Consider the following 115343-nt stretch of genomic DNA (forward strand, 5'->3'; position numbering starts at 1 on the left):
TTCGGATCCGGCACCTCGGTCTGTCCCCGTCGGTCGCGGGAGAGCGGGGTGCGGTGGTGAACGGGGCGTGCGGCCGCGTCGGGTGGCCGGTACGAGGAGGAGCCCCGCCGTGCGGCGGGGCCCCTTCCTCGTACGAAGTACGCGTCAGCGTGAGCGCTTCGCGAGGCGCTCCACGTCCAGCAGGATCACCGCGCGCGCCTCCAGGCGCAGCCAGCCGCGGCCGGCGAAGTCGGCGAGTGCCTTGTTGACGGTCTCACGCGACGCGCCCACCAGCTGGGCGAGTTCCTCCTGCGTGAGGTCGTGCACGACGTGGATGCCCTCCTCGGACTGCACGCCGAAGCGGCGCGACAGGTCCAGGAGCGCGCGGGCGACACGGCCCGGGACGTCGGAGAAGACCAGGTCGGACATCTGGTCGTTGGTCTTGCGCAGACGGCGGGCGACGGCGCGCAGCAGCGCGGCGGCCACCTCGGGCCGTGCGTTCAGCCAGGGCTGGAGGTCGCCGTGGCCGAGGCCGAGCAGCTTGACCTCGGTGAGCGCGGTGGCGGTCGCCGTGCGCGGGCCCGGGTCGAAGAGCGACAGTTCGCCGATCAGCTCGCCGGGGCCGAGGACCGCGAGCATGTTCTCGCGGCCGTCGGGGGAGGTGCGGTGCAGCTTCACCTTGCCCTCGGTCACCACATAGAGGCGGTCTCCGGGATCGCCCTCGTGGAAGAGAGCGTCACCTCGCGCGAGGGTCACCTCACTCATGGAGGCGCGGAGCTCCGCGGCCTGCTCGTCATCGAGCGCCGCGAAGAGCGGGGCGCGCCGCAGAACGTCGTCCACGAGTTCTCTCCTTGTCGACCTGCTCAGGGGATCTTGCTCCCCCTTGGTACCAGGGGACCGTGTTCCCCATCTTGCCGGACCGTCCAAACAGTGTGATCAGTCACAAGTCTGCCGCACTGGCGTCCCAGGGAGTGCGGCAGGGGGCCAATTGGGCGCCGATCTTCCGGGTCCAGGGCGGATGTCGGTGCCGGGCTTTAGGCTGGCCGGGTGTCCAAATCGCCGGTGAGAGCACAGGCCAAGGGGGCTGGGCGGGTGGTTGTACGTCGCGATTCCGCTGTGGGCGAACAAGCTCTCGACGGATTCAAGAAACCGACAAAAGGGGCAAAGCTCCTGCCGGTGACGGGGGCGACTCTGCCGCCGGAAGGCGGGGAAGGGACGACGGCGTGACGCCGGCAGCGAAGAAGACCGCCAGTACGGCAGCCGGAAAGACGGCAGCCGACACAGCAGTAGCCGACACGACGGCAGCGAAGAAGACCGCCAAGAAGACCGCCGGGACGGCAGTTGGGAAGTCCGCCGGGCGGGTGACCGCGGGGTCCGGGAAGAAGGCCGCCGCCGCGCCCGCGAAGAGAGCCGGTGGTACGGCCGAGAAGGTGACGCCGGCGAAGAAGGCTCCGGCGAAGAAGGCTGCCGCCGCGAAGACCGCCGCCGCGTCCGCGAAGAAGGCCGCGGCGAAGAGCGCCGCCGCTCCCGCGAAGAAAGCCGCTCCCGCGAAGAAGACCGTCGCGGCCGCCGCGAAGCCCCCGAGGAACGAGTCGCGCACCGCCCTCGTGCGCCGCGCCCGCCGTATCGACCGCGAGCTCGCCGAGGTCTACCCGTACGCCCACCCGGAGCTGGACTTCGAGAACCCCTTCCAGCTCATCGTCGCCACGGTGCTGTCCGCGCAGACCACCGACCTGCGGGTGAACCAGACGACCCCGGCGCTCTTCGCCAAGTACCCGACCCCGGAGGACCTGGCCGCGGCCAATCCGGAGGAGGTCGAGGAGATCCTGCGCCCGACCGGGTTCTTCCGGGCCAAGACCAAGTCGGTGATAGGGCTGTCCAAGGCCCTGCGGGACGAGTTCGGCGGCGAGGTGCCCGGCCGGCTCGAAGACCTCGTCAAGCTGCCGGGCGTGGGGCGCAAGACCGCCTTCGTCGTCCTCGGCAATGCCTTCGGGCGGCCCGGGATCACCGTGGACACCCACTTCCAGCGGCTCGTGCGCCGTTGGCAGTGGACCGACGAGACCGACCCGGACAAGATCGAGGCGGCCGTCGGCGCGCTCTTCCCGAAGAGCGAGTGGACGATGCTGTCCCACCATGTGATCTTCCACGGCCGCCGTATCTGCCACGCCAGGAAGCCCGCCTGCGGCGCCTGCCCCATCGCGCCGCTCTGCCCGGCGTACGGCGAGGGCGAGACCGATCCGGAGAAGGCGAAGAAGCTCCTGAAGTACGAGAAGGGCGGCTTCCCCGGCCAGCGGCTCAAGCCCCCGCAGTCGTATCTGGACGCCGGCGGCATCCCCGCACCCCCACTGGGTGCCGGATGACGGAACGAACACGGCACCGACAGGCGTTGGGAACAGCAGAACGGGGGTGGCGATGACGCACGCGAGTGACACGCAGGGCGGGCCGGTGACGCTCAGCAAGGACGGTCTGCCCGACTGGCTGGCCCCGGTCGTGCATGCCGCCGAGACGGTGGAGCCGCTCCAGCTGAGCCGCTTCCTGCCGCCGGCGGACGGGGCGGGGCGCCAGTCGGCCGTCCTCATCCTCTTCGGCGAGGGGGAGCGTGGTCCCGAGCTGCTGCTGATGGAGCGCGCCAGCTCCCTCAGATCGCATGCCGGGCAGCCCTCCTTCCCCGGTGGCGCCCTCGACCCCGAGGACGGCGATCCGAAGGGGGACGGGCCGCTGCGGGCCGCCCTGCGCGAGGCCGAGGAGGAGACCGGGCTCGACCCGAGCGGCGTCCAGCTCTTCGGCGTGCTGCCCAAGCTGTACATCCCGGTGAGCAGCTTCGTGGTGACCCCGGTCCTGGGCTGGTGGCGCCGTCCGACACCGGTCGGCGTCGTCGACCCCGCCGAGACGGCCAGAGTCTTCACGGTCCCCGTGGCGGATCTCACGGACCCCGCCAACCGCGCCACCACCGTGCACCCCAGCGGCCACAGAGGTCCGGCATTTCTGGTCGAATCGGCACTCGTCTGGGGTTTCACGGCCGGTGTGATCGACAAGATCCTGCATTACTCCGGCTGGGAGCGTCCCTGGGACCGCGGGAAGCAGGTCCCGCTCGACTGGCGCTCATGACAGGGTGGCCCCCGTGCTGTGTTTTTCCGGGGGGCGACCCCTGGACCCCCGGCCGGACGATCGCGACCGGAAAGTGATGAGGCGAGGCTTGAAGCAGTGAACGTGCTGGACATCCTGTTGCTGGTCGCCGCCGTGTGGTTCGCGATCGTCGGCTATCGCCAGGGCTTCGTCGTAGGCATCCTGTCGGTGATCGGCTTCCTGGGCGGCGGCCTCGTCGCCGTCTACCTGCTCCCGCTGATCTGGGGCTGGGCGACCGACGACACCGAGGTGAGTACGACCGCCGCCGTGGTCGCCGTGATCGTCGTGATCGTCTGTGCCTCGGTCGGACAGGCCCTGACCACCCATCTGGGCAACAAACTGCGCCGGTACATCACCTGGTCCCCGGCCCGCGCCCTGGACGCGACGGGCGGCGCCCTGGTGAATGTGGTGGCGATGCTCCTCGTGGCCTGGCTGATCGGCTCCGCCCTCGCCGGTACGACGCTGCCGACGCTCGGCAAGGAGGTCCGCAACTCCAAGGTGCTGCTCGGGGTGTCCCGCGCGCTGCCCACCCAGGCGAACACCTGGTTCGCCGACTTCTCCTCGGTGCTCGCGCAGAACGGCTTCCCGCAGGTCTTCAGCCCCTTCGCCAACGAGCCCATCACCGAGGTGCAGCCGCCCGACCCGGCGCTCGCCCGCAGCCCCGTCGCCACCCGCGCCCAGAGGTCCATCGTCAAGGTGATGGGTACCGCGCAGAGTTGCGGCAAGGTGCTCGAAGGCACCGGCTTCGTCTTCAGCGACCGCCGTGTGATGACCAACGCGCACGTCGTCGGCGGGGTCGACGAGCCCACCGTGCAGATCGGCGGCGAGGGCAAGAAGTACGACGCCACGGTCGTCCTGTACGACTGGGAGCGCGACATCGCCGTACTCGACGTGCCCAACCTCCACGCGCCCGTGCTGCAGTTCAGCCGGCAGGACGCGACGAGCGGCAGCAGCGCGATCGTCGCCGGCTTCCCGCAGAACGGCGCGTACAACGTCCAGCCCGCGCGCGTACGCGGTCGCATCACGGCCAACGGCCCGGACATCTACCACCGCAAGACGGTGCGCCGAGACGTCTACTCGCTCTACGCGACCGTCCGCCAGGGCAACTCCGGCGGCCCGCTGCTCACACCCGAAGGCAAGGTGTACGGCGTGGTCTTCGCGAAGTCGCTCGACGATGCCAACACCGGATACGCGCTCACCGCGGACGAGGTCGCGGAGGACGTCGCCAAGGGGCGTACCGCCAACCAGCAGGTGGACAGCGACAGCTGCGCGCTCTGAGCCCGCCCCCGCGGGGGCGGGCCGTCGCTCAGCCGCGCGGGTGGCGCAGTCGTACCGAGACCCAGCGGGCCCGGCGGCGCAGGATGTGCGGAATACCCACGCGGGGGTCCGCGCCCGGCATCTGCGGGGTACCCCTCCGATGGGAGCTCAGGCCCGTGGCCGAGCGGCGATTGCGTGCTGCGTCACTGTAGTCGTGCGTCCAGCCCATACCCCGACGTCTGCCCCCGCCCCAAGGTCCATAACCGCGCCCGGGGCCCTCAATTGGCCTATGCGCCAGGCAATTGGCCGTTCGAAGCACAGATGTTCCCGTTCGCATACCGGGCGCGTCCGCGCGGTCACTCCCGGCTGTCCGCGCGGGCGTGACGGCTGCCCCCGCGGGCCTGTGACGGCTTCCGCGCGCGGGGCCCGAGCGGCTTTGACGAGGCGTCGGGCGTCTGCTGACGGGTCGTCGGTCTACCCGGGTTGGGCGTCCCGGCCCGGTCACCTGTCCGGTTCGGGGTCCTTGAGCCAGTTGACCAGTTCGGTGGAGAACGCCACCGGGTCCTCCTCGTGCGGGAAGTGCCCGAGCCCGTCGAACAGCCGCCAGCGGTAGGGCGCTTCGACGTACTCCCCGGACCCCGCCGCGCTCCGCGTCCGCATCACCGGGTCGAGCGAGCCGTGCAGATGCAGCGTCGGCACCCGCACGGGCCGCTTCATACGCCGGTTGAACTGGATGCCGTCCGGGCGTGCCATGGACCGCACCATCCACCGGTACGGCTCGATCGAGCAGTGCGCCGTGGACGGGATGCACATGGCGCGGCGGTACGTCTCCACGGCCTCGTCGTCCGGCTGTCGCGGCCCGGACCAGTCCCGTACCAGACGGCCCACCAGGGCACCGTCGTCCGCGACGAGTTGACGTTCCGGGATCCAGGGGCGCTGGAATCCCCAGATGTAGGAGCCGGCCGCCGTCTGCTTGACGTCGGACAGCATCGCGGAACGCCAGCGCCGCGGGTGCGGCATGGACGACACGGCGAGCCGACGGACCAGCTTGGGCCGCATGACGGCCGCCGTCCACGCCAGGTACCCGCCCAGGTCGTGCCCGACGAGTGCGGCGTCGGGCTCGCCGAGGGACCGTACGACGCCGGTGATGTCGAGCGCGAGGTTCGCGGGGTCGTAACCGCGGGGCGTACGGTCGCTGCCCCCGACACCCCGCAGGTCCATGGCCACGGCCCGGAACCCGGCGTCGGCGAGCGCGGTCATCTGGTGCCGCCACGCCCACCAGAACTGGGGGAAGCCGTGCAGCAGCAGGACGAGCGGACCGTCCCCCAGTTCGGCGATGTGGAAGCGGGCGCCGTTCGCCGCGACGTCACGGTGGGTCACCTCGCGTCCGCCGGGCAGGCCGATGCGTACGGCGGAGGCGGGTTGCGCCGAAGGTGTGGCGGGGTCGGTCATGAGGATGAGCGTGCCACAGCCTCGACCGCGTCATCGACCCGCTCCGCGCGGGGGTGCGGCTTGGCGTTCTGCAGGACGCTCGCCGATTCCTTCATCGAGGCGGCGACCTTCTGCGGGCCCTGGCTCTTCTTGGCCTTCTTGGCGAAGACGACACCGATCAGCGCCAGTACGGCGGCGACCAGCACGTTCGCGGCGAACGACAGCAGGAAGCAGATCGCCAGGTTCCAGTTGCTCCAGGTCCGGATGCCGTAGGCGAGGGCGAAGTTCAGCATCGGCAGGGAGAAGATCAGCACCGCCCCGGCCACCGAGAACGCGCCGCCGCTGGTCGCGCCGCGCTTGACATCCCGCTTGAGCTGCGCCTTCGCCAGCGCGATCTCGTCGTGCACCAGGGCGGACATCTCGGTCGTCGCCGAGGCGAACAGCTGGCCGATGCTGCGTTCGGCGCCGACCGGGCTGCCGTCGGGTGCGCTCATCGCGTTCTCCCTTTTCTGCTGAGTCTGTGCGGTCCGGCTTCTGCTTCTGTTTGTACCGTCTGGTCAGATCATGCCGGACCGTCGTCTCCCGCGCCTGCCCCGCCCTTCACTTCGGCAAGCCTGCGGTGCTCGGCGGCCTTCCGCTCGTAGATCTCGGCCATCCGTAGGTGGTACGCCGGGTCGTCCTCCTCGTAGATGTCGGGGATGCCGTCGCGGTCGTCGTCGCGCTCCTCGACCTCGCACAGCGCGCGGTACTTGGCGTTGCGGATCTTCAGCAGCGCGGTGGCGAGGGCGGCGGCGATGACCGAGCCGACCAGTACGGCGGCCTTGATCTCGTCGGTGAGGGCCTCGTCGCCCTGGAAGGCGAGTTCGCCGATCAGGAGCGAGACGGTGAAGCCGATGCCGGCCAGGGTGGCGACGGCGGCGACGTCGGCCCAGGCCAGGTCCTCGTTGAGGGTCGCCCGGGTGAATCGCGCCGTCAGCCAGGTGCCGCCGAAGACGCCGACCGTCTTGCCGACGACGAGTCCGAGGACGACACCCAGCGTCTCCGGGCGGGTGAAGACGTCGCCCAGCGCGCTGCCGGACACCGCCACGCCCGCGCTGAACAGGGCGAACAGCGGCACCGCGAGCCCGGCGGACAGGGGACGTACGAGGTGTTCGATGTGCTCGCCGGGGGAGTGCTCCTCGCCCTCGCGCCGGTGGCAGCGCAGCATCAGGCCCATCGCGACGCCGGCGATCGTGGCGTGGACGCCGCTGTTGTACATCAGCCCCCAGATGACGAGGGCGAGCGGCACGTACACGTACCAGCCGCGTATGCCCTTGCGCAGCAGCAGCCAGAACACGGCGAGGCCGATGACCGCGCCGCCGAGCGCGGCGAGGTCGATGTCCTCGGTGAAGAAGACCGCGATGATCAGGATGGCGAACAGGTCGTCGACGACGGCGAGGGTCAGCAGGAAGGCCCGCAGGGCGGACGGCAGCGATGTCCCGATGACGGCGAGGACGGCGAGCGCGAAGGCGATGTCGGTGGCGGTCGGGACGGCCCATCCGTCGAGCGAGCCGCCGCCGAACGCGTTGGTGAGGGCGTAGACGAGCGCGGGCACGGCCATGCCGCAGACCGCGGCGACGACGGGCAGCAGCGCTGCCTTCGGGTCGCGCAGGTCGCCGGCCACCAGCTCGCGTTTCAGCTCGATGCCGGCGACGAAGAAGAACACGGCGAGCAGGCCGTCGGCCGCCCAGTGCTCGACGGACAGGTCGAGCCCGAGCGCGGCGGGGCCGAGGTGGAAGTGGGCGACGCTCGCGTAACTGTCCTGCAGCGGCGTGTTCGCCCAGATCAGTGCGGCGATCGTGGCGAGGAGCAGCAGGACGCCGCCGACGGTCTCGGTGCGCAGCGCGTCCGCGACGAAGGTCCGCTCGGGCAGGGACAGCCGGCCGAGGAACTTGCGGGCGGGGGTGCGGAGCGCGGTCACGGTGAGACCTCCGGTCGGTGGGCAGGACTGAGTACCTGCCGACCAGACTTCCCGGCACACCATGACGATCTTGTCGCGTCGTTGACGCTTTCCTCAGGTTACCTAGCAGGTGGCCGTTGCTGTACGACGATCCTCACATGAACCGCGAAAGGGGGCACTCGGCGCGGCTGGGGGAGAGCCGCGCCTGGTGCCCCCGAACGGACGGTGCCGGGTCGTCAGGGCTCGTCGTGAGTCCTTGTCGTCCGGCCGCTTCGCGAGTCCGCGTCGTCAGTCCGCGTCGTCAGTCCGCGTCGTCAGTCCTCGCTCGGCGCCGCCGGGAGCTTGGCCTGGATGAGGTCCATCACCGTGGAGTCCGTGAGGGTGGTGACGTCACCGAGCTCGCGGTTCTCGGCCACATCGCGCAGCAGTCGGCGCATGATCTTGCCGGACCGTGTCTTCGGCAGCTCCGCCACCGGAAGGATCCGCTTGGGCTTGGCGATCGGCCCGAGCGTGGAGCCCACGTGGTTGCGCAGGTCGGCGACGAGCCCCTCGTCGTCCGCGGAGGCCGAGCCCCGCAGGATCACGAAGGCCACGATCGCCTGCCCGGTCGTCTCGTCCGCGGCGCCGACGACCGCCGCCTCGGCGACCGACGGGTGCGAGACGAGAGCCGATTCGACCTCGGTCGTCGAGATGTTGTGCCCGGACACGAGCATGACGTCGTCGACCCGGCCGAGCAGCCAGATGTCCCCGTCCTCGTCCTTCTTGGCGCCGTCCCCGGCGAAGTACTTGCCCTCGAAACGCGACCAGTACGTGTCGATGAACCGCTGGTCGTCGCCCCAGATGGTGCGCAGCATCGACGGCCACGGCTCGGTCAGGACGAGGTAACCGCCGCCGCCGTTCGGTACTTCGTTGGCCTCGTCGTCGACGACCGTCGCCGCGATGCCCGGCAGCGCGCGCTGCGCGGAGCCCGGCTTGGTCTCGGTGACCCCGGGCAGCGGCGAGATCATCATCGCGCCGGTCTCCGTCTGCCACCAGGTGTCCACGATCGGGGTGCGGTCGCCGCCGATGTGCTTGCGGTACCAGACCCAGGCCTCGGGGTTGATCGGCTCGCCGACCGACCCCAGCACCCGCAGCGACGACAGGTCGAACTTCGCGGGGATGTCGTCGCCCCACTTCATGAACGTGCGGATGGCGGTGGGCGCCGTGTACAGGATCGTGACGCCGTACTTCTGGATGATCTCCCAGAAGCGCCCCTGGTGCGGGGTGTCGGGCGTGCCCTCGTACATGACCTGCGTCGCGCCGTTCGAGAGCGGGCCGTAGGTGATGTACGAGTGTCCGGTGACCCAGCCGATGTCGGCCGTGCACCAGTACACGTCGGTCTCGGGCTTGAGGTCGAAGACGGCATGGTGCGTGTACGACGCCTGGGTGAGGTAGCCGCCGGAGGTGTGCAGGATGCCCTTCGGCTTCCCCGTCGTCCCGGACGTGTAGAGGATGAAGAGCGGGTGCTCGGCGTCGAACGCCTCCGGGGTGTGCTCGGCGGACTGACGCTCGACGATCTCGTGCCACCACACGTCGCGGCCCTCGGTCCAGTCGACCTCCTGGCCCGTACGCCGGACGACCAGGACCTTGTCGACCCCGTCGACGCGGTTCACGGCCTCGTCGACGGCGGGCTTGAGCGCGGACGGCTTGCCGCGCCGGTAGCCGCCGTCGGAGGTGATGACCAGCTTGGCGTCGGCGTCCTTGATGCGGGTGGCGATGGCGTCCGCGGAGAATCCGCCGAAGACGACGGAGTGCGCGGCACCGATGCGGGCGCAGGCCAGCATCGCGACGACGGCCTCGGGGATCATCGGCAGGTAGACGGCGACCCGGTCGCCCTTGCCGACTCCCAGCTCGGTCAGGGCGTTCGCGGCCTTGGAGACCTCGTCCTTGAGCTCGGCGTAGGTGATGGCGCGGCCGTCGCCCGGCTCGCCCTCGAAGTGGATGGCCACGCGGTCGCCGTGTCCGGCCTCGACGTGCCGGTCCACGCAGTTGTACGCGACGTTGAGCTTGCCGTCCTTGAACCACTTGGCGAACGGCGGGTTCGACCAGTCCAGCGTCTCGGTCGGCTCGGTGGCCCAGGTCAGCCGGCGGGCCTGCTCGGCCCAGAAGCCGAGCCTGTCAGCCTTGGCCTGCTCATACGCCTCCGCGGTGACGTTGGCGTTCGCGGCCAGGTCGGCGGGCGGCGCGAACCTGCGCTCTTCCTTCAGCAGGTTGGCCAGGCTTTCGTTGCTCACGACATCTCCCTTTCCCAGGGTGTCCGTTGTGTCCCAGGCCACAGCTCATCAGACCGGGGGCCTCGATGACAAGGGCCGATCCCAAATTGGTTTAGACCTGTTGGATCGTGCTGGTCCGGGCAGCCGGCTCTCGCTGTGCGTCCCGGCCCTCGGGCACGTCCCGCACATCCCTCGTGCGGGCCGAAGAGAGCCGCACTCAGGGTCACGTACGGTCCGGCCGTCGGGTTCACCGGCCCAGCTTCCCCGCTACGGCCCCCGGAACGCACGAAGTGCCCCCCGACGCGCGGGAGGCACCCATGCGGTGCGCGGCCCCTTCGGACGGGGCCGCGCACCATCAGCCGGTCACGCCGGGTGGCGTGGTGCGGTCATGCCGGGTGGCGCAGATCCTCCGTCGCCCCGACGTGTTCGAACAGCTCGGCCCCGTCGCGATCGTCCAGCAGGTACGCCTGCGCCTCCCCGACGTGGAAGTACATCCCGTGCAGCTCGAGCGCGCCTTCCCGCAGGGCTCGTGCCACGGATTCGTGGGTCCGCAGGTGCTCCAGCTGCTGCACCACGTTGGTCAGGCAGAGCTGTTCCACCGCGTCGGCGGGTTCGCGTGCGGTGAACCGTGCTCCCGGGTGGTCCTCGGCGGCCATCCGCTCCAGGCTCGGGCGTCCGTGCCGCAGCCAGCGCTTGAGCGGGGTCAGCGCCCCTCCGGGCTCCGAGGCCAGCAGGGCCTGCATCGCCCCGCACCCGGAGTGCCCGCACACCGTGATGGACCGCACCTTCAGCACGTCCACCGCGTACTCGATCGCGGCGGCGACCGAGTCGTCGCCGCTCTCGTCCCCGGGCAGCGGCACGAGATTGCCCACGTTCCGTACGACGAAGAGGTCACCGGGGCCGCTGGAGGTGATCATCGACGTGACGAGCCGGGAGTCCGCGCAGGTGAGGAACAGCTGGGACGGCCGCTGCCCCTCCCGGGCCAGCCGGGCCAGCTCGCCCCGCACCAGAGGTGCGGTGTTGCGCTGGAACGCGCTGATGCCGCGCGCCAGTTGATGGCCGCTCGGTCCGGTGGCGCAGCCCTCCTCGTCCGCCGTGGCGCACGGTTCGCAGGCGGGCGTGGCCCGCGGGGCGGCGGACGGTTCGCAGTGGTGGTTGCGCCAGGGGGTCCAGGGCCGGCAGCGGCAGTGCGCGGAGCCCGCGGGCTCGGCGATCCTGGTCCCGGCCCGGCCTGTGAACTCGACCGTGCCGCCCCGCGCGACGTGCGAGTTCTGCCAGTCCTGCAGTGACTCGTATGCCGCGTGGTCCATGAAGGATCCGTCCAACTCGACCACGGTGTGAGCTCCTTGGGGGATGAGATGGAGGGCCCGGCTGAGCCGCGGCACCGCGAGGAACGTCAGCTGCCCCCGTACGCGTACGTGATGGACATCTCCCCTCTCCTCGTGCGTGATGCGGGTGCGGGCGAGGCGGTGCAGGGCGACGCCGACGGCCACGGAGACCCCCAGCGCCACGCCTTCGAGGACTCCGAGGAGGACGACGCCGAGGGTGGTGACGGCGTAGACCAGGACCTCGCGGTGGCGGGTCACCGTGCGAATGTGGTTCAGGGACACCATCTGGATGCCGACGGCCATCACCAGGGCGGCGAGCGACGCGAGGGGGATCAGCTCGAGGATCGGGACCATCAGCAGCGCGGCGATCACTACGAAAACGCCGTGCAGCATCGTGGAGTTCCGGCTCACGGCGCCGGCGTTCACGTTCGCGGAACTTCGTACGGCCACGCCGGCGACCGGCAGTCCGCCGAGCGCGCCGGAGGCGATGTTGGCGGCGCCCTGACCGAGCAGTTCGCGGTTCAGGTCGGAGCGGCCCACCCGGGTCTGCTGTGCGGGCCGGCCCGCGATCAGCTTGTCCACGGCGACGGCGCCGAGCAGCGACTGCACGCTGCACACCAGCGTGGTGGTGAGCACGGCGGCAGCGACGCCGAGCACCGGCCCGTCGGGCAGTCCGGCCAGTGCGTGGCTGCTCCATGACGGCAGGTCGACCTTGGGCAGGGTCAGGCCCGCGAGCGTGGCCGCGACGGTGGCTCCGGCGACGGCGACGAGCGCGGCGGGGATGGCGCGCAGGAGCTTCCCGGCCTGGCCGGGAATGCGCGGCCAGGTGAAGAGGAGTGCGAGGGTCAGCGCGCTCATCGTCACCGCGGCGGGTTGTACGTGCGCCAGCTGGTCGGGCAGCGCGCGGATGTTGTCGAGGACGGAGCTCTGCGGGGTGCCGCCCAGCACGATGTGCAGCTGGGCGACGGCGATGGTCACGCCGATGCCGGCGAGCATGCCGTGCACGATCGCGGGGCTGACGGCGAGCGCCGTGCGGGCTACCCGCAGACAGCCCAGGCCCAGTTGGGCGACTCCGGCGAGGACGGTGATGGCGCAGGTCGTCCGCCATCCGTAGCGGTGGATGAGCTCGGCGGTGACGACGGTGAGTCCGGCGGCGGGCCCGCTCACCTGGAGCGGTGAGCCGCCGAGCCGTCCGGCGACGATTCCTCCCACGGCCGCGGCGACGAGGCCGGCCTGGAGCGGCGCGCCGGTGGCGAGGGCGATGCCGAGGGACAGGGGCAGGGCGATCAGGAAGACGGAGATCGAGGCCGACAGGTCGGGCCCGGCGACATGGAATCGGCGGGGTGGGGTCGGTGGGGGGCTGTGGGGCTGGTGGGTGTGGGCGGGCCGAGTCGAGTCGGCGGCGCGGGTGGGGACGCAGGCGGACATGGTTCCCGTCTCCTCCGGGGCAGCGCGGTCGCGGAACGAGTGGACCCCCGTCCGAGGTGGCGGGGGTGGATCGCGGCCGTGGGTCACGGCGTGCAGCGGCGGGATTTTCAACGCTCGGTAAACGGATCGTAATGCAGAGTAAAGGATTCTTGCCGGAAATCGCAGCAAATGGGGCATTAATTCACCCGTGCGGGTGAAGTGGGCATTTCATCGGCTTGTCATATTTATTCCTTTCTCGGTCCCGTGCGACCTTGGCGGCGCTGTCGGCAGATCACTGCACATCACCACAGAACGCCCTGATCGGCGTTGCCCCGACCGAAGGAAGAAGGAGGGCGGAAGATGGCCGCCACTCAGAGGATCGCCGCGGGCGTGGCAGTCGCCGCGGCCTGCGCATCGGCGCTCGCAGGTTGCGGGACGGGCGCCACCGGTTCGAAGGAAGGCGCGCACGGCACCAAGGAGGGCGCGGGAGCCCCGGCGCCCAAGAGCGCGATCCGTCTGATCGGCGACGGGTCCACCGCGTTCACCGGTGCGCAGCCGCATCTGCCGAAGCCGAAGAAGTTGAAGCCGGGTGAGAAGCCTCCGCAGTTCGTGGTGTTCTCGTGGGACGGTGCCGGCGAGGACAGCCAGAAGCTCTTCTCGCACTTCCGCAAGATCTCCAAGGCCAACAACGCGACGATGACGTACTTCCTGAGCGGCTTGTACCTGCTGCCGGAGGACAAGCGCGATCTGTACAGGCCGCCGCAGCACTCGCCCGGCAGCTCGGAGATCGGCTTCAACGACGAGCAGGGCATCAAGGACACCGTGACGCAGCTGCGCGGGGCGTGGCTGGAGGGCAATGAGATCGGCACGCACTTCAACGGCCACTTCTGCGGGACCGACGGCGGGGTCGGCGAGTGGTCGGTCGCGGACTGGAAGAGCGAGATCTCCCAGGCGAAGTCGTTCGTGAAGTCCTGGAAGACCAACACCGGCATGACGAAGGCGTCACCGCTGCCGTTCGACTACGACAAGGAGCTCATCGGCGCCCGGACGCCCTGCCTGGAAGGCAAGGAGAACTTCCGGAAGGCGGCCGGCCGGCTGGGCTTCCGCTACGACACCAGTGGCATCAACAACCAGGTCTGGCCCAAGAAGAAGGACGGCCTGTGGGACCTGTCGATGCAGCTGGTGCCCTTCCCCGGCCACAACTACGAGCAGCTGACCATGGACTACAACTTCATGGTCAGCCAGTCGGGAACCGAGACCCAGGGCGACCCCGACAAGCAGGAGTACTGGGGCGACCAGATGCGCGACGGACTGCTCAAGGGCTTCCAGCGCGCCTATGACGGCAACCGTGCGCCGCTGGTCATCGGCAACCACTTCGAGTCCTGGAACGGCGGCACCTACATGCGGGCCATCGACCAGGTCGTCGAGAGTGTCTGCACCAAGTCCGAGGTGCGCTGCGTCTCCTTCCGGCAGCTCGCCGACTGGCTCGACGCCCAGGACCCCGCCGCGCTCGACAAGCTCCGCGGACTCAAGGTCGGTGAGGCCCCGAAGCAGGGCTGGGCGTCCTTCCTCTCGGGCCGCCCCGCCCCGGCCCCGAAGGGTGTCCCCGGGGCGCCGGCCGTCAAGCCGTGACGGCGGCCTGATGGCCGCGGCTCACACGGTGGCCACCAGGCCCTCACCCAGCACGAACCCGGGGTCGACCTGCGCGGCCAGGTCGGCCCCGGTCTTCGCGTTGCCCCAACTCCCGGCGTTCTTCAGGTGGAAGTGCACCATCTGGTGCGTGTAGCGCTCCCAGTCGCGCAGGTCGTACGTGGCGTCGGCGGCGGTCTGCAACGTGCGCAGCGCACGGCGGTTGGGCTCCTCCAGGAGCTCGAACCGGGGCGGGCGGCCCTTCTCCATGGCACGCACCCAGTCCGAGTGCCCGACCGTGACCAGGAGGTCGTCACCGACCTCGGCGCGCAGGAAGTCGATGTCGTCCTGGCCCTGCACCTTGTTGCCCACGACCTTCAGGACCACGCCGAAGTCGCGTGCGTATTCCTTGTACTGGCGGTAGACGGAGACTCCCTTCCTGGTCGGCTCGGCGACCAGGAAGGTGATGTCGAAGCGGGTGAACAAGCCGGACGCGAAGGAGTCCGATCCCGCCGTCATGTCGACGACGGCGTACTCGCTGTGGCCGTCGACGAGATGATTCAGGCAGAGCTCCACTGCACCGGTCTTGGAGTGATAGCAGGCCACTCCCAGGTCGGCCTCGGTGAACGGGCCGGTGACCATCAAACGGACGGTGCCGCCGTCCAGTTCCACCGGACGCGCGCAGGCGTCGTAGACCGGATTGTTCTCGTTCAGCCGCAGCAGGCGCGAGCCCTCGCCGGGCGGGGTCGTCTTGATCATCGTCTCCACGGACGCGATGCGCTGGTTGGAGCCGCGGAGATAGTCCTTGATCACCGGCAGCCGCTCGCCCATGGCGGGCAGTGCCGCGGCTGTCGCCTCTTCGAGGCCCAGCGCGGCCCCCAGGTGCTGGTTGATGTCGGCGTCGATGGCGACGACCGGCGCCCCCGTGGCCGCGAGGTGGCGGATGAACAAAGAGGACAGGGTCGTCTTGCCGCTGCCGCCCTTCCCGACGAAAGCAATTTTCATGTTCACCAAGCGTAGTCGCACGATCGCCCTGAGTGTCAGGGTCACGTGAAGAAGACCACTCCTTCGTGGGGCGGGGGCCCGGGGTGCGTAGTGTCGTACTCATGAGTACGACAGGTGCGCACGCCGATCCGCTCGCGGCCCTGGGGTCCCTTCCCGGAGTGGCCGAATCCGTGGAGTCCGTCCGCAAAGCGGTGGACCGGGTCTACGGGCACCGGATCATGCGGCGCCGCAGCAACGAGATCACGTCCGAGGCGGCGCTGCGCGGCGCGCGCGGTTCCGCGGCACTGTCGGGCGCGGACTGGGCTCTCGAAGAGGTGCGCCGCCGCACCGACTTCAGCGCGGGCGACGAGGACCGTACGGTCGGTGCGGCCCTGCGGCTGACCGCGGAGGCGGGCCAACTCCTGTCCATCTGGCGGCAGTCGCCCCTGCGGGTGCTGGCCCGGCTGCACCTGGTGGCGGCTGCGGGCAAGGACGACGAGATCGGCCGCCCTCGGCAGGACGGCGAGCCGGTCGACGAGCCCCTGGTCGAGCTGACGCTGCCGGACGCGGACGAGGTGGCCGGCCGCCTCGAAGGGCTGTCCGAGCTGATCGTCGCGGGCGGTTCGGCCCCCGCGCTGGTGACCGCGGCGGTCGTCCACGGCGAACTGCTCGCGCTGCGCCCCTTCACCTCCCACAACGGCCTGGTGGCCCGCACGGCCGAGCGGATCGTCCTGGTGGGCAGCGGCCTCGACCCGAAGTCGATCTGCCCGGCGGAGGTGGGCCACGCCGAGCTCGGCCGCGCGGCCTATCTGACGGCCCTGGACGGATATGTCTCCGGAACCCCTGACGGCGTGGCGGCCTGGATCGCGCACTGCGGCAAGGCGGTCGTGCTGGGGGCCAGGGAGTCGACGGCGGTCTGCGAGGCGCTCCAGCGCGGGGCGGCGTGAGGCGGAAGACTGCCTGAACAGGGTTGCGGCGGTACGAGATCTCGTACCGCCGCTGGCATGCTCACCGGGTTACCAAGCGTCCTCGATATGTTGCCCATCAGGCCGGGAACTGTTGCCCGTCACCTGGTGCGGCTGGCCCGTAATCGACGGGTCGACGTCGCGTGGGTGCCTGGTGTTCATGCTCGGTCCGTGGGGCCTTGGTTGCGTTTAAAGGTGATCCTCTCGGATGTCCTTGGTCTCGCGGGCCGTTAACCCCTTTGTACTCCTGGTCCCGAGGAAGCGAAACCCCTGGCTCTACTTCTTTACTTTTAGGTTCAAACGGGTGTGAAACGGTCGTCAATGTGCCGTGCACGCACCTGTTTGACGGGACTACAGGGTTGTCGCGCGCCGTCGGCTCGCGTACCAGACGAGCCCCGCGGTGGCCGCCGCCGCGCCTATGGCGGCGGCCGCGACGAGTGCGGGCCGTGGCGGTACGGACAAGGAGGGCAGTCGCTGCTTCAGCAGGACGGGGCGGTGGAAGTCGAGGATCGGCCATGAGCGGGCGATCGCCTCGCGGCGCAGTGCGCGGTCGGGGTTCACCGCGTGGGGGTGGCCGACGGACTCCAGCATCGGCAGGTCGGTCGCCGAGTCGCTGTACGCGTAGCAGCGGTCCAGGTCGTATCCCTCGGAGGCGGCCAGCTCCTTTATCGCCTCCGCCTTCGTCGGTCCGTAGGCGTAGTACTCCACCTCGCCGGTGAAGCAGCCGTCGTCCCCGACGACCATGCGGGTGGCCACGACCCGGTCCGCGCCGAGCAACTCGCCGATCGGCTCGACGACCTCGGCTCCGGACGTGGACACGATCACCACGTCGCGCCCGGCGGTGTGGTGCTCCTCGATGAGGGACGCGGCCTCGTCGTAGATGATCGGGTCGATCAGGTCGTGCAGCGTCTCGGCGACGATCTCCTTGACCTGCTGGACGTTCCAGCCGCGGCACATCGCGGACAGGTACTTGCGCATCCGCTCCATCTGGTCGTGGTCGGCGCCGCCGGCGAGGAACACGAACTGGGCATATGCGGTACGCAACGCGGCCCTGCGGTTGATCAGCCCGCCTTGGTAGAAGGACTTGCTGAACGTGAGCGTGCTCGACTTCGCAATGACCGTCTTGTCCAGGTCAAAGAAGGCTGCTGTGCGAGGCAAGGAGTGGTTTTCCACGAGCCTGAGCATATGCGCCCACCATTCGGCGTAAGGTGGGGCGCGTGGGTTTGCCTGAGAGGGCTCTCGGGTACACCATGGAAGTCACGGATCGTTCGCGACCGTGCTAACCCGGTCCGACTCCTCCCCCCCCGAGTCGGCCGTGGGGACGACCCCCGCTCTCCCCCCCGGCGGGGGTCGTCGCATGTCCGGACGCATTTTCCCCCTCATTCGCACGGCCTCGGAGCCTCCTCGGCACCGCTCTGGCCGTGCTCTTCGCATGCCCATGATTCGTCACTGTGCGTAGCTGTGAGACTGCTCTGCGGAAGTCGCACAGGGGTCACCGGTATGGGTGAACGCGATATTCACAACCACTGAGTTGTCCACAGTTTTCGACCAAGATCCACATGATTTCCGGGCGCGCATCACTGTGATTCCAACGCGCTCCGCTCGCGGCGAGTTCATGGCCGGTTCCGATTGTGGTGCGCGTATGGCCGGTTCGTATCGGCGGTTCATATGGAGGCCGGTTGCCGGTTCTTCACACGAGCGGGATTCGCGGGGTCGCAGCGGACCCCGCGGCGCAAGCAGCGAAGGGGGCTGGAGATCGTGGTGGGAGCCATCACACATGACCGGCCGCCCGCCGCCGAGGGGCGGCAGGGCGGACCGTTGATCGTCACGGAGGACGCCGAACTGCTGGACGACCTGCTGCGGCTGTGCGCGGCGGCAGGCGCCAGACCGGAGGTCCATCACGGAGTTCCGGAGCGACGGGGCGCCTGGGAGGCGGCGCCTCTCGTGCTCGTCGGCGACGACGCCGCGCGGCGTGTGCGCGGGGCCGCGCGGCGGCGGGGAGTGGTGCTGGTCGGTCGGGATCAGGACGACTCCGGGGTCTGGCGGCGGGCCGTGGAGATCGGTGCCGACCACGTCCTGATGCTGCCGGATGGCGAACAATGGCTGGTCGATCGCATCGCCGACGTGGCCGAAGGAGTGGGTCCGCCCGCCCTCACCGTCGGCGTGCTCGGTGGTCGCGGCGGTGCCGGGGCGTCCACGCTGGCGTGCGCGCTCGCCGTCACCTCGGCGCGGGAGGGCAGGCGCACCCTGCTCGTCGACGCGGATCCGCTGGGCGGCGGACTCGACGTACTCCTCGGAGGAGAGGCGGCCGAAGGCCTGCGCTGGCCGGCGTTCGCCGCGTCCCACGGCCGGGTCGGCGGCGGCGCTCTGGAGGAGTCCCTGCCCGAAGTGCACGCGCTGCGCGTCCTGAGCTGGGACCGCGGTGACTCGGTCGCCATCCCGCCTCAAGCCGTCCGAGCGGTCCTGGCCGCCGCCCGACGGCGCGGCGGCACCGTCGTCGTCGACCTGCCGCGACGTGTCGACGAGGGCGTCGCCGAGGCCCTCGCCCAGATCGATCTGGGACTCATGGTGGTCCCCGCCGACCTGCGCGGGATCGCGGCGGCCGCGCGGGTGGCGGCGGCGGTGGGCATGATCCTGCGCGATCTGCGGGTCGCGGTGCGCGGGCCCTACGCGCCGGGCCTCGACGACCGGGAGGTCGCGCGACTGCTCGGCCTGCCCCTGGTGGGAGAAGTGCCCGCCGAATCCATGGCGTTGGACGGCGGAGCGCCGCCCGGCGGAGCGGCGCGGGGGCCGCTCGCCCGGTTCTGCACCGCCCTGTGGCAGCGGCTTCCGGCAGAGGGAGGGGGCGTATGAGCTGGGACCCCACGGCGGGCACCGACTGCGGCGCCGGACTGCTGGACGGCGTTCGCCGATGGCTCGCCGAGAGCGGCTCCGAGCCCACACCCGCGCGGGTGGCCCAGGCACTGCGGGAACAGGGCCGCGTGCTCGGGGACGCCGAAGTCCTCGGCGCGGCGGAGCGATTGCGATCCGAACTGGTCGGCAGCGGCCCGCTGGAACCGCTGCTCGCCGACCCCTCGGTGACCGACGTACTGGTGTCGGCCCCGGACCGGGTGTGGGTGGACCGGGGCGGCGGCCTGGAACTGACCGGCGTCTCCTTCACGGACGCGGCGGCCGTCCGGCGCCTCGCGCAACGCCTCGCGGCCGTCGCCGGACGCCGGCTCGACGACGCACGCCCCTGGGTGGACGCGCGGCTGCCCGACGGCACCCGCCTGCACGCGGTGCTGCCGCCGGTCGCCGTGGGCTCCACCTGCCTGTCCCTGCGGGTCGTCCGGCCGCGCGCGTTCACACTCGACGAACTGGTCGCCGCGGGCACCGTGCCGCCCGGCGGGGACCGGGTGCTGAGAGCGCTGCTCGACGCCCGACTGTCCTTCCTCGTCAGCGGGGGCACGGGCTCGGGAAAGACGACCTTGCTGAGCGCGCTGCTGGGTCTGGTCGGTCCCGGTGAACGGATCGTGCTCGCCGAGGACTCGGCGGAACTGCGCCCCGAGCACCCTCATGTGGTGCGCCTGGAGGGGCGCCCCGCCAACCAGGAGGGCGCCGGTCTCGTCGAGCTCCACGACCTCGTCCGTCAGGCACTGCGGATGAGACCGGACCGGCTCGTCGTCGGGGAGGTCCGCGGGCCCGAGGTCGTCTCGCTGCTGGCCGCGCTCAACACCGGTCACGAAGGCGGCTGCGGCACCGTGCACGCGAACGCGGCGGCGCAGGTCCCGGCCCGGCTGGAGGCGCTGGGCACGGCCGCCGGACTCGACCGAGCCGCCCTGCACAGCCAGTTGGCGGCGGCGCTGTCCGTGGTCCTGCACCTGGTACGGGACCGTGCCGGGCGGCGGCGCATCGCCGAGGTGCATGTGCTGGAGCGCGACGTGTCCGGGCTGGTGGTGACGGTACCGGCGCTGAGGTGGGGCCAGGACGCCTTCGTGTACGAGCGGGGATGGGAGCGGCTGAAGGGGCTGCTCCGCGACGGGACGCAGGGGAGCGGGTCGTGGTGACGGACATCGGTACGACGACGGTGGTGGTGGCCGTGGCGTGTGCCGGGGCGGCGGTCTGGTTGACGGGCGTCGGGGATGCGGCGGCGCGCAGGGCGTCGCTGCTGTGCCCGGGCGGGGGAGTGGTGGCACACGGCCCACCGCCGTGGGCGAAGGCGGTCACCGGATGGCGTCGGCTTCGAGCGCGACTGCGGGCCGAAGTGTGGGCGCCGGCCGCCGGATCGGTGATCGCTCTGCTGGGCGCGTCCGTCGTGCCGCTGTTTCTCGGAGCGGTCGCCGTGCCCCTGCTTCGACGGGTGCGGCGCTCCGCCGAGGCGAGGCAGGAGCGGGACCGGCGCGTCGACGCGGTCATCGCGCTGTGCGGTGCTCTTGCCGGTGAGGTGCGGGCGGGATGCCAGCCGGGGGAGGCACTGCTGCGGGCCGCACACGACTCGGGCGGGCTCGGCGAGGCACAGCCGGCCGTGCTGGCCGCCGCACGGTTCGGCGGAGACGTCCCCGCCGCGCTCACCGAGGCGGCGCGGCAGCCCGGTGCGGAGGGACTGGTGGGGCTGGCCGCGTGCTGGCGGGTGGCCGTGGACCGGGGCGCGGGGCTCGCGGCGGGGCTCGACAGGCTGGAGGGAGCGTTGCGTGCAGAACGCGATGAAAGAGCCGATCTCCGTGCCCAGTTGGCCGGACCGCGTTCCACGGCCGCGATGCTGGCCGCCCTGCCCGTCCTGGGCCTGCTGCTCGGCACCGCGCTGGGCGCCGACCCGCTGCACGTGCTGCTGCACACGGGCCCTGGACTCGGCTGTCTGCTCGTCGGCGGGGCGCTGGAGGGGGCCGGACTGTGGTGGGCGCTGAGGATCGTGAGAGGGGCGGAGAACGCATGATCGCGGACGTTGTCCACAGGCTGGGGGCAATGATGTGCGGGGCGCTGGCGCTCGGCTGGTCGGCCCATGCCCTCCACGCGGCACGCCACGAACGGAGAGTGCGCCGGAGACTCATCGCGCTGGCGAACTCGCGGGCAGCGCCCGTCCGACGGCGCCTCGTGAGGCCGCGTGGCGGACGGCGATGGGTGCCCGTGGTGGGCGCGGTGTGCGCCGGCTGGGTGCTGATCGGGGGCCTCGCCGGGGCGGCGATCGGGCTGGCCGCCGGATGCGCGGCCCGGCAGTGGCTGCGGCGCCGGCGGGCCGAGCCCGTGGAGGAGTACGACAGGGCGCATGCCGCCCGGCAACTCCCCTTGGCAGCGGACCTGGTGGCGGCCTGTATCGCGGCCGGTGCCGGCCCCGTGGTGGCGGCTCGCGCCGTGGGTGAGGCCCTGGGCGGGCCAGTCGGGGACCGTCTCGCACGGGGCGCGGCAGAAGTGCGGCTCGGAGGCGAACCGGCGCAGGCGTGGGCCAAGTTGGCGTCGATGCCGGGTGCTCCGGGCTTGGCGCGACTGCTGGAGCGGGCGGGCGACTCGGGTGTCCCGGCGGCGGCGCCGGTGGGACGGCTGGCCGCGGAGGCCCGCGCCGAGCGGGGGCGTGCGGCGACGGCCCGGGCACGAAGAGCGGCCGTCATGGTCACCGCACCCGTCGGCCTGTGCTTTCTGCCCGCGTTCCTCGCCATCGGAGTGCTGCCCGTGGTGATCGGGCTGGCCGGCGGGTTGCTGCACGGAGGAGGTGGGTGACGGGCGACGCGGTCGCCGAGCGGATTCGGTGGAAGGCGTGCGCGGCGGACACGGCGCACGGAAGGCGAACAACGAGACGGGAAGACACGGGGGTTGTGATGCGCAGGACAGTACGAGGTCTCGTACGAGGACCGGCACGGATGCGGGTGTGGATGCTCCGGCTGGTGCGCCGGGACACGGGAATGGTCACTTCCGAGTACGCGGTGGGGATCATCGCCGCCGTGGCCTTCGCGGCCGTGCTCTACAAGGTGGTGACGAGCGGGCAGGTCAGTGAGGAGCTGCAGGGCATCGTGGGGCGGGCGCTCGATGTCCGGATGTGAGGTGGCCGCACGTGGGGTCGCGGGGGACGACGGTTCGGCTCCGCGCCGGGCGGTTGCCGGGGACGAGGGTCTGGGCCCGCCCCACGCGGGCGTCGGGCGGCTGGACCTGGTCCCGGCCCGAGTAGGCGCCGGGCGTCGAGGTCCGGCCCCGCCCCGAGCGGGCGTCCAATGCGAAGGCCCTGGACAGCGGGGGGACCGGGGGTTCGTGACCGCCGAGGCCGCGGTGGTGCTGCCCTCGCTGGTGCTCGTCGGGATGTCCCTGGTCTGGGCCCTGTTGGCCGCGTCCGCGCAGATCCAGTGCGTGGACGCGGCGAGGGCGGGCGCCCGCGCGGCGGCCCGCCAGGACGCTCCGGACGCGGTGCTGGCGACGGCCCGACAAGCGGCGCCACGCGGCGCGAAAGTCGTGGTGCACCGCGAGGACGACCTGGTCCGGGTGACGGTGACCGCCCGTACGCCGGGCCCGGGCGCGCTCTCCGTGGACCTGAGCGACGAGGCCGTGGCACTGGCCGAGGAGACGGTGACGGCGCCGGGGGTGACGGGCGGATGAAGGGACGAGGGCGCGGCCTGGCCGCGCGGGCGCTGCGGCTTCACCGGCACCCTCGGAGTCCGTCGAGCTCCTCGGGTCGGAAGGTGCGGGGCTCCTCGGGCTGGGCGGCGTGGGGTTCCTCGGGCCGGAAGGCGCTGGACTCCTCGGGTCGGGCGGTGTGGGGTTCCTCGGGCCGGGAGGTGTGGGGTTCCTCGGGTCGGAAGGTGCGGGGTTCCTCGGGCCGGGCGGCGCGGGATTCCTCGGGCCGGACGGCGCGGGGTGCCTCCGACGCCGGGTCGGCGACGGTCTGGACGGTCGGGGTGATCACCGCGCTGTGCGTCGTGTTCGGAGCGGTCCTGGCCATGGGGCACTCCGTCGTGGTCCGCCACCGTGCGGCCGGGGCCGCCGACCTGGCGGCGCTCGCAGCGGCCGACCACTGGATGGACGGCGGCACGGGGGCCTGCGCGCTGGCGGAGAGGGTGGCGAGAGCGCAGGGTGCCCGGCTGGTCCGTTGCGGGGTCGAGGGTGAGGTCTCGGACGTGACGGCGACGTCGGGCCGGGGACCGTTCGCCGCGGAGGTCAGAGCCAGGGCGGGCCCGGCCGCCTCGCCCGACCTCGGGCAGCCGCCCGGGCCGTCCGCTGGTCCGTCATCCGGGCCGGCCCGCGCGGCGGCCGCTCAGCCGTAGGTGGCCGCTCGACCGGCTGTAGCCCGTCGGCGGTCGGCTGCCGGTGGCCGGTGGCCGGTGGCCGGTGGCCCGTGGCCGGTGCCGGCCCGGCCCGCGGCGCCCCGTCGGCCGTGCGCCGGTTCAGCTCTCCGGTGCCGCCCGCAGCAGCTCCGTGAGGAGGCGTACGGCACCTCTCTTGTGCAAGGGGTCGTTCCCGTTGCCGCACTTGGGGGACTGGATGCAGGACGGGCAGCCGGCATCGCACTCGCAGGACGCGATGGCCTGCCGGGTGGCGTCGAGCCAGGCGCGGGCCGTGTGGAAGGCGCGCTCCGCGAATCCCGCGCCGCCGGGATGGCCGTCGTACACGAAGACCGTAGGCAGGAGCGTGTCCGGGTGGAGGGGGACGGAGACGCCGCCGATGTCCCAGCGGTCGCAGGTCGCGAAGAGCGGCAGCATGCCGATCGACGCGTGCTCGGCGGCGTGCAGGGCGCCGCCGAGGATCTCCGGATTGATGCGGGCCGCGTCCAGCTGGTCCTCGGTGACCGTCCACCAGACCGCGCGCGTACGGAGCGTGCGGGGAGGGAGGTCGAGTTTCGACTCGCCCAGCACTTCACCGGTGATGACGCGCCGTCTGAGGAAGGAGACGACCTGGTTGGTCACTTCGACGGAGCCGTAGCACAACCGGCCGTCGCCCCAGGGGATTTCGACGTCGGTCTCCAGGACGGAGATGGAGGTGGTGTCGCGGGCGACCGTCGAGTACGGCGGATTGGCCTCCTCGACCAGGGCCACGGAGTCGTCCAGGTCCAGTGTGCGCACCAGGTACGTACGGCCCTGGTGCAGGTGGACCGCGCCCTCGTGGACCGTCGTATGGGCGGCGCCGGCGTCGACCGTGCCCAGCAGCCGCCCGGTGCCCGCCTCGACGATCTGGACCGGGCTGCCGCCCTCGCCGCGGATGTCGGTCAGGTCCGCGGCCCGCTCCCGTCGGGTCCAGTGCCAGGCCTTCGTGCGTCGGCGGAGGAGTTTCGCGGCCTCCAGCTGTGGCAGCAGGTCCGCCGCGGCGGGCCCGAACAGTTCGAGGTCGTCCTCCGTGAGGGGGATCTCGGCGGCGGCGGCGCACAGGTGCGGGGCGAGGACGTACGGGTTGTCCGGGTCGAGGACGGTGGATTCCACCGGCTGGTCGAACAGGGCCTCGGGATGGTGGACGAGGAATGTGTCCAGCGGGTCGTCGCGGGCGACCAGCACGGCCAGCGCGCCCTGGCCGGAGCGTCCTGCCCGCCCCGCCTGCTGCCACAGCGACGCGCGGGTGCCTGGGTAGCCGGCGATGACGACGGCGTCGAGACCGGAGACATCGACGCCGAGTTCCAGGGCGGTGGTGGCGGCGAGCCCGAGGAGCTCGCCGGAGTGCAGGGCGCGTTCGAGGGCGCGGCGTTCCTCGGGGAGGTAGCCGCCGCGGTAGGCCGCGACACGCCGGGCGAGGGAGCGGTCGACCTCGGCGAGGCGTTCCTGGGCGATCACCGAGATCAGCTCGGCGCCACGCCGGGACCGTACGAAGGCGACCGAGCGCACGCCCTGCACGGTCAGGTCGGTCAGCAGGTCGGCGGTCTCGGCCGTGGCCGTCCGGCGGACCGGTGCGCCCTTCTCGCCGTGCAGCTCGGTGAGCGGGGGCTCCCACAGGGCGAAGACCAGTTCACCGCGGGGGGAGGCGTCGTCCGCGACCTCGACGACGGGCAGGCCCGTCAGCCGCCCCGCGGCCACCGACGGCTCGGCGGCGGTGGCGGAGGCCAGCAGGAAGACGGGAGAGGCGCCGTAGCGGGCACACAGGCGGCGCAGGCGGCGCAGCACCTGGGCGACGTGGGAGCCGAAGACTCCGCGGTAGGTGTGGCACTCGTCGATGACGACGTAGCGCAGGGCGCGCAGGAAGGAGGACCAGCGGGGATGGGGGGGCAATATCCCGCGGTGGAGCATGTCGGGGTTGGTCAGGACGTAGTTCGCGTACTGGCGCACCCACTCGCGTTCCTCGACGGGAGTGTCCCCGTCGTACACGGCTGGGCGTACGGCAGTGCCCAAACTTTGTGAAAGTTCCTTCACGGATCGACACTGGTCGGCGGCGAGGGCTTTCGTCGGCGCCAGGTACAGAGCGGTCGCGCCACGGCCGTTCGGGGCCTCCGAGCCGTCGAGCAGGGCCGTCAGGACGGGCGCGAGGTAGGCCAGGGACTTGCCCGAGGCCGTGCCGGTGGCGACGATCACCGACTCGCCGTCCAGGGCGTGCTCGGCGGCCCGTGCCTGATGGGCCCAGGGGTGTTCGATCCCCGCGGCCTGCACCGCGGCGATGACCTCCGAACGGATCCGGTCGGGCCAGACGGCATGCCGACCCTCGCGCGGGGGCAAGTGCTCCGTATGAGTGATGCGCGAAGCCCGGCTCGGCCCCGAGGCGAGCCGGTCCAGGACCGTGCCTGGCGAGGGGCGGGAAGCGGTGTCCGTCGAGGATCGATCGGATCGGTGATTCTTGGCCATCGGCACCGAGTGTGTCACTGGCGTGACGGACAATGGGCCTAAGGCGTCGTGCACGCCTGCCGGTAAGTGATTGAATGCCATCGCGGCTGGCGAACCGTCCCGGGGGCTCTGCCGAGGTGTCCCATGGGGCGACCGCTCGATAGCAAGGTGCTGGAGGATCCGTGGACCTGTCCCTGTCGACTCGCAATGTGTCTGGCCCTAACGGCGACCGCACGGTCGTCGAGGTCGGCGGCGAAATCGATGTATATACCGCGCCCAAGCTGCGCGAGCAGCTGGTCGAGCTGGTGAACGACGGCAGTTTCCACCTCGTCGTCGACATGGAGGGCGTGGACTTCCTCGACTCCACCGGCCTCGGCGTCCTGGTGGGCGGCCTGAAGCGTGTCCGGGCCCACGAGGGCTCACTGCGCCTGGTCTGCAACCAGGAGCGCATTCTGAAGATCTTCCGTATTACCGGTCTCACCAAGGTGTTCCCCATTCACACCTCGGTGGAGGAGGCGGTCAACGCCACCGACTGACCGCCGGTCTCCCCGGGACGCGCGCCCGGGTTCGCAGAAGCGGGGGTCCGGGCCCGCGGCCCGGCCCCCTGATGGCACGCCCGTAGTTCCGAGGGGGATGCATGGCCACCGTTGAACTCCGCTTCAGTGCGCTGCCCGAGCACGTCAGGACCGCCCGACTGGTGGCGGCAGCGGTGGCGCGCAGGGCCGGGGTGGACGAGGCCGTACTCGACGAGGTCAGGCTCGCCGTCGGCGAGGCCTGTTCTCGTGCCGTCGGACTGCACCAGAGCAGCGGTATCTCGGCGCCGGTGCGGGTGATGCTGATCGAGGACGAGAAGCAGTTCTCCATCGAGGTCGGTGACGAGGCTCCGCGGGCGCTGCCCGGCGGCGCGTCGTCCGGCGCCGCCCCCGGCGACGCGGAGGCCGAGGAGGACGAGATGGGCCTCGCGGTCATCAGCGGCCTCGTCGACGATCTGGAGGTTTCCGCCGGGGAGAACGGCGGACTGATCAGGATGAGCTGGCCGACCACGCCGCCCGCCACGCTCGCCTCCTGACCGCGCGCAGACCTCCTCGACCGCACGCGCAACACCCTGAAGGGCCCTGCTGAGCAGGGCCCTTCTGCATGCGCCGCCCCGCGCCCGCCTTTTCGTGAATGAATTCACGATCCCGTGCGCGATTATTTGATCAAGAGTCAACGCCTTTAGGGCATTACCTCTTTTGGGTTCCATGAACGCCCGTCGATCATTTGCTGAAGAGCATGTGAAGGCCAATTCCGTTTACCGCGCACTGTTTTGATCAGGTTCCGGTACCTACAATCCGTCCACATCTTGAGCTCAGCACAGGCGTCAAGGAGGACGAATGGCGGGGCTTTCTACCCCTCATCAGTTTGACCACCCCACAACCTTCGCAGCCGCAGTACTGACAGACGACAACCGGCTCATCGTCATGGTGATCGGCGCCGTCGCACTGGCAGCGCTCGTGGTCGCCGGAGTCCTGGTGCGCCAGGTGCTCGCGGCGGGCGAGGGCACCGACAGCATGAAGGAGATCGCGGCGGCGGTGCAGGAAGGCGCGAATGCCTACCTGGGCCGGCAGATGCGCACGCTCGGCGCATTCGCCGTCGTGGTGTTCTTCCTGCTCATGCTGCTACCCGCGGACGACTGGAATCAGCGCGCCGGCCGATCGATCTTCTTCTTGATCGGCGCGGCGTTCTCGGCGACCACCGGCTATATCGGTATGTGGCTCGCCGTACGGAGCAATGTCCGCGTGGCCGCTGCGGCAAGGGAAGCGACCCCGGCGGAGGGTGAGCCCGAAAAGGATCTCACCGCCGTCTCGCACAAAGCCATGAAGATCGCTTTCCGCACGGGCGGCGTCGTCGGCATGTTCACGGTGGGGCTCGGTCTGCTGGGCGCCTCCTGCGTGGTGCTGGTGTACGCGGCCGACGCGCCGAAGGTCCTGGAGGGCTTCGGTCTCGGTGCCGCGCTGATCGCCATGTTCATGCGTGTCGGAGGCGGCATCTTCACCAAGGCCGCCGACGTCGGCGCCGACCTGGTCGGCAAGGTCGAGCAGGGCATTCCGGAGGACGACCCGCGCAATGCCGCGACCATCGCCGACAACGTGGGCGACAACGTCGGAGACTGTGCGGGCATGGCGGCGGACCTCTTCGAGTCGTACGCCGTCACGCTCGTCGCCGCGCTGATCCTCGGCAAGGTGGCGTTCGGCGACTCCGGACTCGCGTTCCCGCTGATCGTGCCCGCCATCGGTGTGATCACGGCGATGATCGGCATCTTCGCGGTCGCGCCCCGGCGGTCCGACCGCAGCGGCATGTCCGCGATCAACCGTGGCTTCTTCATCTCCGCGGTGATCTCGCTGGCGCTGGTGGCCGTGGCCGTCTACGCCTACCTCCCGGCGAAGTACGCCGACCTGGACGGTGTCACCGACGCGGCGATCAAGGCCAAGGACGGAGACCCGCGGATCCTCGCGGTCGTCGCCGTGGCGATCGGCATTGTGCTGGCCGCGCTGATCCAGCAGCTGACCGGCTACTTCACGGAGACCAACCGCCGTCCGGTCCGGGACATCGGCAAGACGTCGCTGACCGGCCCGGCCACCGTCGTCCTCGCCGGTATCTCGGTGGGCCTCGAATCGGCCGTCTACACCGCCCTGCTGATCGGCCTCGGCGTCTACGGGGCCTTCCTGCTCGGCGGTACGTCGATCATGCTGGCCCTCTTCGCGGTCGCCCTGGCCGGCACCGGCCTGCTCACCACGGTCGGTGTCATCGTCGCCATGGACACCTTCGGTCCGGTGTCCGACAACGCGCAGGGCATCGCGGAGATGTCCGGCGACGTCAAGGGCGCGGGCGCACAGGTCCTCACCGACCTGGACGCCGTCGGCAACACCACGAAGGCCATCACCAAGGGCATCGCCATCGCCACCGCCGTCCTGGCCGCCTCGGCCCTCTTCGGCTCGTACCGGGACGCGATCGTCTCGGCCGCGAACGACGTGGGTGAGAAGGTCTCCGGCGCGGGTGCTCCGATGAACCTGATGATGGACATCTCGCAGCCCAACAACCTGGTGGGCCTGATCGCGGGCGCCGCGGTCGTCTTCCTCTTCTCCGGACTGGCGATCAACGCGGTCTCGCGGTCGGCGGGATCCGTGGTGTACGAGGTGCGGCGGCAGTTCCGCGAGCACCCCGGGATCATGGACTACACCGAGAAGCCCGAGTACGGGCGCGTCGTCGACATCTGCACCAAGGACGCGCTGCGCGAACTGGCCACGCCCGGCCTGCTCGCCGTGCTCACCCCGATCGCGATCGGGTTCACGCTCGGGGTCGGCGCGCTCGGCTCCTTCCTCGCGGGCGCCATCGGCACCGGCACGCTGATGGCGGTCTTCCTCGCCAACTCCGGCGGAGCGTGGGACAACGCGAAGAAGCTCGTCGAGGACGGTCACCACGGCGGCAAGGGCAGCGAGGCCCACGCCGCGACAGTGATCGGCGACACGGTCGGCGACCCCTTCAAGGACACCGCAGGCCCCGCGATCAACCCGCTGCTGAAGGTGATGAACCTGGTGTCGCTGCTGATCGCGCCGGCAGTCGTCAAGTTCTCGTACGGCGACGACAAGAACGTCGGGGTACGGGTGCTCATCGCCGTCCTCGCGCTCCTCGTGATCGTGGGCGCGGTGTACATCTCCAAGCGGCGCGGAATCGCCGTGGGTGACGAAGAGAACGCGGAACGGTCGAGCAAGTCGCCCGATCCCGCGGTGGTTTCGTAGCTCCCGCGTCCCACCCCGCACAGGCATGCGTTCGCGTGCCTGGTCAGGTGCGGGCCACAGGGCGGGCGGGCGGCGCGTCGGTACGCGCCGCCCGCCCGCCCTGTGCGTGTTCGCGCCCTCTTCGTGAGCCTTCTCTCGCATGGTGCAAAATGCATTATTGGCCCTCTTAGCGGACATTCGGACTGGGGTTGCCGGCCGTGTGGCGTGTATGTTCCGGGGCCGAGGGCCATGGAAGGGACCAATCCGGTGAACAAGAAGCTCACGGCCGCACTGTCCGGCGGTGCGGTACTGATACTGGCGCTGTCCGGATGCAGCAGCGACGACGGTGAGAACGACAAGCTGAACGCCTGGGCCAAGCAGGTCTGCGGCGCCGTGCAGCCGCAGGCCAAGAAGATCGAGGCCGCCAACGCCGCGATCCAGAAGGAGACCTCGGACAACAGCGCACCGGCGGACGTCAGGAAGACGGACTCGCAGGCCTTCCAGGACATGGCCGACGCCTACAAGGCGATCAGCGACGCGGTCGACAAGGCCGGCGCGCCGAACGTCGACGACGGCAAGACCAAGCAGACCAACGCCGTCAAGGAGCTCAACGACCTCTCCGCGGCGTACGTCGACCTGAAGAAGCAGGTCGGCGAGCTCGACACCAAGGACCAGGGCAAGTTCGCCGAGGGCCTCAAGGACATCGCGACGCAGCTCAACAAGCTGAGCAAGAGCGGCAACGACGCGCTGAAGAAGCTCGAGGAGGGCGACGTCGGCAAGGCGATGGCCCAGCAGCAGAGCTGCAAGTCCGCGTCCAGCGGCGCCACGGCGGCCGCCAAGAGCTGACCCCGGACGGCGATCGTTCGACTGACCGAAAGATGGCCCGGTACGCGCGCGCGTACCGGGCCATCGGCATGGGTCCGGGAGTCAGTCGGTGCCCGGGGCCGGCGGGGAGGCCTGGGGCGCCCCATCCTGGATGCCGCCGCCGGTGGACCGCGTCGTCGGCGCCGTAGGCCGCCGGCGACCGTCGGCACAGTACGCCGCCGCGGTCGTAGCCCACGCACCGTCCACAGCTGTCGGCGGGCACCGTCCACAGCCGTCGGCGTGGGCCGTCCACAGGAGTGCGTGCCGGGCGGCGTGAGCGGACACAATGGGAGGCGTGAGTAACACCAGCCTGTCACCGTTGCCCTCGTCCGACCGCGTCGATGTCGCCGCGCGGCTGCGGGACGCCCTGCTCGGCGCCTCCTTCACCGCCGACGGACTGCTCGACCTGCTCGGCGCCCCGGCGTACGCGGCGCTGGCCCGCAGCGAGACCGTCCCCGCACTCCGGGCGACCCGCGGGGACACGCCGCTGGAGACGCTCGTACGCCTCTTCCTGCTCCAGCAGCCGGTGCCGCACGCGCGCGTGACGGACGTGCTGCCGGTCGAGGAGTGTCTGGACAGCGGCTGGCTGACCCGGGTGGGCGCCGACGAGATCGCCGCCACCGTGGACGTCCGCCCGTACGGCGGCCCCGGCGGCGAGGACTGGTTCATCGTGTCCGACCTCGGGTGCGCCGTCGGCGGCGCGGGCGGCATCGGCAGCCGCGACGAAGGCGTCGTGCTCGGCGTCGGCGGGGCCTCCACCACGCTCGCCGGCATCACCGTCCGCATGCCGGTCGCCTCCGCGCTCGACCTCGGCACCGGTTCCGGGATCCAGGCCCTGCACGCGGCGCAGCACGCCACGCGTGTGACGGCCACCGACCTCAATCCCCGCGCGCTGCACATCACCGCGCTCACGCTCGCGCTGTCCGGTGCCCCGGCGGCCGATCTGCGGGAGGGCTCCCTCTTCGAACCGGTCGGCGACAAGACGTACGACCTGATCGTCTCGAACCCGCCCTTCGTGATCTCCCCCGGCGCCCGGCTCACCTACCGGGACGGCGGCATGGGCGGGGACGACCTGTGCCGCACGCTCGTTCAGCAGGTGGGCGACCGGCTGAACGAAGGGGGGTACGCCCAGTTCCTGGCCAACTGGCAGCACGTGGAGGGCGAGGACTGGCAGGACCGGCTGCGCTCCTGGGTGCCGCGTGGCTGCGACGCGTGGATCGTGCAGCGCGAGGTCCAGGACGTCACGCAGTACGCCGAGTTGTGGCTGCGGGACGCGGGCGACCACCGCGGCGACCCCGCCGAGTACCAGGCGCGGTACGACGCATGGCTGGACGAGTTCGAGGCGCGCAAGGTCAAGGCCGTCGGATTCGGATGGATCACGCTGCGCCGGACGTCGGCCGCCGCCCCCTCGGTCACGGTCGAGGAGTGGCCGCACCCCGTCGAGCAGCCGCTCGGCGAGACCGTGCGGGCGCACTTCGACCGCGTCGACTTCCTGCGCGCCCACGACGACGCGGCCCTGCTCGCGGGCCACTTCAGGCTGGTGGCGGAGGTCGTCCAGGAACAGGTCGGCCTGCCGGGCGCGGAGGACCCGGAGCACGTGGTGCTGCGTCAGCACCGCGGAATGCGCCGGGCCACCAAGGTGGACACGGTCGGCGCGGGCTTCGCGGGCGTCTGCGACGGCACGCTGAGCGCGGGCCGGATCCTCGACGCCATCGCGCAATTGGTCGGTGAGGACCCGGTGTTGCTGCGCGACCGGACGCCCGCGCAGATCCGGCTGCTGGTGGAGCAGGGATTCCTCGAGCCTGCCGTGTGAGGGACCGTCACCCCGGCGGCCGCCCGCGGCGCCGGGGACGGCGGAGGCGTAGTTCCTGAGACGTATTCGCACCTCTGAGCCGCATGTGCCCGTTCTGACGGGATTGGACAGGATTGGTCAGTAAAAGGGCTCCTGTCGGTGGCGCGTGCGAGGCTACCTTCAAGAGACGGATTCCACGCGTCCTCGGGGGAGGCGCGCTGTCTCGGGGGAGGCGTGATGGGGGATACGCCGGATCAGGGTGCGGGCCGGGTCATCAATGGCCGATATCGGCTGCTGCGGACGCTCGGCGCGGGCGGAATGGGGCGCGTATGGCTCGCGTACGACGAGGAGTTGGCCTGCGAGGTCTCCATGAAGGAGATCGCGCTGCCGGACGCCCCGGTGGACACGGCCGAGCCCGCGCAGCGCATCGCGCGGGCGCGCAGCGAGGCCCGGCACGCGGCACGCCTGCGCGGGCATCCCCATGTGGCCACCGTGCACGACGTGGTGGTGCACGAAGGCCTGCCGTGGATCGTCATGGAGTACGTGCCGGACGCGGTCGACCTCCAGGACGTCGTGCGGCGGGCGGGTCCCCTGTCGCCCGCGCAGGCCGCCCGGGTCGGGCTCGCCGTTCTCGACGCGCTGACCGCCGGACACCGGATCGGCATCCTGCACAGGGATGTGAAACCGGCCAACATCCTTCTGGCGCCCGACGCTTCGGGCGACCCCCACGCACGCGTGCTGCTCACCGACTACGGGATCGCGCTCCAACCGGAGTCCCGCGAGCCGCGGCTCACCGCCACGGCCGGCATCCTCGGCACACCCGGATACCTGGCTCCCGAGCGGGCCCGCGGCGAGCCGCCCACCCCGTCCGCCGACCTCTTCTCCCTGGGCGCCACGCTGTACGCCGCGGTCGAGGGCCGGGGTCCTTTCGACCGCCACGGCGAGTACGCCACGCTGACGGCCCTGCTCGCGGAGGAGCCCACCCCGCCGCTCCGGGCGGGTGAACTGACGCCCGTCCTCAACGGATTGCTCGTCAAGGACCCCGTGCGCAGGTCTTCGCCGGAGACGGTCGGGCGGGGGCTGGAGCGGGTGTTGCGCGGCTCGTCCGGCGCGGGGCCCGGTGCGTCTGCGGGGTGGGGAGCGACGCCCGGACAGGGGCCGGTGCCGGGTGAATTCGGGCCCGCTCCCGGGTCCTACGGCGGCGCGTATCCCGGCCATCCCGCCGGTCCGTACGCGGACCGGCCGAGCGGCCCGTACGGCGCCCCGGCGAGCGGCCCGTACGGGGTCCCGGCAGGAGGGCCGTACGAGGTCCCGGCGGGAGGGCCGACGCCGAACACCCCGGGCGTGCCACGCACCCCGGCCACCCCGCAGACCCCGGGGGTGCCACCGGCGCCGAACACCCCGCAGACGCCCGGCGACCCGGCCGTCCCCGTGGCGGGCCCGGCATCCGACACTCCCGCGGCGGGCGGCCCCGTCACACCGGGTGGTCCGCCGGGATTCGGCCACGGCGCCTCGTCGCCGTACGCCGCCTGGAACCCGCCGGCCCAGCAGCCCGCGTACGGCGGTTCCGGCAATCCCTACCTGGGCGGTGGTCCCGCCGCGCTGCCCGCCGCCCGACCGGGCCGCAAGAGGCCGGCCGGCGTGATCGCCCTTGTCGTGGCCGCCGTTCTCGTGATCGCCGGAAGCGCCTGGGCGGCCGTGTCGCTGAGCGGCGGCGACGGGGAGAAGGAGGGCGCCGTGGCGAAGAAGGGCCCGTCCTCCACGGCGAGCACGCCGCAGCCGACGGGCCCGGTGTACCCGTACGGAGAAGAGGCGGGCCTCACCGACCCGTTGAGGGCCGGTGACTGCGTGAAGGCGGTCTGGTCGGGCACCCCGTTCGAGTCGGTGCCGAACCTGGGCGTGGTGGACTGCGCCGAGGACTGGCCGGACGGCCAGGTCGTGGCCGTCGACACGGCCGGCGACTACGCCGACGCCCGGGCCGCGGGCGCGACCCGCTGCGAGCGGCAGACCCGGCCCGTGGCCACCGCCCTGCCCGACGCGGGCTCCTACGCCCTCGTGCCGACGAAGGCGGGCTTCACCGCGGCGGACGGAGGTACGGCATGTCTCGTACTCGGCAGGCATGTCCCCATCGGGGGCGAACTGGCGCGGTTCCGGGACCAGGACATGGACCTGTACGCCGCGCAGATGGCCGTGGGCGACTGCTGGACGTACGTCGACAAGGAGGGCGACAAGTTCTCGTCCCTCCTCACGGACTGTGCCCGGCCCCACACCGACCAGGTCGTCGGATTCGTCACCGCGCCCGAGGACATGGAGTACAAGAAGGGAATCGACAACGGCGGAAAGCTCTGCAGCAACAAATTCGAGTCGAGTTGGGCGCCGGGTCCGGAGCTGAAGACCTACGGATGGCTGGGCGACGAGGAGGACTGGAACGACGGGTTCACCACCATCGTGTGCACCGTGGGCCGCGCCGACGAGAAAAAGACGAGCGGAAAACTACCGACGCCGGGCACCGTCTGAGCGGGCCATGGGATGCCGGACGCCCTGCGTTCACCGTGGGTTCGCACGGGCGCTTCCGGGGCGTGCCAGCCTCCCGATCCGGAGCACCCGGGGGCGGAAGGACGATCTCATGGAAAGCGGACCGGCGATCTTCGTGGGGACGGTGTTCGCCCTGTTCGGAGGCGGACTGCTGGCCTGGACGACGGTCCGGGTGCGGCACGGCGAGCCCGTCGCCCACGGTGTGAACCGCGTCGCATCGGCGGCCCTCGCGAGCGTCGCCGGAACGGGTGCGCTGGCACTCGGGATGTGGTGTTTCACGCGCGCGTGAGCACACCGGTTCCGGTAACTGGGAGGTCACACTCCGGATAGGCCGGAAAGACCTGGTCGGCACTCCGGGCGGCAGGAATGGCGGTAGTCGGGTTACCGTTCGAGTGGCCGTTGCGGGCTTTTCCCGTTTGACACGGGGGCGGGATGTACCGTCACACTCCGCAGCGTCAGCACGACCCGACCCCCGGGAGCCAGAACCCGGGGAGCCCCCTCGCGTCGACCGGAGAGAAGAGCGAAGTTGTCCCCGACCAGCGACACCGCAAATGGCGGCCGCCGACTCGTCATCGTCGAGTCGCCTGCCAAGGCGAAGACGATCAAGGGCTACCTCGGCCCCGGCTATGTCGTCGAAGCGAGCGTCGGGCACATCCGTGACCTTCCCAACGGCGCCGCGGAGGTGCCCGAGAAGTACACCGGCGAGGTGCGCCGCCTCGGCGTGGACGTCGAGCACGACTTCCAGCCGATCTACGTGGTCAACGCTGACAAGAAGGCCCAGGTCAAGAAGCTCAAGGACCTGCTGAAGGACTCCGACGAACTCTTCCTCGCCACCGATGAGGACCGCGAGGGCGAAGCCATCGCGTGGCACCTCCTCGAGGTCCTGAAGCCCAAGGTCCCGGTCAAGCGCATGGTGTTCCACGAGATCACCAAGGACGCGATCCGCGAGGCCGTCGCCAACCCGCGCGACCTGAACAAGCGCATGGTCGACGCCCAGGAGACCCGCCGCATCCTCGACCGCCTCTACGGCTACGAGGTCTCGCCCGTCCTGTGGAAGAAGGTCATGCCGCGGCTGTCGGCGGGCCGCGTCCAGTCCGTGGCGACCCGGCTCGTCGTCGAGCGGGAGCGCGAGCGCATCGCCTTCCGCTCCGCCGAGTACTGGGACCTGACCGGCACCTTCGGCACCGGCCGGGCCGGCGACCCGAGCGACCCGTCCACCCTCGTCGCCCGTCTCGCGACGGTCGACGGCAAGCGCGTCGCCCAGGGCCGCGACTTCGACTCGCTGGGGCAGCTCAAGAGCGCGAACACGCTCCACCTCGACGAGGCGAACGCCCGCGCGCTCGCCGCCGCCCTGGAGAACACCGACTTCTCGGTCCGCTCGGTCGAGTCCAAGCCGTACCGCCGCTCGCCGTACGCGCCGTTCCGTACGACGACGCTCCAGCAGGAGGCCTCGCGCAAGCTCGGCTTCGGGGCCAAGGCCACCATGCAGGTGGCGCAGAAGCTGTACGAGAACGGCTTCATCACCTACATGCGTACGGACTCCACGACCCTGTCCGACACGGCGGTCACCGCCGCCCGTGCGCAGGTCACGCAGCTGTACGGCGCCGACTACCTGCCGGCGCAGCCGCGTACGTACGCCGGGAAGGTCAAGAACGCGCAGGAGGCGCACGAGGCGATCCGCCCCTCGGGTGATCGTTTCCGCACGCCCGCCGAGACGGGGCTGACCGGCGACCAGTTCAAGCTGTACGAACTGATCTGGAAGCGCACCGTCGCCTCCCAGATGAAGGACGCCACCGGAAACAGCGTGACGGTGAAGATCGGCGGCACGGCCGCCGACGGCCGCGACGCCGAGTTCAGCGCGTCCGGCAAGACGATCACCTTCCACGGCTTCCTGAAGGCGTACGTCGAGGGCGCGGACGACCCGAACGCCGAGCTGGACGACCGCGAGCGCCGGCTGCCGCAGGTCAACCAGGGTGACCCGCTCTCCGCCGAGGAGATCACGGTCGACGGGCACGCCACCAAGCCCCCGGCCCGCTACACCGAGGCCAGCCTGGTCAAGGAGCTCGAAGAGCGCGAGATCGGCCGCCCGTCGACGTACGCGTCGATCATCGGCACCATCCTCGACCGCGGCTACGTCTTCAAGAAGGGCACGGCCCTGGTGCCGTCCTTCCTCTCCTTCGCCGTGGTCAACCTCCTGGAGAAGCACTTCGGGCGGCTCGTCGACTACGACTTCACCGCCAAGATGGAGGACGACCTCGACCGCATCGCGCGCGGCGAGGCCCAGGCCGTGCCGTGGCTGAAGCGCTTCTACTTCGGCGAGGGCGACGCGACGGGCGCCGCCGAGGCCGGGAACGGCGACGGCGACCACCTCGGCGGCCTCAAGGAACTCGTCACCGACCTGGGCGCCATCGATGCCCGCGAGGTGTCGTCCTTCCCGGTCGGCAACGACATCGTGCTGCGCGTCGGCCGCTACGGCCCGTACATCGAGCGCGGTGAGAAGGACGCCGAGAACCACCAGCGCGCCGATGTGCCCGAGGACCTGGCCCCCGACGAGCTGACGGTCGAGCTCGCGGAGGAGCTGCTCGCCAAGCCGAGCGGTGACTTCGAGCTGGGCGCCGACCCGGAGACCGGCCACCAGATCATCGCCAGGGACGGCCGCTACGGCCCGTACGTCACCGAGGTGCTCCCCGAGGGCACCCCGAAGACCGGCAAGAACGCCGTCAAGCCGCGTACGGCGTCGCTGTTCAAGTCGATGTCCCTCGACACGGTGACGCTGGAGGACGCCCTCCGGCTGATGTCCCTGCCGCGCGTCGTCGGCGCGGACGCCGAGGGCGTCGAGATCACCGCGCAGAACGGCCGCTACGGGCCGTATCTGAAGAAGGGCACGGACTCGCGCTCCCTGCAGTCCGAGGACCAGCTCTTCACGATCACGCTCGACGAGGCGCTGGAGATCTACTCCCAGCCCAAGCAGCGTGGCCGCGCGGCCGCCAAGCCGCCGCTGAAGGAGCTCGGCGAGGACCCGGTCAGCGGGAAGCCCGTCGTCGTCAAGGACGGCCGCTTCGGCCCCTACGTCACCGACGGCGAGACCAACGCGACCCTGCGTTCGGGCGACAGCGTCGAGGACATCACCCCGGAGCGCGGCTACGAGCTGCTCGCCGAGAAGCGCGCCAAGGGCCCGGCCAAGAAGACCGCGAAGAAGGCGCCCGCCAAGAAGGCGCCCGCCAAGAAGGCCCCGGCCAAGAAGACGGCGGCCAAGAAGACGACGGCTTCGAAGACGGCCGCCAAGAAGGCCCCGGCCAAGAAGACCGCCGCGAAGAAGACGGCGGCCTCCGAAGGCTGAGACCCGGGGGCTCGGGCTCCGGACACGCGTACGCCCCTACACCATCCGGTGTGGGGGCGGCCGTATGTTCGGGCACCCCTTCGGGGAGTCAGCGGGTCCGGATAGGCTTGCAGGATGACGCGAGCCGAGCAGCCAACGGCCCACCATCCCGCCCCCGACGACGCCCTGGTCGCGGACTCCCGCGAGCGCGCCGTCCGCGCGCTGCTGCGCCAGCCGCAGCTGAAGCGACTGTGGAGCGCGCACCTGGTGGGAGGTGTCGCGGACGCGCTGGCCCTGCTGGTGCTCGTCGTCCTGGTCCTCCAGGCGGCGATCAGCGAGGGCTCGTTCGGCGGTGGTTATCGCGGTGCCGCCCTCGCCGTGGCAGCCGTCTTCGGCGCCCGCATCCTCGCCACGCTGCTCTTCGGAGCCGTGCTCCTCGGGCCGCTCACCTCGCTGACCTCGCCGGACGGGCCGCTCGACCGGCGCTGGACCATGGTCGGCGCGGACGCGCTGCGGGCCGTGCTGCTCATCATCGCGCCGCTGTGGATCGACTGGACCCCGGAAGACGCGCTCGCCGTCCTCCTCGTCACCGCGTTCGTGACCGGGACCGCCGAGCGGTTCTGGACGGTGTGCCGGGAGAGCGCGGCCCCCGCCCTGCTGCCCGCACCGCCGCTGGAGGGCGCCTCGGTGCGCCCGCTGCCCGACCACATGGACGCGCTGCGGCGCCTGTCGCTGCGTACGGCGTTCCTGTCGGTGCCGCTCGCCGCCGCCACGCTCGTCGTCGCGTCGCTGGTCAACAACCTGCTGGGCGCCGGGATCGTCTGGTTCGACCAGCACCAGGCGGCGCTCGCCTCGTATGTCGCGGCCGGACTGTTCGCCGCGTCGCTGTCGGTGCTCACCTTCCTCGAACTGCCCGACGCGCGCACCCCGCGCGCGCGGTCACCCCTCGAAGGACTGCGCCGCCCCAAGACCGGCACCGGCGTCGACAAGGGCCGCACCGGGGCGATCCCGCTGCTCGTGATCGCCTGCGCCGCGGTCGCCGGGGCGATCTCCGCAGCCGTCGCCGTCTGCGTGCTGCACGCCAAGGACCTGGGCGGCGGCCCGGTGACGTACGGACTGCTCGTACTGGCCCTCACCGGAGGCGTCGTCGTCGGCATCCGTACGGCGCCGTCCGTGCTGCCGTCGCTGTCCCGGCGCAGGCTGCTCGCACTGGCCATCGCCTGCACCGGCGTCGCGCTGCTCGCCGCGGGCCTCGTCCCCGACGTCACCACCGTGCTGCTGCTCCTCGCCCTCGCGGGCGTCGGCGCCGGCATCGCCGCGAACACCGGGCACACCCTCCTCGACCAGGAGACCGAGGAGTACCGGCGCCCCCGCACCACCGAGCACCTGCACGCCGTCGTACGGGTCTTCGTGGCACTCGGCGCGCTGATGGCGCCCCTGGTGGCCGCGGGGATCGGCCCGCACCGCCTGGAGAACGGCAAGTTCGTGTTCGCGCACGGCGGCGCCGCCTTCACGCTGATGCTCGTCGGCGCCCTGCTGCTGCCCGTCGCCGTGGTGGTGCTCGCCAAGGTCGACGACCGCTCCGGAGTGCCGCTGCGGCACGACCTGCGTGACGCGCTGCGCGGCGGCGACGACCCGGCCCAGACGCCCGCCACGAGCGGGTTCTTCATCGCCCTGGAGGGCGGCGACGGAGCCGGCAAGTCCACCCAGGCGGAAGCGCTCGCCGAGTGGATCAGGTCCAAGGGCCACGAGGTCGTGGTCACCCGGGAGCCGGGCGCCACCCCGGTCGGCAAGCGGCTGCGCTCCATCCTGCTGGACGTGTCGTCGGCGGGCCTCTCGCACCGCGCCGAGGCCCTGCTGTACGCCGCCGACCGTGCGGAGCACGTCGACACCGTCGTGCGGCCGGCCCTGGCGCGCGGTGCCGTCGTCATCTCCGACCGGTACATCGACTCCTCGGTCGCCTACCAGGGCGCCGGCCGCGATCTGTCGCCGACGGAGGTCGCCCGCATCAACCGGTGGGCGACGAACGGACTCGTTCCGCATCTGACCGTCCTGCTGGACGTGTCGCCCGAGGCGGCCCGCGAGCGGTTCACCGAGGCGCCGGACCGGCTGGAGTCGGAGCCCGTCGAGTTCCACACGCGCGTGCGGTCCGGCTTCCTGACCCTCGCCGCCGCCGACCCGGGGCGCTACCTGGTCGTCGACGCCTCACAGGAGCCCGAGGCGGTCACCACCGTCGTCCGGCACCGGCTCGACATCATGCTGCCGCTGTCCGAGGCCGAGGTGAAGGCGCAGGAGGAGGCCCGCAAGGCGGCCGAGGAGGAAGCCCGGCGCAAGGCCGAGGAAGAGGCCGCCCGCAAGGCCGAGGAAGAGCGGCTGGAGCGCGAGCGCCAGGAGCAGCTCGCCAAGCTCCGGGCCGAGGAGGAGGAGCGCAAGCAGCGCGAGCTGGAGGAGGCGCAGCGGCGCGAGGCGGAGCGCCAGGCCGAGGAGGCCCGGCAGCGCGCCGAGGACGCGCGCCGTCGTGCCGAGGAGGAGCGGGCACGGCAGCTCGCCGAGGAGCAGGCCCGCGCCGCCGAGGAGGAGCGACTGCGCAGGCAGGCCGAGGAAGAGGCCCGGCTGAGGGCCGAGGCGGACGCGCGTCGGCTGGAGAAGCAGCGGAAGGCCGAGGAGGCCTTGCTGCGGGCCGAGGAGGCCCGGCGGGCGGCGACGCAGGCCGCGGCCACCTCGACGGCGGCGGCCGCTTCCGCGGAGGCTGCGGCCTCGTCCGTGGCTCCGACCGTCTCTCCCTCCGCCGCCCCGGAGACGTCGGCCGCGTCGTCGGGCACGCGCCCGGGAGCCGCTTCGGACAACGAGACGACGGTGCCCACCCCGGTGGTGACCCCGCCGAAGGCCTCGGACGGACCGCGGGACGACGAGACGACGGTGCTGGCGCCGGTGCGGGACGAGGAGGACCGGTCCGCCGGTTCGCGAGCCGAGTCCGGCTCCCGTCGGCGGGCCGGTTCCCGCTCCGACAACGAGGAGACGGCGAAGCTGCCGAAGCCGCCGGTGCCGCAGGGTGCCGCCGACGAGACGGCCGTACTGCCGCCGGTCACTCCCGGAGCGGCCGACGAGACCGCGGTGATTCCGCAGGTGGCTCCGGGTGCCGCCGACGAGACGGCGGTCCTGCCACCCGTACGGGAAGGGCGCGCCGGTACCCAGGCCGGGGACGCGACGGACCGGGTGCCGCCGGGATTCTTCCGGGACGAGCGGCCGGCCCCGCGGGCGGACGGCGCCGACGACCGCACGCGTGAGCTGCCCCAGGTCGACGAGGAGGGCGCCGCGCGCCGGCGGCCCCGCTCCGACTGGGCCGAGGAGACTCCGCTCGACGACCTCCCGACCCTGGCGGACGAGCTGCTCGGCCCGCGCGAGGACGAGGACCGGGACGAGGGACGGGGCGGCCGCCGCCGCTGACGGCCGGCGTCCGGCACCGGCCGGCGACCACTGCGGGACGGGCAGGGGAGTCCCTCCGACCCGCAGGGGGCGGATGACCGGTGGTGGCGCGAGCGCCGGCGCGGCACCCGCCGTGGTCGGCGGGACCGCATCCCGGCGCGGGTGAAGGCGGCGGGTGAGGCGGCAGCCCGGGACGATCCGTCCCGGGCGGGGCCGAATGTCAGTGGCGACCCGCACAATGGACGCGGCGAGGCAAAGTGCGACGAAAGGGCGGTGCCCCATGCCCGTGTGGGACGACCTGGTGGGCCAGGAGAAGGTGAGCGAGCAGCTCGCCGCCGCCGCCCGGGACGCCGACGCCCTCGTCACGGCGGCCGCCGCGGACGCTCCGGCTCCCGAGGCGTCCAAGATGACGCACGCATGGCTGTTCACGGGCCCGCCCGGCTCGGGCCGTTCCACGGCGGCCCGGGCGTTCGCGGCGGCGCTCCAGTGTGTGAGCCCCGACCGCGCGCTCGGCGGAGTCCCCGGCTGCGGTTTCTGCGACGGCTGCCACACGAGCCTGGTGGGCACCCACGCCGACGTGGAGATCGTCCGTACCGATCTCCTCTCCATCGGTGTGAAGGAGACCCGTGACCTGGTCCGCCGCGCCCAGATGTCGCCCGCAGGGGGGCGCTGGCAGGTCATCGTCCTGGAGGACGCGGACCGCCTCACGGAAGGCGCCGGCAATGTCCTGCTGAAGGCAGTCGAGGAGCCCGCTCCCCGCACGGTCTGGCTCTTGTGCGCCCCGTCCGTCGAGGACGTCCTGCCCACCATCCGCTCCCGCTGCCGCCTGCTCACCCTGCGCACCCCGCCGGTGGACGCGGTCGCCGACATCCTCGTGCGCCGTGACGGCATCGAGCCCGACGTGGCGGCCGCCGTCGCGCGCGCCACGCAGGGCCACATCGGACGGGCCCGCCGTCTCGCCACCGACGCGCGCGCGCGGGAGCGACGGGCCGCCGTCCTCAAGCTCCCGCTGCGGGTCGGCGACGTCGGCGGCTGCCTCAAGGCGGCCCAGGAGCTGATCGACACGGCCTCCGAGGACGCCAAGCAGCTCGCCGAGGAAGTCGACGTGAAGGAGACGGAGGAGCTGAAGGCCGCCCTCGGTGCGACCCAGGGCGGCCGCATGCCGCGCGGCACCGCCGGCGTCATGAAGGAGCTGGAGGACCGGCAGAAGCGGCGAAGAACGCGTACGCAGCGCGACAGCCTGGACCTGGCCCTCACCGACCTCACCGGGCTCTACCGCGACGTACTGGCGCTCCAGCTCGGCTCCCGTCTGGCTCTGGCCAACACGGAGGTGGCGGACACCCTGGAGCGGCTGGCCCGCGCCGGCACCCCGGAGTCCACGCTGCGCCGCATCGACGCGATCGCCGCGTGCCGGGAGGCCCTCGACCGCAATGTGGCTCCGCTGCTCGCGGTGGAGGCGATGACCATGGCGCTGCGCGCGGGCTGACGCCGCCCGGCGGGTGCGCCCCGGCCGTCGAAAGCGCAGGATGAGTTGACGGAGTCACTCGTACGAGGCTCAGTCGCCACTGAAGGTGATCAATCGATCGCTCAGGGTTAGGCTCGCGAGATGTACATGAGGCGCACTCATCGGTCGTCCCGGCCCCTCTTCGCGGGGGGCGTGCTGCTCGCCGCCACCGCGCTGCTCGTCTCCGGCTGCTCCTCCGGGAGTTCGTCGGCGGCGTCCACGACGAAGGTGACGGCGCTGGCCGCATTGCCGAGTTCTACGCCGTCCGGGCTGTCGAGGTACTACGACCAGAAGCTGAGCTGGCGCAGCTGCGGTGTGCCCGGCTTCGAGTGCGCCACGATGAAGGCACCGCTGGACTACGCGAAGCCGGACGCGGGCGACGTCAGGCTGGCGGTCGCCCGCAAGAAGGCCACCGGGCCGGGCGCACGGCTCGGTTCGCTTCAGGTCAACCCGGGCGGGCCGGGCGGTTCGGCCATCGACTACCTCCAGTCGTACGCCGGAATCGGTTACCCGGCGGACGTCCGCGCCCGCTACGACATGGTGGCCATGGACCCGCGTGGCGTGGCCCGCAGCGAGCCGGTCGAGTGCCTCACCGGACCTCAGATGGACGCGTTCACGCAGACGGACACGACCCCGGACGACAAGAAGGAGACCCAGCAGCTCGTCGACGCGTTCAAGAAGTTCGCGGAGGGGTGCGGGGCGCACTCCCCGGAGCTGCTGCGGCACGTGTCGACGGTGGACGCCGCCCGTGACATGGACATCCTGCGCGCGGTCCTGGGCGACAAGAAGCTGAACTACGTGGGCGCGTCGTACGGGACGTTCCTCGGCGCGACGTACGCGGGCCTCTACCCGGACCGGGTGGGGCGGATGGTCCTGGACGGCGCGATGGACCCGTCGATCGACGCACGCCGGCTGAACGAGGACCAGACGGCCGGGTTCGAGACGGCGTTCCAGTCGTTCGCGAAGGACTGTGCCCAGCACAGCGACTGTCCGCTGGGCGACGCGGGTACGAGCCCCGAGCAGATGGCCAAGAACCTGCAGGCGTTCTTCCAGGAGCTCGACAAGAAGCCCATCCCGACGGGCGATCCGGACGGCCGTAAGCTCGGCGAGGCGCTCGCGACGACCGGTGTGATCGCGGCGATGTACGACGAGGCGGCCTGGGAGCAGTTGCGCGAGGCGCTCGACTCGGCGATGAAGGACGACGACGGCGCGGGCCTGCTGGCCCTCGCCGACAGCTACTACGAGCGCGACGCGAACGGCAAGTACGCGAACCTGATGTTCGCCAACGCCGCCGTGAACTGCCTCGACCTCCCACCCGCCTTCGAGAGCCCCGACCAGGTGGATAAGGCCCTGCCCGCGTTCGAGAAGGCGTCCTCCGTGTTCGGCGAGGGGCTGGCCTGGGCGGCACTGAACTGCGGGTACTGGCCGGTGCGGGCCACCGGTGAGCCGCACCGCATCGAGGCGAAGGGCGCGCCCCCGATCCTGGTGGTCGGCACGACCCGGGACCCGGCGACGCCGTACCGCTGGGCCCAGTCCCTCGCCTCCCAGCTCTCCTCCGGGACCCTCCTCACGTACGTCGGCGACGGCCACACCGCCTACGGCCGCGGCAGCCAGTGCATCGACTCCGCGATCAACCGCTACCTGCTCGAAGGCACCCCTCCGGCCGACGGAAAACGCTGCTCGTAGCGCGGCGCACGCCCCCGCCGACCGCGCGCGGGGGCGTGTGCGGAGCACCCCCGGAAACTGTGTAGACTTACCGACGTTGCTGATCGCACCATAGTGCGGACAGCGCGCCGCCTTAGCTCAGATGGCCAGAGCAACGCACTCGTAATGCGTAGGTCTCGGGTTCGAATCCCGAAGGCGGCTCTTTCGAAGACCGGCTCGGACAGTGTCCGAGCCGGTCTTCTTCGTTCGGGGACGCGACCGTGGCGGACGGGGCGTCAGCGGTTGGCGTACAGCGTGTCCAGCTCGCCGGAGAGTGCGGCGCGTACCTGGCGGGTGGCCTCGTCGACCAGCACTTCGGGTTCGTCGGCGAGCAGTGCGGCCATCGTCTGCTCGGCCACGTCGCTCGCACGGATCTTCGGGGCGTCGATGGAGGACGCCAAGTCGGTGTCCACATAGCCGGCGTGCACGCCGATCACCAGCGTGCCCTGCTCGCGCAGTGCCATGCGGAAGGCGTTCGTCAGCGACCACTGGGCGGACTTGGAGGCCGCGTAACTCGGCAGACGTCTGTTGGCCACCCACGACGCCACGGAGAGCATGTTGACCAGTGCCCCTCCGCCGTGGGCGGCCAGAACGGGCGCGAAGGCCCGGGAGACGGCCCAGGTGCCGAGGTAGTTGACCTCCATCTCGCGCCTGGCGCCGTCGAGCGAGCCCTCGAGGAGGGACGGGCCGGCGGCGATCCCGGCGTTGTTGATGACGATGCTGACGTCGTCGGCCTCACGTGCGGCCGCGGCGACCTGCTCCTCGTCGGTGACGTCCAGCCGCAGCGGGGTGAGCGCGGGGTCCTGGACGGTCTCCGGATCGCGGACACCGGCGTACACCTTGGCGGCGCCGTGGGCGAGAAGCGCCCGGGCGAAGGCGGACCCGATGCCGCGGTTGGCCCCTGTGACAAGCGCTGCCGAACCCTTGATCTCCATGATCACCCTCCCTGCGCGGGTGGAGGACTCCGTCCTTACGACGCTAGACCCGGGACGGCGGCGCCTCCACTCGCGGGCCGGCCGTGCCCGTGCCGTCCGGTTCGGGCCGGCCGGCTCAGCCTGATGTGCCCGGGTCGGCGGCGGAGACCGGCAGGGTCTCCCCGCGGAAGAAGCCGGGGCGGATCCTCCGGTACGCGAGCATCAGGACGGCGCCGAGCAGAAGCGCGCCGATGCCGGTGACGAAGACCCCGCCGAGCCGCCAGTGCGGCGGGAACGGGAGGGTCCATGAGGTGCTGCCGTAGTCGGCCGCGGAGTACACCACGCAGGCGTCGACGAAGAAGTAGAGCAGCAGGACGCCGCCCAGTCCGGGCATGATCCCCTTCGTCCACAGGTCACGGGGGCTGCGACGCAGGACTCTGCGGTGGTACCAGACGCAGGCGAATCCGGTGAGCCCGTAGTAGAAGGCGATCATCAGGCCGACCGAGCCGATGGAGTCGGCGAGGACGTTCTTGCTCACCCGGGTCAGCAGGACGTAGAAGGCGATGGAGGCCATGCCCATGCCGACCGTGGACCAGGTCGGGGTGAGGAAGCGCGGGTGGATGCGGGCGAAGCGGTCCGGGACGGCCTTGTGCACGGCCATGGAGAGCGTGGTGCGCGCGGTCGGCAGGATCGTGGTCTGGGTGGAGGCCGCGGCCGAGGTGAGCACCATGAGGATCAGCAGTTTGGTGGCGGTCGCGCCCCAGGCGCCGGAGCCGAAGACCTCGGCGCCCAGGCTGGACAGGACGTCATCGGCGTGCGCGGGGTTGGCCAGGCCGATGCCCGTGTCGCCGGTCCCGGCGAAGGCCAGCGCGAACGTCGTGACCATGAGGTAGACCAGCAGCAGGATGACGGTGGAGAGGACGGCGGCGCGGCCCGGGGTGCGGTCGCGGTCGACGGTCTCCTCGTTGACGGACACCGCGGTGTCCCAGCCCCAGTAGATGAAGACGCCGGCGAGCACGCTGGTGGTCAGGGCGTCGACCGACTCGATCCGCGCGGGGTCGAACCACGACCAGGAGACCTCCGACGCGACACTCGGCGCGGTCCCCCCGTACACCTTGACCAGGGCGGTGACGGCGAGCAGCAGGAGCACCACGACCTCGACCGTCAGGAGCAGTTTCTGGAAGTCGGCCGAGACCTCGATGCCGATGTAGCAGATCAGTGTCATCACGGCGATCCAGGCGACGCCGACCACCGTGACCCAGAAGGTGTTCTCCGCCAGTCCCTGAGCCCCCACCAGCTGGAAGCCGTACGATCCGGCGATCTGCGCCAGATTGGCCATCACGATGATGTCGGCCGCGACGATGCCCCAGCCGCCCAGCCAGCCGGTACGGGGGCCGAAGGCCCGGGAGGCCCACGCGAACGCGGTGCCGCAGTCGGGGTGCGCGCGATTGAGCTCCTTGTAGCCGTAGGCGATCAGGAACATCGGGACGAACGCGAGGACGATCACGATCGGCGACCGGTAGCCGACGACGGCGACGATGACGCCGAGGGTGGCCGCGAGGCTGTAGGCGGGGGCGGTCGAGGCCAGGCCGATCACCGTGCTGGAGAAGAGGCCCAGTGCGCCGCCCTTGAGTCCCTTGTCCTTCACTTCAAGTCCGGGCGCGGGAGGCGCCGCCGGCGGGACGGGAGGCAGGTTCATGGCGCCCTCCGGAGACTCGCCGGGCTCTCCCGTCCGGGGAGGGGCACCGGGCCGCTGTTCTGGTCTCAGCATGAACCCGCTGGTCACGGAGCGAAAGGCGAGCGAGAGGCGAGCGAGAGGCGCGCACCACGCGGGTGCCGGGCGGGCGCCGCGGCAGGTGTCGGGCGGACACCGGGCGAGCGGCGGGCGTCCGTCGTCGGCACGTGTGACGGTGGACACACACGCTCCCGCCGTCACACTTCCGTCATCGCGCGCGTCAGGGAGGTGGCGCCACATCCGGTGGCCCGGTGAGAGGGAGATGACGAGATGACGGTTGTGATGGTGCGGTCCACGGTGAAGCCCGAGTTCGTGGACGCGCTGGAAGAGGCACGGCGGAAGATGTTCACCGCGATCGAGCGGGAGCGGCCCGAGGGCGTGCGCTACACCTCGTTCCGGCTGCCGGACGGGGTCACCTACGTCGCGCAGCTGGAGCTCGCCGACGGCGTCGACAACCCGCTGCCCGCGATCGCGGAGTTCCGTGAGTTCCAGGCGGGGCTGAACGACTGGCTGGCCGGTCCGCCGGTCGTGGAGCAGCTGGAGGTCAGGGGCGCGTACGCGGGCTGACCGATTCGTCCATGCGGCGGGGGCGGGCAGCCGCGGGTGTGCGGGCGCGCATCCGGACGTACTCCGGGGCGTACCTGAGGGGTAATTCCGGTGAACGGCTAGCATCGCGGCACAGTTGTCGGCCGGGATGGGGTGGATGTCGTGTCACAGGCGGAGGAGGGGCCACGGATCGCCGTTGCCGTGGTGACCATGGGGAATCGGCCCGCCGAGGTCGACGCGCTGCTCACCTCCGTGGCCAAGCAGGACGTCGCGCCCGCCCGGATCGTGATCATCGGCAACGGCTGTCCGCTGCCCGAGTTCGCCGAACGCCTCGGCCTGCCCGGTGAGGTGACGGCCATCGAGGTCGACGAGAACCTCGGGTGCCCCGGGGGCCGCAATGTCGGGCTCCGGCGGCTGGCGGAGTTCGGCGACGTCGACGTCGTCGTGGAGCTCGACGACGACGGGCTGCTGGTCGACGGGGACGTGCTGCGCCGCGTCCGGGACCTGTACGCCGCCGACCCGCGGCTCGGCATCGTCGGATTCCGTATCGCCGACGAGAACGGGGAGACGCAGCGCAGGCACGTGCCCCGCGTCGGAGCCAAGGACCCGATGCGGGGTGGCCCGGTGACCGGGTTCCTCGGCGGCGGGCACGCCCTGTCCATGCCGATGCTCGCCGAGATCGGTGACTGGCCCGCCGAGTTCTTCTTCGCGCACGAGGAGACCGACATGGCCTGGCGTGCCATCGACGGCGGGTGGACGGTGCTCTACGAGCCCGCGCTGCTGCTCCAGCACCCCAAGACCTCGCCCGCCCGGCACGCCATCTACTACCGGGTGACCGCGCGCAACCGCGTGTGGCTCACCCGGCGCCGGCTTCCCCTGCCGCTGATCCCCGTGCACCTGGGGATCTGGATGCTGCTCACCCTCGCGCGGACGCGGTCCGTCGGCGGTCTGCGGGCCTGGTTCGGCGGGTTCGCGGAGGGGTTGCGGCAGCCCGGCGGGGAACGGCGGCCGATGCGGTGGCGGACGGTGTGGCGGCTCACCCGGCTCGGCCGGCCGCCGGTGATCTGACACCGGGGTCCTCCCGGGGCGTACGCCGCGCCGGGCGTTACCCGGACGACGTCACGCCCGTGGCCTGCGCGACGTCACCGACGGGAGTCGGTACGACGTCACCGGCGTACCGAGGTACGTCACCCACGTACCTCGTGCGACGTCCCTGACGCGTTCCCCGTACGACATCCCTGAGGTGTCCCGCACAGCGGCGCCGTCGTGTCGCGCACAGCGGCGCTGTCGTGTGCGTCACGTCGTGCGGGAGGGGAGGGGCGGGAGACAGACGGAGGCCCCGGTCGTTCACCTCCGACGACCGGGGCCTCGCGCGTCCCCGGATCCGGCCACGGCGGCGACACTCCCCCGAGTTACGCGTCATACGCGCGCACCGTCGGGCCAGATCCGATGTTGTGATCACATCAGGCCACGCCAACGGATCGCTAACATGAGGCCAACGGTTCCACGGGGAGCCATGAGTTCGGTCGGCGGGAAGTCGCCGTGAGAAGGCGCGAAGTCGCCCCGGGGCGCGGCCGGAGAGGCCGGGCGGGAAGGCAGTGGGCGGCGTGATCCGGAACGGGCTGCGGTTCGGGCTGCTGGGGCCGCCGGTCCTCTACGGCGCCGACGGCGAGGTCCGGTCGGTGGGCAGCGGCAAGACGCGTGCGCTGCTCGTCGCGCTGCTCCTGGAGCCGGGCCGGGTCGTCTCCGTCGATGCGCTCAAGGACGCGCTGTGGGGCGGAGCGCCGCCCGCTTCCGCGCAGGCCTCGCTCCACAACCACGTGACCCGGCTGCGGCGTCTGCTCGACGACCCGGAGCGGCTGCGTGCGGTCGCGCCCGGCTACGTACTGCGGGTCGGCGAGGGCGAGTTGGACGTCCGCGTCTTCGAGCACCACACCGCGGCGGCACGCGCCGCGCACGCCGAGCGCGACTGGGGGCGGGCGCTGGGCGAGTCCACGGCTGCGCTGGCGCTGTGGCGCGGCGCCCCGCTGAGCGGCCTGCCGCCCGAGACCGGCGGACACGTGTTCGGCCAGCGCCTGGAGGAGACCCGGCTGCTGGTCCTGGAGTGGCGGTACGAGGCCGAGCTGCACCTCGCGCCGACGCCGGACCGACTCGACCGGCTGGCACCCGAGTTGGCCGCGCTCACCACCGGGCACCCGCTGCGTGAGGCCTTCCACCGGCTGCTGATGCTCGTGCTGCACCGCACCGGCCGGCAGGCCGAGGCGCTCGCCGTCCACCGGGACCTGCGGGCCCGGCTGGTCGAGGAACTCGGCGTCGAGCCGGGCTCCGCCGTGCGCGAGGCGCATCTGGAGATCCTCCGGGACCACGGGGCGGGGACCGTGCCGGGGACCGCCGAGGACCGGCCGCCGGCCGTCCTCGCACCGCCACAACCGGCCCAACTACCGCCGCCACCGGCCCACTTCACCGGCCGGGAGGACACCCGGGAGGCGGTGCGGCTGACCCTGGACCCGGAACGGCGGACCGCGGGCGGCGACGGTGCCGTCCCCGGTGGCCGGCCCGCGGTCGCGTCGGACGGCATGCCCGCCGTCGCGGTGATCAGCGGGATGGCGGGCGTCGGCAAGAGCGCGCTCGCGCTGCATGTGGCACACGGGCTGAGGGAACGTTTCCCTGACGGTCAGCTGTACGTGAATCTGCACGGCGCCACCCCCGGCATGACCCCGCTCACCCCAGGTCAGGCGCTGGCCGCGCTGCTGCGAGACGTCGGGGCCGAGCCGCGCCACCTCCCCGAACACCCGGACGCGGCAGCCGCCTTGCTCCGCTCCGCGCTGGCACCCACGCGCACCCTGATGGTCCTCGACGACGCCGCGAACGCCGCCCAGGTACGGCCGCTGCTTCCGGCAGGCGCGGGCTGCGCGGTGATCGTGACGAGCCGTTCACCGCTCACCGCCCTGGACGGTGCGCACCGCTTCCCGCTCGCTCCCCTGTCCGACGAGGACAGCGCGGCGCTGCTCCGCGCGGTCTCCGGCCGCCGGGACGGGCTGAGCGGGGCACACCCTCTCGTCGAACTCACCGGCCGGCTGCCGCTCGCCCTCCGCGTCGTCGCCGCCCGCCTCGCCGCCCGCCGCGCCCTCACCCCGGACGCACTCGCCGGACAACTCACCGCCACCGAGGGCCGGTTGCACCACCTGGAGTACGACGATCTGAGTGTGCGCCGCTCGCTGGCCGTCGCGCATGACGCGCTGCGCGCCTCGGAGCGCGAGGCGGACCGGGACGCGGCCCGCGCCCTGTGCCGCATCGGCGCGCTCGACCTGCCGGCCTACGGTGCACCCCTGCTCGCCCGGCTGTGCGGAATCGACGAGCGCCGTGCCGACGCGGCCCTCGACCGGCTCGTGGACGTGGCCCTCCTGGAGGAGACGGCCTACGGCCGCTACGCCCCGCACGACCTCGTACGGGACTTCGCGCGCGAGATCGCGGGCGCGACGGACCGGGCGGGGGCGCCGGACGCCGGGGAATCGTGCACGCCGGGCCCGGACGCCGTCGCGGACCGCGCGCTGCGCTGGTACGCCGCGGTCGCCGCCCGCTCCCTGGAGGCGATCGCCGAACCCGGCCTCGAACGCGAGGACCGCAGCCGGCCGACCGGCTCACAGCCCGCCGGGCACGCCGAGGACGTCGCCGGCACCCCCAAGTTCCCCTCCTCCGAGGAGGCGTTCGCCTGGGGCGACCTGGAACTGGAGAACGTGGTGGCGCTGGTGGGCCGGCACGCGCCGACCTCCCGGTACGTCCCGCTGCTGGTGCGCCTGATCAACCCGTACGTCCAGCGCAGCGGCCGTGTGGTCGAGCTGGAGGTGCTCCAGCGCGCCGCCCTCGGGGCCGCGCGCCGGCTCGGGGACGCGGCGGCCGAGGCGTACGCGCTCGGGGACCTCGCCGGTATGCACTTCATGACGGGGCGCGCGGGCGAGGCCCTCGCGCTGAACGACCGGGCGCTCGCCATCTGGCGCCGGCTCGGTGTCCTGTCATGGGTGCGGCGCGGCCTGAACAACCGCGGCATGCTCCTCGAAGGGCTCGGCCGGCACACCGAGTCCAGCGAGGCACTGCTGCAGAGCCTCGAACTCTCCAGGAGACTCGGCGACCCGTACACGGAGGCCGTCACCTACAGCCACCTCGGCAACCTGTACGAGCACACGGACCCCCGGGCCGCCATCGAGCACCACAAGCGCAGCCTGGCGATCGGTGACACGATCCAGGACGTCATCCTGCGGCACTCCGCGCACTGCAACATCGGCTACGCCCACCTCGCCCTCGGCGAACCGGCCGCCGCCCTGCCGCACTTCGAGGAGAGCCTGCGCATCCTCGGCGGTCACGGCGACTGGCACGGCGAGTCGCAGACCCGGCTCGGGCTGGTGCGTGCGCTGCGCGGGGTGGGCGACAGGGAGCGGGCGGCGGAGGAGTGCGACCTGCTGCTGTGCCGCGCGGACCGCCGCGCCGACCGGTACACCGGAGGGCTGGCCCGGCATCAGCGGGGACTGCTGCTGCGGGACCGCGGTCAGGCCGAAGCGGCGTACGAGCAGTGGGAGTTGGCACTCGCGGCGCTGGCGGAGACGGACAGCCCGGTGGTCGGACAGCTCGCGGAGCTGCTGGCCGGGAGGTGACCGGGCCGGACCGCCCGGCCCGTGCGGGTCACTTGGCGTCCGCGTAGCACTTCACCACCGCGGTGGTGAACGGGAAGCGGACCGGTGTCTCCCCGAAGGTGAGGCGTCCCGCGAGGTCGGCGGCGTCACGGATCGCGGCGACGACGGTGTCGGCCTCCTCGGCGGGGCAGTGCACGATCACCTCGTCGTGCTGGAAGAAGACCAGCTCGGCCGCCATGTCCGCGCAGGTGCGGCGGAGTCCGGCCAGCATGAGCAGGGCCCAGTCGGCGGCGCTGCCCTGGACGACGAAATTGCGGGCGAAGCGGCCCCGGGCGCGGGAGTCGGACGAGGCGTAGCCCGGGACCCAGCCCTGGCCGGCGGTCGTGGCCGGATCGCCCTCGGGTCCGTCCTGGGGGATGCCCGCCTCCTCCGCGCCGGAGTCGTCGGAGCCCGCCGCCGGGGGACTGGTCCGGCCCAGCCAGGTCCGCACCAGCCGTCCTTCCTCGCCGGCGCGCGCCGCGTCGTCCACGTACGCGACGGCCCGGGGGAAGCGGCGCCGCAGCAGTGCGAGGTTCTTCAGGCCGTCGCCGGACGTCTGTCCGTACACCGCGCCGAGCACGGCGATCTTGGCCTGGTCCCGGTCGCCCGCGAAGGCGCGGTCCGACACGGACTGGTAGAGGTCGGAGGCGCGGCCGGCCACCTCCATCAGACCGGGGTCGCGCGAGATGGCCGCGAGGACGCGGGGCTCCATCTGGTCGGCGTCGGCGACGACGAGCCGCCAGCCGGGGTCGGCCACGACCGCGCGCCGGATGACCTTGGGGATCTGGAGGGCTCCGCCGCCGTTCGTCACCCATCTGCCGGTGACCGTGCCGCCCGGGAGGTACTCGGGCCGGAACCGCCCGTCCCGCACCCAGTCCTGGAGCCAGGACCAGCCGTGCGCGACCCAGATGCGGTACAGCTTCTTGTACTCGATCAGGGGCTTCACGGCCGGATGGTCGACGGACTCGATCTCCCAGCGCCGCGTCGATCTGACCTTGATCCCGGCCTGCGCGAAGGCCTTGACGACGTCGGCGGGCAGATCCGGTCTGACCCTGCGTCCGAAGGCGGCCGACACCTCGTCCGTCAGCTCGGCCAGGCGGCGGGGCTCGCCCCCGCCCGCGTACCGCTCGCCGAGCAGGTCGCGGAGCACCTCGCGGTGCACGTCCGCGCTCCAGGGGAGTCCTGTCGCGTTCATCTCCGCGGCCACCAGCATGCCCGCCGACTCGGCCGCCGTGAGCAGCCGCATCCGCTCCGGGTGCGCGGTGGCGTCATGGCGGCGCCGCTGGTCCCCGTACACCTCCAGGAGGTCGGCGAGGGGGACGTGCACCGGGCGCGGTTCGAACAGGGACGACTGCGATCCGGGCTCGGCGGAGCGCTGGGGCGGGTCCGGCGGTACGGGGCCGCCGCGCAGTCTCGCCAGCGCGGCGGCCGCCGACCGGGGCTCGCCGAGCCGCCCCTCGTGGCCGAGCAGCAGCGTCTCGGCCGCCTCGACGTCATAGCACCGCTCCACTCGCACCCCCGTGGCGAGCAGGCGCGGATAGACGTCGGCCGTGGACCGCCAGACCCACCGGGTCACCTCGGGCCGCGACCGCACGGCCTCGACGAGATCCGGCTCCCTGCGCACCGGCCCCGCGGGCAGCCCGTCCGGGCCGAGGGCGACGACTTCCGCGCCGCCGTCCTCGGCCGGTGCGAGAGCCCAGCGCCCGGTCATGCCCCGAGTCTTGCAGCCGGGTCTGACAGTGGGGCCGACCTGTCCTTTCGGGTCCAGGGGGTTTCGTTCGGAACAGGTCGGATCAGGCCGCGGCGAGGTGCCGTGCCGGGCGTCGTGGACCCGGGCTGATCCGAACGAAGCCCGCTAGCCCTGGGCGGCGGGCCCCTGGTCCTGCACGATCTGCGCGAGCGCGCTGGACACCTCGGCCTCGACGGCCTGCTTGCCGATGCCCAGTCCGCTCAGCACGCCCTCGCCGTTCTCCAGTTCCAGCAGGGCCAGCAGGATGTGCTCGGTGCCGACGTAGTTGTGGCCCAGGCGCAGGGCCTCGCGGAAGGTGAGCTCCAGGGCCTTCTTGGCGGCGGGGCCGTAGGGGATCATCTCGGGCACCTCGTCCGCCGCCGGCGGCAGCGCCGCGGTCGCGGCCGCACGGACGGCGTCCGGGGTGGTGCCGAGCGCGGTGAGCGCCTTGGCCGCGAGTCCCTCCGGTTCGGCCAGCAGGCCGAGGACCAGGTGCTCGGGCAGGCCTTCGGGGTTGCCCGCGTCCTTGGCGGCGTTGTGGGCGGCCATGACGACGCTGCGGGCGCGCGGGGTGTAGCGGCCGAAGCCCTGGCTGGGGTCGAGGTCGTTCTCCGCCTTGGGCACGAAGCGCTTCTGGGCGGCCTGCCGGGTCACGCCCATGCTCTTGCCGATGTCGGTCCAGGACGCGCCCGAGCGCCGGGCCTGGTCGACGAAGTGGCCGATCAGGTGGTCGGCCACGTCGCCCAGGTGGTCGGCGGCGATCACCGCGTCCTGAAGCTGGTCGAGCGCGTCGGTGTGCGTCTTCTTGATCGCTTCGATGAGGTCGTCGAGACGTACGGGTGTCGTGCCACGTGAGTTCGTCATGTGTCAACCGTAGGTTGACACTCCAGGGGTGTCAACCCGGAGTTGACACCCGTTCGATGGGTGGCCGTCTGTGCTCCGGGGGCTGGGCGAGGGTGTGTCTGCTCGTGCTCCGGGGAGGTGGGTGAGGGGCGTGTCTGCCCGCGCTCGGGGGCTGCTCGAGGGGCGTGTCTGCGTGCGTCCGTGGGCTGCTTGAGGGGGCGTGTCCGCTTGCGCCTCGGGTCCTACTTGGGTGACGCGGCCAGCCGGAGCGCGAGGCCCGCGAACACCGTGCCGCTGAAGACGTTGAGGCCGCGCGCCACCCGTCGGCTGCGCCGCAGCAGTGCCGACAGCCGGCCGGAGAGAAGCCCGATCGAGCCGTCGACCGCGAAGCCCATGATCGTCATGCTGGCGCCCAGAATCATGAACTGGCCTGCCACGTGACCCAGTTCGGGGTTCACGAACTGGGGCAGGAAGGCGACGTTGAAGAGGATCACCTTCGGGTTGAGGAGGTTGGTGAGGGCCCCCTGCCAGAAGGCCCGCCGCAACCCGGGACCGACCGCGGCCGGTCCCTCGTCCGGCACCGCGCGGTCCCGGAACGCCTTCACCGCCAGGTACAGCAGATAGGCGGCGCCCAGCCAGCGCAGCACGTGGTAGAGCGTCGGCAGCGTGGTGAACAGCGCCGACAGACCCAGCATCGCCGCGACCGCGTGGACCAGCATCGCGAAGGCCACACCCAGCGCGGCGAGCACTCCCGCGGCGGGTCCTCCTCTGCCGCCCATCGCCACGATGAACATCATGTCGGGGCCGGGGGTGACGCAGAGGGCGAAACCCGCGACGAGGAACGCTGCGTACAGAGATGTGTCGACCATGCGGCCCATGCTCGGCACGGTCCGGCGCGGGCGTCGACCCATTTTCACCCCGTGGGAGCGGCGAGGTCCGGTCTGCGGGCGCAGGCGAGTGCCGTCCCCGTGAGCGCCACCAGCAGACACACCGCCGCGCACCCGGCCAGGAGTCCCCACGGCACGTGCACCGCCGCCGGTGCCGACAGCCGGCCCAGGGCCGCCGCCAGGAGGCCGAGGTTCGTGGCGGCGACGGCGGCGCCGAGCAGGGCGCCCACGCCCACCCCGGCCGCCGTCTCGCCCGCGAGCGCTCGCAGGACCTGTGCCCGGGTGGCGCCGGCCAGGCGCAGCGAACGGAGTTCCGTGCCGCGCGCGGAAGTCGCCATGAGCGTCGTCGCGGCGAGCGCGATCGCGGCGTGGGCGAGCGCCAGGCCGAGGACCACCAGCAGGCCGAGCCGGGTCTGCGGGCCGGTGCGCGGACGGGTCGCCGTGAGCCAGGCCGACGCCGTGCGCACCGTGCCGCCGCCGGCCGCGTCCCGCACCGCCGCCGCGGCGCGCGCCCCGTCCGCACCGGGCGCCACCCGCACGTCGAGGCGGTCGACGATGGCGCCGGGCGCGTTCGCCGTCGTCACGTACGCCCCGTTGTCCCCGGTGCCGCGCGCCAGCACGGCCGCGATCCGCAGGCGTGCGGGCCGCCCGTCGCCGAGCCGGAGGCTCACCCAGGAGCCCACCTCGTGCCGCTCCCACTCCTCGTTCACCACGACGGAGCGGTCGTCGAGGTCGCGCAGGTCACCCGCCACCACCGGCGGTCGCGTCACCGCGGCGAACGCGGCCACGTCGCTCACCGCCCGCGCCTCGGACCGTACGAGGGCGGTGCCCTCCTCCCGCACGTACACGGCCGTGGGCGCGGAACCGGACACGGTCGCCCCGGCGGCCTTCGCCACCGCCTCCACCGCGGTCGGGCGGTGGCCCAGGTCCTCGCCGGTGACGACGAACTGGGCCCGGGTCCGTTCCCGCGCCTCCGTCGCCTTCGCCCCGGCCACCGTCGCCGCCGACCCGAGCAGCGAGCCCGCCAGTGCGACCGTCACCAGTACGGGCGCCGCCACGGCCGCCGTGCGCCGCACCGACGCGGAAGCGTTCTCACGGACGAGGAGCCCCGCCGCGCCGGGCAGCAGCCCCGGCGGGAGCAGCCGTACGACCGGACCGACCAGCACCGGGGCCAGCGCCGCCACGGCCGTGACGAGCAGCATCGGCTGCGTCACGTAGGTCTTGCGCTTCAACAGGGCGGCGGGGTCCGTGCACAGCGTCCAGACCGACAGGCCGATGCCCGCCGCGAGGAGGACGCCTGCGGCGATCCGCCGCGACAAAGGCATCACGCCCGTGTCCACCGAGGCCTCGCGCAGGGCCTCCGCCGGGCCGGTCCGCCCCGCTCGCCGCGCGGCCGTCCACGCGCCCGCGACGGCCACCAGGACCCCGGTGCAGAAGGCGACTTCGTACGGCCAGGCCGCCACGCCGCGCAGCGCGAACCACGGTGGTGCCACCCCGCCGTCCACCAGCGCCCGGACGAGCGCAGGCGCCCCTCGGCCTCCCAGGGCGCACCCCAGTGCCGAGGCCGCCAGCCCCACGACGACCGCCTCCGCCAGCACGGTCCGCCGCACCTGACCGGACGTCGCCCCGGCCATCCGCAGCAGCCCGAACTCCCGCCGCCGCAGCGCCACGACGAACGCGAACGTGGACGCCGTCACGAAGACCGAGACGAAGGCCGCCACCCCCGCCGCCGTGCCCAGCAGGGAGTCGACCGCGACCAGCGCCTCGGCGTCGCGGGCGGTGGCGGGGTCGGCGCGGCGCCGGTCGTCACCGGTCAGGACGGTGGCGCGGTCGCCGACGAGTCGTCGCACGGCGGCGGCGGACGCGTCCACGCCGAGCGCTCCGACCCCGGCGGCGCCCCGCGGCGCGCCGTCCGTCCGCACCCGGCCGAGCCGCCGCAGCTCGCGCACCAGTTCGTTGTCCACAGGGTGTGGATGCGTGAGCCTCGCCGACGCGGAAGCGGTGGCCGGGCCCCGCCGTACCGGCACGGTCAGGGTGTCCTGGCCCATCACCACGACCGGTGCGGACGCGAACCGGGCGGGCGGGCGCGCGGGCGGGTCCGACGCGGCGGCGAGACCCAGGCTCATCGCGGTCGTCACGGCGACCCCCAGTGCGACGGCGACGAAGGCTCCGAGCAGTGAGGGCCAGCGGGTACGCAGCGAGGCGAGGTTCAGCACGGCGCCTTCTCCAGTCCCGCCATCCGCGCGGCGACCTCCTCGGCCGAGGGCGACCGCAGCTCCCCGCTCACCCGCCCGTCGACGAGGAACACCACACGGTCCGCGTACGAGGCGGCCACCGGCTCGTGCGTGACCATGACCGTGGTCCGGCCCTCCCGGTCCACCAGTTCCCGCAGCAGCGCCAGCACCTCGCGGCTGGTGACGGTGTCCAGGGCGCCGGTCGGCTCGTCGCCGAACAGCACCGCGGGGCGGGTGACCAGCGCCCGCGCGAGGGCGACCCGCTGCTGCTGGCCGCCGGACAGCTCGGACGGCCGGTGCCCGGCGCGATCGGCGAGGCCGACCCGGGCGAGCGCCTCGCGCACCGCGATGCGCGAGGGGCGTCGGCCCGCCAGCCGCAGCGGGAGCGCGACGTTCTGCGCTGCCGTCAGGGACGGCAGCAGGTTGAAGGACTGGAACACGAACCCGATCCGCTCCCGCCTGAGCAGGGTCAGCCGCCGCTCGCTCAGTCCGGCGAGCCCGACCCCGTCGACGGCCACCGTCCCCGACGTCGGACGGTCGAGTCCGGCCGCACACTGCAACAGGGTCGACTTGCCGGAGCCGGAGGGCCCCATCACGGCGGTGAAGGTCCCGGCGGCGAAGTCGAGGTCGACGCCGTCGAGGGCGGCGACGGTGCCGTAGTGGCGGCGCAGCGAACGGATGCGCACGACGGGTGTCGCCGTGGTGGTGTGCCTGGCTGTGGTGTCCATGCCTTCAGCGAACCGTTCGTGAGGCGCGTGGACACGACCACCAGGGGGCGTTGTGGGGGTAGGGCCAGGCATACCTCCTGGCTCGCTGTCGGGTCGTTTCGCCGTCCGTCCGGTGGGTGGGTCGGGTCCGTGCCGGTGATCCGCCCGTTGCAGCCGTTGTGCGGGGCGGTGCTGGTAGGGCCTCGGTGGGTGCGTGGTGCTGTCCGCAACGGGCATTTGATTCACCGGCACGGCCCCTTCGGTGAGATGGCGACTGCGGGTGCGTCCATCGCAGGTTCCCGCACACCTCTGGGGCCGAGAGGGCACCGTTCAGCCCGTCCGGCGTTTGAGGACGAGGCCGTTCAGGCCGAACGGGGGTCCGGGGGCGGAGCCCCTGGGGGGTTCGGGTCGGGTAGGGGCGGAGGGGGTGAGGACAAGGCGTGACACGATCGGGCCATGAGCAGCAGCGGACCCCGCCCCGGCAGCGTGGAGCGCGCCTTCGAGGCCGCGCTCTACGCCGACACCGACGCGGCCCTCGACACCGGCGCCTCGCTGCTCGCGGCGGACCCGGCGGCCGACACCGAACTCACCCGTCGCGGCCAGGAGTTCGTCGCCGCGGCCTGGCGGCGAGGCTGGCAGCCCGCCGACGTCGTACGCGTCGTACGGCGCGAGCTGGACCCCGTGCACGTGCAGCTGACCGCGGCGCTGATCCTCGGCGAGAGTCATGAGCCCCGGGGCGCACGCTGGACCGCACAGCTCGAAGAGCTCAAGGCCGAGCCCCGGCCTCCCCGCGCCGACCGCTTCTCGTACGCCACCGCCGTACTGGAGCTGTACCGGCTGCTGCTGCGTCTGCCCGCCATCGAGCCCCTGGACGTGCCCCGGCCGGGCCCGGCCGCTGCCGGCCCCGGGGACTCGCGCATGCTCACCCGCATCCGCGCCCTGCTCGCGAAGGCCGAGGCGACCGGGTTCCCGGAGGAGGCCGAGGCGCTGAGCGCCAAGGCGCAGGAGCTGATGGCGCGGCACAGCATCGACGAGGCGCTGCTCGCGGCCCGCACGCACGCGAAGGACGCGCCCGGCGCCTGCCGTATCGGCGTCGAGCCGCCGTACGAGACGGCCAAGGCGGTCCTCCTGGACGCGGTGGCCGGGGCGAACCGCTGCCGCGCCGTGTGGAACGAGGCCTTCTGCTTCTCGACGGTCGTCGGTTTCGAACCCGACCTGGAGGCGGTCGAGCTGCTGTACACCTCGCTGCTGGTGCAGGCGACGGCGGCGATGACCAAGGCCGAGGCCGCACAGCGGGCCGGGGGCCGCAAGCGCACCAAGACCTTCCGGCAGTCCTTCCTCGCCGCCTACGCGCACCGGATCGGCGACCGCCTCGCATCCGCCGCCGAAGGCCAGGTGAAGGCCGCGGAAGGGGACTTGCTGCCGGTGCTGGCGGCCCGCGACGTGGCGGTCGCGGACCACGCGGACCGGATGTTCCCCCGGACGGTGACCACCCGGCTGCGCGGGGTCGACGACGCCGCCGGCTGGCACGAGGGAGCCGCTGCGGCGGACCGGGCCCAGGTCCAGGACCGCCGCCGGCTGCCCTGACCCCCGGGCCCCGTCACCGGGTGTTCGACGGCGTTCTCAGTCGCCCGCCGTCCTGAAGGTGCTCACCGTGGCGTCCAGCTTGTCCGCGGACTTCTCGGCGACGTCGCCGTACGTCCACTTCCACTCCTTGTCCCCGGTGCGCCCGGGGAGGCTGATCCGCAGGGTCCGCACGGCGGCGCCCGAACCGGCCTCGCCGCGGACGTACGTGAGGGTGAAGGTCGCCGCCTCGTCCTGGTGGAGGGTCAGCTTCTGCGCCTTCGCGCCCTCCTCCGGGGCGAGGGCCCAGGAGGTCCCGCCGGCCCGCAGGTCGACGCCCGGGAAGCCGTCCAGCGTGCAGGCGCCGGAGCCGGTGTTGGTGACGGTGACCGGGATGTTGCCGGTGTCGCCCGCGGCCGGGGCCGCGTTGGCCGGTTCGACGTCGACGCCCACCTGCTGGAGGGAGCACGCGGAACTCTTGCCGCTCGCGTCGCTCTTGGCGTTCGCGTCGCCACCGCCGTCGCCACCGCCGCAGGCGGTCAGGGCGAGTGCTGCGGTGACGCCGGTGAGGGCGGCGGCGAGGGAGATGGCGCGCATGAGGGTCCTCTTGGGTCGTGGCCCGGTGACGGGCCCGGGGCCCGGGGCGGTGGCGAGGGCCGGGCCCGGGGTGCGTGACGCTGTCCATGGATCATCACCCAGGCGTGCGTCCTCGCGTCGCGCGCCCCCGTCGCCCGGTCCGACCCCCGGCCGGGAATGTCCTCGAATCTCCCTTACGCCAACGGAAACGGGACCGCGACGGGGTCGCCGAGGAGGCGCCGGAGGCGTTCGTACGGCAGGGCGCGGGCCTGATCCTGGACTCCCCGGTCGAACTGTCCGACGCCCTGGACGGCGGCAAGTCCGTGCGTGCCCAGGAGGCGCCGCGCCAGGCGTCGCGGACCCGGGCCGATCCGAACGACACGCTCTGGCCGGCCGGGTCCGTCTCCGGCCGGCCGGCGGTCACGGGTTCAGGACCCGAGGCTCGCGGTGGGCAGTCCCGTCGGCAGTTCCCCGCCCTGGCTCTTGGTGTACGTCTCCTTGCCGAGGCCGCCCTGCCAGGTGATCCGGAGCGACTTGCCGCTGACGGAGTCGACCATGCCGACGGCGCGGTCCTTGCTGCCGTCGGTGCACTTGAGCCGGATCATCTGCATGTCCGCCTCGTCGGCCGCGGTGCCGCTGCACACGGTGCCGCCGGTCGCGAACAGGCCGGCCTGCTTGCCGTTGATCATCAGCACGACGGCCTTGCCGTCCGTGGTCGTCAGCCAGCTGCCGTCGAGGTCGGTCTTGGAGCCCGAGGTGCCGCCGGTGCCGCCGCCGGTGGCGGCCGAATCGGTCGGGGACGCGCTCGGGCCGGTGGACTTGTCCCCGGAGTCGTCGCCGTCACTGCTGCAGCCGGTGAGCAGGAGCGCGGCCGCCACTCCGACGGCCGCGACCGCGGTACGGGCCGGGCGGTGCGGGAAGGTCGCCGTGATCACTGGAGCCCCCAAGGGTGGTGATGATGCCGGGTCGCCTGAAAGACCGCAGCAAGCTACCAGGAGGACGTGTGCGCATCAGGGGGACGTCCGCCGTGGGCTTGCTCACGGACTCGTTCCACCGGGGGGGCACAGAGATGGGTAGGGAATTTCCTACGGTTGACGCGTAGGGAATTGCCTACCTATGGTGGCGGCATGAACATCACGCACGCCTCCTTCGTCACCCTCCCCGTCGCCGACCAGGACCGCGCCCTGCGCTTCTACACGGACGTACTCGGCTTCACGGTCACCGCCGACCTGCAGATGCCGCCCGGCCGCTGGCTCCAGGTCGCGCCCGAGGGGGCGCAGACCGTCTTCACGCTCTCGGGCCCGGGCATGGGCGGTTTCGTCCCCGGTGAGGCCCGGGGGATCATGTTGGTCACGACCGACGTCGACGCCGACTGTGCGCGGCTCGCCGCCGCGGGCGTCGCGGTGGAGGGTCCCGACGACCTTCCGTGGGGCCGCATGGCCTCGTTCCGCGACCCGGACGGCAACGGTCTGATGCTGCTGACGGAGAAGGCCATGGAGAAGGAAGGCAGCTGATCGCGCCATGACGGTGACCGGGGCTCGCGAGGCGAGCGAGGACCGCGTGTTCGCCGCGCTCGCCAACGCCACCCGCCGCGAGGTGCTGCGCCTGCTGCGGGACGGCGGGCCCCAGCCCGTCCAGGCCCTGGCCGACCACTTCGACATGCGGCGGCCGAGCCTCTCGGAGCACCTCAAGGTGCTCCGGGACGCCGGACTGGTGTCGGAGGAGCGCGCGGGCCGGCAGCGCATCTACCGCCTGGAGGCCGCCCCGCTCGCCGAGGTGCAGGACTGGCTCCATCCGTACGAGCGGTTCTGGCGCGACAGGCTGAAGGGTCTCGGCGCTCTGCTGGACCGCATGCCCGACGATGCCGAGTCATGAACCCCGTTCCGGACGATGACCTGACCACCATCCGCGTCGACCAGTTCTTCCCGCACCCGCCCGCCAAGGTCTGGCGCGCCCTCACCGACCCCGAACTGCTCGTGCAGTGGCAGATGCAGGGGTCGGAATTCTTCCGGCTGGAGGTCGGTCACCAGTACGCGCTGACGTCGGCGCCGCGCCCCAACACGAACTTCTCCGGCACGGTTGACGTGCGCGTTCTGGCCTTCGAGCCGGAGCGGATGCTGAGCGTCCGGTGGGCTGATCGGGATCCGGCCAATTCCGCGGAGTGGACCATTACTTGGACACTGGAACAGGAAGGCCGCGGTACGCGTCTGTTCCTAGTGCACGAGGGATTCGATCCGGACGATCCCGCACAGATGATGGCGCGGAAGGTCATGGACGGGGGCTGGAGGTCGCATGTCCTGCGATCTCTGGGGCAGGCGCTGGACCGGGCGTGACCCGAGAATGCGCAGGCCGTAGTCAAGTGAGCGACAGCCGGTAGTCAAGCGCCGGTAAAAGCTGTAACCGCAGGAGTACCCCGCGTGCACGTGCATCTGCCCATGCATCTGCACATGAACAGAGCTATGATCCGGGTCAGTTGACGACTGCATCAATGGCCACCTCAGCCACTGCACGACCGGGGAGCGACCTGTGGACCACGACGTGTACGACGTGGATGACGTGTACAACGGCATGGCGGCGACGGAGCTGAACGGGGTGGCCTGGCAGAAGAGCCGGCACAGCAACTCGCAGGGCTCCTGTGTGGAGTTCGCGAGGCTGCCCGGAGGCGACGTGGCCGTGCGGAACTCGCGGTTCCCGGAGGGGCCCGCGCTCGTCTACACCCGCGCCGAGATCGAGGCGATGCTGCTGGGCATCAAGGACGGCGAGTTCGACCACCTGATCGCCGGCTGATGGCGGACGCCCGCCTGGAGTACGGAGCGCGAGCCCCGTTCAACGGTGCGTAACGCGCGTAGAACCGCGGCGCCGAAAAGCGCCGCGGTTCGTCATTCCGCGGAGGGTGCGGCCGCGCCCGGCTGCGGTAGCCGGAACAGTGCCCACACGACCTTGCCGCTGAGGGTGCCCGCGAGCGGGTGCCAGCCCCAGCTGTCGGCGAAGGAGTCGACCAGGAACAGGCCGCGGCCCGACTCCGCCGAGAAGTCGTCCGAGTCGCCCGCGACCGGGCTGTCGTGACTGGGGTCGCGCACCGCGCACACCAGACGGGCGGTCCACCGCATCAAGTGCAGCCGCACGGGCGGCCCCTGGTCGTCGTTGCGCGGCGTGTCGGCGGGCAGGGCGTGCCGCAGCGCGTTGGTGACGAGCTCGGAGACCACCAGGCAGACGTCGTCGAAACGGTCGCCGATGTCCCACTGGTCGAGCGTTCTGCGGGTGAACTGCCGTGCCTCGCGCACCGCTTCGAAGCGGGCGGGCAGGGCGCAGGAGGCGGCGCTGGACACGGCTGCGGGGTCGAGTGGCGGAAGTCCCTGCCGTAAGGGTTCGAGCATGGTCGATCCATTCGTCCCCATGCGAGGCACTCCCGAGTGTTCGCGGTCGTTGCGATGCAGCGGTGGCGCGGGGACCATGGTTCCGAATGCGTACAGCAGATGCAAGGGCAGATGCACGTGCACGCGCCCGAATTAGACCTCCATTAACCGGTTGTTGCTCATTTCTTCTGTCACCTTCTTCCCTCTTGTTGACGCTCTGCTGATCCCTTTCTGCGCGGCTCCTTTGGCTACTTTCCGTTTCCGTAACCGAACGAGTACTGCTTGAAGTGTTTTAGTGGCAGACTTCGGCCCTTGGAGACGGTTGGGGAGGCGGACGAACGTGAGCGCTGGTGAGTCGAGCGGCTCGGTGGTGCGGCGCATGCTGCTGGGGTCGCATCTTCGGCGCCTGCGTGAGGCGCGTGGAATCACCAGGGAAGCGGCCGGTTATTCGATCCGTGCCTCCGAATCGAAGATCAGCCGCATGGAGTTGGGACGGGTGAGCTTCAAGACGCGTGACGTCGAGGATCTGCTGACGCTCTACGGCATCACGGACGAGATGGAGCGCACCTCCCTCGTGTCGCTCGCCAAGGAGGCGAACGTCGCCGGCTGGTGGCACAGCTACTCCGACGTCCTGCCCAGCTGGTTCCCGACCTACGTCGGCCTCGAAGGCGCGGCGCACCTCATCCGCTCGTACGAAGTGCAGTTCGTGCACGGCCTGTTGCAGACCGAGGCGTATGCGCACGCGGTCGTCGCGCGGGGCATGAAGGGCGCCTCCGCCGCCGACATCGACCGGCGTGTGGCCCTGCGCCTGGAACGCCAGAAGTATCTCGTGTCCGAGAACGCCCCCGAGTTCCACATCGTCCTCGACGAGGCCGCCCTGCGCCGCCCCTACGGCGACCGCGAGGTGATGCGGGGACAGCTCCAGCATCTGATCGACGTCTCGGAGCGCCCCAACGTGCGGCTCCAGGTCATGCCGTTCAGCTTCGGCGGCCACTCCGGCGAGAGCGGCTCCTTCACCATCCTCAGCTTCCCGGAGTCGGACCTGTCCGACGTCGTGTACCTGGAGCAGCTCACCAGCGCGCTCTACCTGGACAAACGCGAGGACGTCGGCCAGTACGAGGGCGCGCTCAAGCAGCTGCAGACGGACAGCCCGGGTCCGGCGGAGAGCCGCGACCTGTTGCGGGGACTGCTCCAGCTGTCCTGACACTCCGGCCGGCGCGGCCGGTGTACCCCCGCGACCTCGTCCGGCGGGTCCGCACCGACTCGTCCAGGTGTTCTCCAACTCCCTTGAAACACAAGTACGATGACGTGCGATCAGGCGTTGATCGGATGTCTGCCTCGGCAGCGCAGGGATTGAGGGAGCTCATGTCGTCCTACTTCACCGACCTGGCCCAGCAGTACATCGACGGCGCCTGGCGGCCGGGCACCGGCTCCTGGGACATCATCGACTTCAACCCGTACGACGGCGAGAAGCTGGCGTCGATCACGATAGCCACCACGGACGAGGTCGATCAGGCGTACCGCGCGGCCGAGCGCGCCCAGAAGGAATGGGGCACGACCAACGCCTACGCCCGCCGCGCGGTCTTCGAGAAGGCCCTGCGCATCATCGAGGAGCGCGAGGCGGAGATCACCGAGGTGATCATCGCGGAGCTCGGCGGCACCCACCTCAAGGCGGCCTTCGAGATCCACCTCGCCAAGGAGTTCCTGCGCGAGTCGGTCCAGCTGTCGCTGCGCCCCGAGGGCAAGATCATCCCCTCGCCGATCGACGGCAAGGAGAATCGTCTCTACCGCGTCCCGGTCGGCGTCGTCGGCGTCATCAGCCCCTTCAACTTCCCCTTCCTCCTCTCGCTGAAGTCGGTCGCCCCGGCGCTGGCGCTGGGCAACGGCGTGGTGCTGAAGCCCCACCAGAACACCCCGATCGTCGGCGGCTCGCTGGTCGCCAAGGTCTTCGAGGACGCCGGCCTGCCCGGCGGCCTGCTGAACGTGGTCATCACCGACATCGCCGAGATCGGCGACGCCTTCATCGAGCACCCGGTCCCGAAGGTCATCTCCTTCACCGGCTCCGACAAGGTCGGCCGGCACGTCGCCACGGTGTGCGCCTCGCACTTCAAGCGCTCCGTCCTCGAACTCGGCGGCAACAGCGCCCTGGTGGTCCTCGACGACGCCGACATCGACTACGCGGTCGACGCGGCGGTCTTCAGCCGGTACGTCCACCAGGGCCAGGTCTGCATGGCGGCCAACCGTGTCCTCGTGGACCGCTCCATCGAGGCCGAGTTCACCGAGAAGTTCGTCGCCAAGGTCAGGTCGCTGAAGACGGGCGACCCGAGCGACCCGCAGACGATCATCGGCCCGGTGATCAACTCCTCGCAGGCGGACGCGATATCGGGCGCCGTCGAGCAGGCGATAGCGGAGGGCGCCACCGCCCTGGTGCACGGCACGACGACCGACAACCTGGTCGAGCCGTCCGTCCTCACCGACGTCCCCGCCGACTCCTCCCTGCTGCGGCAGGAGATCTTCGGCCCGGTCGTCTTCCTCGTCCCCTTCGACGGCGAGGACGACGCGATCCGCGTCGTCAACGACACCCCGTACGGGCTGAGCGGCGCCGTCCACACCGGTGACGTCGAGCGCGGCGTGAACTTCGCCAAGCAGATCGAGACCGGCATGTTCCACGTCAACGACGGCACCGTGCACGACGAGCCGCTGGTCCCCTTCGGCGGCGAGAAGCACTCCGGCATCGGCCGGCTGAACGGCGAGACGACCGTCGACGCGTTCACCACGCAGAAGTGGATCTCGGTGCAGCACGGGCGCAGCTTCTTCCCCTTCTGAGCCCTTCCCGCGGCCTGCGGGACCTTCCTCGAGGGATCCTCCGGCAGCTTGCGGGGCCTTCCGGGATTCTCCGGCGGCCTTCGGGATCCTCCGGCGGCTGCCGGTGTTCCGGGACTCCCGATCACGACGTCCAGGGATTTCCGCGCACGCCGCGCCCTTGCGGACCGGAACTGTCCGCAAGGGTCCGTAGCGTCATCGGTGTCAGGCAAGAGGACCCGATGAAAGGTGGCCGGTCATGGTGACTCACGTGGGAGCGGAGACGCGCGGGGACGAGCGGGGGGCCCTGCTGTCCTTCCTGGAGGAGCAGCGCGGCGGTATCCGCCGGGCGCTGCTGGGGCTGTCGGAGGAGCAGGCGGCCTCCCGCCCCAGCGCCAGCGAGCTCTCCCTGGCCGGTCTGCTGAAGCATGTCGCCGAGGTCGAGCAGAGCTGGATCGCCCGTGCCCGGGGCGAGGAGCCGGCCGTCCGGCGCGACGCGTCCAACTGGCACGAGTGTTTCGCGCTCGGCGACGGCGAGACCGTGGCGTCCCAGCTCGCGTACTGGGAGAAGGTCGCCGCGCAGACGGAGGAGTTGCTCCGTTCGGTGCCCAGCCTCGACGACACCTTCGCGCTCCCGGACGAGCCCTGGTTCCCGCCGGAGGGCCGGGTCTCGATGCGCTGGCTGGCACTCCACCTGATCCGGGAGACGGCTCGGCACGCGGGCCACGCCGACATCATCCGCGAGTCCCTGGACGGCAGGACCGCGTTCGAGCTGGTGGCCCTGGAGCAGGGTGGGCAGGGCACGTCCTGAGGCCGGTGGCAAGGGTCCTACGCTGGACCGCATGTCAGCGATCCGTCTCCTCGTGCTCGGCGCGGTCCGCCAGCACGGGCGGGCCCACGGCTACCAGGTGCGCAACGACCTGGAGTACTGGGGCGCGCACGAGTGGTCCAACGCCAAGCCCGGCTCGATCTATCACGCGCTCAAGCAGATGGCGAAGCAGGGACTGCTGCACGCGCACGAGATCGCTCCGTCCACCGCCGGCGGGCCGCCGCGCACGGAGTACGAGATCACCGACGCGGGCACCGAGGAGTTCCTCCGGCTGCTGCGGGAGTCCCTGGTGTCCTACGACCAGAAGATGGACATCCAGTCGGCGGCCATCGGGTTCCTCGTCGACCTGTCCCGCGACGAGGCGGTGGCCCTGCTGAAGGAGCGGATCCGGCGGATCGAGGCGTGGCGGGCGGCCGTCACCGAGCACTACATCCCCGAGGACGGCCCCGAGCAGCTCGGCCACATCGGCGAGATCATGAACCTGTGGGTCCACACGGCCGACTCGGACGAGGCGTGGACCCGGGGGCTCATCGAACGGATCGAGCGTGGCGCCTACACCTTCTCCGGCGAGGGCGAGCCGTTCGTCGGCGTCCTCGCCGAGGGGGAGCAGAACCCGTACGCGACGGATGAGCGGCACCCGGACGACCACCGCTAATCAAGTTTGACCAATGTGGAGGCGCGCGTTACCTTCGAGCAAGTAGTCAAGTTTGACTAATCGAAGAGATGGGGGAGTGCCCGTGGCCGACACGGCGATCGGCGTCGAAGGAGCACACAAGAAGTACGGCGAGAGGGCCGCCCTGGACGGACTCGACCTGCGCGTCGCCCGCGGCACGGTGCACGGAGTGCTCGGTCCCAACGGCGCGGGCAAGACGACCCTGGTCCGCATCCTGTCCACCCTCCTGCGGCCCGACGGCGGCCGGATCGAGGTCGCCGGGCGCGACGTGGTGACCGACGCCCGCGAGGTCCGCCGCCGCATCGGCCTGCTCGGCCAGCACGCGGCCCTGGACGAAGAGCTGAGCGGCCGCCAGAACCTGGAGATGTTCGGCCGCCTCCACCATCTGGGCGCCAGGCACGCCCGTGTGCGCGCCGGTGAACTCCTGGAGCGCTTCGGCCTCACCGACACCGGCCGCACCGCCGTCCGGGCGTACAGCGGAGGCATGCGGCGCCGCCTCGACCTCGCCGCCTCCCTGATCACCGAACCGGAGGTGCTGTTCCTGGACGAGCCGACCACCGGCCTCGACCCGCGCGGCCGCGCCGAGGTGTGGGCGTCCGTCCGCTCCCTGGTCGGCGGCGGCACGACGGTCCTGCTCACCACGCAGTACCTGGAGGAGGCGGACCAGCTCGCCGACCGCATCTCGGTCGTCGACCACGGCCGGGTCGTCGCCGACGGCACGGCCGACGAGCTGAAGACGCTGACCGGCGGCGACCGCATCGACGTCGTCCTGCGCGACGCCGGCCAACTGGGCGCCGCCGTCGCCCTGTTGCCGCTGCCGGCCGCGGACATCTCCGTGGACGCCGACCGCCGTCTCCTGAGCGCCCCGGTCGTCGACCGCATGGCGGCGCTGGCCGGGGTCGTACGGGCCCTGGAGGCCTCCGGCATCGAGGCCGCGGACGTCGCCCTGCGCCGTCCGACGCTGGACGAGGTGTTCCTGCACCTCACGGCATGCGACGACCGCACCGACCGGACGAAGGAGGCCGTGTGAGCACGTACGTGCTGAGCGACTGCTGGACCATGACCCGCCGTGAACTCGCCCACTGGGCACGGCAACCCGTCCAGGTCCTCGTCCTCCTGGTGTTCCCCGTCATGCTGCTGCTGATGTTCGGCTACCTGATCGGTGGCGGCCGGGGCGTCGAGGGCAGCTACGTCGACTTCCTGGTGCCCGGCATGCTCGCGCTGACCATGGCCTTCGGCCTGGAGGGCACGATGCTGGCCGTCACTCAGGACCTCAACAAGGGCGTCATCGACCGTTTCCGCGCGATGCCGATGGCCAACGGCGCGGTCCTGGTGGGCCGTTGCGCCGCCGACATGCTCCAGTCGGCGGTCGGTCTGGCCGTGCTGATCTCCGTCGGACACGCCATCGGCTGGCGCACCCACGGCACGCCCGGCGCCTTCCTCGGGGCCGTCGGTCTGCTGCTGCTCTTCCGCTTCGCCATGCTGTGGATCGGCATCCACCTCGCGATGGTGGCAGGGAAGCCGGAGATGGTGCAGGCGGTGCAGATCCTGGTCTGGCCCGTCGGCTTCCTCTCCAACGCCTTCGCCACGCCCGGCTCGATGCCGTCCTGGCTGGGCACGGCCGTCGAGTGGAACCCGATGTCCCAGACGGCGACGGCGGTCCGTGACCTGTTCGGCGGTCCCGGAGGAGAGCCGGGGCACGTCGGGGCCGCGGTCCTGTGGCCGCTGGCGCTGGTGGCGGTGTTCTTCCCGCTCGCGGTACGAAGGTTCGCCCGGCTGAGCCGCTAGGCGTACCGCCCCGCGCGGCCGGCCGTCGTCGTCGCGGCGGCCGGCCGCGCGGAGCCGTCAGTGGTGGAAACTCGTCGCCGCGTCCTTGTCGTGGGTCAGCGGATGCGGCTGGCGGCGCAGGTCGGGCAGCAGGCGCTTCAGGTCCTCGACGAAGAGGTCGGCGAGGTCGGTCGAGAAGCCGTTGCGGCAGACCACGCGCAGCACGGACAGGTCCTCGCGGTTCTCCGGGAAGGTGTACGCGGGCAGCAGCCAGCCGTGTTCGCGCATGCGCCGGGACACGTCGAAGACGTCGTACGAGGTCACCGAGGGCGCGGTCGTGAAGGCGAAGACCGGGAGCTGGTCGCCGCGGGTGAGGAGGCTGAAGTCGCCCAGTTCCTCGACGCGCCGGGCGAGGCCCATGGCTACGTCCCGGGTCGTCTGCTGCACGGCCCGGTACCCCTCCCGGCCCAGGCGCAGGAACGTGTAGTACTGGGCCACGACCTGGGCCCCGGGGCGGGAGAAGTTGAGTGCGAAGGTCGGCATGTCGCCGCCCAGGTAGTTGACCCGGAAGACGAGCTCCTCGGGGAGTTCGGCCGCCGACCGCCACAGCGCCCAGCCGACACCCGGGTAGACCAGGCCGTACTTGTGCCCCGAGGTGTTGATCGAGGAGACCCGCGGCAGCCGGAAGTCCCAGACCAGCTCCTCGTCCACGAAGGGCGCGACCATCGCCCCGGACGCGCCGTCCACATGGACGGGGACGTCCAGGCCCGTGCGCTCCTGGAGCTCGTCGAGCGCGGCGCACAGCTCGGCGATCGGCTCGTACGACCCGTCGAAGGTCGATCCGAGGATGCCCACGACGCCGATGGTGTTCTCGTCGCACAGCTCGGCCGCCGCCTTCGGGTCGAGATGGAACCGGTCGCCCTCCATGGGCACCTGGCGCGCCTCGACCTCCCAGAAGTTGCAGAACTTCTCCCAGCAGACCTGGACGTTGACGCCCATCACCAGGTTCGGGCGCACGTCCTTCGCCGGGTAGCGGTCCGCGTTGCGCGTCGCCCAGCGCCGCTTGAGCGCCATCCCGGCGAGCATGCACGCCTCGCTGGACCCGGTGGTCGAACAGCCCACCGCGGCGGAGGGGTCCGGGGCGTTCCACAGGTCGGCGAGCATCGCCACGCAGCGCCGCTCCAGTTCGGCGGTGCGCGGGTACTCGTCCTTGTCGATCATGTTCTTGTCCCGGCACTCGCCCATCAGGATGCCGGCCTGCGGTTCCATCCAGGTGGTGACGAAGGTGGCGAGGTTCAGCCGCGAGTTCCCGTCCAGCATGAGCTCGTCGTGCACCAGCTGGTACGCCGTCGTCGGCGGCAGCGGGCTGTCCGGGAGCCGGTGGGTGGGCGGCGCCTCGGTCATTCCGCTGACCGGATCCGTCTCCCCGTAGAACGGGTTGACGGACCTCCGGTGCCCGGCGGACTTCTGGGTGCCTTTGTGAAGCGGCATGAGATCTCCTAACGGATCGAGGTCCCGTCGTCGTGCAGCTGCATCTGCGGCCGGCCGGTCACCAGCAGCCAGGCGGGAAGGGAGGCGATGCACAGCAGGGTGAGGATCGTGGGCGAGGCCACCAGGACGGCGGCCGTGAACAGGCTCACCCAGCCCTGCCGGGTGATGGCGAGGAGGATGCCCAGCACTCCCGCCGACACGCCCACCGCGGGGTGGACGGAGGACACGAGGGCGTGGGCGCACAGGCCGAAGGCCGTACCGATGAAGACGGCCGGGAAGATCCGGCCGCCGCGGAACCCGCAGGACGCCGCGACGAGCAGGGCGGCCAGCTTCACCACCGTCATCAGGGCGAACTGCCCCGCCGTCCATCCGTCGGGGTTCCGGGCCAGCTCGCCGACCTCGTCCAGGCCCTTGAACAGCGTCAGATGGCCGCCCAGCGCGCCGAGCAGGCCGAGGACGAGTCCGCCGGCCGGGAGGCACACCATCGGGTGCCGCAGCCGGGCGAAGGCGCGGTGGACGTACGGGAAGGCGTACACGACGGTCATGCCGAGCGCGGCGGCCGCGGGGGCGATCACCACCGCGGCCAGCACATCACCCCCGTGCGGTGAGCCGATCGGGGGCAGTTGCAGGTCGAACGCCGGATGGTGGATCAGGTCGACGGTCGCCGCGCCGACCGCCGCCGCGGCCAGCGGAGCGAACAGGTTGTCCCACAGCCGCCCCCTCATCGGCCGTCCGGCCAGCGCCTCGGAGATGACCAGCGCCGCCGCCACGGGCGTGCCGAACAGGGCGCCGAGCGTCGCCGACTCCGCCAGCGCCGGCCACAGGACCCCGGGCAGCGCGGGCCGGAATCTGTGGCCGAGCCAGACCGCGAGCGCCACGTTGGCGGCGATGATCGGGTTCTCCGGGCCCAGGCTCGGGCCGCCCGCCAGCATCAGCGCCGTCGCCACCAGCAGGCCCGGCAGGATGAAGGGCCGCATAGGGACCGCGGTGAGGCCCAGGGTGGCCGGGTCGGGGCCCGCGTGTCCCGGGGCCTTCCACACGACCAGACCGACCAGCACACCCGTCACGGTGAGCATGACGATCATCCAGAGCGAGGAGTAGCCGCCGATGCCCAGCGCGTCCGGAAGGTCCTGCCACAGCACGTCCTGGAGCTGTTCGGCGGTGGTGCTCACGCCCAGCAGGAGGAGGCTCGCGCCCACGCCGACGAGCAGGGCCGGGACGACCATCGGCAGCAGCGTCCGCGCGGGCGTCGCCGGGGTGGTGGCCGGTGCCGTCGGGGCCGCTTCGTGGGTCACGCGATCACCCTAAGCGGGCCAAACGGACATAACATCCCGAAAATCTGCCGCCGTCGCCCCGGAATCCCGGGTCCGTGGCCCCGCGGTCCCACGGACTTGCACCTCACGTCACGTGAGGGCTCATCGTGAAGTGCGTACCGAGAAAGGAGCGGAAGTGAGCTACTCAGTGGGCCAGGTCGCCGGTTTCGCCGGGGTCACCGTGCGCACACTGCACCACTACGACGAGATCGGGCTGCTGGTGGCCGGTGAGCGCAGCCACGCGGGGCATCGCCGCTACGGCGACGAGGACCTCGACCGGCTCCAGCAGATCCTGTTCTACCGGGAGCTCGGCTTCCCGCTCGACGAGGTCGCCGCCCTGCTCGACGACCCGGACGCGGACCCGCGCGCACACCTGCGCCGGCAGCACGAACTGCTGACCGCCCGGATCGAGAAGCTGCAGAAGATGGCCGCGGCCGTGGAGCACGCCATGGAGGCACGCAGTATGGGGATCAACCTCACGCCCGAGGAGAGGTTCGAGGTCTTCGGGGACAAGGACCCGGAGCAGTACGCGGAGGAGGCGGAGCAGCGCTGGGGCGGCACCGAGCAGTACGCCGAGTCGCAGCGCAGGGCCGCCCGCTACACCAAGGACGACTGGCAGCGCATCCAGGACGAGGTGGCGTCCTGGGGCGAGCGCTACGACGCCCTGATGGCCGCCGGTGAACCGCCGGCCGGCGAGGCGGCCATGGACATGGCCGAGGAGCACCGGCAGCACATCTGCCGCTGGTTCTACCCGTGCTCGTACGAGATGCACGGGGGCCTCGGCGAGATGTACGTCTCCGACGAGCGCTTCAAGGCGTTCTACGACGCCATGCGCCCGGGCCTCGCCGAGCACCTGAGGGACGCGATCACGGCGAACGCCGCGCGCCGTTCCGAGGAGTCCTGACGGTGGGGGCGTCCGCCCGCGGGCGGACGCCCCCACCGGTGTGCGCTACCGCTTGGCCAGGACCACCGCCGTCCCGTAGGCGCACACCTCCGTCCCCGCGTCCGCCGCCTCGGTGACGTCGAAGCGGAACATCAGCACACCGTTGGCGCCCCGCATGCGTGCCTGGGCGACGAGCCGCTCCATGGCCTGGTTGCGGGTCTCCACGAGGGTCTTGGTGAGCCCCTTGAGCTCGCCGCCGATCATCGACTTCAGGCCCGCGCCGATCTGGCTGCCCAGGTGACGGGAGCGCACGGTGAGACCGAAGACCTCGCCGATGACCTGCTCGACGCGGTAACCGGGTACGTCGTTCGTCGTCACGACCAGGACGTCCGACTGGGGTCCCTGGCCGCCGCCGTATTCATCGATGCCCATGGCTCACAGCTTTGTCCCAGTCGACGCACAGTGCATCCTGGAGTCACTGGTGGAACCTGGCGCGGACACATTGCGTTGATAGCTTTGGTCGGCCGAACAGGACCGCCGCACCCACCTTCACCCCTCAGGAGCCCGGAACCGTGACGACGCTTGCCCTCGGTCCAAGCTGGCTGGATCCGAACACGCTCCTGGACAACTTCGGCATCTGGGGTCTGCTGCTCATCGTCTTCGCCGAGTCCGGCCTGCTCATCGGCTTCTTCCTGCCGGGCGACTCGCTGCTGTTCACCTGCGGCCTGCTGATCACCGCGGGCACGCTGGACTTCCCGCTGTGGGCCGCGATCGCGCTGATCTGCCTCGCCGCGATCCTCGGCGACCAGGCGGGTTACGTGTTCGGCAAGAAGGTGGGGCCCTCGCTGTTCAGCCGGCCCGACTCCCGCCTCTTCAAGCAGGAGAACGTGGTCAAGGCCCACGAGTTCTTCGAGAAGTACGGGCCCAAGTCCCTGGTCCTGGCCCGCTTCGTGCCCATCGTGCGCACGTTCACGCCGATCATCGCCGGCGTCAGCGGCATGAAGTACCGCTCCTTCCTCACCTTCAACATCATCGGCGGCGTCCTGTGGGGTGCGGGTGTCACCCTGCTCGGCTCCTGGCTGGGCAACATCGACTTCGTCCACAAGAACATCGAGGCGATCCTGATCCTGATCGTCCTCGTGTCGGTGGTCCCGATCGCCATCGAGTTCCTGCGGGCCCGCTCCAAGGCCAGGAAGAACCCGCCCCAGGAGCCCGAGCGCCCGGTCCCGCCCGCCCAGCAGCACGCCCGGTCCGCGCCGCCCGTCATGGACGACGCCACGACCCGGCTGCGCCCCGTCCCGCCGGCCCACCAGGACCAGGCGTACGGCGGCCACCAGGGGTACGGCGACCACGGCGCGTACGGCGGCGACCAGCAGGGGTACGGCGACCACAGCGCGTACGGCGACCAGCAGGGGTACGGCGACCAGGCACAGGCCTACCCGCAGCAGCACCAGCACCCCTACGGATCGGACCAGGGCTACTCCCAGGGGTACGGCCAGCAGCCGTACGGCCAGGGCGGGGCCTACCCGCAGCAGCAGCCGTACGACCCGCACCAGCAGCCGTACGACCCGCAGCAGGACTACCGGCAGGCGCCGCAGTACCCGTACGACCAGGGCCACCGGGCCCCGTAGGGCGCGCGGACCTAGAAGCCGCGGGTCCGCTTGGCGGCCCTGCGGCCCGCGGCGGAGGCACCCGGCACCCGCAGGAACAGCCGGGAGATCTCCGACCCCAGGTTCACGCCGATCGCGATGGCCATGGCGAGCGCCGCTGCCTTGGAGAGGGAGACGAGCCCCTTGTCGACGTCGTTCTGCGCGATCGACAGCAGGCCGAAGTACGTGGCGGAACCGGGGAGCAGCGGACCGATCGCCGCCGTCGTGTACGGCAGCGCCGACGCGAACCGGTAGCGCGACAGCAACTGCCCGAACAGCCCCACCAGGCCCGCCGCGACGGCCGTGGAGGCGACCGGGGAGATGCCGCCCGCGTAGTGCATCGCCCCGTACACCGACCAGGCGACGCCCCCGTTCAGGGTGACGGCCAGGACGGTGGAGCGTTCCTGCTGGAGCAGCACCGCGAACGTCAGCGACAGCAGCATGGACGCGGCGATCTGGAGCAGCGGCCGCTCGCTGCCGATCAGGGCGGCGTCCGGATTGAGCTCACCGCCGAGCTTCACGCCGAAGTAGAGCACCACCAGGACGCCGACGACGATGCCCACGAAGAAGTACATGACTTCGAGCAGGCGGGCGGAGGCGGTGATGTAGAAGCCGGTCAGACCGTCCTGCACGCCCGCGACCAGCGCCCGTCCCGGCAGCAGCGCGAAGAGTCCACCGGTGATCACCGCGGAGCCGTTCACGTCGACGTGCGCCACCGTGAGCGCGACGCCGATCGCGGCGGGCGGCATCGCGGCCACCGTGAACTGGTAGAACTCGGGCAGCCCGCGCCCCGCGCACAGCCACGCCAGCCGGTCGCCCAGCATCGCGCCGAGTGCCGCGGCGACGAACACCAGCGCGCCACCGCCGACGAGCACGGCGGCGGCACCCGCGAGCAGCCCGGCCGAGGCGGTCAGCGCCCAGCCGGGGTACGGGTGGCGGTTCCGGCGGATCTCCGCGAGGCGCCGGTAGGCCTCCTCCAGAGAGATCGCGGCCTCCGCCTCCGGGTCGCTGAGGTCGTCGACGAGGCGGTAGACGGCCGCGAGCCGCGTGTAGTCGGTGCCCCGGCGGCGGACGGTCCGGGACGCCGTCACGGGGTCGTCGACCAGGGACGGCTGGTGCGAGATGGACAACAGGGTGAAGGTGACGTTCGGTTCGCAGCGGTCCAGGCCGTAGGAGCGGCAGACGGCGAACATGGCCGCCTCCACGTCCTCGGCGCCCTCGCCGCCCGCCAGCAGCAACTCGCCGATACGCAGCGTCAGGTCGAGCACGCGCGGGACGGCGGGCCCCGACTCGTCCTCCTTGTGCACCGGTTCCGGCGCGGGACGCTCGGCCACCGGCATGCGCAGCATCGCTCGCATCCGGTCCTGCCAGGGCGCGTCCTTGGTCAGACTGACCACCGGGATGCCCGTCGCGGGCGTGAAGGCGGCCGGGGCCTCGCGCGAGCTGTAGGTGCGCGGCGTGCTGAACGCCGAGCCCTCAGGCTCGGACACGGGCGCCTGCGGTGCGTCGAGCCCCTTGGGGAGCGCGAACTCCGAGGTCGTCGACGACTCCTCGTCCACCGGCCCGGTGTCCGGCGGGGCCACACCGGCGGGCGGGGTGAACGCATTCCTCGCCTCGTCCGACTGCGGCTTGCGGTCTTCCGCCTCCGGCTCCGCCACCAGTTTCTGCCTCACCTTTCGCGCCCCTGTGCCTCGTACGTACCTCGCGTTGCCTCGTACGTACCTCCGTATGCCTCAGTATGCGTACGGATACACGAACGGGCCGCGTGACCCCCTGGAGGTCACGCGGCCCGCCGGGCGCAAGGGGTCAGTGACCGCCCTGCTCCTTGAAGCGCTTGTAGGAACGCTCGATCTCGGCCTCGGCGTCCGTGCGGCCGACCCAGTTGGCGCCCTCGACGGACTTGCCGGGCTCCAGGTCCTTGTAGACCTCGAAGAAGTGCTGGATCTCCAGGCGGTCGAACTCCGACACGTGGTGGATGTCGCGCAGGTGCTCCACCCGCGGGTCGTGCGCCGGGACGCACAGCAGCTTGTCGTCGCCGCCGGCCTCGTCGGTCATGCGGAACATGCCGATCGTGCGGCACTGGATGAGGCAGCCGGGGAACGTCGGCTCGTCCAGGATGACCAGCGCGTCCAGCGGGTCGCCGTCCTCGCCGAGGGTGTTCTCGACGAAGCCGTAGTCGGCCGGGTAGCTGGTCGAGGTGAAGAGTCGACGGTCCAGGCGGATCCGACCGGTCTCGTGGTCCACCTCGTACTTGTTCCGTGAACCCTTCGGAATCTCGATCGTGACGTCGAACTCCACCGGTGGCTCCTCCATGATCAACACATAGTTCTGGTGGTTAAGTGTCCCTCACGCTGGTGGGTGATCGCGAAAGGGGCTGGTGGTCGTGCCAGAGCTGAGGCCTTGGCGGGCCGCGAGACCGCATGTGGTGCGGGTCGCGCGGACGGTGAAACCGCATGTGGCGCGGGTCACTCGAGCCGTGCGGCCACGTTCCGTGCGGATCACGACCCCGCAGTTCACGGCCGTCGCCGCCACCGTGGGCCTGGCGCTCGCGGCCGGGGCGGTGGCCGCGGCCGGTCCCTGGGACTCCTCCGGTCAGCGTACGGCCGAGCGCGACTGGGCCGCATCGCGGGACGGCGAGGGTGGCACAGATCACGGCCGTACGTCCGCTTCGTCCCGCACCTCGCCCCGGGCCGCCCCCAGCGCTGCCTCCGTGCTCGCCGGAGTCGGCGGCTCCGCGGGCGGCGTGCCCGTGCCCACGGAGAAGGCGCTCGCCGACGTCCTCGACCCGCTGCTCGACAACGCCGCCCTGGGCGCCCGGCGCACCGCCGTCGTCGTCGACGTGGCGACCGGCAGGCGGCTGTACGCCAAGGGCGCCGACGAGACCCAGACCCCGGCCTCCACCACCAAGATCGCCACCGCCGTCGCCGCCCTCACGGCGCCCGGTCCCGACCACCGGATCAAGACGCGCACGGTCCTGGAGCCCGACACCAAGGAGGTCGTCCTCGTCGGCGGCGGCGACCCCACGCTGACCGCCCGCAAGAAGGCGGACGGATGGGCCGACCTGCGCACCCTCGCCGACCGGACGGCCGACGCCCTCAAGTCCCGTCACCTGGGCCGCGTCACGCTCTCGTACGACACGTCGCTCTACACCGGTCCCGCCCAGCACCCCATCGGCAGGAACGGCAACCTCGCCCAGGTCACCGCCCTGATGGTCGACGAGGCGCGCCCCGGCGTCTCGGTCGCCGGCCCCGTCGACCGGGCCCTCGACCCGGCCCGTGACGCGGCCGGCAAGTTCGCCGACCTGCTGCACGACCGCGGCATCGAGACAGGGGCCCCCGGCCCGTCGAAGGCGACGGCCCGCTCCCAGGCCCTCGCCTCGGTCTCCTCGCCACCCCTGTCCGCCCTGGTCGAGCGGATGCTGACCAACAGCGACAACGACATCGCGGAGGCTCTCGCCCGCCAGGTCGCCCTCGCCTCGGGGGAGCCGGCCAGCTTCGAGGGCGCCGCCAAGGCGATCCACAGCCGGCTGGACAAGCTCGGACTGCCGGTCTCCGGCGCGAAGTTCGCCGACGGCAGCGGCCTCGACCGCGCCGACCGGATCTCGGCCCGCCTGCTCACCGCGCTGCTCGCCGAGGCCGGCGATCCCGCCCACCCCGAACTGCGCACGGTCCTGACCGGCCTGCCCGTCGCGGGCTTCACCGGCACCCTCAGCACCCGCTACGCCGACGACCCTGGCGCCACGGGCGTCGTACGCGCCAAGACCGGCACGCTCACCGGTGTGAACACCCTCGCCGGCACCGTCGTCGACGCGGACGGACGCCTGCTGGCCTTCGCCTTCCTCACCTCCGACGAGGCCCATCCGCCGAACATGGACGCGGCCCGCGCGGTCCTGGACCACACGGCGACGGCGCTGGCGGCCTGCGGCTGCCGCTGATCCCCATGGACCCCTTGCACACCAGGGTCAACGCGGGCCCCACCTCGGGGCCCGCCCGGAGCACGTACCCCTCACCGCAGCGCGACGTGCTCACGTACGGTTGACGCATGACGAGCATCGGTGGTGCCGCATCTACTGGGATGGTCGACTGGAATCTCGCGGTGGCGACCGCGACCCGGCTCGTGCGGCCGGGCCCCGAGGTGAGCCGTGACGAGGCCCGTGCCGTCGTCGCGGAACTGCGCCGGCACGCGAAGGCCTCGGAGGAGCACGTCCGGGGCTTTACTCGTCTGGGTGAGGACGGCGTGCACGACACCCCCGTCCTCGTCGTCGACCGCCCCGGCTGGGTCCGGGCGAACGTCGCCGGGTTCCGGGAGATCCTCAAGCCCCTGCTGGACAAGATGCAGGAGCGGCGCGGCAACACACCGGGCGGAGCCGTCCTCGGAGCCGTCGGCGGCAAGGTCACCGGCGTCGAACTGGGCATGCTCCTCTCGTTCCTGTCCTCCCGGGTCCTCGGACAGTACGAGACCTTCGCCCCGGCCACGCGCGAGCTCCCCGCCGGCGAGCACGGCGGCGGCAGGCTCCTGCTGGTCGCGCCGAACATCGTGCACGTCGAGCGCGAACTCGACGTCCAGCCCCACGACTTCCGTCTGTGGGTGTGCCTGCACGAGGAGACCCACCGCACCCAGTTCACGGCCGTGCCCTGGCTGCGCGACCACCTCGAGGGCGAAATCCAGTCTTTCTTGGGGGAGACCGATGTCGACCCCATGACCGTCCTGGAGCGCATCCGGGAAGCCGCCCAGTCGCTCGCCGGCGGGCGCCCAGAGGGCGAGGAGGACGACGGCGGCCGCTCCCTCGTGGAAATCGTCCAGACGCCCGCCCAGCGCGAGATCCTCGGCCGGCTCACCGCGGTGATGTCGCTCCTGGAGGGCCACGCGGACTTCGTGATGGACGGCGTGGGACCCGCCGTCGTCCCGTCCGTGGGGGAGATCCGCGAGAAGTTCCAGCAGCGCCGCGCGAAGGGTGCCTCGCGCCTGGACACCGCCCTGCGCAAGCTGCTCGGCCTGGACGCCAAACTGAGGCAGTACCGGGACGGCGAGCGGTTCGTACGGGCCGTGGTCGACCAGGTCGGCATGGACGGGTTCAACCGCGTGTGGACCTCCCCGAACACGCTCCCGACGAAGGCGGAGATCGCCAAACCGGCGGACTGGGTCGCACGGGTGCACCGCAAGGCCGAGTCGTGAACCCTACGGGAGGGTCGTGAAACGAATCCGGCCGACGGCAGGCAAACGCCCCTCCAATCACCCGTCCGAGGGACCGTGAGCCATGGGTAGGCGTGCAATGCTCGGGGAACGGCCCGGTTCTGTCACCATCTACACACTCTGAGTGACCGACCCCGGGCTCACCCCCCGAAAACTTCATGAAGGGAACCGGACATGGGTCCCCATCCTGCGGTCGCGGCGATACGCCTGGCGGTACGCCGCGTACTCCACGACATCATCACCGAGCACACGCCCGCCTCCGACACCGGGCGCGCGCCCGCTCACGGTGTCACGCGCCCCTCGCCCCCCGACGCCGAGCGCGTGCCCGCCCCCGGTACACGGCGCACCCTCCCGCCCGCGCGACCCCGCCACGAGCAGCCCTCGACGCCGCTCGTCCTCGTCGCGTGCTCCGGCGGAGCCGACTCCATGGCGCTCGCCTCCGCCCTCGCCTTCGAGGCCCCCAAACTCGGCATCCGCGCCGGTGGCATCACCGTCGACCACGGTCTGCAGACCGGCTCCGACCTGCGCGCCGAGGAAGTCGTGCTGCGCCTCACGGAGATGGGACTCGCCCCGGCCGAGTGCATCGCCGTCACCGTCGGCCGCGACGGCGGGCCCGAGGCCGCCGCCCGCGACGCCCGGTACGCCGCCCTGGACTCCGCCGCCGAGCGGCACGGCGCCACCGCGATCCTGCTCGGCCACACCCGCGACGACCAGGCGGAGACGGTTCTGCTCGGTCTCGCCCGCGGCTCCGGCATCCGCTCCCTGTCCGGGATGGCCGCGGTCTCGGGGGCCGACGGCCGTTACCGGCGCCCGTTCCTGCACCTGGACAGGCAGACCGCCCGCAAGGCCTGCATGGTCCAGTCGCTGCCCGTGTGGGACGACCCGCACAACACCGACCCGGCCTACACCCGCTCCCGGCTGCGCCACGAAGGCCTGCCCGCCCTGGAGAAGGCGCTCGGCAAGGGGGTCGTCGAGGCCCTCGCCCGTACGGCCCAGCTCTCCCGCGACGACGCCGACGCCCTCGACGCGTGGGCCAGCCAGGCCGAGGCGTCCGTACGCGACGCGGCCGGCCTCCTGGAGTGCGCCAAGCTCTACGCCCTGCCCCCCGCCGTACGCCGCCGCATCCTGCGCCGCGCCGCCATCGAGGCAGGCGCACCGGCCGGTTCGCTCTTCGCCCGGCACATCGAAGAAGTCGACCGGCTGATCACCGGATGGCGCGGCCAGAAGGCCATCAATCTCCCGGGCAAAGTCGTCGCTCAGCGACAGGGTGGCAGACTGGTGATTCGGCAAGGCTGAAATCGCGCCCCCCAGTGAGGCGCCCGGTCTCCCCTTCGGGAAGGACCGGTCAGCCGGTGGGACGACCGAAAGTGAATGCGGGTGGACGCGAAAGACATGGGCACCGACCTCAAGTCGGTGCTCATCACCAAGGAAGAGATCGACGCGAAGCTGGCCGAGCTGGCGGCGAAGATCGACGCGGAGTACGCGGGCAAGGACCTGCTGATCGTCGGAGTCCTCAAGGGCGCCGTCATGGTCATGGCGGACCTGGCGCGTGCGCTGTCCACCCCGGTCACCATGGACTGGATGGCCGTGTCCTCGTACGGCGCGGGGACGCAGTCCTCCGGCGTCGTGCGGATCCTCAAGGACCTCGACACCGACATCAAGGGCAAGCACGTCCTGATCGTCGAGGACATCATCGACTCCGGGCTGACCCTGTCCTGGCTGATCTCCAACCTCGGCTCCCGCGAGCCCGCCTCCCTCAAGGTGTGCACGCTGCTGCGCAAGCCGGAGGCGGCGAAGGTCGCGATCGACGTGGAGTGGGTCGGCTTCGACATCCCCAACGAGTTCGTGATCGGGTACGGCCTCGACTACGCCGAGAAGTACCGCAACCTCCCGTTCGTCGGTACGCTCGCGCCTCACGTCTACGGCGGCTGACCGCCCGCCCTTCGCGGGGTGGCTCAGTCCTTGTAAGACGTTCGGGAACCCCAGCGGGTTTCGCGCCGTTGGAGCATGCGTAGGCGGGATTGCCAGCAGTCCCCTGCGGCTTCGGGTGACAATGCTGGGGTACCGTCCGAAGAACAGTCTTTATCAAACTCACTATGGCAGGAGGGACGGGGCGGCACCGCTCCGTATGGATGGACGTGAAGCGATACTTCCGTGGGCCGGTCATGTGGATCGTGCTGGCCGTCCTTGCCGTGGTCGTGTTGATGCAGGTCGTCGGCTCGTCCGGCGGCTACAAGACGGTGGACACCGGCCAGGTGGTCCAGGCGATCAATGAGAACAAGGTCGAGTCGGCGAAACTCACCACCGGCGACGAGCAGATCATCAAGGTCTCGCTGAAGGACGGCGAGAAGGTCGACGGCAGCTCCAAGATCCAGGCGAGCTACATCGGCGACCAGGGCGTGACCCTCGCCGGGGTCCTTCAAGACAAGTTCCAGAACAAGCAGATCCCGGACGGCTACACGGTTTCGCCGTCCAAGCAGAACCCGTTCGTCGGCATTCTGCTGTCCCTGCTCCCCTTCGTCCTCATCGTCGTCGTCTTCCTGTTCCTGATGAACCAGATGCAGGGCGGCGGCTCCCGGGTCATGAACTTCGGGAAGTCCAAGGCGAAGCTCATCACCAAGGACACCCCGAAGACGACGTTCTCCGACGTCGCGGGCTCGGACGAGGCGGTCGAGGAGCTCCAGGAGATCAAGGAGTTCCTCCAGGAGCCGGCGAAGTTCCAGGCCGTCGGGGCCAAGATCCCCAAGGGTGTGCTCCTCTACGGGCCTCCCGGTACGGGCAAGACGCTGCTCGCGCGCGCCGTCGCGGGCGAGGCGGGCGTCCCCTTCTACTCGATCTCCGGTTCCGACTTCGTCGAGATGTTCGTCGGTGTCGGTGCCTCCCGAGTCCGTGACCTGTTCGAGCAGGCCAAGGCGAACGCCCCGGCGATCGTCTTCGTCGACGAGATCGACGCGGTCGGCCGCCACCGCGGCGCCGGCCTCGGCGGTGGTCACGACGAGCGCGAGCAGACCCTGAACCAGCTGCTCGTCGAGATGGACGGCTTCGACGTGAAGGGCGGCGTCATCCTGATCGCCGCCACGAACCGGCCCGACATCCTCGACCCGGCTCTCCTGCGCCCCGGCCGCTTCGACCGCCAGATCGCGGTCGACCGCCCGGACATGCAGGGCCGTCTGGAGATCCTCAAGGTCCACCAGAAGGGCAAGCCGGTCGCTCCGGACGTCGACCTGTCGGCCGTCGCGCGCCGCACCCCGGGCTTCACCGGTGCGGACCTGAGCAACGTCCTCAACGAGGCCGCGCTGCTCACCGCCCGCAGCGACCGCAAGCTGATCGACAACTCCATGCTGGACGAGGCGATCGACCGTGTGGTCGCGGGCCCGCAGAAGCGGACCCGGATCATGTCGGACAAGGAGAAGAAGATCACCGCGTACCACGAGGGCGGACACGCCCTGGTCGCGGCGGCGTCCCCGAACTCCGACCCGGTCCACAAGATCACGATCCTGTCGCGCGGCCGTGCCCTCGGCTACACGATGGTCCTGCCGGACGAGGACAAGTACTCCACCACGCGCAACGAGATGCTCGACCAGCTCGCGTACATGCTGGGCGGGCGCGCCGCGGAGGAGCTCGTCTTCCACGACCCGACCACCGGCGCCGCGAACGACATCGAGAAGGCCACCACCACGGCCCGCGCGATGGTCACTCAGTACGGCATGACCGAGCGTCTCGGCGCCATCAAGTTCGGCGGCGACAACACCGAGCCCTTCCTCGGACGTGAGATGGCTCACCAGCGCGACTACTCGGAAGAGGTCGCCGCGCTGGTGGACGAGGAAGTCAAGAAGCTCATCGAGAACGCGCACAACGAGGCCTGGGAGATCCTGGTCGAGAACCGCGACGTGCTCGACAACCTGGTGCTCCAGCTGCTGGAGAGGGAGACGCTGGGCAAGGAGGAGATCGCCGAGATCTTCGCCCCCATCGTCAAGCGTCCGGCCCGCCCCGCGTGGACCGGCTCGTCCCGGCGCACCCCGTCCACCCGTCCGCCGGTGCTCTCCCCCAAGGAGCTGTCCCTGACGAACGGCGCGAACGGCGCGACGCCGGCGATCGCCAACGCGACGGAGTCCGTCCCCGCGACGGACGCCGCCACGGAGGACCGCACCGAGAGCTGATCAGGGCTCCCGGCGCCCCCACCAGGCCCGGAATGAAAGCCGCGCCCCCCAGGTTCTAGCCTGGGGGGCGCGGCTTTCGTTTGATACGCCCGCATGTCTGGACGCGTCGACGTGCACGCGCAAGATCCACAGGAACGAGGACCACATGACCGACCCCGTGACGCTGGACGGCGAGGGCGTGATCGGCGAGTTCGACGAGAAGCGTGCCGAGAACGCCGTGCGGGAGCTCCTCATCGCCGTCGGTGAGGACCCGGACCGTGAGGGCCTCAAGGAGACGCCGGGACGTGTGGCGCGGGCGTACAGGGAGCTCCTGGCGGGTCTGCGGCAGGAGCCCGAGGACGTCCTGACGACGACCTTCGACCTCGGTCACGACGAGATGGTCCTGGTGAAGGACATCGAGATCGTCTCCCTGTGCGAGCACCACCTGCTGCCGTTCCACGGTGTGGCGCACGTCGGCTACATCCCGGCGGAGTCGGGCAAGATCACCGGACTGTCGAAGCTCGCGCGGCTGGTGGAGGTGTTCGCCCGCCGTCCGCAGGTGCAGGAGCGGCTCACCACGCAGATCGCCGACTCCCTCATGCGGATCCTGGACGCGCGGGGCGCGATCGTCGTCATCGAGGCCGAGCACATGTGCATGTCGGTGCGGGGCATCCGCAAGCCGGGCGCCAAGACCACGACCTCCGCCGTGCGCGGTCAGCTCCGGGACGCCACGACCCGTGCCGAGGCGATGAGCCTGATACTGGCGCGCTGACCGGATCCCCGGTGGTGTCCGGTCCCCTGTGAACAGCTCCCCCTCCGGTCGGCGAACGACTCGCCGACCGGAGGGGGATCGTGCTGTGGGGGGCCGTCGCCGGCCGGTGGTCCCGCTCGTCGGGCGGGGCGGACGTTCACGCGGCCGGGGCCGTGCCGCCGTCGCTGTCGTCGTCCTCGGGGAGCTTGCAGACCCGCTCCAGGAAGAAGGCGGCCGCTATGACGCCGATTCCGGCGACGACGGACAGCCCGGCGTAGATGGCCTGGTCGCGGATGGCGGGGATCTCCAGGGACTCCAGGAGGAACACGCCCGCGCCGCCGTACATCCCGGAGACCAGGGCGGCGACCAGGGCGCTCGCCTGGCCGAAGACGACCGCGCGGGCCGCCATCAGGGGGTCCACGCCCTTGGCGCCGGGGCGCCGCTCACGCTGGGCCTTGAGGCGTGCGCGCAGCGAGAGCGCCGTGGCCAGCAGGACCACGGCGATCAGCGCGAGGACGATGGGGGCGGCGAGGGGGACCCTGGGGAGCGTGCCCACCGCGTTCCACAGGCGGGCGCCCGCCCAGGACAGGACGCCGGCGACGATGAACACGGCGGCCAGCGTCCTGATGCGCAGCTGTTTCACTTTGCCCCTTCGGTTGGCCCGCCGACAGGCGGTCGTCCGGTCCGGCGCTCGGTCGTCGGGCCCGTGGTCGTCTTGACCTTAACGACTACTCGGGCAGCCGGAGTTCCAGGTCGGCGCGGGGCGCGACACCTTCCCGAGCGACCACGGTGAGGAGCTGGGCGACGGGTCCGCGACCGGGGAGCTGGGCCGTGGGCTCGACGTCGTGCCACGGGGCGAGGACGAAGGCCCGCTCATGGGCACGCGGGTGAGGGAGGGTCAGGACCGGGTCCTCGGAGACGACATCCGCGTACGCGACGATGTCCACGTCGATCGTGCGCGGGCCCCAGCGCTCGTCGCGCACGCGGTGGAAGGCCTCCTCGATCGCGTGCGCCCGCTCAAGGAGCGAGGACGGGGGGAGGGTGGTCTTGAGCACCACCACCGCGTTGAAGTACGACGGCTGGCTGCCCGGCTCGACGCCCCACGGCTCCGTCTCGTAGACGGGGGAGACCGCTTTGATGCGGACGCCGGGGGTGTCCTCCAGGGCGTCGATGGCGCCCTGGAGGGTCTCCAGGCGGTTGCCCAGGTTCGAGCCGAGGGAGATCACGGCGCGTTTGGGGTTGCTCAGGGTCGTGTCGGCGGCGTCCACCTGCTCCACCACGGAGGCGGGTACCGGCTGTACGGTCGGGTCGCTCTGACCCTCGGTGAAGAAGGCGGTCATACTCGGCTCCGGGTGATGGTGACGGTCACGTCGTCGAAGGGGACCGTGATCGGAGCGTCCGGTTTGTGGACGCAGACCTCGACCTCCTGGACTCCCTCGTGCTTCAGACACGTCTGGGCGATGCGCTCGGCGAGCGTCTCGATGAGATCGACGGGCTCGCCCTCGACGACGGCGACGACCTCTTCCGCCACGATGCCGTAGTGCACGGTCTTCGCCAGGTCGTCGTCGGCCGCGGCCGGCCGGGTGTCCAGGCCCAGTGTCAGGTCCACGATGAAGGTCTGGCCTTCTTCGCGTTCCTTCTGGAAGACACCGTGGTGCCCGCGGGCCTTGAGGCCGCGCAGCGCGACACGATCCACGCGAATCACTCCTGCAATCGTCGGTAGCGGCGGCCGTGAACCGAGTGCGGTCGGCACACCGGCCTCAAACGAATCTACCTGCGGGCACTGACAGCGATCGCCCACGGGGGCGGGTGCCCGGGCGAAGGCGGCGAGGCTTCACCCGGCGTTTCCCCTGGGGAACGCGGCGGCTCACGGGTTGGTAGCCGCCTCTACCCCGCGACTGGTGATTCCAACCACTTCTTGGTTCCTGTGGGCCGTCCGCCCACTCAACCGGCGGTGTTCTCGTCCTCTTCCTCGTTGGATTCGGCGAGGACGGGGGAGGCGTGGTGAGACCAGAGCTTCCAGCCCTCGGCGGTGCGCCGGAACACGTTCGTGGCGACGACGAGCTGGCCGACCAGCGGGCCCAGCTCGTCGCTGTCCTCGGGGGCGGGGGCGCCGCTGAGGATGTTCTCGGTGCAGGTCACCAGCGCCGTGTCGCCGGCCACGGAGACGTGCACGTCGGTGAGGAAGAACTGGATGTACTCGGTGTTGGCCATGATCAGCACGTACGAGCGCAGCACCTCGCCGCGGCCGTTGAGGACCGGCCAGCCGGGGTGGACGCAGGACACCACCGCGCCTTCGCCGTCGATGCCGCCGGGCTCCGTGTCCAGCCACAGCGAGGACAGCTCCTCGAAGTCGCCCCGTTCCATCGCCTCGTAGAAGGCGGTGTTGGCGAGCTCGACCTGCTCGACGTCGGTCCGCGGGGTGCTCACCGGGCTCCCTCGACGGCGCGGGCGACCCGTACCGCGTCGGCGGTGGCCCTGACCTCGTGGACACGGACCGCCCAGGCGCCCTGCTGGGCGGCGAGCGCGGAGACGGCGGCGGTGGCGGCGTCCCGCTCGCGGGCCGGGGGCGGAGCGCCCTCGGCGCCCGCCAGGACGCGGCCCAGGAAACGCTTGCGGGACGCGGCGACGAGCAGCGGGTGACCGAGGTCGCGCAGCCGGTCGAGGTGGGCGAGGAGGGCCAGGTCGTGCTCGGGGTCCTTGGAGAAGCCCAGCCCCGGGTCCACGACGATCCGGTCGGGGGCGACTCCGCCGGCCAGCACGGCCTCCACGCGCGCGTGGAGCTCGTCGACGACTTCGGCGACGACGTCCTCGTACGCCCCCTGCACGTTCCCACCCTCCAGGAAGCCGCGCCAGTGCATGACGACGAAGGGGGCACCGGCGGACGCGACGGCAGGGATCATCGCGGGGTCGGCGAGACCGCCGCTGACGTCGTTGACGAGGGCCGCGCCGGCGGCGAGGGCCCGCTCGGCGACGGAGGCGCGCATGGTGTCGACGGAGACGGTGACGCCCTCGGAGGCGAGGCCGCGGACGACGGGGACGACCCGCTTGAGCTCCTCCGCCTCGTCGACGCGGGTGGCGCCGGGGCGGGTGGACTCACCGCCCACGTCGACGAGGTCCGCGCCCTCGCTGACCAGGTCGAGGCCGTGCTTGACCGCTGCCGTCGTGTCGAACCAGCGGCCTCCGTCGGAGAAGGAATCGGGGGTGACGTTGACGACGCCCATGACCGCGCAGCGGTCCCACGTCGGCAGCCCCACGACTCGGCCGCGCCCGCGCTCATTGCTCATACGTCCAGCCTAGGCCTCCTGACGGGGGCCGTTTCGCCCGCGGCGGGCGGGGGTGCTTCCGTCCTGCCGACGGGGGTTTCCTCGGATGGTTCTTATCGGATGTATTCAGGTGTTCTGCGAGGTTCGTGCCACACGTCCGCGGGGACCGGCGGACGTGTGGCACGTGCGGGCCGGTGGCCCGAGCGGGGCCGGCCGGGTGGGACGGCGCACGCCGAGGCCGGGCCACGACACCTCCTAGGCCGCCCTGATGCCGTGTTCGGCCAGCGCGTGGCCGCACGGCCGGGGTGCGGGGGAACGGCGGCGCAGTGGGCGGGGCAGGGCCAGGTTCACGAAGCCCTCCGCCTGCATCGCCGCGAACCCGATGCGGGGGAGGTCGCGGGAGGACGCGTAGACGACGAAGCGGGGCTCCCAGCGCGGGCGGAACTTGGCGTTGAACTTGTAGAGGGACTCGATCTGGAACCAGCGCGACAGGAAGACCAGCAGTCCCCGCCAGGCGCGCAGCACCGGCCCCGCGCCGATCTTCTCGCCGCGGGCCAGTGCCGAGCGGAACATCGCGAAATTGAGGGAGATCTGCTCGATGCCCAGCCGGGGGGACGCCTGGAGCGCGGCCACGATGAGGAGTTCGTTCATACCCGGGTCGGCCGAGCGGTCGCGGCGCATGAGGTCGAGCGACACGCCGTCCGTGCCCCACGGCACGAAGTGGAGGACGGCCTTCAGGTCGCCGTAGGGGCCGGGTTCGGCGTCGGCCTTGTGGGCGGTGGCGATCAGGCAGTCCCCGTCGGCCGGGTCGCCGATGCGGCCGAGCGCCATGGAGAAGCCGCGCTCGGTGTCCGTGCCGCGCCAGGCCTCCGCGGCGCGTCGTATGCGGTCCAGTTCGCCCTCGCCGAGGTCACGGATGCGCCGTACCCGTGTCTCGTAACCAGCCCGCTCGATGCGCTTCACCATCTGGCGCACGTTCCGCATCGCGCGCCCGGCCAGGGAGAAATCCACGACGTCCACCACCGCCTCGTCCCCCAGTTCGAGGGCGTCGAGCCCGGTCTCGCGGGTCCACACCTCGCCGCCCGTCTCCGAACAGCCCATGACGGCCGGTGTCCAGGAGTGCGCCCTCGCCTCGTCCATGAAGCGCTCGATGGCGCCGGGCCAGGCCTCGACGTCGCCGATGGGGTCGCCGCTGGCGAGCATCACCCCGGAGACCACGCGGTAGGTGACGGCGGCCTTGCCGCTGGGCGAGAAGACGACGGCCTTGTCGCGGCGGAGCGCGAAGTGGCCGAGGGAGTCGCGGCCGCCGTGCTTCTCCAGGAGGGCGCGCAGCCGGGCCTCGTCGTCCTCGGTGAGGCGGGCTGCGGGGTGTTCGGGACGGAAGGCCAGATAGATGGTGGTGACGGCGGTCAGCAGGCCGAGGGCGCCGAGCGAGAAGGCGACCGTCCAGGAGGTGGGCCCGCTGTAGTCGACGGGCCCCTCGAAGCCGACCAGGCCGTACAGGACGTGCTGGATGCGGTCGGCCAGGCTCGGGTCGCCGACCATGCGGTTCTCGTGGACGCTGACGATGACGAGTCCGAGGACGAGGGAACCGGCGCCCATGAGGACGAAGTTGGCGAGCGCGCGCCACCGGCTGCGCGGGTCGGGCAGGGCCCCGAACTCGCCCCGGTGCCGCAGCAGGGGCGCGAGCAGGGCCGCGGAGATGACGACGCCGATGACCGAGTGGCGGTACGCGAACTGCGCGACGGCACCCGCGGGCAGCAGGACCACCGCGGCGCGCCACGCCCGGCGCTTGCGGCGGCGCAGCCCGTGAGCGAGCAGCAGCAGGAGCACGCCCGCGCTGAGCGAGAGCGCGGCGGCGAACGGGCCGAGGGCGCCGGGCAGTACCTCGGCGATGGCGTGCATGCGGCTGCGCCGGAAGCGCGGGAAGACGCCGGCGGCGACGTCCAGGAGTCCGACGAGCGTGCAGGCCCGGGCGACCAGGGCGGGGACGGCTTCGGGACGCGGACCCCGGAGTATGCCCCGTGTCCCGCCTGTTCGGCTCGGAACCTCGCCCGACAATTCCCCATCTATCCTGACAGACATCGCATCCCGTAGTTCCGCGAGAGACCTTGGATCCGGTGCCAAATCAGGCATCCGGCGACATTGCGCCCTCTAGGACGGTGTCTTGGGGAGACAGGTTCACTCCCCTTCGGAAAGCCGTTTCAAAAGGCAAGGAAAGTCCGGGGCAAGCACGCGCGAAGGAGCGATGCGGATCCGGGACGGAAAGCGCAGGCGGAACAGCCCATGGGTCTGACGAGCAACAAGGTGCTGGTGGTGGCGGTGCTGTTCGCCGTGCTGCTGTTCGTCGGCACGGTGTGGTGGTGGCCGCGGCTGGCCCGCGGGAACTGGCGGGCCGTCAGCGGACGGATCGGCCTGCTGCTGGCCACCCAGGTGGCCGTCTTCGCCTCGGTCGGCCTCTGCGTGAACCAGGCCTTCGGGTTCTACGCCAGCTGGGCGGACCTCTTCGGCCGGGAGAGCGGCCAGGGCGTGGTCGTCGACCACAACGGCACCGCGGGTGCGGGCGGCGGACCCCTTCAAGTGGTCGACACCCAACAGGTGAACGTGTCGGGCGGTTCCCGTCCCCGGATCGGGGGCCAGATCCAGAAGGTCACGGTCGTCGGCCGTACGACGCACATCGCCACACCGGCGTACGTCTATCTGCCCCCGGAGTACTTCCAGCCGCAGTACCGGGCCCGCACTTTTCCCGCAGTCACCGTCCTCACCGGATACCCGGGCACCGCCGAGGCGCTCATCAAGGCACTGCACTACCCGCAGACCGCGAACAGGCTGGCCAAGAACGGCAAGATGCAGCCGATGATCCTCGTCATGCTGCGGCCGACCGTCGCGCCTCCGCGGGACACCGAGTGCGTGGACGTGCCCGGTGGTCCGCAGACGGAGACGTTCTTCGCCAAGGACCTTCCGGACGCCGTGTCCGCGCACTACCGGGTGGGCAGGAAACCCGGGAGCTGGGGCGTCGTCGGCGATTCCACGGGCGGTTACTGTGCACTGAAACTGGCTGTCCACCATCCCGGGGCGTACGCGGCCGGGGCCGGTCTCTCGGCGTACTACAAGGCGCCGATCGATCCCACGACCGGCGACCTCTTCCGCGGCGACAAGATGGTGCGGGACAGCGCCGACCTGCGCTGGTACCTGAAGAACAGGCCCGCGCCGGACACCTCACTGCTCGTCAGCAGCAGCAGGTCGGGCGAGTCCAACTACCAGGACACGCTGCACTTCATCGACCTCGTGAAGTCCAATCGGCACACCCGGATCTCGTCGATCATCCTCGACAGCGGCGGCCACAACTTCAACACCTGGCGGCGGGAGATCCCGGCGACCCTGCAATGGATCAGCGGACGGCTCAGCGACCGCTGAGGCGGGCCCGAATTCCCCTTCGCGCGAGGGTCCGGCAGGGGAGCCTTTTCGAACTCCGGAAGTCGAGATCAAGATCGAACACGTTCCCCGGGGCGAATGCGGGACGCTCTCATTCCGCGCGTTCGCGGCCATGCGCTTCGCAGTAGCCGTGTTTTTACCGGGCGGGGCTCCAAGATTCGCCTACGCGCGGTAAGTTTCTGGCCATGCCACGTGGACGTCACCGCCATTCCCCGCCCTTGCACAGGCTGCTGCCTCCTTCGGCGATCGCCGGTGTCTCGCTCGTCTGTGCCGTGGGGCCATGGCTGTTCACGGAGCCGGTGGTGCTCCGTGCGCTGGCCGCCGGTGCCGCGCTGACGGCGGTCGTCGGCGCGGTCGTCATGCGCCGATGGGACGCCGAGGCGGGCAAGAGCGTCGCCGACCTCACGCGCGCGCGGGCGAGCGACGAGTGGCGTCACGAGGAACGCGTCGCCGAACTGGAGGCCGACCTCGACGAGTCCCGCGCGCTGCGCACCAAGCTGGAGCACAGGCTGCGCGCGAAGCGTTCGGAGCTGGCGGGCCTGCGCAACGAGCACGCCGCGCTGCTGCGGCGTTACGCCACGGCGGAGACCGAACGGGCGACCGCGCTGGAGGGCCGTCGGCAGCTCGCCATAGAGGCCACCGTCCCGGCCCGCGCGCTGCCCGCCGCACGGTCGGCGCCGGAGTCCACGGCCCCCGAGACGGCTCCGGAGGCGGTGCCCGAGGAGGGCACGCCCGAAGAGGGCACGCCCGAGGCGACCGAGAGCCTGGCTGCCGAGGTCCCCGGGACCGAGACCGCCGAGCCGGCCGAGGCCCCCGAGTCCGCGGCGGACGACGCCGACGCGCCGGAGGCGCCCGAGGTCTTCTCCCCGGCGGGCTCCTCGCTCTTCCTGCGGGCCAACGCGGCGCTGAGCCGGATCGCGAGCGGCGCTTCGGAGGCGGAGACCACGACCGCGTCCGCGCCGGGCGAGGTGACGTCCTCCGAGACGGAGGAGTCCGGCTCGGAGAGGTCCGGCTCGGAGGAGTCCGGTGCCACCGCCGCGAAGGGCGACGCCCCTCGGGGCGCGTCCCTGAAGGCCGTCGGGTCCGCGAAGGGCGAGCCGGCCGCAGGCGGATCCGCGTCGCACGCCGCGAGCGCGGAGCCCCCGAAGGCGGGCCCGGCCCGCGGGGAGGCGCGTCCGTCCACGGACGCCGTGGCGGAGGAGGGTGAGGCGCAGGGGAAGCCCGAGGCGGTCGGCGAGCACCAGCACGCGACCGCCGACGCGAAGCAGCCCGTGCCCGCCCAGTCGTCCCCGTCGGCGCAGCAGCCCCGGGCCGCGCTGCCCGCCAAGCCCTCCTCGGGAGGGCACTTCACCGTGCCGACGGCGGTGGCCGTGGCACCGGCCGCCCCCGTGCGGCGCCCCTCGGTCGAGGGCGGCTTCGACTTCTTCGGCACGCAGAAGGAGTCGTCCGCGGACGCGCTGGAGGCCGTGCAGAACGAGGACCTCGCCGACGTGGTCGGCCAGGAGGCGCTCGCCCTGCACAAGGCCGAGGCGGAGGCCGGGTTCAAGCCGGCGGACGAAGCGGCCCGCGGCGTCGGACAGGTCATCGACCTGACCGCGCACGACGAGACCGAGCAGATCGACGTGGGCGTGCTGCGCAGCGCGGTCTCCTGACGAGTCCCGCGCGGCGCGGTCTTCCGAAGAGTCCGGCGTGGGCCGGTCTTCTGCGAGTCCGGCGCGGCGCGGTCTCCTGAGAGGTCCGCGCGGCGCGGTCTTCCGAGGAGTCCGGTGTGGTGCGGTGCCCGAAGAGTGCCGCGTGGGCCGGTCTTCTGAGAGTCCGGCGCGGCGCGCTCCGCTGCGAGTCCGGCGCGGCGCGGTCTCCTGAGAGGTCCGCGCGGCGCGGTCTCCTGAGAACGGAGCACCGCCGCCCGTCAGCCGCGCGGGCGGCGCGCGTGACGTGGTGCGAGCGGGGCCCGGCAGACGGGGCGGGCGGTACCAGGACGAGGGCGGTGGCCGGGCGCCACTGCCCTCACGCCATCCACCGGTCCGGCAGCGCCTCCCGCCGGCCCGTCCGCGAACGGTCGGCCTGGGACTGGAGCAGACGCGCCGCCTCCTCGGCGTCCCGCAGCCGAGCCGTCACGGTCTTGTCGGCCCCCGTGTCCACATGGACGTCGGCGACCCTCCTGAGGCGCTTCCAGGGCCCCTGCGTCAGCCGTACGCTCTGCACCTTCGCGTGCGGCACGAGCGAGAGACTGCGGCGCAGCAGTCCGTGCCGGGCGGCGAAGACGGTGTCGGTCACGGCGAGCCCGTACCCCCGCCACCAGACCGGCAGGCACCAGCCGGCCCGGCGCGGCGGCCGGGACAGGGACGACGGCACCGTCACCCCGGGCAGCACCTCGGCGATCACCGACTCGGCGATCTCGCGCGGGGCGACGGGCACGAGCACGGAGTTCGACGACCCGGCGACGTCCAGCTCCACGCGCACCCAGCCGAGCCGCCGCCACAGCAGCGGCTCGACGATCCGCACCGTCTGCACGCGACCCGGCGGCACCGTCTCGTGCGTGCGGTCGAGGAGCCCGTGGTCGATGCGGAGGCCGTCCGGCGACTCGCCCACCGTCCAGTCGTACTCGCCCACGAACCGGCCCACGCTGCTCGCGCCCGCCGCGCCGAGCAGCGGCAACCCGGTCGCGAGGACCGTCCACACGCTGTGGGTGGCGAACCACAGCAGCGGCGGCACGACGACCGCGGCGGCGAGCGAGCCCCAGGTCGCGCCGGTGAGGACCAAGGAGACGGCGAGGACGCCGGGCGGTACGTGCAGCAGCCGCCGCACCGGGGCCTCACCGACCTCATGGGCGGTCTCCGGCGCGAACCCCGCCGCACGGGCGAGGAGTTCGGCGCGCAGTGCTCGGGCCTCGCCCTCGCCCAGATAGGCCAGTTCGTCCTTCTTGTCCGTGCCGATGACGTCGAGTCTGAGCTTGGCGACGCCCGCGACGCGGGCCAGCAGCGGCTGGGTGACGTCGACGGCCTGGAGCCGGTCGAGCCGGATGTGCGCGGTGCGGCGGAACAACAGGCCCGTGCGGATGCGCAGTTCGGTGCCGGTCACCGCGAAGTGCGTGAACCACCAGCTGAGGAAGCCGTAGAGGGCGGCGCCCGGGACGAACACGGCGAGCCCGACGAGCAGCGCGGTCGTGGTGAGCCTGGTCAGCTGCTCCTGCGCCTGGTTGGGGTCGTGCACGGCCCATCCGGCGATCACGGCGACGGGCGCCCAGGCCCGCCGGAAGGGGGTGAACGGGTGCAGCCGTCGCTCCGCGGGAGGCCCGCCCCCCGGCACGGCGCCTTCCGCGCCCTTCGAGCCGTCGCGTTGCGCGGCGGTCTCGGCCCCGTCCCGTGGCGCGGTGGTCTCGGCCCCGTCCCGTGGCACGGCGGCCTCGGCCCCGTCCCGTGGCACGGCGCCCTCCGGGTCCGGCAGCGGCGTCGTCACAGCCCCGCCGATCGTGCCTCGCCGAGTTCGGTCAGCCGGTCGCGCAGTCGCTCGGCCTCGGCCGGGTCGAGGCCCGGGATGCACGCGTCGGTCGCCGCGGCCGCCGTGTGCAGTTGCACGCTCGCCAGCCCGAAGTGCCGCTCGACGGGCCCGGAGGTCACCTCGACCAGCTGCATCCGCCCGTACGGCACGACGGTCTCCTCGCGCCACAGCACGCCTCGGCTGATCAGCAGGTCGTCGGCGCGCTCCGCGTACCGCCAGGAGCGCCAGTTGCGCCCCAGCATGTGCCAGCCCCACGCCATCAGGGCGAGCGGGAGGAGGGCGAAGGCCGCCCAGACGGGGGCGACGAGCAGCCCGGTCAGCAGGCCCACCGCGATCGTCAGCAGCCCCAGCCACACCACAAGCAGCAGCCGCCGCATCCGCAGCAGCCCGGGAGGCAGTCCGGTCCAGACCGGCTCCGCCCCGGCGATTTCCGTGGTCCCCGTCTCCATACGGCAAGCGTACGTACGAGAGACTGTCACCATGACTCCTACGACGGAGACCATGGTCGGTATCGGCGGCGCCGCGGAGAGCACCGACATGGTGCTCAACATCGGCCCCCAGCACCCCTCGACCCACGGCGTGCTGAGGCTGCGGCTCGTGCTCGACGGCGAGCGGATCCAGCACGCGGAGCCGGTCATCGGCTACATGCACCGCGGGGCGGAGAAGCTCTTCGAGGCGCGCGACTACCGCCAGATCATCATGCTCGCCAACCGGCACGACTGGCTGTCCGCGTTCTCGAACGAGCTGGGCGTGGTCCTCGCCGTGGAGCGGATGCTCGGCATGGAGGTCCCCGAGCGGGCGGTGTGGATGCGCACGCTGCTCGCCGAGCTCAACCGCGTCCTGAACCACCTGATGTTCCTCGGCTCGTACCCGCTGGAACTGGGCGGGATCACGCCGATCTTCCACGCCTTCCGCGAGCGCGAGGAACTCCAGCACGTCATGGAGGAGATCTCCGGCGGGCGCATGCACTACATGTTCAACCGGGTCGGGGGCCTCAAGGAGGACCTGCCCGCCGGATGGACCTCACGCGCGCGTGCCTCCGTCGCGGCGCTGCGCTCGCGCATGGACATCTACGACCACCTGGTGCTCGGCAACGAGATCTTCCGGGGGCGTACGCGCGGTGTCGGGGTGCTCGCGCCGGAGACCGTGCACGCGTACGGGGTGAGCGGGCCGATCGCGCGCGCCTCCGGGGTGGACTTCGACCTGCGCCGGGACGAGCCGTACCTCGCGTACGGGGACCTCCAGGACACCCTGAAGGTCGTCGCCCGCCAGGAGGGCGACTGCCTGGCCCGCTTCGAGTGCCTCCTGGAGCAGACCCACAACGCGCTCGACCTCGCGGACGCCTGCCTCGACCGGCTCGCCGAGCTGCCGCCGGGGCCCGTCAACCAGCGGCTGCCCAAGGTCCTGAAGGCGCCCGAGGGCCACACGTACGCGTGGACCGAGAACCCTCTCGGCATCAACGGCTACTACCTGGTCAGCAAGGGCGAGAAGACCCCGTACCGGCTGAAGCTGCGCTCTGCCTCGTACAACAACATCCAGGCGCTGACCGAGCTGCTGCCGGGCACGCTGGTGGCCGACATGGTGGCGATCCTGGGCTCGCTGTTCTTCGTGGTCGGGGACATCGACAAGTAGGACCCCCGGGCGGGTCCCTCCCGGCCCCTTCCCGCCGGGCCGGGCTTTCCGCCGGGCCGGGCTTTCCGCTGGGCCGGGATTTCCCGCCCGGCTGGGTCGTGGCCGCCGGGTCCGGCCTCCGTCGGGTCCGGTGCCTCCCGTCGTGCCGGGACGCGCGCGCCTCAGGGCGCCTGCGGGTCTCCGGGAGCGAACAGGTCGTCGAAACCGGCCGTCGGGATCCCGACCGGCTGGAGCAGCCAGCCGAAGTCGCCGAGGCCCCCGGACGCGGTGAGCTCGGCGGCGGCCCCCGCGCCCGCCAGCGCGCGCACGTACGCCGCCGGGTCCGTGGAGGCGAGCGCGAGCGGGGGGCGCGCACCGCTCACGCCCAGCGCGCGCAGCGCCGTGCGCTGCGTCGTCGCACGGCCTCCGGGCAGCGCGCACGCGTCGAGCGCCACGTGCGCGGTGATGTCGCACGACCCGTCCGGCACCGGCGCCGTCTCCCGGCCCTCCCGGAAGCCGGTGAGCGTCCCGAAGGGCGGTCGGCCGGCGGCGACGTGCGCGTAGTCGGCGGCGACGGCGAGCCCGCGGTCCAGGCTCGCCACCGCGGCGGCCCAGGCGGTGTCCCTGGGGAGCCCGATCTCGGCACGCGCGCCCGCGGGGGACGCGGCCTCCGCGGGCAGCGGCCACCAGCGCCGCAGCCACCGCTCGTCCGCTCCCGCCGCCGGTTCCCCGAGACGTTCCGTGCCGTCCTCCCGTACGAGGACCAGGCGCCGTACTCCTGCGGCGTCGACCTCGACGACGTCCACGGGCACGTTGTCCAGCCACTCGTTGGCGAACAGCAGCCCGGTGATCCCCTGCGGGGGCGCGGCCGACCACTCGATCCGGTGATCGAGGCCCGCGGGGCGGTCGGCGCGCTCGACCGCGTACCCGCGCGTGCGGGAGGCCACCTCCGCGGGGAGCGCGGCGAGCACGCCGGTCACCAGCTCGCCGCGGCCCGCCGCCATGTCCACGAAGTCCAGCCGGGCCGGGCGGCCGAGCGCCTCGTCGACCCGGCACAGCAGCCGGGCCACGGCGCCGGCGAAGAGCGGGGAGGCGTGCACCGAGGTGCGGAAGTGGCCGACGGGGCCCTCGGGCCTGCGGTAGAAGCCGTACGGCCCGTACAGCGCCTCCTCCGTCGCCTCGCGCCAACCCCGCCACTCGCCCGCCGCCTCAGGTCTCACCGGGCCAGGCTAGGGCCTGCCGGGCTCTCTGGGCGGGCCCGGACAGTGGGGTCCGGCCCGGCGGGAAGGCCCGGCGGGAGGCGCCGCGACGGTACGGACACCCGTACCGGCCGACCGGGTCCGGGACCGGACCGCCAGGGGGCTTCAGCCGTCAGGAACCAGGGGGCTTCAGCCGTCAGGAAGGGGTGAGCCTCCACCTTGGGGAGTACGAGCACCGGTTGCGGATCGACCCTCCGGTTGACCCCTGCACACTGCACGCTTCCCTACTCTGGGTTACGTGCAGCGCCTCTATGACTTCCTCCGCAGGCACCCGACATGGGTCGACAGCTTCTGGGCCGTCGTCCTGTTCGGGATCACCTGCGCGAACCTCGTGAGCGTCAACGGGGCACCGGAGCAGCACGGGGCGCCCGCCGTGGCGTTCCCGATCGCCGTGCTCCTGTGCGTCGTCGTCGCGCTGCGCCGCCGCATGCCCGAGAAGATGCTCGTCCTGGCCGCTGTGCTGGGCCTTCTCCAGCTGATCACCGACGTCGAGGTGATGCCCGCCGACTTCGCCATGATGGTGATCATCTTCACCGTCGCGGCGGACGGCGCCCGCTGGGCCTCCCGGTTCGCGCTGACGGGCGGCCTCTGCGCGGGGTTCCTCTCGCAGCTGCGCTGGCCCGCCCAGGAGGCGGGCGGCCTGAACGTCGTCCTCATAGCCGTCTTCCAGACCGTGCCCTTCGCGCTCGCCTGGGTGCTCGGTGACTCCCTGCGCACCCGCCGTGCCTACCTCGCCCAGCTGGAGGAGCGGGCCGCGCGCCTGGAGAAGGAGCGCGAGGCGCAGTCCAAGGTCGCCGTCGCCGCCGAGCGCGCCCGGATCGCACGCGAACTGCACGACGTGGTCGCGCACAACGTCTCGGTGATGGTCGTCCAGGCGGACGGCGCCGCCTACGTCATGGACACCGCGCCGGACCAGGCCAAGAAGGCGCTGGAGACCATCTCCGGGACCGGCCGCCAGGCCCTCGCCGAGATGCGCCGGCTGCTCGGCGTGCTGCGCACCGGCGAGCACCAGGAGAGCGGCGAGTACGTGCCGCAGCCCGACGTCGAACAGCTCGACGACCTCATCGAGCAGTGCCGCACCGCGGGCCTCCCCGTCGACTTCAAGGTCGAGGGGACCCCGCGCCCGCTGCCCAGCGGTGTGGAGCTCACGGCGTACCGGATCGTGCAGGAGGCGCTCACCAACACGCGCAAGCACGGCGGTCCGAACACCGGTGCGAGCGTGCGTCTGGTCTACTTCGACGACGGCCTCGGCCTGCTCGTCGAGGACGACGGCAAGGGCGCGCCCCACGAGCTGTACGAGGAGGGCGGCGCCGACGGCCAGGGTCACGGCCTGATCGGCATGCGCGAACGCGTCGGTATGGTCGGCGGCACCCTGGACGCGGGACCGCGGCCTGGTGGAGGCTTCCGCATCAGCGCGCTGCTGCCGCTGAAACCGGCCCACTGACCACGGCCCACTGACACCTGTAACGACCGTTTCCGACTGTTTCTGGCTGTTCCCAAAGCTTTTCGGCCTTTGGTGGAGAGGGAAGAGGACCCCGATGGCGATCCGAGTCATGCTCGTCGACGACCAGGTGCTGCTGCGCACCGGTTTCCGGATGGTGCTCGCCGCCCAGCCGGACATGGAGGTCGTGGCCGAGGCGGGCGACGGGGTCGAGGCCCTCCAGGTGCTGCGCACCACCGCGGTCGACGTGGTCCTGATGGACGTGCGCATGCCGAAGCTGGACGGCGTCGAGACGACCCGGCGGATCTGTTCCGATCCCAATCCGCCGAAGGTGCTGATCCTGACCACCTTCGACCTCGACGAGTACGCCTTCTCCGGGCTGAAGGCCGGCGCCTCCGGCTTCATGCTCAAGGACGTGCCCCCGGGAGAGCTGCTCACCGCCATCCGGTCCGTGCACAGCGGCGACGCCGTGGTCGCCCCCTCCACCACCAGGCGCCTGCTCGACCGCTTCGCCCCGATGCTGCCCAGCGCGGGCAAGCAGCCGCAGCACAAGGAGCTGGAGCGGCTCACCGACCGTGAGCGCGAGGTCATGGTCCTGGTCGCGCAGGGCCTGTCCAACGGCGAGATCGCGGCCCGCCTCGTGCTGTCCGAGGCGACCGTGAAGACGCACGTCGGGCGCATCCTGACCAAGCTGGGGCTGCGCGACCGGGTGCAGGTGGTCGTGCTCGCCTACGAGACGGGGCTCGTGCGCGCGGGCGGACACGGCTGACCCGGGACGGACCGGGGGCGTGACCCCGGCGTGACCGGCGGCCACTAGGGTCTGCGCATGCTCCTGTGGATCAACGGCCCCTTCGGGGGCGGCAAGACACAGACCGCACACGAGATCCGGCGACGGCTGCCCGGCAGCGTCATCTGCGATCCGGAACACGCCGGTTTCGGCCTGCGCCGCATGCTGCCTCCCGAACTGCGCGGCGATTTCCAGGACTTGGCGTCCTGGCGCGAGGGCGTGGTCGAGGTGCTGGACCTCGCCCTCGCCAAGCACGACGGCGTGGTCATCGCCCCCATGACGGTCACGAACTCCCGCTATTTCGAGGAGACGGTCGGCCGGCTGCGCGAACGGGGCCACGACGTAGGGCACTTCGCGCTGCTCGCCGAGCGCGAGACCGTGCTCCAGCGGCTGCGGGAACGCGGCTTCGGGCACCTCCTGCGGTACGTGGCGGGCAAGGACGCCCCGCTGCGCCGCGAGAGCTGGGCCGTGCAGCAGCTCGACCACTGCCTGGAACGGCTGCGCGAGCCCGAGTTCGCCGAGCACCTGTGGACCGACCACACGACGGTGGCCAAGACCGCGGACCGGATCGCCGTGCTGGCGGGGCTGACGCTCACGCCGAACCGCGACGGGGTGCTGCGGGGGCGGCTGCGCAGGGCGTGGACGGGCGTGCGGCACATCCGGTTCGACTGACCCGAGCGGAACGGCTACTGACCCGAGCGGAACGGCTTCCGACCCGGGTGGAACGGCTTCCCCCTCCCGACGCCGGCCCCGGACAGGCCGGTCGGCGGGCGGGTGCCGTGTGGCGCGCGGAGGTCGGCGTGGGACTCACGGGCCCCGACCGGCCGACCGGGCTTGCGGCGCGTGCCGTGCGGGGGTCAGCGCAGGACGCTCTCCAGGAAGTCGCTGCCCAGCCGGGCCACCACGGTGACGTCCAGCTGGTGCAGCACGTACCGGCCGCGGCGGCGCGTGGAGATCAGGCCCGCCTTCTTGAGCACGCCCAGGTGGCGGGATATCTCGGGCGCCGTCATCCCGTGCACCTGCGCCAGCTCGCCGGTGGTGTACGCGCTGCGGGCCAGATGACGGCAGATCCGCATCCGGACCGGGTGGGACAGCGCGGTCATCCGCCGGGACAGCTCCTCGACGGAAGGCGGCGCGGCGAGCTCGGGCGAGCCGACGGGGTAGTGCAGCACGGGCTGCCAGCCGGGCCGGTGCAGCACCATCAGGTGCGGCCGTCCGAGGCTGGTGGGGACGAGGAGCAGACCGCCGTCCGCCGTGACCGTGTGTCCCTCCGTCAGCTTGTCGACGGTGAGCCGCCCGGCCGCCTCGTCCAGCGACACCGCGGGGGAGACGGAGGTCAGCGCCTCGGCGGGGCCCTTGTGTCGCAGCAGGTCCGTCTTGTGGCGGGCCTCCGCGGCGAGCTGGTGGCGCAACCGGGACCAGGTCTCCGCGAAGAACGCCTCGTCGCAGTCCTGAAGGAACTGCCTCAACCAGGCCCGCACGCGCGGCGGATCCTCCAGGAGGCGCTGTGTGAAGCGGGTCTGCTGCGGTCCGCGCGAGGCGGCCAGGTCCACGGCACGGCGCCGCACCTCGGGATCGGAGAGATAGCCGGGCTCCTGCGAGCCGTACGCCAGCGCGCAGGTGAACTCCAGGGCCGCGTCCACGAACTGCTCGTCCGTCAGCTTGTCCAGCAGGTCCAGGTCGTCGGCGAGGGTCGCGCCCGGCAGGGTGTTCCCGCCGGGGATGCCGGCGAAGGGCAGGAACAGGTCCGAGAACGTCGTCCGCCACAGGAAGTCCGCCTCGCACATCCGGTCGGCGAGATGCGGGTCGAGCCGGGCCGTGACCCCGGTCGCCCAGGCCTGGAGGCCCGGGTGGTGCGCCGGCTCGGCGAGGGCGTGCAGCGCCATCCCGAGCTCGGCCAGCGGGGACGGCACGACGGCGATCCGCTCCCGTCGCAGCCCGGAGATGTCGATGTGCACGCTCATGCCCCCATGGTGCACCCCGCCACCGACAACGCCGCCGTCGATTGACGCCGCCCGTCAATCGGGGCGACATGTGCCGCGAGCGGGCGCAGCCTGGGAGGACACCGGGGCAACCGCGGGCCTTCGGATCCCATCTCCCGTCCCGAGAGGCGATCGGCCGTGAGCATCACCCAGCAGTACCTTCTCGACACCTACCGGTCCCGGCAGCACGGCGAGCCCGTGCCCCCCGCGCCCGGCCGGCACGACCGGCGGCTCGTGCGCGAGCTGCGCGTCCAGCGGCAGTTCCAGGCCGTACTGGCGGGACGCCCGGCCCAGGGGAGGATGCGGGAGGCCATGGTCCGTCTGCTGCACGGGCGCCGCCGTCAGGTCGGCTGCTGACCCCGTGCGGGGGCGCGGGTGCGGCGCCGGCCCGGCCGCGCCCGCCGTACACGTCAGCGCGGCAGCGGGCCCGCGGGCTCGGCCGCGGCCGCCGCGCCTGGTCACTGCGGCAGCGGGCCCGTCGGCTCGGCCGCGCCCGCCGCGCCCGGTCACTGCGGCAGCGGGCCCACCGGCTCGGTGCCCGCCGCACACGTCACCGCGGCAGCCGCTCCACGAGGTCCTTCACGACCGACCTGACGTCCTCGGCCGTCCACTCCAGCCCCGCCGCGTCCACCGTGACCTCGGTAGACGCGAGGCCGGGACCGGCATGCCCCCACCGCTGCCCGAAGAGGCCGGCCCCCGTCTCCTCGACCTGTGCCGTACCCGCCTCCGTGAGGACGTCGGCGTCGTACGGCAGCCAAACCTGGAACTGGTGGGTGTGGGGCTGCTCGGGGTGCACGCGGGCCCAGGGCACCCCGGCCTCCGCGAACCCCTCGCGCAGCGCGGCGGCGACCACGCGCGCGTGCGCCACGTACTCGGGCAGCCGGGGCAGCTCCCGCTCCAGGCCGACGAGCGCGGCCAGGGCCGTCGGGAACTGCTGGAGGACCATGCCGCCGTACCGGTGCCGCCAGGCCTTCGCCTCGTCGACGAGCGTCCGGGGTCCCGCGACGGCCGCCCCGCCCAGGCCGCCGAGCGACTTGTAGAACGACACGTACACGCTGTCCGCGAGGCCCGCGATCTCCTCCAGAGGGCGGCCGAAGTGCGTGGTGCACTCCCACAGCCGGGCCCCGTCGAAGTGGACCACCGCGTCGCGTTCCCGGGCGGCCTCCACCGTCTCGGACAGCTCCTCCCAGGAGGGCAGCACGAAACCGGCGTCCCTGAGGGGCAGTTCCAGCATCAGCGCCCCGAAGGGCTCGTCGAAGTCCCGTATCTCCGCCGCGGTCGGCAGTCGCTGCCCGTCCGTCACCCGGACCGGACGCAAACCGCTGACCTGGCTGAACGCATGCCGCTCGTGGACCTCCGGATGGCTGAGCGCGTGCACCGCCACCGTGGTGTTCCCGGTGCGGCCCGCCCAGCAGCGCAAGGCGACCTGCTGAGCCATCGTGCCGGTGGGGAAGAAGACCGCGGCTTCCTGGCCGAGCAGGTCCGCGACCCGTTCCTCCAGCGTCTCGACGATGCCGTCGCCGTACATGTCGACCGGCCGGTCGAGGTCGTACACGCCCTCGGCGTTCTCCGCCAGCCACGTCAGGCGCTCGCGGACCGTGTCGCGGAAGCTGGGCCGCCACAGCACCCGACGCGCCGCCCGCCACGCGGCCGCCCGCCGTTCCTGCCCCCCGTCCGCCGGCTCCGCGCCGGCCGTCGCTCCCGCCTCCGTGTCCGTGGCCGTCCCGTCCCCGTGTCGTTCCGCCGCCTCTTGCGTCCTGTCGCTCATGACCGGATCATCCCGCGGGCCGACCTGACGAAGCACCCCGATTTCGGCACCTCCGTGACCTGCGGAAACCCACAGGCTGTGGACAAGGAAACAGCCGCTCGGACCAATCGCGTTAACATGACGAGAAATCGTCCGGTACCCCGAGCGGACTGGAACGGAAGGCCGCCGTAGAGTGAGTACATCCCCACAGCAAGATCCCAAGGACCGCCCCGCCAGGCTGACCGTCGGTGTCGTCGGGGCCGGCCGGGTCGGCCCCGCGCTCGCCGCGGCGCTCCAGCTCGCCGGGCACCGGTCGATCGCCGTCTCCGGGGTCTCCGACGCCTCCAGGCGGCGGGCCGCCGAGATGCTGCCCGACGTGCCGCTGGTGTCCCCGGCCCAGGTCCTGGAGCGTGCCGACCTGGTGCTGCTGACCGTCCCCGACGACGCCCTGCCCGGTCTCGTCGAAGGGCTCGCCGAGACCGGAGCCGTCCGGCCCGGCCAGCTGCTCGTCCACACCTCCGGGCGGTACGGCGCGCGCGTGCTGGACCCCGCGCTCCGGGCCGGCGCGCTGCCGCTCGCGCTGCACCCCGCGATGACGTTCACCGGCACCGCCGTGGACGTCCAGCGGCTCGCCGGATGCTCCTTCGGGGTCACCGCGCCCGAGGAGCTGCGGCTGGCCGCCGAGGCCCTGGTGATCGAGATGGGCGGCGAGCCCGAGTGGATCGCCGAGGAGTCCCGGCCGCTGTACCACGCGGCCCTCGCGCTCGGCGCCAACCACCTGGTGACGCTGGTGGCCGAGTCCATGGACCTGCTGCGCGCCGCCGGCGTGGAGGCCCCCGACCGGATGCTCGGTCCGCTGCTCGGCGCCGCCCTGGACAACGCGCTCCGCTCGGGCGACGCCGCCCTCACCGGCCCCGTCGCCCGCGGTGACGCCGGCACCGTCGCGGCGCACGTCTCCGAGCTGCGCAGGCACGCCCCGCAGACCGTCGCGGGCTATCTGGCGATGGCCCGCGCGACCGCCGACCGCGCGCTCGCCCACGGACTGCTCAAGCCGGAGCTCGCCGAGGACCTTCTCGGGGTGCTCGCCGACGGGACCGCCGGAACTGCCGGTCCCGGAAGCGCCGAGGGAGACGCCCGATGAGCGGGGTGCGCGATGCTGCGCCCGTCCGGGCACGGAGCGGGGCCGCGGCCCACGCCCGCCCGGCGAACCCGGCCGCGTCCGGGACCGCGGACGAAGGCCGCCCGACCACGCGCGTGCCGGAGAACGGAGACGCCCGATGACCGCCGCCCTGCTGCGCACCGCCGACGAACTGCACGCACGCACGCGTGCGGGCCGCCGAGCCGTCGTGATGACCATGGGCGCCCTCCACGAGGGGCACGCCACGCTGGTCCGCGCCGCCCGCGAGATCGCCGGGGACCGGGGCGAAGTGGTCGTCACCGTCTTCGTCAACCCGCTCCAGTTCGGCGCGGGGGAGGACCTCGACCGCTACCCGCGCACCCTGGACGCCGATCTGAAGATCGCCGAACTGGCGGGCGCCGACGTCGTCTTCGCACCCTCCGCCGACGAGGTCTACCCGGGCGGCGAGCCCCAGGTCCGTATCAGCGCGGGCCCCATGGGCGAGCGCCTGGAGGGCTCCTCGCGGCCCGGGCACTTCGACGGCATGCTCACCGTCGTCGCCAAGCTGCTGCACCTCACCCGGCCCGACGTGGCGCTGTACGGGCAGAAGGACGCGCAGCAGCTGGCCCTCATCCGCCGCATGGTCCGGGACCTGAACTTCGGCGTGGAGATCGTCGGTGTGCCCACGGTGCGGGAGGAGGACGGGCTCGCCCTCTCCAGCCGCAACCGCTACCTCTCGGCCGAGGAGCGGCGCACCGCGCTCGCCCTGTCGGGCGCCCTGTTCGCGGGCCGCGACCGGCACGCGGCCCAGGAGGCGCTGCGCGCGCGTGCCCGCGAAGTGCCTGCCACGCGCGCGCGTGCCGAGGCCCTGAGCGCCATAGGCGAGTCCCGCGCCGCCGCCGACGCCCACGCCGTGGCGAAGGCCGTCCCCGGCGGTCCCGCGGGCGTCCGCGCGGCGGCCCGGCTCGTCCTCGACGAGGCGGCCCGCACGAAGCCGCCGCTGATTCTCGACTACCTGGCCCTGGTCGACCCGGCCGACTTCACCGAGGTCGGGGACGACTTCACCGGCGAGGCGGTCCTCGCCGTCGCCGCGCGGGTCGGGACGACCCGGCTGATCGACAACATCCCCCTCACCTTCGGAGCCGCCTCGTGACCGGCACAGGCACAGGTACTGGTATACGACTGCACGCGCCCGCCCCCGGCTGGGCCCTCACCGCCGACGTCGTGGTCGTCGGCTCCGGAGTGGCGGGCCTCACCGCGGCCCTGCGCTGCGAGGCGGCGGGGCTGCGGACCGTGGTGGTCACCAAGGCCCGTCTGGACGACGGCTCCACCCGCTGGGCGCAGGGCGGCATCGCCGCGGCCCTCGGCGAGGGCGACACCCCCGAGCAGCACCTCGACGACACGCTGGTGGCGGGCGCGGGCCTGTGCGACGAGGAGGCCGTCCGCATCCTCGTCACCGAGGGCCCCGACGCCGTACGCCGTCTGATCGCGACCGGCGCCCACTTCGACGAGTCCTCCGAGGGCGATCTGGCCCTCACCCGCGAGGGCGGCCACCACCGGCGCCGTATCGCGCACGCGGGCGGCGACGCCACGGGCGCCGAGATCTCCCGTGCCCTGGTCGAGGCGGTCCGCGCGCGTGGTCTGCGCACCGTCGAGAACGCGCTCGTCCTGGACCTCCTCACGGACGCCGACGGCCGCACCGCGGGTGTGACCCTGCACGTGATGGGAGAGGGCCAGCACGACGGCGTGGGGGCCGTGCACGCCCCCGCCGTGGTCCTCGCCACCGGCGGCATGGGACAGGTCTTCTCGGCGACCACCAACCCGTCCGTGTCCACGGGGGACGGTGTCGCGCTCGCCCTGCGTGCCGGGGCCGAGGTCAGTGATCTCGAGTTCGTGCAGTTCCACCCGACAGTGCTCTTCCTCGGCCCGGACGCGGAGGGCCAGCAGCCGCTGGTCTCCGAGGCGGTGCGCGGCGAGGGAGCCCACCTGGTCGACGCCGACGGCGTGCGCTTCATGGTCGGGCAGCACGAGCTCGCCGAGCTGGCGCCCCGGGACATCGTCGCCAAGGGCATCATGCGCCGCATGCAGGAGCGGGACGCCGAGCACATGTTCCTCGACGCCCGGCACTTCGGCGCCGAGATGTGGGAGCACCGCTTCCCGACGATCCTCGCCGCCTGCCGGGCCCATGGCATCGACCCCGTCCACGAGCCGATCCCGATCGCCCCGGCCGCCCACTACGCCTCCGGCGGAGTCCGCACCGACTCCCGGGGCCGCACCACGGTCCCGGGTCTGTACGCGTGCGGAGAGGTCGCCTGCACCGGCGTCCACGGCGCCAACCGGCTCGCCTCCAACTCGCTCCTGGAGGGCCTGGTCTACGCCGAGCGGATCGCCGCCGACATCGCGGGCAGCCGCGCGGAGAACGGCCTGCACGCGCGCGTGCCCCAGCCGGTCCCGCACCCGGAGAAGCCCGCGCACCCGCTGCTGGCGCCCGAGGCACGCTTCGCGATCCAGCGGATCATGGCGGAGGGAGCGGGCGTACTGCGCTCCGCGGAGTCCCTCGCCACCGCCGCCGACCAGCTCCAGCGGCTGCACACCGACGCGCGCGACGCCCTCGACGAGAACGGCAAGACCTCCGAGCCCGGCGTCGACACCTGGGAGGCAACCAACCTCCTGTGCGTGGCACGCGTCCTGGTCGCCGCCGCCCGGCTGCGCGAGGAGACCCGCGGCTGCCACTGGCGGGAGGACCACGCCGACCGGGACGACGCCCAGTGGCGCCGTCACATCGTCGTACGGCTGAATCCCGACCGGACGCTCGCGGCGCACACCACCGACACAGCAGACTTCCCCCCGACCCTCCCAGGGGGGACCCCAGAGCCCCAGCCGGCGCTTCGGCATCGTTCTCAGGAGCAGTGACAGCAGTGAGCACCCCCGACCTTCCCCTCGCCCAGAGCGGCGGCTGCGGCGACGGCTGCGGCTGCGGCGCCGAATCGGACGACGCGTATCTGGAGTGCGGGCTCGACCCCGCGCTCGCCCAGCTCCTCGCCGACGCCGGACTCGACCCCCTGGAGGTCGAGGACGTCGCGAACGTCGCCATCCAGGAGGACCTCGACCACGGCGTGGACGTGACGACCGTCGCGACCATCCCCGAGGACGCCGTCTCCACCGCCGACTTCACCGCCCGGGACGCGGGCGTCGTCGCCGGCCTGCGGGTGGCCGAGGCGGTCATCTCCGTGGTCTGCACCGACGAGTTCGAGGTCGAGCGGCACGTGGAGGACGGCGAGCGCGTCGAGGCCGGCCAGAAGCTGCTGAGCGTCACCACCCGCACCCGTGACCTGCTCACGGCCGAGCGCAGCGCGCTGAACCTCCTGTGCCGCCTGTCCGGCATCGCGACGGCCACGCGCGCGTGGGCGGACGCCCTGGAGGGCACGGGCACCCGGGTCCGCGACACCCGCAAGACGACGCCGGGTCTGCGCTCCCTGGAGAAGTTCGCCGTGCGCTGCGGCGGCGGCGTCAACCACCGCATGTCCCTCTCGGACGCCGCGCTGGTCAAGGACAACCACGTGGTCGCCGCGGGCGGTGTGGCACAGGCCTTCGAGGCCGTGCGGGCGGCCTTCCCCGAGGTCCCGATCGAGGTCGAGGTCGACACGCTGCACCAGCTGCGCGAGGTCGTGGACGCGGGTGCCGACCTCATCCTTCTGGACAACTTCACGCCGGTCGAGTGCGAGGAGGCGGTGGCCATCGTCGACGGCCGGGCGCTGCTCGAGGCCTCCGGTCGGCTCACCCTCGACAACGCCGCGACGTACGCGAAGACGGGCGTCGACTTCCTCGCGGTGGGCGCGCTGACCCACTCCTCCCCGATCCTGGACATCGGCCTCGACCTGCGAGCGGCGGAGTAACCGGGACCATGCTGCTGACCATCGACGTGGGCAACACCCACACCGTCCTCGGCCTCTTCGACGGCGAGGAGATCGTCGAGCACTGGCGCATCTCCACCGACTCGCGCCGCACCGCCGACGAGCTCGCCGTGCTCCTCCAGGGCCTCATGGGCATGCACCCGCTACTCGGCGAGGAGCTCGGCGACGGGATCGACGGCATCGCGATCTGCGCCACGGTCCCGTCCGTGCTCCACGAACTGCGCGAGGTGACCCGCCGCTACTACGGCGACGTGCCGTCCGTCCTGGTCGAGCCGGGTGTGAAGACCGGCGTGCCGATCCTCACGGACAACCCCAAGGAGGTCGGCGCCGACCGCATCATCAACGCCGTTGCGGCCGTCGAGCTGTACGGCGGGCCCGCGATCGTCGTCGACTTCGGCACGGCGACGACGTTCGACGCGGTCAGCGCCCGCGGCGAGTACGTCGGCGGTGTCATCGCGCCCGGCATCGAGATCTCCGTCGACGCGCTCGGGGTCAAGGGCGCGCAGCTGCGGAAGATCGAGGTGGCCCGGCCGCGGGCGGTGATCGGCAAGAACACCGTCGAGGCCATGCAGTCCGGGATCATCTACGGCTTCGCCGGGCAGGTCGACGGGGTCGTCAACCGGATGGCCCGCGAGCTCGCCGACGACCCCGACGACGTCACCGTCATCGCCACGGGCGGGCTGGCCCCCATGGTGCTCGGCGAGTCCTCGGTCATCGACGAGCACGAGCCGTGGCTCACGCTCATCGGGCTGCGCCTGGTGTACGAGCGGAACGTGTCGCGCATCTGAGGGGCCTCGCCGCTCCGGCAGCGCTCCGCACCGTCCCGATCCGTGGGCGGCAGCCCCGTGTCCGTGGGCTGCCGCCCACGGCCGTTCGGCGCCGGTGCGATGCGGACGCGCCGCGATATGCCCGCTATGCGGATTTTGTCTGATTAGCGCGTATCGTCGGCGCATGCCCACGCCATACGGATCCCACGGCGGCATGGCGTTCGGTGCGGAGGAGCTGCGTGTGCTCCGCCGCGCTCTCGCCCTCGCCCTGCAGCCCAGCCCCGCCTCGGCCGAGGACGTCCAGGACTGTCTCCGCCTAGCCGAGTCCGTCGACGAGGCCGCCCGCGAAGGGGCCAGGCTCCGGGCCTTCCTGCTGGCCGACCTAGGCCGCTACCGGGCCGCACTGCCGGGCTCGGTCGCCGGCTACCTCGCCCTCCTGGAGGAGGTGCTCGTGGCCGGCTACCGGCCCGTCCCCGACGACCTCGCGGCGCTGCGGGCGCTGCGCGGCAACCCCGCGGCGGCCGCCCTCCTGGACCGCTGCCGGACTCTCGCCGAACAGGACGTGCGCACCCGCCTCGCGGGCCGCGCCGCCCCGGTGGTCCCGCAGTCCCGCACCCGTCTGCTGGCGCTGCCCGGCGGCCGGGCGGCCGACGAGCCCGCGAAGAAGCCGGCCGAACGGCCCGCCGCCGCGCCGAAGCCGCAGTCCCCGGACAGGTCGCCGCGACCGGGCAGGCCCATCCCCACCCCGGGCGAGGTCTTCCCCCCGAGGCGCAAGCCCACGCCGCCACCGGCGAACCCGCCGCAGCAGCTCGCCGCGGGCTAGCTACTCTGGAGGCATGGACTACGTCTCCGCGCTCGTGCCCCCGGTAGTGATGGCCGTGTTCTTCATCGGGCTGATCGTGACGATCGTGAAGACCCAGGGCGGCGCCAACAAGGCCAAGGAGGACGCCGTCGTCGACGCCGCCCTCGCCCGCGCGGAGAGCGCCCCCCGGCCCGCGAAGGACACCGGGGCCTGACCCGCCCGGCGCGGTCGCGGGCGGTCCCGTATCCGCCCGCAGCACGTCCCACCTGCTCCTCCCGGCCCTCTGTGGCCCGCTCCCGCCCCTTCGGCGGGACGCCAGGGCGTACGACTCATACGTTTTTCGAGTCGTACGCCCTTTTTGTCGCCTATCTCCCACTATTGTGCTGAACGTGCCTCGCCCATTGGGAGAACTCGAAGACGCGGTCATGACGCGGGTGTGGAAGTGGAACCGCCCGGTGACCGTTCGGGAAGTCCTGGAAGACCTTCAACAGGAACGGTCCATCGCGTACACGACGGTGATGACCGTTTTGGACAATCTCCATCAGAAGGGCTGGGTGCGCCGCGAGGCGGAGGGCCGGGCCTATCGATATGAGGCGGTGTCCACCCGAGCCGCCTACGCGGCCGCACTGATGAACGACGCGTGGTCGCAGAGCGACAACCCGGCGGCCGCTCTCGTCGCCTTCTTCGGCATGATGTCGGCGGAACAGCGCGAAGCCCTGCGGGACGCCGTGCGTATGGTCCAGGGGCCGGAAACCCCCGCCGCGCAGAACCCGCCGGAGGGTCCTGCGGACGAGAGCCCCGCCGCCCCCGAGGGCGACGACGGGCGATAGCGTCCGTTCATGCCAGCAGAGCATCCCGCAGAGCATCAGGCAGGGGTTTCGGCGGAGCGTCCGGAAGCCGCAGCAAAAGCCGTCACCGTCCGGCGGGCCAGGACCAGCGATGTCACGGCCGTACGACGCCTCCTGGACCAGAACGTCCGGCGCCGCATCCTGCTCGACAAAGCGACCGTGACGCTTTACGAGGACATCCAGGAGTTCTGGGTCGCGGAACGCGACGACAACGCCGAGGTGGTCGGCTGCGGTGCGCTGCACGTCATGTGGGAAGACCTCGCGGAAGTCCGCACTCTCGCGGTGAACCCGGCGGTCAAGGGCCTCGGGGTCGGACATCAGTTGCTGGAGAAGTTGCTGCAGACCGCGCGCTGGCTCGGCGTTCGACGCGTTTTCTGTCTGACCTTCGAAGTCGACTTCTTCGCGAAGCACGGCTTCGTGGAGATCGGGGAGACACCCGTCGACACCGATGTGTACGCGGAGCTCCTTCGTTCCTATGACGAGGGTGTCGCGGAGTTCCTCGGTCTCGAACGAGTGAAACCGAACACCTTGGGCAACAGTCGGATGCTTCTGCATCTGTGATCGCCCGCCGGTATTCCGGCGGAGTGCGCTGCCCAGGTTCCCTATGTCCGAAACGCGCATCTTTCCGGGCCGTCGGACCGCTGTGAGTCTCCTCCAGGGGTTTGTGTTTTTCCAGCAAAAGCGGTTTGCTTTCCGACGTACTGCAGTACTGCATATAACAGGGGACGGCGAAACGGGTGGACGCCGCAGACCCCCGGCCCTGAAGTTATCGATGAAAGGAAATCCGGTGGCACAGAAGGTTCAGGTCCTTCTTGTCGACGACCTCGACGGTGGCGAGGCGGACGAGACCGTGACGTTCGCGCTGGACGGCAAGACGTACGAAATCGATCTCACGACCGCCAATGCGGACAAGCTCCGTGGCCTTCTCGACGCCTACGTGAAGGGTGGCCGTCGCACCGGAGGCCGCGCTTCTGGAGGCCGCGGAAAGGCTCGCGTCGCTTCCGGTGGTGGCAGCCAGGACACCGCGCAGATCCGTGCTTGGGCGAAGGAGAACGGCTACGAGGTCAATGACCGTGGCCGAGTTCCCGCGTCCATTCGCGAGGCCTACGAGAAGGCCAACGGCTGAGCGCACGCGCGCAGCCTCACGCGATGGCAGTGTGTCGCCATCGTGTCCACGAGTCGTACGAGATCGGGGGCGCCCCCACCGCCCCCTCCGACCGCTCGGCCGCCCAGGGCCGACAGTGTCGGCAGTGTCGGCTCGACCTCGCAGCCGGGCTCCGGGGGCCGCAGCCAGACGGCGGCCCTTCGTGAGCCCAGGCGTGTTCGCGCCCCCGGCGCGGACCGTGTGACGGCCCCGGCCGTCCGCTCCTCCGCCGGCGCCGCGGACGCCCCGGTGCCGTGCCCGGGCGGCGGCCCGGCCGTGCAGCCGGCGGGCGGCCCGTCGGCGCCCCATGGAGGCGTCGGGGCCTCGATGCTTCCGCCCACACCGATGGCCGTCAGGTCCAGCGGCAGATCCCCCCACTCCAGCCAGTCGAGCAGGCCGGGCAGCTCGTCAGCGCTGCCCGCGGCCGCCAGCAGCAGCATCCGCCCGCCGCGCAGGGCCACCGGAGACGTGGGACCCAGATGCCGCAGCGCCGCGTACCCCGCCTCCGCCGGGACCTCCAGGACGTCGAACCGCAGCCCGGTGACGAGCCGCAGCGGTGGACCGGGCACTGCCGTCCACCCCAGTTCGTTCTCGTACCAGTGCCGTACCGGATCGTCCGGGCCGAGCGGCCGGCGAGGGAGAGGGACGGTGGGGACCATGCCAGGAGCAACCGCCGGAAGCCACCCCAGGTTACGCTGTGTATTCCTGTGAATGCGCAGAGTGCCGGTTCAGGGGGCGTGCGAGGCCGGTCGGCGGCGCAAGGATGTTCGCCCATAGCGGAGGGAACCGGTGCGCGCGGCATGGAGTGTCAGTGCGTGCGGGTAAGACATCCCTAGTGGGAGGGGCGACACGCATGGCTCGGGCATCTCACGTTCGCCATCGGCGTACAGCTGGAGAGGGTATCTGCCTGGCCTGCGGGAACATCGTCTCGCACCATCGGGTTGGAGCATATGTCGGCGTTCGGGGTCAGGAGGCCAAGGACGGTGTCGGCAGTTGGAATGAGCGGTCCCCGCTTGCGGGACTAAGCTGCGGAAGGACAGGGAGGGGAGCGTCCCCTTACTGCCTGACCGCTCTGAGGAGCGATTAACGATGTTCGAGAGGTTCACCGACCGCGCGCGGCGGGTTGTCGTCCTGGCTCAGGAAGAAGCCCGGATGCTCAACCACAACTACATCGGCACCGAGCACATCCTCCTGGGCCTGATCCACGAGGGTGAAGGTGTCGCCGCAAAGGCCCTGGAGAGCCTCGGCATTTCGCTTGAGGCGGTCCGCCAGCAGGTGGAGGAGATCATCGGTCAGGGCCAGCAGGCTCCGTCCGGTCACATCCCCTTCACCCCCCGTGCCAAGAAGGTCCTGGAGCTGTCGCTCCGCGAGGCCCTTCAGCTGGGCCACAACTACATCGGCACGGAGCACATCCTGCTCGGCCTGATCCGTGAGGGCGAGGGCGTCGCCGCCCAGGTCCTGGTCAAGCTGGGCGCAGACCTCAACCGGGTGCGGCAGCAGGTCATCCAGCTGCTCTCCGGATACCAGGGCAAGGAGACCGCCGCGGCCGGCGGTCCTGCCGAGGGCACCCCCTCCACGTCC

101 protein-coding genes and 1 tRNA gene (1 of these 102 cut by a window edge) are annotated in these 115343 nt (G+C 71.9%); 64 read left to right on the forward strand and 38 right to left on the reverse strand.

Features of this window, described 5'->3' with window-relative positions:
- Positions 1 to 144 precede the first annotated feature (144 nt).
- Positions 145 to 819 carry a Crp/Fnr family transcriptional regulator gene (locus BKI49_RS20200; RefSeq protein WP_006382668.1) on the reverse strand — a complete coding sequence of 225 codons (675 nt, stop codon included), beginning with the start codon at positions 817 to 819 and terminating at the stop codon, positions 145 to 147.
- A 383-nt stretch (positions 820 to 1202) separates the two neighbouring features.
- Here BKI49_RS20200 and nth point away from each other — a divergent pair, with 383 nt between their 5' ends.
- The 3 genes from nth (at position 1203) to BKI49_RS20220 (ending at position 4383) form a co-directional block, all read left to right on the forward strand.
- Positions 1203 to 2339, forward strand: coding sequence for an endonuclease III (gene nth, locus BKI49_RS20210; protein ID WP_441350890.1), 1137 nt, complete (start codon positions 1203 to 1205; stop codon positions 2337 to 2339).
- 52 nt (positions 2340 to 2391) lie between these two features.
- Positions 2392 to 3087, forward strand: coding sequence for an NUDIX hydrolase (locus BKI49_RS20215; RefSeq protein ID WP_095935807.1), 696 nt, complete (start codon positions 2392 to 2394; stop codon positions 3085 to 3087).
- Positions 3088 to 3183: 96 nt separating this feature from the next.
- Positions 3184 to 4383 (forward strand): MarP family serine protease, encoded by a 1200-nt coding sequence (locus tag BKI49_RS20220; protein WP_095935659.1) that lies wholly within the window; start codon positions 3184 to 3186, stop codon positions 4381 to 4383.
- A 28-nt stretch (positions 4384 to 4411) separates the two neighbouring features.
- Here the strand turns inward: BKI49_RS20220 and BKI49_RS35900 are convergent, their stop codons facing one another.
- The 6 genes from BKI49_RS35900 to BKI49_RS20250 all read right to left on the reverse strand — a co-directional run bounded on the left by BKI49_RS35900 (position 4412) and on the right by BKI49_RS20250 (position 12740).
- Positions 4412 to 4591 carry a hypothetical protein gene (locus tag BKI49_RS35900; protein ID WP_095935660.1) on the reverse strand — a complete coding sequence of 60 codons (180 nt, stop codon included), beginning with the start codon at positions 4589 to 4591 and terminating at the stop codon, positions 4412 to 4414.
- Positions 4592 to 4863: 272 nt separating this feature from the next.
- Complete coding sequence (locus tag BKI49_RS20230; RefSeq protein ID WP_095935661.1) at positions 4864 to 5814, reverse strand: alpha/beta fold hydrolase; 951 nt, start codon at positions 5812 to 5814, stop codon at positions 4864 to 4866.
- Positions 5811 to 6287: a phage holin family protein gene (locus BKI49_RS20235; RefSeq protein ID WP_095935662.1), complete on the reverse strand. Its 477-nt coding sequence runs from the start codon at positions 6285 to 6287 to the stop codon at positions 5811 to 5813. The genes BKI49_RS20230 and BKI49_RS20235 overlap by 4 nt, the downstream gene beginning before the upstream one ends.
- A gap of 68 nt (positions 6288 to 6355) precedes the next feature.
- Positions 6356 to 7753, reverse strand: a complete 1398-nt coding sequence (gene nhaA, locus BKI49_RS20240; RefSeq protein WP_095935663.1) for a Na+/H+ antiporter NhaA — start codon at positions 7751 to 7753, stop codon at positions 6356 to 6358.
- A gap of 293 nt (positions 7754 to 8046) precedes the next feature.
- Positions 8047 to 10047, reverse strand: a complete 2001-nt coding sequence (gene acs, locus BKI49_RS20245) for an acetate--CoA ligase (RefSeq protein ID WP_095935664.1) — start codon at positions 10045 to 10047, stop codon at positions 8047 to 8049.
- A 323-nt stretch (positions 10048 to 10370) separates the two neighbouring features.
- Positions 10371 to 12740, reverse strand: coding sequence for a SulP family inorganic anion transporter (locus BKI49_RS20250; RefSeq protein ID WP_095935665.1), 2370 nt, complete (start codon positions 12738 to 12740; stop codon positions 10371 to 10373).
- A gap of 339 nt (positions 12741 to 13079) precedes the next feature.
- Here BKI49_RS20250 and BKI49_RS20255 point away from each other — a divergent pair, with 339 nt between their 5' ends.
- Positions 13080 to 14351 (forward strand): polysaccharide deacetylase family protein, encoded by a 1272-nt coding sequence (locus BKI49_RS20255; RefSeq protein ID WP_095935666.1) that lies wholly within the window; start codon positions 13080 to 13082, stop codon positions 14349 to 14351.
- Between the two features lie 21 nt (positions 14352 to 14372).
- Here BKI49_RS20255 and BKI49_RS20260 read toward each other — a convergent pair whose 3' ends face one another.
- Entirely contained in the window at positions 14373 to 15353 is a 981-nt protein-coding gene (locus tag BKI49_RS20260; RefSeq protein ID WP_179332507.1) for an ATP-binding protein, read from the reverse strand.
- Positions 15354 to 15454: 101 nt separating this feature from the next.
- On the opposite strand from BKI49_RS20260, the gene BKI49_RS20265 reads away from it, so the two are divergent.
- Positions 15455 to 16279, forward strand: a complete 825-nt coding sequence (locus tag BKI49_RS20265) for a Fic family protein (RefSeq protein ID WP_095935667.1) — start codon at positions 15455 to 15457, stop codon at positions 16277 to 16279.
- Positions 16280 to 16648: 369 nt separating this feature from the next.
- On the opposite strand, the gene BKI49_RS20270 is transcribed toward BKI49_RS20265, so the two are convergent.
- Positions 16649 to 17482: an HAD family hydrolase gene (locus tag BKI49_RS20270; RefSeq protein WP_095935668.1), complete on the reverse strand. Its 834-nt coding sequence runs from the start codon at positions 17480 to 17482 to the stop codon at positions 16649 to 16651.
- Positions 17483 to 18055: 573 nt separating this feature from the next.
- On the opposite strand from BKI49_RS20270, the gene ssd reads away from it, so the two are divergent.
- From ssd to BKI49_RS35905, 6 genes are all read left to right on the forward strand, one after another.
- Positions 18056 to 19150 (forward strand): septum site-determining protein Ssd, encoded by a 1095-nt coding sequence (ssd, locus tag BKI49_RS20275; protein ID WP_095935669.1) that lies wholly within the window; start codon positions 18056 to 18058, stop codon positions 19148 to 19150.
- A complete protein-coding gene (locus BKI49_RS20280) occupies positions 19147 to 20343 on the forward strand; it encodes a TadA family conjugal transfer-associated ATPase (protein WP_095935670.1) in 1197 nt (398 codons plus the stop codon). Before ssd ends, BKI49_RS20280 begins: the two co-directional genes overlap by 4 nt.
- On the forward strand, positions 20337 to 21209 hold the full coding sequence (locus BKI49_RS20285) for a type II secretion system F family protein (RefSeq protein ID WP_095935671.1): 873 nt from the start codon (positions 20337 to 20339) through the stop codon (positions 21207 to 21209). The genes BKI49_RS20280 and BKI49_RS20285 overlap by 7 nt, the downstream gene beginning before the upstream one ends.
- Positions 21206 to 21988 (forward strand): type II secretion system F family protein, encoded by a 783-nt coding sequence (locus tag BKI49_RS20290; protein WP_095935672.1) that lies wholly within the window; start codon positions 21206 to 21208, stop codon positions 21986 to 21988. Before BKI49_RS20285 ends, BKI49_RS20290 begins: the two co-directional genes overlap by 4 nt.
- A 140-nt stretch (positions 21989 to 22128) precedes the next feature.
- Complete coding sequence (locus tag BKI49_RS20295; RefSeq protein WP_028799138.1) at positions 22129 to 22308, forward strand: DUF4244 domain-containing protein; 180 nt, start codon at positions 22129 to 22131, stop codon at positions 22306 to 22308.
- Between the two features lie 205 nt (positions 22309 to 22513).
- Positions 22514 to 22855, forward strand: a complete 342-nt coding sequence (locus BKI49_RS35905; protein ID WP_095935673.1) for a TadE family type IV pilus minor pilin — start codon at positions 22514 to 22516, stop codon at positions 22853 to 22855.
- 40 nt (positions 22856 to 22895) lie between these two features.
- Here BKI49_RS35905 and BKI49_RS35910 read toward each other — a convergent pair whose 3' ends face one another.
- Positions 22896 to 23198, reverse strand: coding sequence for a hypothetical protein (locus tag BKI49_RS35910; protein WP_257004891.1), 303 nt, complete (start codon positions 23196 to 23198; stop codon positions 22896 to 22898).
- Between BKI49_RS35910 and BKI49_RS35915 the strand changes: the two genes are divergently transcribed.
- Positions 23176 to 23520: an Rv3654c family TadE-like protein gene (locus BKI49_RS35915; protein WP_373557569.1), complete on the forward strand. Its 345-nt coding sequence runs from the start codon at positions 23176 to 23178 to the stop codon at positions 23518 to 23520. The two genes, BKI49_RS35910 and BKI49_RS35915, sit on opposite strands and share 23 nt — an antisense overlap.
- Positions 23521 to 23640: 120 nt before the next feature.
- Here the strand turns inward: BKI49_RS35915 and BKI49_RS20310 are convergent, their stop codons facing one another.
- Entirely contained in the window at positions 23641 to 26094 is a 2454-nt protein-coding gene (locus tag BKI49_RS20310; protein ID WP_179332509.1) for a DEAD/DEAH box helicase, read from the reverse strand.
- Positions 26095 to 26174: 80 nt separating this feature from the next.
- Between BKI49_RS20310 and bldG the strand changes: the two genes are divergently transcribed.
- The 12 genes from bldG to BKI49_RS20370 all read left to right on the forward strand — a co-directional run bounded on the left by bldG (position 26175) and on the right by BKI49_RS20370 (position 45056).
- A complete protein-coding gene (gene bldG / locus BKI49_RS20315; protein WP_028799135.1) occupies positions 26175 to 26528 on the forward strand; it encodes an anti-sigma factor antagonist BldG in 354 nt (117 codons plus the stop codon).
- Positions 26529 to 26629: 101 nt separating this feature from the next.
- Complete coding sequence (locus tag BKI49_RS20320) at positions 26630 to 27061, forward strand: ATP-binding protein (RefSeq protein ID WP_095935676.1); 432 nt, start codon at positions 26630 to 26632, stop codon at positions 27059 to 27061.
- 304 nt (positions 27062 to 27365) lie between these two features.
- Positions 27366 to 29771: a sodium-translocating pyrophosphatase gene (locus BKI49_RS20325; RefSeq protein WP_095935677.1), complete on the forward strand. Its 2406-nt coding sequence runs from the start codon at positions 27366 to 27368 to the stop codon at positions 29769 to 29771.
- A 228-nt stretch (positions 29772 to 29999) separates the two neighbouring features.
- Positions 30000 to 30596 carry a small secreted protein gene (locus tag BKI49_RS20330; protein ID WP_095935678.1) on the forward strand — a complete coding sequence of 199 codons (597 nt, stop codon included), beginning with the start codon at positions 30000 to 30002 and terminating at the stop codon, positions 30594 to 30596.
- A 313-nt stretch (positions 30597 to 30909) separates the two neighbouring features.
- The gene (locus tag BKI49_RS20335) at positions 30910 to 32427 is read left to right on the forward strand and encodes a DUF7059 domain-containing protein (protein WP_095935809.1); all 1518 of its coding nucleotides are present in this window, start codon (positions 30910 to 30912) and stop codon (positions 32425 to 32427) included.
- A 216-nt stretch (positions 32428 to 32643) separates the two neighbouring features.
- Positions 32644 to 34923: a protein kinase domain-containing protein gene (locus BKI49_RS20340; RefSeq protein WP_179332510.1), complete on the forward strand. Its 2280-nt coding sequence runs from the start codon at positions 32644 to 32646 to the stop codon at positions 34921 to 34923.
- A 109-nt stretch (positions 34924 to 35032) separates the two neighbouring features.
- On the forward strand, positions 35033 to 35230 hold the full coding sequence (locus tag BKI49_RS20345; protein ID WP_095935680.1) for a hypothetical protein: 198 nt from the start codon (positions 35033 to 35035) through the stop codon (positions 35228 to 35230).
- Positions 35231 to 35467: 237 nt separating this feature from the next.
- Complete coding sequence (topA, locus tag BKI49_RS20350; RefSeq protein WP_095935681.1) at positions 35468 to 38281, forward strand: type I DNA topoisomerase; 2814 nt, start codon at positions 35468 to 35470, stop codon at positions 38279 to 38281.
- A 114-nt stretch (positions 38282 to 38395) separates the two neighbouring features.
- On the forward strand, positions 38396 to 41707 hold the full coding sequence (tmk, locus tag BKI49_RS20355; protein WP_095935682.1) for a dTMP kinase: 3312 nt from the start codon (positions 38396 to 38398) through the stop codon (positions 41705 to 41707).
- A 259-nt stretch (positions 41708 to 41966) separates the two neighbouring features.
- Entirely contained in the window at positions 41967 to 43172 is a 1206-nt protein-coding gene (locus BKI49_RS20360; RefSeq protein WP_095935683.1) for a DNA polymerase III subunit delta', read from the forward strand.
- A gap of 120 nt (positions 43173 to 43292) precedes the next feature.
- Positions 43293 to 44876, forward strand: coding sequence for an alpha/beta hydrolase (locus BKI49_RS20365; RefSeq protein WP_095935684.1), 1584 nt, complete (start codon positions 43293 to 43295; stop codon positions 44874 to 44876).
- A 106-nt stretch (positions 44877 to 44982) separates the two neighbouring features.
- Positions 44983 to 45056: transfer RNA gene (locus BKI49_RS20370), tRNA-Thr, on the forward strand.
- 74 nt (positions 45057 to 45130) lie between these two features.
- On the opposite strand, the gene BKI49_RS20375 is transcribed toward BKI49_RS20370, so the two are convergent.
- Together BKI49_RS20375 and BKI49_RS20380 are read right to left on the reverse strand one after the other, a co-directional pair.
- Entirely contained in the window at positions 45131 to 45829 is a 699-nt protein-coding gene (locus BKI49_RS20375; protein ID WP_095935685.1) for an SDR family oxidoreductase, read from the reverse strand.
- Between the two features lie 115 nt (positions 45830 to 45944).
- Positions 45945 to 47507, reverse strand: coding sequence for an APC family permease (locus tag BKI49_RS20380; RefSeq protein ID WP_095935686.1), 1563 nt, complete (start codon positions 47505 to 47507; stop codon positions 45945 to 45947).
- 306 nt (positions 47508 to 47813) lie between these two features.
- Here BKI49_RS20380 and BKI49_RS20385 point away from each other — a divergent pair, with 306 nt between their 5' ends.
- From BKI49_RS20385 to BKI49_RS20395, 3 genes are all read left to right on the forward strand, one after another.
- The gene (locus BKI49_RS20385) at positions 47814 to 48110 is read left to right on the forward strand and encodes a hypothetical protein (RefSeq protein WP_143658478.1); all 297 of its coding nucleotides are present in this window, start codon (positions 47814 to 47816) and stop codon (positions 48108 to 48110) included.
- A 141-nt stretch (positions 48111 to 48251) separates the two neighbouring features.
- Positions 48252 to 49157: a glycosyltransferase family 2 protein gene (locus BKI49_RS20390; protein ID WP_306453563.1), complete on the forward strand. Its 906-nt coding sequence runs from the start codon at positions 48252 to 48254 to the stop codon at positions 49155 to 49157.
- Positions 49158 to 49699: 542 nt separating this feature from the next.
- Positions 49700 to 52738, forward strand: a complete 3039-nt coding sequence (locus BKI49_RS20395) for an AfsR/SARP family transcriptional regulator (protein WP_095935810.1) — start codon at positions 49700 to 49702, stop codon at positions 52736 to 52738.
- Positions 52739 to 52766: 28 nt separating this feature from the next.
- On the opposite strand, the gene BKI49_RS20400 is transcribed toward BKI49_RS20395, so the two are convergent.
- The 5 genes from BKI49_RS20400 to BKI49_RS20420 form a co-directional block, all read right to left on the reverse strand.
- The gene (locus BKI49_RS20400; protein WP_095935689.1) at positions 52767 to 54467 is read right to left on the reverse strand and encodes a bifunctional 3'-5' exonuclease/DNA polymerase; all 1701 of its coding nucleotides are present in this window, start codon (positions 54465 to 54467) and stop codon (positions 52767 to 52769) included.
- Between the two features lie 144 nt (positions 54468 to 54611).
- Positions 54612 to 55349: a Clp protease N-terminal domain-containing protein gene (locus BKI49_RS20405; RefSeq protein ID WP_095935690.1), complete on the reverse strand. Its 738-nt coding sequence runs from the start codon at positions 55347 to 55349 to the stop codon at positions 54612 to 54614.
- 221 nt (positions 55350 to 55570) lie between these two features.
- Positions 55571 to 56197, reverse strand: coding sequence for a LysE family translocator (locus BKI49_RS20410; RefSeq protein ID WP_095935811.1), 627 nt, complete (start codon positions 56195 to 56197; stop codon positions 55571 to 55573).
- Between the two features lie 44 nt (positions 56198 to 56241).
- Positions 56242 to 58431 carry an FtsX-like permease family protein gene (locus BKI49_RS20415; RefSeq protein ID WP_095935691.1) on the reverse strand — a complete coding sequence of 730 codons (2190 nt, stop codon included), beginning with the start codon at positions 58429 to 58431 and terminating at the stop codon, positions 56242 to 56244.
- Positions 58425 to 59177 (reverse strand): ABC transporter ATP-binding protein, encoded by a 753-nt coding sequence (locus BKI49_RS20420; protein WP_095935692.1) that lies wholly within the window; start codon positions 59175 to 59177, stop codon positions 58425 to 58427. The genes BKI49_RS20415 and BKI49_RS20420 overlap by 7 nt, the downstream gene beginning before the upstream one ends.
- Positions 59178 to 59612: 435 nt before the next feature.
- Here BKI49_RS20420 and BKI49_RS20425 point away from each other — a divergent pair, with 435 nt between their 5' ends.
- A complete protein-coding gene (locus BKI49_RS20425; RefSeq protein WP_095935693.1) occupies positions 59613 to 60743 on the forward strand; it encodes a DUF2786 domain-containing protein in 1131 nt (376 codons plus the stop codon).
- A gap of 36 nt (positions 60744 to 60779) precedes the next feature.
- On the opposite strand, the gene BKI49_RS20430 is transcribed toward BKI49_RS20425, so the two are convergent.
- Together BKI49_RS20430 and BKI49_RS20435 are read right to left on the reverse strand one after the other, a co-directional pair.
- Positions 60780 to 61316: a DUF4232 domain-containing protein gene (locus BKI49_RS20430; protein ID WP_095935694.1), complete on the reverse strand. Its 537-nt coding sequence runs from the start codon at positions 61314 to 61316 to the stop codon at positions 60780 to 60782.
- 407 nt (positions 61317 to 61723) lie between these two features.
- Complete coding sequence (locus BKI49_RS20435; RefSeq protein WP_257004879.1) at positions 61724 to 62242, reverse strand: hypothetical protein; 519 nt, start codon at positions 62240 to 62242, stop codon at positions 61724 to 61726.
- A 180-nt stretch (positions 62243 to 62422) separates the two neighbouring features.
- Between BKI49_RS20435 and BKI49_RS20440 the strand changes: the two genes are divergently transcribed.
- From BKI49_RS20440 to BKI49_RS20455, 4 genes are all read left to right on the forward strand, one after another.
- Positions 62423 to 62809, forward strand: coding sequence for a VOC family protein (locus BKI49_RS20440; protein WP_095935696.1), 387 nt, complete (start codon positions 62423 to 62425; stop codon positions 62807 to 62809).
- Between the two features lie 7 nt (positions 62810 to 62816).
- Positions 62817 to 63170 (forward strand): ArsR/SmtB family transcription factor, encoded by a 354-nt coding sequence (locus BKI49_RS20445; RefSeq protein WP_095935697.1) that lies wholly within the window; start codon positions 62817 to 62819, stop codon positions 63168 to 63170.
- Positions 63167 to 63628: an SRPBCC family protein gene (locus BKI49_RS20450; protein ID WP_095935698.1), complete on the forward strand. Its 462-nt coding sequence runs from the start codon at positions 63167 to 63169 to the stop codon at positions 63626 to 63628. The genes BKI49_RS20445 and BKI49_RS20450 overlap by 4 nt, the downstream gene beginning before the upstream one ends.
- A 193-nt stretch (positions 63629 to 63821) precedes the next feature.
- The gene (locus BKI49_RS20455) at positions 63822 to 64082 is read left to right on the forward strand and encodes a DUF397 domain-containing protein (RefSeq protein ID WP_095935699.1); all 261 of its coding nucleotides are present in this window, start codon (positions 63822 to 63824) and stop codon (positions 64080 to 64082) included.
- A 92-nt stretch (positions 64083 to 64174) separates the two neighbouring features.
- On the opposite strand, the gene BKI49_RS20460 is transcribed toward BKI49_RS20455, so the two are convergent.
- Positions 64175 to 64693, reverse strand: coding sequence for an ATP-binding protein (locus BKI49_RS20460; protein WP_179332511.1), 519 nt, complete (start codon positions 64691 to 64693; stop codon positions 64175 to 64177).
- Between the two features lie 337 nt (positions 64694 to 65030).
- Here BKI49_RS20460 and BKI49_RS20465 point away from each other — a divergent pair, with 337 nt between their 5' ends.
- From BKI49_RS20465 to BKI49_RS20490, 6 genes are all read left to right on the forward strand, one after another.
- On the forward strand, positions 65031 to 65855 hold the full coding sequence (locus tag BKI49_RS20465; RefSeq protein WP_095935701.1) for a helix-turn-helix domain-containing protein: 825 nt from the start codon (positions 65031 to 65033) through the stop codon (positions 65853 to 65855).
- A gap of 161 nt (positions 65856 to 66016) precedes the next feature.
- Positions 66017 to 67477: an aldehyde dehydrogenase family protein gene (locus BKI49_RS20470; RefSeq protein WP_095935702.1), complete on the forward strand. Its 1461-nt coding sequence runs from the start codon at positions 66017 to 66019 to the stop codon at positions 67475 to 67477.
- Positions 67478 to 67712: 235 nt separating this feature from the next.
- On the forward strand, positions 67713 to 68264 hold the full coding sequence (locus BKI49_RS20475; protein WP_095935703.1) for a DinB family protein: 552 nt from the start codon (positions 67713 to 67715) through the stop codon (positions 68262 to 68264).
- Positions 68265 to 68295: 31 nt separating this feature from the next.
- On the forward strand, positions 68296 to 68937 hold the full coding sequence (locus BKI49_RS20480; RefSeq protein ID WP_095935704.1) for a PadR family transcriptional regulator: 642 nt from the start codon (positions 68296 to 68298) through the stop codon (positions 68935 to 68937).
- An 82-nt stretch (positions 68938 to 69019) separates the two neighbouring features.
- Entirely contained in the window at positions 69020 to 69985 is a 966-nt protein-coding gene (locus BKI49_RS20485; protein WP_306453564.1) for an ATP-binding cassette domain-containing protein, read from the forward strand.
- Positions 69982 to 70743, forward strand: coding sequence for an ABC transporter permease (locus BKI49_RS20490; protein WP_257004880.1), 762 nt, complete (start codon positions 69982 to 69984; stop codon positions 70741 to 70743). The genes BKI49_RS20485 and BKI49_RS20490 overlap by 4 nt, the downstream gene beginning before the upstream one ends.
- 57 nt (positions 70744 to 70800) lie before the next feature.
- Here BKI49_RS20490 and BKI49_RS20495 read toward each other — a convergent pair whose 3' ends face one another.
- Both BKI49_RS20495 and BKI49_RS20500 read right to left on the reverse strand, forming a co-directional pair.
- Positions 70801 to 72213: a glutamate decarboxylase gene (locus tag BKI49_RS20495; protein WP_095935707.1), complete on the reverse strand. Its 1413-nt coding sequence runs from the start codon at positions 72211 to 72213 to the stop codon at positions 70801 to 70803.
- An 8-nt stretch (positions 72214 to 72221) separates the two neighbouring features.
- Complete coding sequence (locus BKI49_RS20500; RefSeq protein ID WP_095935708.1) at positions 72222 to 73508, reverse strand: ion channel protein; 1287 nt, start codon at positions 73506 to 73508, stop codon at positions 72222 to 72224.
- 154 nt (positions 73509 to 73662) lie between these two features.
- Here BKI49_RS20500 and BKI49_RS20505 point away from each other — a divergent pair, with 154 nt between their 5' ends.
- Positions 73663 to 74430, forward strand: coding sequence for a MerR family transcriptional regulator (locus tag BKI49_RS20505; RefSeq protein ID WP_095935709.1), 768 nt, complete (start codon positions 73663 to 73665; stop codon positions 74428 to 74430).
- A 45-nt stretch (positions 74431 to 74475) separates the two neighbouring features.
- Here BKI49_RS20505 and BKI49_RS20510 read toward each other — a convergent pair whose 3' ends face one another.
- On the reverse strand, positions 74476 to 74841 hold the full coding sequence (locus tag BKI49_RS20510; protein ID WP_095935710.1) for a YbjQ family protein: 366 nt from the start codon (positions 74839 to 74841) through the stop codon (positions 74476 to 74478).
- Between the two features lie 140 nt (positions 74842 to 74981).
- Here BKI49_RS20510 and BKI49_RS20515 point away from each other — a divergent pair, with 140 nt between their 5' ends.
- Positions 74982 to 76040: a DedA family protein gene (locus BKI49_RS20515; RefSeq protein WP_095935711.1), complete on the forward strand. Its 1059-nt coding sequence runs from the start codon at positions 74982 to 74984 to the stop codon at positions 76038 to 76040.
- Positions 76041 to 76051: 11 nt separating this feature from the next.
- On the opposite strand, the gene BKI49_RS20520 is transcribed toward BKI49_RS20515, so the two are convergent.
- Together BKI49_RS20520 and BKI49_RS20525 are read right to left on the reverse strand one after the other, a co-directional pair.
- A complete protein-coding gene (locus tag BKI49_RS20520; RefSeq protein WP_179332512.1) occupies positions 76052 to 77731 on the reverse strand; it encodes a threonine/serine exporter family protein in 1680 nt (559 codons plus the stop codon).
- Between the two features lie 133 nt (positions 77732 to 77864).
- Positions 77865 to 78356 carry an inorganic diphosphatase gene (locus tag BKI49_RS20525; protein WP_095751114.1) on the reverse strand — a complete coding sequence of 164 codons (492 nt, stop codon included), beginning with the start codon at positions 78354 to 78356 and terminating at the stop codon, positions 77865 to 77867.
- 79 nt (positions 78357 to 78435) lie between these two features.
- Here BKI49_RS20525 and dacB point away from each other — a divergent pair, with 79 nt between their 5' ends.
- The 6 genes from dacB to folE all read left to right on the forward strand — a co-directional run bounded on the left by dacB (position 78436) and on the right by folE (position 86162).
- Positions 78436 to 79992: a D-alanyl-D-alanine carboxypeptidase/D-alanyl-D-alanine endopeptidase gene (dacB, locus tag BKI49_RS20530; RefSeq protein WP_095935713.1), complete on the forward strand. Its 1557-nt coding sequence runs from the start codon at positions 78436 to 78438 to the stop codon at positions 79990 to 79992.
- Positions 79993 to 80099: 107 nt separating this feature from the next.
- Positions 80100 to 81233, forward strand: coding sequence for a zinc-dependent metalloprotease (locus BKI49_RS20535; RefSeq protein ID WP_095935714.1), 1134 nt, complete (start codon positions 80100 to 80102; stop codon positions 81231 to 81233).
- A 192-nt stretch (positions 81234 to 81425) separates the two neighbouring features.
- Positions 81426 to 82547: a tRNA lysidine(34) synthetase TilS gene (gene tilS / locus BKI49_RS20540; RefSeq protein WP_095935715.1), complete on the forward strand. Its 1122-nt coding sequence runs from the start codon at positions 81426 to 81428 to the stop codon at positions 82545 to 82547.
- A 75-nt stretch (positions 82548 to 82622) separates the two neighbouring features.
- The gene (gene hpt, locus BKI49_RS20545; RefSeq protein WP_010986089.1) at positions 82623 to 83183 is read left to right on the forward strand and encodes a hypoxanthine phosphoribosyltransferase; all 561 of its coding nucleotides are present in this window, start codon (positions 82623 to 82625) and stop codon (positions 83181 to 83183) included.
- A 200-nt stretch (positions 83184 to 83383) separates the two neighbouring features.
- Positions 83384 to 85411, forward strand: a complete 2028-nt coding sequence (gene ftsH / locus BKI49_RS20550; RefSeq protein ID WP_095935716.1) for an ATP-dependent zinc metalloprotease FtsH — start codon at positions 83384 to 83386, stop codon at positions 85409 to 85411.
- A 145-nt stretch (positions 85412 to 85556) separates the two neighbouring features.
- Positions 85557 to 86162, forward strand: a complete 606-nt coding sequence (gene folE, locus BKI49_RS20555; protein WP_095935717.1) for a GTP cyclohydrolase I FolE — start codon at positions 85557 to 85559, stop codon at positions 86160 to 86162.
- A 136-nt stretch (positions 86163 to 86298) separates the two neighbouring features.
- On the opposite strand, the gene BKI49_RS20560 is transcribed toward folE, so the two are convergent.
- The 6 genes from BKI49_RS20560 to BKI49_RS20585 all read right to left on the reverse strand — a co-directional run bounded on the left by BKI49_RS20560 (position 86299) and on the right by BKI49_RS20585 (position 91468).
- A complete protein-coding gene (locus tag BKI49_RS20560) occupies positions 86299 to 86784 on the reverse strand; it encodes a DUF3180 domain-containing protein (RefSeq protein WP_095935718.1) in 486 nt (161 codons plus the stop codon).
- Between the two features lie 85 nt (positions 86785 to 86869).
- On the reverse strand, positions 86870 to 87481 hold the full coding sequence (folK, locus tag BKI49_RS20565) for a 2-amino-4-hydroxy-6-hydroxymethyldihydropteridine diphosphokinase (protein WP_095935719.1): 612 nt from the start codon (positions 87479 to 87481) through the stop codon (positions 86870 to 86872).
- Positions 87478 to 87837 carry a dihydroneopterin aldolase gene (folB, locus tag BKI49_RS20570; protein ID WP_095935720.1) on the reverse strand — a complete coding sequence of 120 codons (360 nt, stop codon included), beginning with the start codon at positions 87835 to 87837 and terminating at the stop codon, positions 87478 to 87480. The genes folK and folB overlap by 4 nt, the downstream gene beginning before the upstream one ends.
- A gap of 248 nt (positions 87838 to 88085) precedes the next feature.
- A complete protein-coding gene (locus BKI49_RS20575; protein ID WP_095935721.1) occupies positions 88086 to 88571 on the reverse strand; it encodes a nuclear transport factor 2 family protein in 486 nt (161 codons plus the stop codon).
- Positions 88568 to 89428, reverse strand: a complete 861-nt coding sequence (gene folP / locus BKI49_RS20580) for a dihydropteroate synthase (protein WP_095935722.1) — start codon at positions 89426 to 89428, stop codon at positions 88568 to 88570. Before folP ends, BKI49_RS20575 begins: the two co-directional genes overlap by 4 nt.
- Positions 89429 to 89662: 234 nt before the next feature.
- The gene (locus BKI49_RS20585; RefSeq protein WP_095935723.1) at positions 89663 to 91468 is read right to left on the reverse strand and encodes a phosphatidylglycerol lysyltransferase domain-containing protein; all 1806 of its coding nucleotides are present in this window, start codon (positions 91466 to 91468) and stop codon (positions 89663 to 89665) included.
- Between the two features lie 225 nt (positions 91469 to 91693).
- Here BKI49_RS20585 and BKI49_RS20590 point away from each other — a divergent pair, with 225 nt between their 5' ends.
- Both BKI49_RS20590 and BKI49_RS20595 read left to right on the forward strand, forming a co-directional pair.
- Complete coding sequence (locus BKI49_RS20590; RefSeq protein WP_095935724.1) at positions 91694 to 92824, forward strand: alpha/beta hydrolase; 1131 nt, start codon at positions 91694 to 91696, stop codon at positions 92822 to 92824.
- Between the two features lie 203 nt (positions 92825 to 93027).
- Positions 93028 to 94494, forward strand: a complete 1467-nt coding sequence (locus tag BKI49_RS20595; protein ID WP_095935725.1) for a hypothetical protein — start codon at positions 93028 to 93030, stop codon at positions 94492 to 94494.
- 355 nt (positions 94495 to 94849) lie between these two features.
- Here BKI49_RS20595 and BKI49_RS20600 read toward each other — a convergent pair whose 3' ends face one another.
- Together BKI49_RS20600 and BKI49_RS20605 are read right to left on the reverse strand one after the other, a co-directional pair.
- Positions 94850 to 96151 (reverse strand): PH domain-containing protein, encoded by a 1302-nt coding sequence (locus BKI49_RS20600; RefSeq protein ID WP_095935812.1) that lies wholly within the window; start codon positions 96149 to 96151, stop codon positions 94850 to 94852.
- 146 nt (positions 96152 to 96297) lie between these two features.
- Positions 96298 to 96792, reverse strand: a complete 495-nt coding sequence (locus BKI49_RS20605; RefSeq protein ID WP_095935726.1) for a PH domain-containing protein — start codon at positions 96790 to 96792, stop codon at positions 96298 to 96300.
- Positions 96793 to 96823: 31 nt separating this feature from the next.
- Here BKI49_RS20605 and BKI49_RS20610 point away from each other — a divergent pair, with 31 nt between their 5' ends.
- Positions 96824 to 97975, forward strand: a complete 1152-nt coding sequence (locus tag BKI49_RS20610) for an NADH-quinone oxidoreductase subunit D (protein ID WP_095935727.1) — start codon at positions 96824 to 96826, stop codon at positions 97973 to 97975.
- A 161-nt stretch (positions 97976 to 98136) separates the two neighbouring features.
- Here the strand turns inward: BKI49_RS20610 and BKI49_RS20615 are convergent, their stop codons facing one another.
- A complete protein-coding gene (locus BKI49_RS20615) occupies positions 98137 to 99174 on the reverse strand; it encodes an SAM-dependent methyltransferase (protein ID WP_095935728.1) in 1038 nt (345 codons plus the stop codon).
- 277 nt (positions 99175 to 99451) lie between these two features.
- Here BKI49_RS20615 and BKI49_RS20620 point away from each other — a divergent pair, with 277 nt between their 5' ends.
- From BKI49_RS20620 to BKI49_RS20630, 3 genes are all read left to right on the forward strand, one after another.
- Entirely contained in the window at positions 99452 to 100657 is a 1206-nt protein-coding gene (locus BKI49_RS20620) for a sensor histidine kinase (RefSeq protein ID WP_095935729.1), read from the forward strand.
- A gap of 94 nt (positions 100658 to 100751) precedes the next feature.
- Entirely contained in the window at positions 100752 to 101423 is a 672-nt protein-coding gene (locus tag BKI49_RS20625) for a response regulator transcription factor (RefSeq protein WP_028799059.1), read from the forward strand.
- 57 nt (positions 101424 to 101480) lie between these two features.
- Positions 101481 to 102113: an AAA family ATPase gene (locus BKI49_RS20630; RefSeq protein ID WP_095935730.1), complete on the forward strand. Its 633-nt coding sequence runs from the start codon at positions 101481 to 101483 to the stop codon at positions 102111 to 102113.
- 185 nt (positions 102114 to 102298) lie between these two features.
- Here BKI49_RS20630 and BKI49_RS20635 read toward each other — a convergent pair whose 3' ends face one another.
- Positions 102299 to 103405: a DUF5937 family protein gene (locus tag BKI49_RS20635; RefSeq protein ID WP_095935731.1), complete on the reverse strand. Its 1107-nt coding sequence runs from the start codon at positions 103403 to 103405 to the stop codon at positions 102299 to 102301.
- A gap of 156 nt (positions 103406 to 103561) precedes the next feature.
- On the opposite strand from BKI49_RS20635, the gene BKI49_RS20640 reads away from it, so the two are divergent.
- On the forward strand, positions 103562 to 103780 hold the full coding sequence (locus BKI49_RS20640; protein ID WP_095935732.1) for a hypothetical protein: 219 nt from the start codon (positions 103562 to 103564) through the stop codon (positions 103778 to 103780).
- A 193-nt stretch (positions 103781 to 103973) separates the two neighbouring features.
- On the opposite strand, the gene BKI49_RS20645 is transcribed toward BKI49_RS20640, so the two are convergent.
- The gene (locus tag BKI49_RS20645) at positions 103974 to 105191 is read right to left on the reverse strand and encodes a threonine aldolase family protein (protein ID WP_095935733.1); all 1218 of its coding nucleotides are present in this window, start codon (positions 105189 to 105191) and stop codon (positions 103974 to 103976) included.
- 172 nt (positions 105192 to 105363) lie between these two features.
- Between BKI49_RS20645 and BKI49_RS20650 the strand changes: the two genes are divergently transcribed.
- The 10 genes from BKI49_RS20650 (at position 105364) to BKI49_RS20695 (ending at position 113744) form a co-directional block, all read left to right on the forward strand.
- On the forward strand, positions 105364 to 106311 hold the full coding sequence (locus tag BKI49_RS20650; protein ID WP_095935734.1) for a Rossmann-like and DUF2520 domain-containing protein: 948 nt from the start codon (positions 105364 to 105366) through the stop codon (positions 106309 to 106311).
- A 136-nt stretch (positions 106312 to 106447) separates the two neighbouring features.
- On the forward strand, positions 106448 to 107440 hold the full coding sequence (panC, locus tag BKI49_RS20655; protein WP_095935735.1) for a pantoate--beta-alanine ligase: 993 nt from the start codon (positions 106448 to 106450) through the stop codon (positions 107438 to 107440).
- Entirely contained in the window at positions 107437 to 109200 is a 1764-nt protein-coding gene (locus BKI49_RS20660) for an L-aspartate oxidase (protein WP_095935736.1), read from the forward strand. Before panC ends, BKI49_RS20660 begins: the two co-directional genes overlap by 4 nt.
- Positions 109201 to 109205: 5 nt before the next feature.
- Complete coding sequence (nadC, locus tag BKI49_RS20665) at positions 109206 to 110183, forward strand: carboxylating nicotinate-nucleotide diphosphorylase (RefSeq protein ID WP_095935737.1); 978 nt, start codon at positions 109206 to 109208, stop codon at positions 110181 to 110183.
- Positions 110184 to 110191: 8 nt separating this feature from the next.
- Positions 110192 to 110989: a type III pantothenate kinase gene (locus BKI49_RS20670; RefSeq protein WP_095935738.1), complete on the forward strand. Its 798-nt coding sequence runs from the start codon at positions 110192 to 110194 to the stop codon at positions 110987 to 110989.
- 193 nt (positions 110990 to 111182) lie between these two features.
- The gene (locus tag BKI49_RS20675) at positions 111183 to 111791 is read left to right on the forward strand and encodes a hypothetical protein (protein WP_095935739.1); all 609 of its coding nucleotides are present in this window, start codon (positions 111183 to 111185) and stop codon (positions 111789 to 111791) included.
- A 13-nt stretch (positions 111792 to 111804) separates the two neighbouring features.
- A complete protein-coding gene (locus tag BKI49_RS20680; RefSeq protein WP_095935740.1) occupies positions 111805 to 111984 on the forward strand; it encodes a hypothetical protein in 180 nt (59 codons plus the stop codon).
- Between the two features lie 175 nt (positions 111985 to 112159).
- Positions 112160 to 112600: a BlaI/MecI/CopY family transcriptional regulator gene (locus tag BKI49_RS20685; RefSeq protein WP_095935741.1), complete on the forward strand. Its 441-nt coding sequence runs from the start codon at positions 112160 to 112162 to the stop codon at positions 112598 to 112600.
- Between the two features lie 9 nt (positions 112601 to 112609).
- Positions 112610 to 113179: an amino-acid N-acetyltransferase gene (locus BKI49_RS20690; protein ID WP_095935742.1), complete on the forward strand. Its 570-nt coding sequence runs from the start codon at positions 112610 to 112612 to the stop codon at positions 113177 to 113179.
- A gap of 226 nt (positions 113180 to 113405) precedes the next feature.
- Entirely contained in the window at positions 113406 to 113744 is a 339-nt protein-coding gene (locus tag BKI49_RS20695; RefSeq protein WP_095935743.1) for a histone-like nucleoid-structuring protein Lsr2, read from the forward strand.
- Here BKI49_RS20695 and BKI49_RS20700 read toward each other — a convergent pair.
- Complete coding sequence (locus tag BKI49_RS20700) at positions 113723 to 114421, reverse strand: SCO3374 family protein (protein WP_095935744.1); 699 nt, start codon at positions 114419 to 114421, stop codon at positions 113723 to 113725. The two genes, BKI49_RS20695 and BKI49_RS20700, sit on opposite strands and share 22 nt — an antisense overlap.
- A 430-nt stretch (positions 114422 to 114851) precedes the next feature.
- Between BKI49_RS20700 and BKI49_RS20710 the strand changes: the two genes are divergently transcribed.
- Positions 114852 to 115343: the start of an ATP-dependent Clp protease ATP-binding subunit gene (locus tag BKI49_RS20710; protein WP_095935746.1), read on the forward strand. Its footprint extends 2034 nt past the window's final position; 492 of the gene's 2526 nt are visible here — the first part of the coding sequence; it begins with the start codon at positions 114852 to 114854; its stop codon lies beyond the right edge, outside the window.

It is taken from the genome of Streptomyces sp. Tue6028 (genome assembly GCF_002300165.1).
Classification (GTDB): Bacteria; Actinomycetota; Actinomycetes; order Streptomycetales; family Streptomycetaceae; genus Streptomyces; species Streptomyces siamensis.

Excerpts from the sequence above, each read along its gene's own strand:
- BKI49_RS20670 (WP_095935738.1), top strand. The coding sequence starts at position 110,192 with ATGCTGCTGACCATCGACGTGGGCAACACCCACACCGTCCTCGGCCTC.
- BKI49_RS20310 (WP_179332509.1), bottom strand. The coding sequence starts at position 26,094 with ATGGCATTCAATCACTTACCGGCAGGCGTGCACGACGCCTTAGGCCCA.
- BKI49_RS20630 (WP_095935730.1), top strand. The coding sequence starts at position 101,481 with ATGCTCCTGTGGATCAACGGCCCCTTCGGGGGCGGCAAGACACAGACC.
- BKI49_RS20420 (WP_095935692.1), bottom strand. The coding sequence starts at position 59,177 with ATGGACACCACAGCCAGGCACACCACCACGGCGACACCCGTCGTGCGC.
- tmk (WP_095935682.1), top strand. The coding sequence starts at position 38,396 with ATGACGCGAGCCGAGCAGCCAACGGCCCACCATCCCGCCCCCGACGAC.
- folE (WP_095935717.1), top strand. The coding sequence starts at position 85,557 with ATGACCGACCCCGTGACGCTGGACGGCGAGGGCGTGATCGGCGAGTTC.
- BKI49_RS20645 (WP_095935733.1), bottom strand. The coding sequence starts at position 105,191 with ATGAGCGACAGGACGCAAGAGGCGGCGGAACGACACGGGGACGGGACG.
- BKI49_RS20450 (WP_095935698.1), top strand. The coding sequence starts at position 63,167 with ATGAACCCCGTTCCGGACGATGACCTGACCACCATCCGCGTCGACCAG.
- BKI49_RS20595 (WP_095935725.1), top strand. The coding sequence starts at position 93,028 with ATGCCACGTGGACGTCACCGCCATTCCCCGCCCTTGCACAGGCTGCTG.
- BKI49_RS20375 (WP_095935685.1), bottom strand. The coding sequence starts at position 45,829 with ATGGAGATCAAGGGTTCGGCAGCGCTTGTCACAGGGGCCAACCGCGGC.
- BKI49_RS20590 (WP_095935724.1), top strand. The coding sequence starts at position 91,694 with ATGGGTCTGACGAGCAACAAGGTGCTGGTGGTGGCGGTGCTGTTCGCC.
- BKI49_RS20345 (WP_095935680.1), top strand. The coding sequence starts at position 35,033 with ATGGAAAGCGGACCGGCGATCTTCGTGGGGACGGTGTTCGCCCTGTTC.
- BKI49_RS20440 (WP_095935696.1), top strand. The coding sequence starts at position 62,423 with ATGAACATCACGCACGCCTCCTTCGTCACCCTCCCCGTCGCCGACCAG.
- BKI49_RS20265 (WP_095935667.1), top strand. The coding sequence starts at position 15,455 with ATGAGTACGACAGGTGCGCACGCCGATCCGCTCGCGGCCCTGGGGTCC.
- BKI49_RS20430 (WP_095935694.1), bottom strand. The coding sequence starts at position 61,316 with ATGCGCGCCATCTCCCTCGCCGCCGCCCTCACCGGCGTCACCGCAGCA.
- folK (WP_095935719.1), bottom strand. The coding sequence starts at position 87,481 with ATGACCGCCTTCTTCACCGAGGGTCAGAGCGACCCGACCGTACAGCCG.
- BKI49_RS20255 (WP_095935666.1), top strand. The coding sequence starts at position 13,080 with ATGGCCGCCACTCAGAGGATCGCCGCGGGCGTGGCAGTCGCCGCGGCC.
- BKI49_RS20495 (WP_095935707.1), bottom strand. The coding sequence starts at position 72,213 with ATGCCGCTTCACAAAGGCACCCAGAAGTCCGCCGGGCACCGGAGGTCC.
- BKI49_RS20295 (WP_028799138.1), top strand. The coding sequence starts at position 22,129 with ATGCGGGTGTGGATGCTCCGGCTGGTGCGCCGGGACACGGGAATGGTC.
- BKI49_RS20380 (WP_095935686.1), bottom strand. The coding sequence starts at position 47,507 with ATGAACCTGCCTCCCGTCCCGCCGGCGGCGCCTCCCGCGCCCGGACTT.
- BKI49_RS20675 (WP_095935739.1), top strand. The coding sequence starts at position 111,183 with ATGGCGTTCGGTGCGGAGGAGCTGCGTGTGCTCCGCCGCGCTCTCGCC.
- ftsH (WP_095935716.1), top strand. The coding sequence starts at position 83,384 with ATGGACGTGAAGCGATACTTCCGTGGGCCGGTCATGTGGATCGTGCTG.
- BKI49_RS20410 (WP_095935811.1), bottom strand. The coding sequence starts at position 56,197 with ATGGTCGACACATCTCTGTACGCAGCGTTCCTCGTCGCGGGTTTCGCC.
- BKI49_RS20230 (WP_095935661.1), bottom strand. The coding sequence starts at position 5,814 with ATGACCGACCCCGCCACACCTTCGGCGCAACCCGCCTCCGCCGTACGC.
- BKI49_RS20325 (WP_095935677.1), top strand. The coding sequence starts at position 27,366 with ATGGCGGGGCTTTCTACCCCTCATCAGTTTGACCACCCCACAACCTTC.
- folP (WP_095935722.1), bottom strand. The coding sequence starts at position 89,428 with ATGAGCAATGAGCGCGGGCGCGGCCGAGTCGTGGGGCTGCCGACGTGG.
- BKI49_RS20610 (WP_095935727.1), top strand. The coding sequence starts at position 96,824 with ATGACTCCTACGACGGAGACCATGGTCGGTATCGGCGGCGCCGCGGAG.
- BKI49_RS20365 (WP_095935684.1), top strand. The coding sequence starts at position 43,293 with ATGTACATGAGGCGCACTCATCGGTCGTCCCGGCCCCTCTTCGCGGGG.
- BKI49_RS20680 (WP_095935740.1), top strand. The coding sequence starts at position 111,805 with ATGGACTACGTCTCCGCGCTCGTGCCCCCGGTAGTGATGGCCGTGTTC.
- BKI49_RS20360 (WP_095935683.1), top strand. The coding sequence starts at position 41,967 with ATGCCCGTGTGGGACGACCTGGTGGGCCAGGAGAAGGTGAGCGAGCAG.
- BKI49_RS20690 (WP_095935742.1), top strand. The coding sequence starts at position 112,610 with ATGCCAGCAGAGCATCCCGCAGAGCATCAGGCAGGGGTTTCGGCGGAG.
- BKI49_RS20535 (WP_095935714.1), top strand. The coding sequence starts at position 80,100 with ATGACGAGCATCGGTGGTGCCGCATCTACTGGGATGGTCGACTGGAAT.
- BKI49_RS20605 (WP_095935726.1), bottom strand. The coding sequence starts at position 96,792 with ATGGAGACGGGGACCACGGAAATCGCCGGGGCGGAGCCGGTCTGGACC.
- BKI49_RS20445 (WP_095935697.1), top strand. The coding sequence starts at position 62,817 with ATGACGGTGACCGGGGCTCGCGAGGCGAGCGAGGACCGCGTGTTCGCC.
- BKI49_RS20270 (WP_095935668.1), bottom strand. The coding sequence starts at position 17,482 with ATGCTCAGGCTCGTGGAAAACCACTCCTTGCCTCGCACAGCAGCCTTC.
- BKI49_RS20425 (WP_095935693.1), top strand. The coding sequence starts at position 59,613 with ATGAGCAGCAGCGGACCCCGCCCCGGCAGCGTGGAGCGCGCCTTCGAG.
- BKI49_RS20700 (WP_095935744.1), bottom strand. The coding sequence starts at position 114,421 with ATGGTCCCCACCGTCCCTCTCCCTCGCCGGCCGCTCGGCCCGGACGAT.
- BKI49_RS20405 (WP_095935690.1), bottom strand. The coding sequence starts at position 55,349 with ATGACGAACTCACGTGGCACGACACCCGTACGTCTCGACGACCTCATC.
- BKI49_RS20480 (WP_095935704.1), top strand. The coding sequence starts at position 68,296 with ATGTCAGCGATCCGTCTCCTCGTGCTCGGCGCGGTCCGCCAGCACGGG.
- BKI49_RS20475 (WP_095935703.1), top strand. The coding sequence starts at position 67,713 with ATGGTGACTCACGTGGGAGCGGAGACGCGCGGGGACGAGCGGGGGGCC.
- BKI49_RS20465 (WP_095935701.1), top strand. The coding sequence starts at position 65,031 with ATGCTGCTGGGGTCGCATCTTCGGCGCCTGCGTGAGGCGCGTGGAATC.
- BKI49_RS20290 (WP_095935672.1), top strand. The coding sequence starts at position 21,206 with ATGATCGCGGACGTTGTCCACAGGCTGGGGGCAATGATGTGCGGGGCG.
- BKI49_RS20470 (WP_095935702.1), top strand. The coding sequence starts at position 66,017 with ATGTCGTCCTACTTCACCGACCTGGCCCAGCAGTACATCGACGGCGCC.
- BKI49_RS20385 (WP_143658478.1), top strand. The coding sequence starts at position 47,814 with ATGACGGTTGTGATGGTGCGGTCCACGGTGAAGCCCGAGTTCGTGGAC.
- BKI49_RS20400 (WP_095935689.1), bottom strand. The coding sequence starts at position 54,467 with ATGACCGGGCGCTGGGCTCTCGCACCGGCCGAGGACGGCGGCGCGGAA.
- BKI49_RS20320 (WP_095935676.1), top strand. The coding sequence starts at position 26,630 with ATGGCCACCGTTGAACTCCGCTTCAGTGCGCTGCCCGAGCACGTCAGG.
- BKI49_RS20260 (WP_179332507.1), bottom strand. The coding sequence starts at position 15,353 with ATGAAAATTGCTTTCGTCGGGAAGGGCGGCAGCGGCAAGACGACCCTG.
- BKI49_RS20510 (WP_095935710.1), bottom strand. The coding sequence starts at position 74,841 with ATGGGCATCGATGAATACGGCGGCGGCCAGGGACCCCAGTCGGACGTC.
- BKI49_RS35900 (WP_095935660.1), bottom strand. The coding sequence starts at position 4,591 with ATGGGCTGGACGCACGACTACAGTGACGCAGCACGCAATCGCCGCTCG.
- BKI49_RS20280 (WP_095935670.1), top strand. The coding sequence starts at position 19,147 with ATGAGCTGGGACCCCACGGCGGGCACCGACTGCGGCGCCGGACTGCTG.
- BKI49_RS20635 (WP_095935731.1), bottom strand. The coding sequence starts at position 103,405 with ATGAGCGTGCACATCGACATCTCCGGGCTGCGACGGGAGCGGATCGCC.
- BKI49_RS20235 (WP_095935662.1), bottom strand. The coding sequence starts at position 6,287 with ATGAGCGCACCCGACGGCAGCCCGGTCGGCGCCGAACGCAGCATCGGC.
- BKI49_RS20625 (WP_028799059.1), top strand. The coding sequence starts at position 100,752 with ATGGCGATCCGAGTCATGCTCGTCGACGACCAGGTGCTGCTGCGCACC.
- tilS (WP_095935715.1), top strand. The coding sequence starts at position 81,426 with ATGGGTCCCCATCCTGCGGTCGCGGCGATACGCCTGGCGGTACGCCGC.
- panC (WP_095935735.1), top strand. The coding sequence starts at position 106,448 with ATGACCGCCGCCCTGCTGCGCACCGCCGACGAACTGCACGCACGCACG.
- BKI49_RS20250 (WP_095935665.1), bottom strand. The coding sequence starts at position 12,740 with ATGTCCGCCTGCGTCCCCACCCGCGCCGCCGACTCGACTCGGCCCGCC.
- BKI49_RS20460 (WP_179332511.1), bottom strand. The coding sequence starts at position 64,693 with ATGGGGACGAATGGATCGACCATGCTCGAACCCTTACGGCAGGGACTT.
- BKI49_RS20330 (WP_095935678.1), top strand. The coding sequence starts at position 30,000 with ATGGAAGGGACCAATCCGGTGAACAAGAAGCTCACGGCCGCACTGTCC.
- hpt (WP_010986089.1), top strand. The coding sequence starts at position 82,623 with ATGCGGGTGGACGCGAAAGACATGGGCACCGACCTCAAGTCGGTGCTC.
- BKI49_RS35910 (WP_257004891.1), bottom strand. The coding sequence starts at position 23,198 with ATGGCCAGGACCGCTCCGAACACGACGCACAGCGCGGTGATCACCCCG.
- BKI49_RS20215 (WP_095935807.1), top strand. The coding sequence starts at position 2,392 with ATGACGCACGCGAGTGACACGCAGGGCGGGCCGGTGACGCTCAGCAAG.
- BKI49_RS20340 (WP_179332510.1), top strand. The coding sequence starts at position 32,644 with ATGGGGGATACGCCGGATCAGGGTGCGGGCCGGGTCATCAATGGCCGA.